The organism is Agrococcus terreus (genome assembly GCF_014645235.1).
GTDB lineage: Bacteria > Actinomycetota > Actinomycetes > Actinomycetales > Microbacteriaceae > Agrococcus > Agrococcus terreus.
The window spans coordinates 502,468-614,979 of the sequence record NZ_BMLM01000002.1; the positions used below are offsets into that span (position 1 = coordinate 502,468).

Here is a 112,512-nt window from a genome sequence, read left to right on the forward strand (position 1 = left end):
TGCAGGAACTCCCACGCCTCCTCCGGGTGCTCGGTCTGCTCGAACACGGCGAACGAGGGGATCGGGTCGGCGATCACGACGCGCGCGCCGTCCTCGCTCTCGGGCAGGGGGACCGCGGCGAACTGGCCGGGCAGCGCGGCCTCGTGCTCGGGGTAGGAGCCGAGGTTGTGCTGGAGCGTCGCTGCGGCGCCGGAGCCGAAGGCCGCGACCATCTCGGGGTAGCCGAAGCCGAGGTCGGCCTGGCTCGTGGCGGTGTTGTAGAGGCCCACGTACTGCTCGAAGGCCTCGACGTTCGCGGGGTCGTCGATCGTGGAGACGCCCTGCTCGTCGAAGAGCGTCTCGACGCCCGACTGCGCGTACATCGCCTGGAGGAACTGGAAGACGCCGCCCGCGCCCCCGCGCATCGCGAAGCCGTACTGGCCGGCGGAGGGGTCGGTGAGCTCCTCGGCACCGGCGTAGAAGTCGTCCCAGGTGGCGGGGCCGTCGGGGTAGCCGGCCTCCGACCACAGGTCGGTGCGGTACCAGAAGAGCCCGTTCGTGAGCGTGTACGGCAGCGCGTAGAGGCCGCCGTCGCGGGCGTCCTGGCGCATGACGTCGATGAGCGCGGGATCGAGCTGGTCGGCGAGCTCCGAGGCGGCGAACTGCTCGTCGAGCGGCAGCAGCGCGTCCTGCGCGGTGAGCGGCGCGAGGAAGGTGCCACTCAGCGACGAGATGTCGGGCGCCTCGCCCGAGGCGAGGCTCGTCTGGATCTTCTCGAACGCGGAGTCGGAGGGCAGCGTGAGGAAGTCGATCGTGATGTCCTCGTGCTCGGCCTCGAACTCGGCGATGAGCTCCTCGTACGTCGCGGCGCGCGTGGGGTTGCCGCTGTGGTCCCAGAACGTGAGCGTGACGGGGCCGTCCTCGCCGGCCGCTGCCGAGCATCCGACGAGTCCGCCGACGAGCGCCGCCGTGGCACCGGCTGCGATGGCGGTGCGGAGGGTTCGCTTGCGCATGGTTGTCTCCTTGTGTTGTGGGGCGGCGATGGTGCCGTCAGCCCTTGACGGCCCCGGCCCCGAGGCCCTGGACGAGGTACTTCTGGATGAAGGCGAAGATGACGATGACGGGCAGCGCGGCGACGATGCCGCCCGCGGCGAGCACGCCGAAGTTCACGCCGAACTCGCCCATCGTGTAGCTGAGGCCGACGGGCAGCGTGAAGCGCTGCTGCGACTGGATGAACATGAGGCCGAAGAGGAAGTTGTTCCAGGCGCCGATGAAGCTGAACGAGCCGACCGCGATGATCGCCGGGCCGAGCACGGGCAGCACCGCGAGGCGGAAGGCGTGGAACCGGCTGCAGCCGTCGATCATCGCCGCCTCCTCGAGCTCGAAGGGGATCTTCGAGATGAAGGACGTCATGAACATGATCGCGAGCGGCAGGCTGAAGACCGTGTCGGCGATCGCGAGGCTCAGCAGGTTGTTGATGAGCCCGAGCGAGTTGAAGATCTGGAAGAGCGGGATGAGCATCATCGCGCCGGGGATGAACTGCGTGCACAGCAGCACGAGCGTGAACGCGCGCTTGCCCTTGAACTTGTAGCGGGCCATCGCGTAGCCCGAGGGCAGCGCGAGCGCGAGCGTCGCGACCGTGGTGAGCACGCCGACGAGCACGCTGTTCCAGAAGAAGAACTCGTACCCGACCTCGTTCCAGACGAAGACGAAGTTGTCGAACGTGATGGGGAACGGCAGCCAGCTGTTCGACGACGGCTCGCGGAACGCGAAGAGCACGACCCAGTAGAAGGGGATGATCGTGAACACCGTGTAGAGCGCGAGCGGCAGCGAGATGCGGCCGTGGAAGCTCAGCGCGCGCTTGGCGCGGATGGCCGGGGCGACCTGGCGGCGGGGCCGCTGCAGGGTGGGGGCGGTGACGGCCATCTCAGTCCTCCTCGCGCGAGAACGCGGTCAGCTTCAGGTAGACGATCGAGACGATGAGCAGGATCAGGAACGCGAAGACCGTGAGGGCCGAGCCGTAGCCGAAGTCGTGGGCCTGGGTGGCGAGCTGGGCGACGTACAGCGGGAGCGTCGTCGTCATGCCGGCCGGGCCGCCGTTCGTCATCGTCAGGAGCAGGTCGACGTTGTTGAACTCCCACACGCCGCGCAGCAGCGTCGTGAGGATGATCGCCGTCTTGAGGTGCGGCAGCGTCACGTGCAGGAAGCGCTTGATGCGGCCGGCGCCGTCGACCGCGGCGGCCTCGTAGAGCTCCTTGGGCGCGCTCTGCAGCTCGGCGAGCAGCATGATCGCGAAGAAGGGGACGCCGCGCCACAGCTCGGCGACGACCACGGCCCAGAAGACGCTGTCGGGGTCGACGAGCACCGCCTGGGTGCCGTCGCCGATGCCCCACTCGGCGAGCAGGCGGAAGATGCCGGTGCCGGGGTTGTAGACGAGGATCCAGATGGCCGTGGTGAGCACGCCGGAGATCGCCCAGGGCGAGAACACGAGCGCCCGCCAGAAGCCGCGGCCGCGGAACGCCTCGTTCACGACGAGCGCGATGATGAGGCCGAAGATCAGCTGCAGCACCACCTCGACGAGCACCCACTGGGCGGTGAAGCCGAGCGAGGGCCAGAACTTCGGGTCCTCGAAGAGCATGAAGCGGAAGTGCTCGAGGCCGATGAACGCGTCGTTCCAGGGCTCCGTGAGCTTGCGCTCGAACATCGCGTTCCAGAAGACGCTGAGCACCGGCGCCGCGATGAAGGCTGCGCTCAGCAGGATCACGGGCGACAGCAGCAGCCACGGCGCGGCCGAGCGGCGCCACGAGCGCCGGTTGCGCGGCGGTCGCGGCGGCTGGTCGACGGCGGCTGCCGCCACCGGGGCGGCGACGGCCACGTCGTCCGCGATCATTCTCGTCATCGAGTCCACCTTCGTCATCGTTGCCGGAGGGTCGTGCGTCCCAGCACACACCGTCCGAGCGATGTTGTCCAAGCCTCAATCGGCATGCAGTGATGCGCTCCGTGCATCGCGCGTCGCGGCGACGTCGACGGTGCGCACGGCCCACCGCTCGACGTGCGCGCGATCGACGGCGACGCCGAGCCCCGGCGCCTCGCCGGGTCCGATCTCGCCGGCGAGCGGCACGGGGCCGCCGCGGAGCGGGCCGTCGACGGCGTCGATCGGCTCGTCCGGCGCCGATTCGACGTACCACTCGACGCGGCGCACCGAGGGCAGCGCCGCGGCGACGTGCACGCCCCACGGCGACCCCGAGAGGTGCGGCGCGAGCTCGACCCCGGCGGGCAGCGCGTCGTGCAGCCGCCGCACCGCGGTGATGCCGCCGCACCAGGCGAGGTCGGGCTGCAGCACGCGCACGCCGGCGGGCGGCAGCGCGAGCAGCGCCGGGATGCTCGTGGCGTGCTCGCCCGTGGCGAGCGGCACGTCGCCGAGCGCGCGGGCGACGGCGACGAGGCCGTCGAGGTCGTCGGGCGGCAACGGCTCCTCGAGCCACTGCATCCGCGCCGCCCGGAGCGCCGGCGCGAGCGCGACGGCGAAGGGCGCGTCGAGCCCCATCCAGCCGTCGACCATGAGGCCGTGGTCGTCGCCCGCCGCCTCGCGCGCCTCCTCGACCTGCCGGATCGCGTCGGCGAGGCCGTCGTCGTGCCACGGCCCGGCACGGAGGCCGATCTTCGAGGTGCGGAGCCCGAGCGCCCGGTGGTGCTCGATGTCGTTGCCGGTCGCGTACGCGGGCAGGCGGCGTGCCTCGCCGCCGAGGAGCCGCACGAGGGGCTGCTCGGCGACGCGGCCGAGGAGGTCCCACGCGGCGATGTCGATCGCGGAGCGCGCCATGGCGGCGAGGCCGTCGCTGCCGTAGGGCAGCGTAGCGAGCCGCAGCCGCTCCCAGAGCGCCTCGACGTCGGCGACGCCGCGCAGCGGCGAGCCGAGCGCGAGCGGCAGCAGGTGGTCGGCGAGCAGGGCCGCGACGGCGGAGCCGCCCTGGGTGACGGCGAGCCCGACGGGCGCCGCGTCGTCGAGGCCGTCGACCGCCAGCTCGACGAGCACCGCGTCCATCGAGCCGTACCAGCTCGCGCGCCGGCCGCGGTGCGCGGGGATGCGATCCATCGGGGCGGTGATCTCGCTCGACGCGAGCCGCGAGGGGGCGCGCAGGAGCGTGACGCGGGCGCGCTCGAGGCGGGTCGTCATGCGGTCGTCCTCACGCGGCGACGGGCACCCGGGGCGCTCGGCCAGCGACGGTCATCGGGCGACCGCCACGGCGCACGCGGGCGCCGCATGCGCCATCGAGCGCCGCACCGCCCGTCGGCCGGCCGCGGCCTCCTCGGTGTCGAGCAGGTCGACGCGGTGGTCGCCCATCGCGGCGACCGCGAGCAGGTCGAGCGAGGGCAGGAGCCCCGCGAAGCGCGGCGTGCGCCCCTCGACCGGCAGGTGCCCGACGAGGGCGGGCCGCTCGGGCTCGGCGACGTCGAAGACCGCGACGGAGTCGTGGCCGCGGTTGGAGACGAGCACGCGATGCCGCGCGGCGTCGAGCGAGATGGCAGCGGCGGCCAGGTCGCCGAACCAGTCGGGCGGCAGCGCCGAGCGGACGTCGATCGGCTCGAGCAGCTCGCCCGCCGCGCCGGAGCGGCGCAGCGTCACGAGCGTCGCGTCGAGCTCGCCGACCAGGTAGGCGACCGGGGCGTCGGGGTGCAGGACGAGGTGCCGCGGCCCGGCGCCGGGGCGCAGCGTCGCCGCGACCTCGTGCGAGCCGTCGGGCCGGATGCGGTGCACGACGTCCTGCGCGCGGTCGGGCACGAGCACCGAGCCGTCGTCGAGGAGGGTCGCCTGGTGCGGCTCGGCCTCGCTCTGGAGCGCGTTGCGGTGGGTCGCGCCCGGTGCGGCGCCCTCGAGCGCCCAGGTGCGCTCGACGCCGGCGAAGCGGCCGTCCTCCGCGATCGCGGCGCGGACCACGACGCCCTCCGTGAAGCACGCCGCGACGGCGCTGCGGCCGTCGGGCGCGACCGCGACGTGGGCGGGGTTGAGCGCCCCGATGTCGAGCTGGTCGACGAGCTCGAGGCCGCCGTCGGCGTCGAGCCGCACGGCGCTCAGCGTGCGGCGGGCGCTGTGGCTCACGTAGAGCAGGTCGCCGTGCGGCGCGGGCGCGATCCACGTGGGGTTCTCGAGGTCGAGCGTCGCCACGGGTCCGTCGCCGGTGTCGGCACGGTGGGTCGCCAGGCCGGCGGGGATGCCGGCGGGGGCGTCGTCGGTGAACCCGCCGAGCACGATCCAGGGGGTCGGGTCGTCGGTCACGCGCATCCTCCGGGCCTCGTCGTCCAGCTGCGGCCCGCGAGGGGCCGCCTGCAAGCCTAGGGAGCGGCCGATGCCGCGACGATGCGGATGCTCGATGCAGCGATGCTCGCGCGGCATCGCCGCGGGCTCGCCGCCGCGCCGCCCGGCGCCTCAGCCGAGCTGCAGCGGCGCCGCGATCGCCTCGAGCGCGCGCGGCAGCACGGGGTTGCGGGAGTGCCGGTCCCAGACGGCGGCGATGGTCACCTGCGCCTCGGCCGCGAGCCTGCCCGGCAGGTCGAGCTCGAGGAACGCCACGCCGTGCGGCCGCAGCGACTCGGTGGAGCGCGGCACGAGCGCGACGCCGACGCCGCGCGCGACGAGCGAGAGCATGCTGAGGATCTGGGCGACGCTGTAGACGGTGCGCACCTGCCGGTCGCCGACGATCCGCTCGACCTTGCGCAGGAAGTACTCCGACTCGGGCCGCGCGTAGCCGATCATCGGGTGCTCGACGAGCCGGTCGACGGCGACCGGTCCGCCGGCGTCGAGCTCGTGGCCGCTCGGCACGGCGACCACGAGGTCCTCGCGGAACAGCTCGCGCACGCCGTACTCCCCCGCCGGCACCGTGCGCAGCAGGCCGAGGTCGATCGAGCCGCGGTCGATCTCGGTGCGCTGGAGGCCCGAGACGCGCTCGCGCAGGTCGACGTCGACGTCGGGCAGCGCGTCGTGGATGCGGTCGAGGAGCGGCCCGAGCACCGAGAGCGCCGAGGTGGCCGTGAAGCCGATCGTGAGCGTGCCGCGCTCGCCGTGCGCGACGCTGCGGACGGCGGCGCGCGAGCGGTCCGCGAGCGCGAGGATGTGGCGCGCGCGCTCGAGCAGCTCGGCACCGGCCGCCGTGAGGGCCACCTGCCGGTTCGTGCGGGTGAGGAGCTGCACGCCGAGCTCGGCCTCGAGCTTCTGGATCTGGCGGCTGAGCGGCGGCTGCGTCATCTGCAGCGACTCGGCGGCGCGCCCGAAGTGGAGGTGCTCGCTGACGGCGACGAAGCCGCGCAGCTGCTCGAGGCTGTACATGCTGCGACTGTAGCGAGCGACCCGGACCGCTCGGTCCGGGCCGAGCCCGCCTCAGGGCATGACGACGAGCTTGCGGTTCATGAACTCCTCCATCCCGTGCGGCCCGAGCTCGCGGCCGAAGCCGGAGCGCTTGGTGCCGCCGAAGGGCATGTCGTAGTCCTCGGCGCCGGCGCCGTTGATGGCGACCATGCCGGCGTCGATGCGGTCGGCGATCGCGCAGGCCTGCTCGGGGTCGCTGCACCACAGGCGCGAGCCGAGCCCGAAGGGCGTGTCGTTCGCGATGCGGATCGCGTCGTCGACGTCCTTCGCGCGGTACACCGTGCCGACCGGGCCGAACAGCTCCTCGCGGTAGAGCGCCATCGCGGGCGCCGCGCCGCCGAGCAGCGTCGGCCGCACACGGGCACCCTCGCCGGTCTCGACGCCGGCCTCGACGCCGCCCGCGAGCACCGTCGCGCCGTCGACGACCGCGTCGGCGACCTGCCGGCGGAGGCGCTGGGCGGCTGCCGCCGACGACAGCGGACCGACGAGCGCGTCCTCGTCCTCCGGGCCGCCCACCTCGAGCGCCGCGATCGCGGCGGCGAGCCGCTCGGCGAACGCGTCGTAGAGCTCGTCGACGACGATGAACCGCTTCGACGCGTTGCACGACTGCCCGGAGTTCTCCATCCGCGTCTCGAGGGCGTTCTCGACGACCGCGTCGAGGTCGTCGGTGGAGATCACGATGAACGGGTCGGAGCCGCCGAGCTCCAGCACCACCTTCTTGAGGTTCCGTCCGGCGACCTCCGCGACCGCGGCGCCGGCGCGCTCGGAGCCGGTGAGCGAGACGCCACGGATGGCGGGGTGCGGGATGACGATGTCGCTGATCTGCTCGTTCGTCGCGAACACGTTCTCGTACGCGCCCGCCGGCAGCCCCGCCTCGGTGAGGATCTCGGCGATCGTCGTCGCCGACCACGGGCACTGCGGCGCGTGCTTGAGCACCACCGTGTTGCCGAGCATGAGATTGGGGAACGCGAACCGGGCCACCTGGTAGTACGGGAAGTTCCACGGCATGATGCCGAGGATCGCGCCCTGCGCGCTCTTCCGCACCCGGGCGTCGACGCCGCCGCGGTTCTCGAGCACCTCATCCCCCAGGAAGGCCTCCGCGTTGTCCGCGTAGTACTGGATGATCTCGCCCGAGAACTCCGCCTCGAAGATCCCCTGCCCGAGCGGCTTGCCCATCTCGGTGCGGATGATCTCCGCCAGCTCGCGCGAGCGCTCCGCGAAGATCGCCGCCGCCCTCGACAGCACCGCCGCCCGCTCCGCGATCGGCGTCGTGGACCACGACGCGAACGCCTCGTGCGCGCGCTCCACGGCCGCGCGGACCTCGTCGTCGGTGGCGGTGGGGTACTCGCGCACCAGCTGCCCGGTGGCGGGGTCGATGACCCGGTACTCGCTCATGGATTCCTCTCCTGGCCGCGCGTCCTCGCGCGGCCTCGTCGATCATCGCCCGGGGGTGGGCTGCTGCTGGGTGATGCAGTGGATGCCGCCGCCGCGCGCGAAGATCGGCCGCGCGTCGACGGTGACGACCTCGCGGCCGGGGTAGGCCTCGGCGAGGATCGCGCGGGCGCGGGCGTCGGCCTCCGGCTCGCCGAATCCGCAGGCGACGACGCCGCCGTCGACGAGCGAGTGGTTGACGTAGCTCCAGTCGACGAAGCCGTCGTCGTCGCGGAGCGTCGCGGGCGCGGGCAGCGCCACGACCTCGAGCGCTCGGCCGCGGGCGTCGACGGCGCCCTCGAGCAGCTCGCGCAGCTCGCGGCCGACGGCATGGTCGGGATGCGCGGCGTCCTGCTGCTCGTGGAGCAGCACGCGGCCGGGGCCGGCGAAGGCGGCGACGATGTCGACGTGGCCGTTCGTGCCGAAGTCCTCGTAGTCGCGGGTCAGGCCGCGCGGCAGCCAGATGGCGCGCTCGGCGCCGAGCGTGCGCGCGAGCTCCGCCTCGACGCGCGCGCGGTCGGCGTGCGGGTTGCGACGGGGGTCGAGCTGCACCGTCTCGGTGAGCAGCACGGTGCCCTCGCCGTCGACGTGGATCCCGCCGCCCTCGTTGACGAGCAGCGAGGGCACGACCTCGGCGCCCGCGAGCTCGCCCACGATCCGTCCGAGCGCGGCCGAGCGCTGCCACTCGGCCCAGGCCGGGGCGCCCCAGCCGTTGAAGATCCAGTCGACGGCGCCGAGGCGGCCGTCCTCGTCGTCGACGACGAAGGTGGGGCCGACGTCCCGCATCCAGAACTCGTCGAGCGGCGCCTCGACGAGCTCGACGCCCTCGCCGAGCATCCGCCGCGCGCGGGCGGTCTCGCTCGGGTCGACGACCATCGTCACGTGCTCGAAGGCCGCGATGGCGTGGGCGACGGCGGTCCAGGCCGCGTAGCCCTCCTCGCGCTCCGCATCTGTGCTGCCGAGGGTGACCCCCTCGCGGGGGAAGGCCATCCACGTGCGCTCATGGGCCGCGCCCTCGGCCGGCATCCGCCACACCATTGCGGTCGTCCTCTCTGACGCCTACTCTTGACCAAGCGATCAATAAGGTTGACGCTAGCGACCGGACCCGCGTTCGTCAACGCCGGGCGCCCACGCCCATCTCGAGGAGGAGACATGGCCACCACCCAGATCCACGGCCAGATCGACGGCCCCATCCACGACGGCCGCCTGCACGACGTCGTCGTCATCGGCGCCGGCGTCGCGGGCCTCTCGGCCGCGACGCGGCTGACGGAGGCGGGCCACGACGTCGTCGTGCTCGAGGCGCGGGACCGCGTCGGCGGCCGCCTGTGGACGCGCGAGATCGACGGCGCGATGCTCGAGATCGGCGGCCAATGGGTCTCCCCCGACCAGACGGCCCTCATCGAGACCATCGACGCGCTCGGGCTCGAGACCTTCGCCCGCTACCGCGACGGCGGGAACGTCTACATCGACGAGGCCGGCCGCCGCACCGAGTTCACCGGCGAGCAGCTGCCCATGCCCGCCGCGACGGAGGCCGAGATGGAGCGCCTCACCGTCGTGCTCGACGACCTCGCCGCGGCGATGGACCCGGATGCGCCGTGGGCGCACCCGCAGGCCCGCGAGCTCGACACCGTCTCCTTCGCCGACTGGCTCGAGGGCCAGAGCGACGACGAGCTCGCCCGCCGCCACATCTCGCTCTTCATCGCGGAGGCGATGCTCACGAAGCCGGCGCACGCCTTCAGCGCGCTCCAGGCCGTGCTCATGGCCGCCTCCGCCGGCTCGTTCTCGAACCTCGTCGACTCGGAGTTCATCCTCGACCGCCGCGTCGTCGGCGGCCTCCAGCGCGTGCCGCTCACGCTCGCGGAGCGCCTCGGCGACCGCGTCGTCACGGGCGCGCCCGTGCGCCGCATCGAGCACGACGCCGAGGGCGCCACCGTCGTCTCCGACCGCGGATCCGTGCGCGGCCGCCGCGTGCTCGTCGCGATGCCGCCGAACCTCTTCTCGCGCATCGACTACCAGCCGCCGCTCCCCCGCCGCCAGCACCAGCTGCACCAGCACCTCTCGCTCGGCCTCGTCATCAAGGTGCACGCCGTCTACGACCGGCCCTTCTGGCGCGACAAGGGCCTCTCGGGCACCGCCTTCAGCCCGTACCGGCTCGTGCACGAGGCCTACGACAACTCCAACCACGAGGACCCGCGCGGCACGCTCGTCGGCTTCGTCTCCGACGAGCACGCCGACGCCGTCTTCGCCCTCCCCGCCGAGGAGCGGCGGCGCCGCATCCTCGCGAGCCTCGTCGACTACTTCGGCGACGAGGCCGCCGAGCCGCTCGTGTACTTCGAGAGCGACTGGGGCTCCGAGGAGTGGACGCGCGGCGCCTACGCCGCCTCCTACGACGTGGGCGGGCTCAGCCGCTACGGCGCCGACCAGCGCACGCCCGTGGGCGTCATCCACTGGGCCTGCAGCGACTTCGCGGGGATCGGCTTCCAGCACGTCGACGGCGGCATCCGCTCCGGCTGGCGCGCGGCCGAGGACATCGCGGCCGCCCTCGGCGGTCGCTGAGGAGGCACGGATGGCCCCCCAGGACAGCGTCGTCCCGGATGCCGGGGCGCAGGGCCGCGTCGAGGTGCACGAGGCGTCGATCGCGCAGCTGCGCGCCTGGCTCGAAGCCGGTGCGGCGACGAGCGTCGACCTCGTCGAGGCCTACCTCGCGCGCATCGACGCCTACGATGCGCCGAGCACCGTGACCGCCCTGAACGCCGTGGTCGTGCGGAACCCCGACGCGCTCGAGGAGGCCCGCGCCTCCGACCAGCGCCGCGCGGCGGGCCGCGCGCTCGGCCCGCTCGACGGCATCCCGTACACGGCGAAGGACAGCTACCTCGTGCGCGGCCTCACCGCCGCCGCCGGCAGCCCCGCGTTCGTCGACCTCGTCGCGCAGCGCGACGCGTTCACGATCGAGCGGCTGCGCGCCGCGGGCGCGATCTGCCTCGGGCTCACGAACATGCCGCCGATGGCGAACGGAGGCATGCAGCGCGGCGCCTACGGTCGCGCCGAGAGCCCCTACTCGGCCGACTTCCTCACCTCGGCGTTCGGCTCCGGGTCGTCGAACGGCTCGGGCACCGCCACCGCCGCGAGCATGGCGGCCTTCGGCCTCGGCGAGGAGACGTGGTCGAGCGGCCGGGCGCCCGCCTCGTGCAACGCGCTCTGCGCGTACACGCCCTCGCGCGGCGTGATCTCGGTGCGCGGCAACTGGCCGCTCGTGCCGACGATGGACCTCGTCGTGCCGCACGCCCGCACCATGGAGGACCTCCTCGCGGTGCTCGACGCGGTCGTCGCCGACGACCCGGAGGTGCGCGGGGACCTGTGGCGGGCGCAGCCATGGGTGCCGATCCCCGCCGCATCCGCGGTGCGGCCGGCGTCGTACGCGGCGCTCGCCCCCGCCGGCGCCGCCGCCGCTCGCGCGGCGCTCGCCGGGAAGCGCATCGGCGCACCGCGCATGTTCCTCGGCGCCGACCCCGAGCAGGGCGTCGGCGCCACCGGCATCGGCGGCCCCACCGGGCAGCGGATCGATCCGCGGCCGAGCTCGCTCCGGCTCTGGGAGGCGCTGCGGCGCGACCTCGAGGCGGCGGGCGCGGAGGTGATCGACGTCGACCTGCCGATGGTGACGAACTACGAGGGCGACCGCGCCGGCGCGCCCACGATCCGCACGCGCGGCCTCGTGACCGAGGCCTTCCTGCACCGCGAGATCGTCGACCTCTCGGCCTGGGCGTGGGAGGACTTCCTGGCCGCGAACGGCGACCCGGCACTGTCGTCGCTCGTCGACGTCGACGGCGCGCGGATCTTCCCGCACCCCGAGGGCGCGCTCCCCGACCGCTACGACGGCTTCGACGACGACATCGCCGACTACCCCGCGCACGTGCGCACGCATCGGGTCGGCTCGTTCCTCGAGATCCCCGAGCTCGAGGCGGGCCTGCGCGGCCTCGAGGAGACGCGCCGCGTCGACCTCGAGGCGTGGATGGACGAGCTCGGCCTCGACGCGATCGCCTTCCCCGCGATGGCCGACGTCGGGCCCGCCGACGCGGACGTCGACCCCGCCTCGGCCGACCTCGCCTGGCGCAACGGCGTGTGGGTGGCGAACGGCAACCTCGCGATCCGGCACCTCGGCGTGCCGACCGTCACCGTGCCGATGGGCACGATGGCCGACATCGGGATGCCGGTGGGGCTCACGATCGCCGGCCGCGCCTACGACGACACTGCGCTGCTCGCGCTCGCCGCCGCCGTCGAGGCGACGGGCGAGCGGCGCACCGCGCCGCCGCGGACGCCGCCGCTCGGCTGAGCCGGCGAAGCGGGGCGGCGGGGGCGACCCTGCCGCCCCGTCGTCGTGCGCGGGTCAGTCGGCGATCGCGCCGGGCGCGAGCCCGAGCATCCCCTCGGCCGCCCGCTTCGCGATCGCGCCCTGCGCGGCCGGGCCGCCCCAGTGCACGAGCTCGTGCGCGTTGAGGCCGTCGATCATCGCGAGCAGGTGCAGCGCCGTGCCGTCGACGTCGTCGCAGCGCATCGAGCCGGCGTCGACGCCGGCCCGGATCGTGCCGCTGATGATGCCGAGCCACTCGTCCATGCGCAGCCGCACGGCGTCGGCGAGCGCCGTGTTGCGGCGGCCGAGCGACCACGCCTGCACCCACAGCGAGGTGACGTCCTGCCGCTCGGGGTCGATGGCCGCGTCGATGAGCGCGCCGATGCCGGCGATCGCGTCGGGCTCGTCGGCCACGAGCGCCCGCACCTCGACGATCTCCTCGGCGACGACCTCCGAGAAGGTGTCGGCGACGAGCGCGTCCATGCTCTCGACGTAGTGCGCGACGAGCGCCGCGGCCATCGAGGCGCGCCCGGCGACGGCGCGCTGCGTCACGGCGTCGAGGCCCTCCTCGAGCGCGATCGCCCGGGCGGTCGCGGCGATCTCGGCGCGGCGGTCGTCGGGCGACCGCCGGACGCGGCGGCGGGGAGCCGCGGGCTCGGTCGTCGTCTCCATGCCGCCATCCTCCCCCACCGGGGCGGGCACGCCCGCCCGCCCCGGCCATCCATCCGGCGCGGGCACGCCCGCCCGCGTCGGCGGTCCGTCAGTTCCGCTCGGCGGTCGCGGCGCCCTCGTCGTGGGCGAGCTCGTCGTCGTCCGCCGCATCCGGGTCGTCGACCGCCACGGGCAGCACCTCGCCGCGGAAGAACGCGGGGTGGCGGGCCGCCTGCACGAGCATGAGCACGACGCCCAGCAGCAGGATGCCGACGCTCGCGACGAAGACGAGGCCGATGCCGTCCTGCGCCATGCCGTCGGCGTCGTATCGGGTCGCGAAGAGCGCCGAGCCCGAGCCGAAGGCCGGGTCGATCGAGTCGACGGCGGTCTTGCAGAACAGCGCCAGGAGCGCGAGCCCGCCGAGCAGCGGCAGCACGATCCGCGACAGCGCGCGCCGCACGCCCGAGCGCCACGAGCGGCGGAAGTACCACGCGGCCGCGAGGCCCGTGATGCCGTAGTAGAAGCAGACCATCATGCCGAGGGCGCTGATGGTGTCCCAGAGCGCGTTCTCGGAGAGCACGCGCATGACGGCGTAGAGCGCCATCGCGACGATCGCCGACGCGAGCGTGGCGACCGAGGGCGAGCGGAAGCGCGGGCTCACCGTGCGGAACGCGCTCGGCATCGCGCCGTAGTGGCCCATCGCGAGGATCGTGCGGGAGGGCGAGATCATCGTCGACTGCAGCGAGGCGGCCGAGCTGAGCAGGATCGCGATCGAGACGAGGATCGCGAACGGGCCCATGATGGGCGCCGAGAGCACGGCGAAGATCGACTCCTGGTTCTCGGGGTTGCCGGCGCCGAGGCCGGTCTCGCCGACGCCCGCGTAGGCGAGGGTCGCGATGGTGACGAAGAGGTAGACGGCCATCGTGATGACGATCGTCGCGATGGCGGCACGGCCGGGCGTGCGCTTGGGGTCCTTCGCCTCCTCGTTCATCGTGACGACGGTGTCCCAGCCCCAGAAGAGGAAGATCGCGAGCGAGACGCCGGCCGAGAGCGCCGACAGGCTCGAGGCGGCGAAGGGGTCGAACCAGGAGGCGTCCACCTGCTGCGGGTCGAAGCCGTCGCCGTTCGCGACCGCGACGAGCGCGGCGACGACGTACCAGCCGAGCGCGCCGAGCTGGAAGATCACGAGGCCGATCTGCACCTTCTTCGTCGCCTCGACGCCGCGGTAGCTGATCCACGCGGCGCCGGCCACGAACAGGCCCGTGCAGAGCAGGTTGAGCCAGAGCACGCGCGTGAGGTCGGCGAGCGACTCGTCGCCGGTGATCTGCGCGAGCAGGATGAAGAGGAAGTCGACGGCGACGGCCGCGAGGTTCGAGAGCACCAGGATGGTGGAGGCGACGAGGCCCCAGCCCGCCATCCAGCCGAGCCACGGCCCGAACGCGCGCGTGGCCCAGGTGAAGCTCGTGCCGGAGTCGGGCATGGCGGCGTTCAGCTCGCGGTAGCCGAAGAGCACGAAGAGCATCGGGACGAAGCCGATGAGCAGCACGGCCGGCACCTGCAGGCCAACCTCGGCCACCACCGGGCCGAGGCCAGAGGTGAGCGTGTACGCGGGCGCCACCGCGGAGACGCCGATGATGGCGCCGCCGATGGCGCCCACCTTCCCGACGCCCAGTCCCTTGCGCGAGACGCCGCGCTGCGCGGCTCCGCTCTGCTGCTCGATCGTGGTCATGAGGCTCCTTCGCCCGTCCCGGCCCGCCCCGACTGCGCGGCGGGCTGTCGGCCATTGTTGACCATGTGATCGATAAGCGCAAGCCCGGTGCGGCGACGCGGACGCCACATCCACCTGTCCCCCATCCGCGGCGCGTACGGTCGCCGCACCCGCGACGGACCACGAGGAGGACGCGATGCGACGGAAGAGCCCGACCGAACCGGCAGGATCCGGCAAGCCATGGTCGTTGCAGGCCCTCGAGCTGGGTGCGAAGGCGCTGCAGTCGACGCCGCCCCTGCACGCCTTCGACGTCTACGTCGTGGGCTTCCACCCGGCCAAGGACGACCCTTCGATGCAGATGGAGGCGCACCACTTCTGCCGCGTGGTGAACGACGACCTCATCGAGGCGACGATCTTCGACGGGAACGCCGCCGACGCGAACCTCATCGGCATCGAGTACATCGTCTCGGAGGCGCTCTTCGAGACCCTCGACGACGACGAGCAGCGCCTCTGGCATCCGCACAACTACGAGATCCTCGGCGGCTCCCTCGTGGCGCCGGGTCTGCCGGCGGCCGCGGAGGACGCACTCATGCGGCGGCTGCTCAACAGCTACGGCAAGACCTGGCACACCTGGCACACCGGACGGCACGACGTCGGGGGCGGGCACTCCCTGCCGCTCGGCGAGCCCATGCTGATGTGGTCGTTCAACCGCGACGGCGAGACCGATGCGTCGCTCGAGGCCGACCGCGAGCGCGCGCTCGGGCTCGACACGGCGCGGACGCGCGAGCGCAGGGCGTCGATGGCGGAGCACGCACGGCCGCAGCGGGGCGTCGACGCCCTGCGCTCGCACTTCCCCGACGCGACACCCGCCCCCGGCGTCGTGGACGACGGCCGAGACGCGGCGCGCTGAGGCCCGCATCGACCAGCGGCCCTGGACGACAGGGCCGCGCAGACCTACGCTCGGCGGCATGACGACGGCCGCGCACCGGGTCGAGGCCCTGAGCCCGGCCACCTGGTCCGCGTTCGCCGACCTCGTCGAGCGCCACGGCGGGATCTTCGGCGGCTGCTGGTGCACGTACTTCCACCCGGCGTGCGCGGATCGGGCGCCGGGCGCCGACGGCAGCCGGGACTACAAGCGGCGGCTCGTGGATGAGGGGCGGGCGCACGCCGCGCTCGTCATGCTCGGCGACGAGGCGATCGCCTGGGCCGAGTACGGCACGCCCGAGGAGCTGCCGAACATCCACCACCGCAAGCAGTACGACGCGGAGGCCGACCTCGTGCCCGATCACCGCATCACGTGCATCTTCGTCGACAAGCGGCACCGGCGCGGCGGCTACGCGGAGATCGCCTTGGGCGGCGCGCTCGAGCTCATCGCGGCCGCGGGCGGCGGGGTCGTCGAGGGCTACCCGCACGAGGTGGGCGAGCAGCGGATGAGCAGCTCGTTCGTCTACAACGGCACCCGCGCGATGTACGAGCGAGCCGGCTTCGCGCTCATCCGGCCGAAGGGACTGAGGAACACCGTGATGCGCCGAACGGTGACGGCGGCCTGAGCGCCGCCACCGCCGGGCGGCTCAGTGCACGATCGGCGGCTCAGTGCGCGATCGTCCGCTCCCCCGCATCCGCGCCCTCGTCGGCCGCGGCGTCGCCCCGCACGAACGCGGCGAGCACGACGGCCGCGAGCGAGAGCGAGGCGCCCACGACGAACGCCGCGTGCACGCCCGAGCTCATCGCCGCCGCACCGCTCGCCCCGTCGGCCGCGGCGCTCGCGGCGCCCACCGCCATGAGGGTCACGAACAGCGCGGTGCCTGCGGCGCCGGCCACCTGCTGCAGCGTCGACATGACCGCCGAGCCGTGCGAGTAGAGGCGGCGCGGCAGCGAGCCGAGCGCCGAGGTGAGCAGCGGCGTGAACATGAACGCGAGGCCGAGGTTGAGCACGAGGTGCATCGCGATGATCGTCGGCACGGTCGAGGCCTCGTCGAGCGTCGTCATCCACCACAGCGCGCCGCTCGTGACGATCGCGGCGGGCAGCACGAGCGGGCGAGGGCCGAAGCGGTCGAAGAGCGCGCCGACGACCGGTGCCGCGACGCCCATGAGCACGCCGCCGGGCAGCAGCATGAGGCCGGTCGCGAGCGTGTCGAGGCCGAGCACCTGCTGCAGGTACAGCGGCAGCAGGATGAGCGTGCCGAGGAGCACGGCGAACACGACGACCACCAGCACGACCGCGAGCGAGAACGGGCGGGTGCGGAACACGGCGAGGTCGAGCAGCACGCGGTCGGTGCCACCGAGCGACAGCTGGCGCCACACGAACGCACCGAGCGAGAGCACGCCGATCGCGATCGGCACCCAGACGGGCACGCCCTCGTTGCCCTCGGCCGACTCCCCGAGCGACGCGAGGCCGAAGATGAGGCCGCCGAAGCCGATCGCGGCCAGTGGCACCGACACGAGGTCGAGGCGGCCCGGCTTCGTCTCGGTGAGGTTGCGCACGAAGACGCCGCCGAGGATCAGGGACAGCACCGCGATCGGCAGCACGAACACGAAGAGCCAGCGCCACTCGAAGGCCGACAGGATGAGGCCCGAGACCGTGGGACCGACGGCGGGCGCGACGGCGATGACCACCGAGACGACGCCCATGAAGCGGCCGCGCCGCTCCGGGGGCACCACCGACAGCACCGTGGTGAACAGCAGCGGCATCATGATCGCCGTGCCGGCGGCCTGCACGACGCGGCCGACGAGCAGCACCCCGAACCCGGGTGCGATCGCCGCGACGAGGGTGCCGGCCGTGAACAAGCCCATGGCGACGAAGAACAGGGCGCGCAGCGGCACGCGCTGCAGCAGGAAGCCCGTGATGGGGATGATGACCGCCATCGTGAGCAGGAAGCCGGTCGTCAGCCACTGCGCGGTGCTCGTGGTGATGCCGAGGTCGACCGTGAGCTGCGGGATCGCGACGCCCATGATCGTCTCGTTGAGGATCACGACGAAGGCGCTCGCGACGAGCAGGGCCAGCACGGGGCCGGGGCGCGGCGCGGTCATCGGTGCGGCTGCGACGGGCGCGGCGTCCGGGCGGATGGTCGGGGTGGATGCGGTGTCGGTGGCGCTGCTCATCGTCTCTCGTTCTGCGTGTGCGTGCCGACTTGGCAGTGACTGCCATGTCGGCGGGGACTACCGTAGCATGGCGGCATGACGAGCACCGAGGATCGGCACGCGACCGACCTGCGCGAGCGACGGCGCTCGCAGACCCGGCGCGAGATCGCCGACGCGGCGATCGACCTGTTCGAGCGGCAGGGGGTGGCCGCGACCACGGTCGAGGACATCGCGGCGGCGGCCGGCATCTCGCCGCGCACCTTCTACCGCGTGTGCGGCACGAAGGAGCAGGCGGTGCTCGACGACAGCGAGCTCGCCGGCGCCATGGCCGCCGCCGCCGCGGGCATCGACGCCGCCGCTCCCCTGCGCCCGCAGCTGGTCGCCTTCTGGCGCGAGCAGATGGCCATCATCGAGGCGGACGCCGAAGGGCATCGCCGCCACCTGCGGGTGCGCCGGCTCATCGCCGACGAGCCCACCCTGCTCGCGGCGGCGCTGCGGCAGGAGCACGACCGCGACGAGGCGTTCGTGCAGGCCCTGGTCGAGGCGACCGGCCGCGACGCGCTGCAGCTGCGCGCGCTCGCCGAGTGGATCTCGGTGCTCGTGCGGCTCACGATCGAGGAGCGGCTGTGCGCGGGCGAGGGGGCCGGCGCGCTGCCGCTCACGCCGATCTTCGATCGCGCGCTCGAGGCGCTGGAGGGCGTGCAGGCGCTCTGAGGGCTCGGCCGGCCGGCCGCCGTCAGCGCAGGAGGCGAGCCAGGATCGCCGAGGCCATCGCCTCCGGGGCCTCGATGGGCACGAAGTGGCCGCCCGGCACGATGCGCAGCTCGACCCGCTCGAACCATGCGGGCAGCTCGTCGGCCCACTCGATGGGGAAGAGCGGGTCGCGCTCGGGCCACAGCATCGTCGTCGGGATGCGAGAGCGCCGACCCTCGGCGTAGCCGACGTTGTCGCGGTACCAGGCGATGCTCGCCGTGAACGCGCCCGGCCTGGCGTAGGCGCGCACGACCTCCTCGAACCGGGGCCCCGCGACGACGGAGGCGTCGCCCGACCACGCCTCGATCAGGAACGCCAGGTGCTCGCGCACGGCGTCCTCCCGCCCGTCGATGAGCCGCTCGGCGAGCAGCGTCCGGTGGAAGTGCTGGTACCAGAAGCGGTCCGCCAGGGCGGCGGCGCCCGCGCGGTCGCCGATGCCGGGATAGCCGGGGGTCAGCACGGCGCCGACGATCCGTTCGGGCGCGGCTCGCACCATCGCCTGCGCGATCCGGCTGCCGATGTCGTAGCCGACGACCACCAGCGGTGCGTCGTCCGGCAGCGCCGCGAGCAGCCGCTCGGCATGCGCGGCCGCCGACGCGGCGCCGGGCGCCATCGGCCCCGCGAACCCGTCGCCCAGGCCCGCCAGCACCGGCACCTCGACGCGCACGCCGGGCAGCAGCGCCCGCGCGGCGTCGTAGTCCGAGGGCAGCCCGGGCCAGCCGTGGAGCAGCACGACGATCGGTTCGCTCACGTCGGGCTCCGTCCTCTGCGGGACGGACGCCCGCACGCCGCCATCATGCCGAGGCGTCCCTGCGAGCCGGACGAAGGGACGTCGCGCTCAGCGGATGCTTCAGGTGCGCAGGTGCGAGGCGCCGTTCAGGTCGAGGACCGCGCCCGAGGCCCACTGCGCGTCGGGCGAGGCGAGGAACGCGATGGCGTGGGCCACCTCCTCCGGGGTGCCGACCCGGCCGAAGGGGCTCTGGGCGCGCACCGCGTCGCCCTCGCTGCCGGCGAGCCTCGACTCCTGCCGCTCCGTGCCGACGAAGCCGGGCGCGACGCTCGTCACGGCGATGCCGTGCGGCGCGAGGGCGACGGCCATCGACTGGCCGAAGGCATGCAGGCCGGCCTTCGCGGCGCCGTAGGCCGGGTACTCCGGCTCGCCGCGGAACGCGCCGCGCGAGCCGACGTTGACGATCGAGCCCGGTCGGCCCTGCGCGATGAGCGCCTCCGCCACCAGGAAGGTCACGTTCGCGGGGCCGCGCAGGTCGAGGTCGAGCATCTGCTCCCACACCTGCGTCCATCGCTCGTACGAGACCTCGCCGATCGCGTGCTCGGTAGCCGGGCTCGGCGCGATCGCGGCGTTGTTGACGAGCAGGTCGACATGGCCGAAGGCGTCGAGGACCTCGGCCACGACCCGCTGCGCCGCCCCCGGATCGGCGAGGTCGCCGCCGACGACGATGTGGCCGGAGCCCTCGAGCAGGCCGAGGGTCTCGTCGGCCGCCGCGGCGTCCGATCCGTAGTGGACGGCGACGCGATCGCCGCGTCGGCTGAGCTCCACAGCGGTGGCGCGGCCGATCCCGCGGGATGCGCCCGTGACGAGTGCGTTGGCCATGGCCGGTCCTTCCGTCGTGCGCCCTTGGCGACCCGAGGCTACCGCCGGGGCCGGAGCGGCAGCGGGGGTGGTGTGCGCCGTGCACGCGGCGCCACGGCCGGCGCTGCGGCTCAGTCGAGGAAGGCGACCGCCCTGACGGGCGCGCCGTCGCCGCCGAGGCGCAGCGGGAAGATGCCGATCCGGATGCGCGCGGGCAGGTCGTCCGGCACGACGAGGTTCTCGACGATGCAGCCGTCGGCGCCGAGCACCGCCTCGTGCACCGGGAAGCTCGTGCCCTCGGCCGCGCCCTCGCCCGTCGCATCGGGGCTCAGCGCGTCGACCGCGAGCACGCGCATCCCGCGGCGCACGAGCTCGCGCGCGGCGGCGCCCTCGAGCCACGGATGGCGGAGGGCGCGCTCGGTGCCGAAGTGCGCCGACCAGCCGGTCGCGACCACGACGATCGGCGGCACCGCATCCGGCACCGGACCCGCCGCCTCGAGCGCCTCCCAGCCGACGCCGGCGCCATCCGCGAGGCCCGGCACCCGCAGCACGAGCGCCTCGCCGACGAGCTCGTCGAGAACGACCTGGGCCATCGTCCGGCCGCCCTCGACGGTGTGCGAGGGCGCGTCGACGTGCGTGCCCGTGTGCGAGCCCATCGCGAGCCGCTCCACCGCGACGCCGTCGTGGCCGAGCGTGAGCGCGGCCACGACCTCGACCGCGGGGTCGCCGGGGTAGACCTGCATGCCGTCGCGGACGGGATGCGTCAGGTCGACGAGGCGCGGCCAGCGCGCCGCCGCGTCAGCGGGCATCGGCGTCGGCGAGGTGGCGGGCGGCCTCCGGCTCGCGCCGCCGCCCGGCGACCATCGAGACGACGAGGTAGAGCGCGAAGGTGACGACGAAGCTCGGCACGGTCGCGCCGAACGGGAGCGGCACGACGTATGCCCACACGTAGGCGAGGGTCGCCCCGACGAGCCAGGAGCCCACCGCGATCCAGTTGACGCCTCCCGAGAACCAGTACCGCCCGCCCCGCGGCTCGAGCAGGTCGGCGCTGTACGAGCGCCGGTGCAGCAGGTAGAAGTCGACGATCATGATCGCGAACACCGGCGCGAAGAGCGCCCCGATCGTCACGAGGAAGGTCGTGAACTGGTCGAGGAGGCCGAAGAACGTCGACCCCAGGACCGAGATCGCGCCGAGCACGAGCGCGGTCGCGAGGAAGGGCACGCGCCGACCGGGCAGCGCGTTCACGACCGTGGTCACCATCCCGTAGACGACCATCGTGTTCGTCGCCATGACCGAGAGGAAGATCGCGACGGCGAAGAGCGGGCCGAAGGGCTCGATGATCGTCGCCGGGTCGAACGGCACGGCCTCGCCGCCGCGGAGCACGACGAAGCCGATCGCGGTGGCGCCGACGGCCATCGCGACGACGGTCGAGAGCGTGTAGCCGATGCCGGCGCCGATCGCGCCGCCGCGCACCGTGCGGGCGAAGCGGTTGAAGTCGGCCGAGAGCACCGTCCAGGAGATGGCGGTCGCGAGCACGACGTCGAAGACGAGGCCCGGCGTGTAGAACGGCTCGGCGGGCGCCGGGATGGCGGCGAACTCGGCCGGCGAGAAGGTCGTGAAGGCAGTGATCGCGACGTAGGCGGCGATGGCGAGGATGACGGCGGCGAACCACGGCTCGACGCGCGCGACGCCGGCGTGGCCGAAGATCGCGAGCACCACCACGATGGCCTGGCAGAGGATCGCGAAGACCACCGGGCTCGAGAAGCCGGTGACGCTCGCGACGAGCCAGTCGAGCGAGATGCCGGCGAGCATCGCCTGCACCCAGCTCCATCCCATGAGGATGACGAGGTTCGCGGCGGCCGGGAGCAGGCTGCCGCGCGTGCCGAACGAGGCACGGGTGAGCGCCATCGTCGGGAGGCCCGTGCGGGTGCCGATCGCGCCCACGAGCACGAGCACGCACGCCCCGAGCACCGTGCCCGCGACGATGAGGCCGAGCACGAGCCCGTAGGGCACGTCGGGCACGAGCAGGGTGCCGGTGAGCAGCGTCGTCACGACGAGGTTCGCGGCGAGCCAGATCATGAGCATCCGGCGCGACGAGTAGGTGCCGCGCACGGGGCCGGCGTCGTCGGCATCGGCCTGCAGGCGTCGCTCGAGGCGGGAGTAGAGCGTCATCGGTCTCCTTCGACGGATGCGGAGCCCGCGCGGGGCTCGTGGCTGGGCGCCGGCGCGGCCGGTGCTGGGATCAGGGGGCGGCTGCGGGCAGGGGCGACAGGTGCTCGTGGACCGCGACGAGGCGGTCGCCGTCGAGGGCGAGCACGATCGACTCGCGCTCGCGGTAGGACTCCTGCCCCGCCCCGGTCTCGACGGTCGTGTCGACGGTGTGCGTGAGGACGGCGCCGCCCGGCAGCGGCTGCACGAGCCGTTCGGTCGACCTGCAGGCGATCACGTGCCAGCCCTCGGCGAGCCACGACCGCCACAGCGCCTCGTACGCCGCGCGGTCGTCGAGCCGGCGCGGCTCGGTGTGGAACACGAACGAGGCGCTCGGCGCGAAGGCCGCGAAGTATCGCTCGGTGTCGGTGGCGGCGAAGGCCGCGACGATCGCGTCGACGGCGGCCTCGACCTCCGCGGCGTCAGGCGTGCGCATCGGAGCCCCCTCCCGTGCGGGGCGCCATGGCGCTCAGCAGCTCGTAGACGACGTGGCTGGCCGCGACGGCGGTGAGCTGCGCGTGGTCGTAGGCCGGAGCGACCTCGACGACGTCGGCGCCGACGATGCGGCGACCGGCGAGCGCGCGCAGCATGCGCAGCAGCTCGCGGCTCGTGAGCCCGCCGGCCTCGGGCGTGCCGGTGCCGGGCGCGTGCGCGGGGTCGAGCACGTCGATGTCGATCGACACGTACAGCGGCGCGTCGCCGATGCGCGCGTGCATCCGGTCGATCGCGGCCGCGACGCCGTGCTCCTCGACGAACTCGCTCGTGACGACCGAGAAGCCCAGCCGCTCGTCGTCGGCCAGGTCGTCCTTGTCGTAGAGCGGACCGCGCGTGCCGACGTGCATGCTCGCCGTCAGGTCGATCAGGCCCTCCTCGGAGGCGCGGCGGAAGGGCGTGCCGTGGGTGACGGGCGCGCCGAAGTAGGTGTCCCACGTGTCGAGGTGGGCGTCGAAGTGCAGCACGGCCACGGGGCCGTGCTCGGCGTGCACCGCGCGGAGCAGCGGCAGGGCGATCGTGTGGTCGCCGCCGATGACGACGAACCGGTCGGCGCGCTCGCGCAGCTCGCGGGCGCCGGCCTCGATGCCCGCGACGGCGTCCTGCAGGTCGAACGGGTTGGCCACGAGGTCGCCCGCGTCGGCCACCTGCTGGGCGCCGAAGGGGAAGACGTCCTGCGCCGGGTTGTAGGGGCGCAGCAGCCGCGACGCCTCCCGCACGTGGGCAGGCCCGAAGCGCGCGCCCGGGCGGTACGAGACGCCGCTGTCGAAGGGCACGCCCGCGACGGCGATGTCGGCGCGGCCCACCTCGTCGAGGCGCGGAAGCCGCGCGAAGGTGGCGATGCCGGCGAACCGGGGCACGGCGCTCGCGTCGATCGGACCGACGGGGGTGGGTTGCATATTTGACAACTCTCGATACTCTGGGGGCAACGCTGCGTCGTCACCGTAGAACGCGGCGCGCCGGTCCGTCAAGCGCCCGGTCCGTCGAGCACTCGTCCGCTGCACACCGAGGAGCCCCGATGCGCCCGATCCACCCCTCTGCCGACTCGAGCGCCGTCGCGATCGGGGCGAGGCTGCGGGGCGCACGCCTCGCGCAGGGCCTCTCGCTCAGCCAGGTGGCGGCGAGCGCCGAGCTGTCGAAGGGCTTCCTCAGCCGGGTGGAGCGCGACGAGACGTCGCCGAGCGTCGCGACGCTCGTGCAGCTGTGCCAGGTGCTGTCGGTGCCCGTCGGCGCCCTCTTCGAGGAGCCGGACGTGCAGCGGGTGCGCTGGGCGGATGCGCCGCGCATCAACCTGGGCGGCGAGGGGGCGGACGAGCGCCTGCTCTCGCCCCGCCACGAGTCGCGGGTGCAGCTGCTGCGCAGCGAGCTCGCGCCCGACGCGCACGGCGGCGCCGACCTCTACACGATCAACTGCGAGGTCGAGGTGCTGCACGTCGTCGAGGGCACGATCTCGGTGCGACTGACGGACCGCGAGGTGCTGCTCGAGGCGGGCGATGCGCTGACGCTGCCGGGGCGGGAGCCGCACACCTGGCGCGTGGAGGGCGATCGGCCGGCGGTCGCCCTGTGGGTGATCTCGCCCGCGCCGTGGAGCGGGTCGGCCTGACGGGGTGGCGCTGGACGGCTCGCTTAACCTCGGCGCCGCACCCGGATCCCGGAGACCGCTTCAGACGAGCCAAGAGTCGTCGTACCTGTTCCCCAGTCTTCTCCTTGCCTCCAGGCGCAACGCTTCCGGGAAGGCGCGACTCTCATAGATCGCACCGTTCCTGACGTGAAGCAGATCGATCAGCGTGGCGGGAGTGTCGACACCGGCCACCCATTCCAGAGTCAGTGTTTTGAGTGCGGGCAGCGACCGCAGCTCCCCCCAGTTGGTGAGCATCTTGATATCACCTAGTATCAGGTTTTCGAGATTCGTGCATTCACGGATCCCGCGGAGGTCGAGATGCCGAGTGTCTGTGATCCGAAGAGTTCGGAGCAGTTCAGGAGAGGCCAACTTAGGGAGGCTGCGCAGCGACTTCGCCCTCTTCAGATCCAGATGCTCGAGGGGACTTTCCACGATCAACTCATCGAATGCGAACTTGCTGTCGTAGTTGTCCAGGTTCTTCAGACCAGGAGCGCGAACGAGTGGACTCCAAATCGGACCCAAGTAGCGCTCGACGCTAGCCGGTAGTGACGCGGACTGCGGCCTCAGCGGACCAGAGATCACCAGCGTCCTGAGGTTCTCGAACGCTTCTATGCCGTCCAGCCGCGACTTGGCGCCGACCAAGAGGTTCATCTCTTTGACCGCCTGGGCGAGTCCAGGTGCTGCGACGATCGACGAGAGGCTGGAGACTCCACGAGTCAGGGTCGTTGCGAGAAGCCCGGATCCGCTGACCCGCGAAACCACCTCCGTCGTCCACGGCCCTTCCTCTGTGCGCAAAGGAAGATCGAAGATGCTCATGAGTCCTGTCTACCTGGATCTTGCGTGACTGCGGTTCCTGCTCGGTTTCGATGGTGGGGTGTCTGCCCGCGTGATCATCACGCGCTGCGCGACAACAACTGCCCGGGCTGCGGATGGGCGCGCGTACCGAGTACTGCCATTGCGGTCCGCCGCCGGTCAGGGTGAACGTCGCCTCGCCACAACGGTCGACCGCTCATGCTTCGCGATCTTCGAGGCCACGACGCCCTTCACCACCGAGCGTGCGTCGCTCTTCTCGGTACCACGGCAGTCGCCTGGCCAACCGGTCCATGGTCGTCAAGCGGCCAACGTAGGTCAGCGCGACGCCGCCGCCAAGATCGATCCATCGCCAAGATGCATACGGCGGCCAGAGCTCACTCGTGACTTCGTGAACTGGACTGCGGTCGAACTGGCCAAGCACCAGCTCCAGCGGTCGACCGCGCATCGGCATCTCAACCTCGAGATCCGAGCCGCTGACATCGACCACCAGGTTCACCCCGACCTGCCAGATGCGCATCGTCACATCGTGAGCAGCGCCGGAGACCAGGGCAGAATCGTCTGCATCGAACAAGGAGATGTCGGTTGCTGGCAGCTCGCTCCATGTGACCGTCGGAGCGAGGGCTCGCGACATGCCCTCGAGTCTCTGACGCAGAGCATTCCTCATCGAGCACATTCAATGGTCGGCGCACTGCCACCAGCAGGCAAGGAAGTGGAGTCGATGAGGCCCCGGGCGTCCTTGCCTCCACGCCAGCGGACGATGAGGGCCGGAGTGACCATACCAGCCGATTGGGTAGCGACCTCGATCGTCGAGCAACCACGAAGGCCACCTGCTTCCGCAGGTGGCCTCCTACTGTCTCAACACAGTGCGCGCCCGGAGGGACTCGAACCCCCAACCTTCTGATCCGTAGTCAGATGCTCTATCCGTTGAGCTACGGGCGCTTGGCCTTCTCGGGCCAGGGATCAGACTAGCCGACCACTGGCCCGAGCGCCAATCGGGGCGCGTCGCGCCTCGATCAGGTCAGATCAGAGCGGGCGGATGTTCGCGGCCTGCGGGCCCTTCGTGCCCTCGACGACCTCGAACTCCACGGCCTGAGCCTCCTCGAGCGTCTTGAAGCCGCTCGAAGCGATCTGGCTGTAGTGGGCGAACAGGTCCTTGCCGCCGTCATCGGGGGCGATGAAGCCGAAGCCCTTGCCCGAGTCGAACCACTTGACGGTTCCGGTTGCCATGCATCCTCCAGGGTGCTGATTGCGCGCCGTAGCAGCGACGCGTCTGGTCGGGCCTTGCACCCTCCCCCAAGCCTAGCGGCATCGGGTGGCGGCGCGCTGAGGGATCCTACGGGCGGCCCGGCTCGAGCGTGTCGCCGAGGCGCGGCGCCCACAGCACCGCGAGCAGCGCGGCGACGCCGATCGCCGTGAGCGCTCCGAGCGCCGCGACGGCGAGCCCGGTGTCGACGGCGATCCAGCCGACCAGGAGCGCGCCGACGGCGGCGGCGGCGTAGGTCACCGCTGCATAGAGCGACGACAGCGCCCCTTGCCTGGCCGGAGTGGTGCCGCGCGTCAGCGCGACGAGGCCCACGCGGTACGAGACGCCGACCCCCGCGCCGACCAGCGTGAAGCCGACGAGCGCGACCGCGTCGAGCGCCCCGAGCGCCCCCGCGACGATGCCCGCGACGCCGGCGACGACGACGAGCGCCCCGCTCGCCCGCGGCGCGACGCGCGCCAACCAGGGGCTCGCGAGCTGCGCTGCGGCGCTCGAGCCGAGCAGCAGCGCCGGGCCGACGGCCTGCACGACCGGTCGGCCGAGGTCTGCGAACACCGTCGCCCCGAACACGGTCGCGGTGCTGAGGCCGATCCAGCCGATCGCCCCGATGCCGAGCGAGCGCGCAGCGTCGGCGTCCAGGCGCAGCCTCGCGGTCGCGCCGCCCAGGTCCTCGAGCGCGGCGCGGTTCGCCCGCCGGCGCACCCCGAGCACCACCGCCGCGAGCGCGAGGAGCACGAGCACGATGCCCGCGTGACCGAGGGCGACCGCGCGCGGGGCGTCGGCGACGAGCGCGCCTGCGACCGCCTGCGACCACGCGGTGCCGAGCACCGCGCCGACGAGGTTGCCGGTCGCCGACAGCGCTCGACCCGGCGCGCCCACGGCGGCGACCACGAGCGCAGCCGCGGCGCCGGTGCCGATGCCGCCGGCGACGCCGGCGACGGCGCGGCCCGCGAGGATCGACCACTCCTGCTCGACCCACAGCAGCGCATCCGACCCGATCGACGTCGCGAGCGCCGCGAGCAGCAGCGGCGCGGCGAGCCGCGTGGCCCGCGGCCGGGCCAGGAGCAGCAGCACGGCGACGAGCACCGTGACGTAGCTGACGAAGGTGAGCGAGAGCACGAGCGGATCGAGCCCCAGCAGGTCGCGGTAGACGGGCAGGAGCGGGTTCATGGCGTTCGTGCCGGCGAGCAGCATCGAGAACGCCGCCGCGACCACGGCGGCCTGCAGCAGCGCCCAGATCCGGCCGCCGCGCGGTGCGGGTGCGGCGGATGCGCCGCCGCCGACGGCCTCGATCTCCCCGGTCCTGAGCCCCTGCGACGCCACCGATCCAGCCTAGGCGGCGTGCGAGCCGCAGCCGAGCGGCTGCCGACCGTGAGACGCGGAGCAGCGGGCCGCGTCGTCAGCGCTCGGCGCTCGGACCGCGCCCGTTGCCGCTGTTCTGGCCCGGACCGCTGCCGCTGTTGGCGTCGCGGCCGTTGCCGTTCCCGTTCGAGCTTCCGTTCCCGGTCGGGTTCCCGTTGCCGCTCCCGTTGCCGTTCCCGGTGGAGTTCCCTCTGCCGTTCCCGTTGCCGTTGCCGTTCGAGCTCCCGTCGGCGTCGGCGTCGGCGTCGGGCTCGACGGTCGCAGCAGGCGCTGCCGAGCCCGCCGAGACCGGCTCGACGTCCGCCGCATCCGCGGAGCCCGCCGCTGGAACGACCGCGGCGGTGCCTGCCGAGGCAGCGTCGACGGCGTCCGCGCCCGCATCCGCCTCGTCGTCGACAGCCACGCCCACGACGTCGTCCGCCACGACGGCGGGCGACTCGTCTGCGGGCGGCTGCGTCACGGCGACCGGCTGCTCGGACGCCGGCTCCGCGGTCGTCGGCTGCAGTGCCACGACGGCGCCGAGCCCGACGACCGCCGCGGCGACCGCGACCCCGCCGATGATCGCCGCGCGACGGCGGCGACGGCGCCGCTCGAGCGGCTCCACGTCGGTCGCGATGGCCACCGGCCCGAGCCGCGAGCCCGCGCGCCGGTCCACGTGCACGTCACCCGGCACGTGCGCCAGCGCATCCGCCACGTCGGCCGCCGACGGGCGCGCTGCGGCGTCTCGCGCCGTCATCGCCGTCAGCAGCGCCGACCACGCCGGTCCCAGCGACTCCGGCACGGCCGGGTCGCGCAGCATCCGAGCGGTGAGCATCTCCATGAGGGCGCCCTGGTACACGGGCGCGCCCTGCAGCGCCTCGAGCAGGATCAGGCCCAGCGCGTAGACGTCGGTCGGCGGGCCGACGCGCTCGCCGGACGCCTGCTCCGGGCTCACGTAGGCGGCGCTGCCGAGCACCGTGCCCGTCATCGTGATGCGCGTCGAGTCGATGAAGGAGGCGATGCCGAAGTCGGCGAGCTTCGCGTCGAAGGCGCGGTCAGGAACGTTCGAGGCGGCGAGCAGGATGTTACCCGGCTTGACGTCGCGGTGCACGACGCCGTGCGCATGCACCTCGGCGAGCGCGCCCGCGATCGCGCGGCCCACCTGCGCGACGTCGCCCGCATCCATGGGCCCGCTCTCGAGCAGGCCCGCGAGCGTCGGTCCGTCGACGAGGTCCATGACGAGGTAGCCGACGCTGCGGCCGAGCACGTCGAGCTGGCCGGCGTCGAGCAGCGTGACGAGCGACTCGTGCTGCAGCGACGAGAGCACCTGCACCTCGTGCTGCGCGCGGCGCGCGGTGACCGGATCGGTCGGGGCGCCGAGCAGCACCTTCACGGCGACCGGTAGGTCGAGGTGCTCGTCGTGCGCGCGCAGCACCGTCGACATGCCGCCCGAGCCGAGCTTCCCCTCGACCGTGTACCGGCCGTCGATCGACGTGCCCGGTGCGAACGGGTCGGATGCATCCACGGGGACTCCCAGGCTGGCCGCCGACCGCGCGAGGGGCGCGGGCGTCAGGAGCGGCGGGTCGAGCGGGCTCGACCGCGGCAATGGTCGCACGCGGTGGGGGACGCCGCATGCACCGGGGACTCAGGTGGATCCGGCTTCCGGTCCCACGGGTCAGCCGTCGTCGCCCTGACGGCCGGCGCCCGGGGCGTTGCCGCCCGAGCCGTTGCCGGAGCCGCTGCCCGAGCCGCCTCCTGAGCCGTTGCCCGAGCCGCCTCCTGAGCCGTTGCCCGAGCCGCTGCCCGAGCCGCCTCCTGAGCCGTTGCCCGAGCCGCTGCCCGAGCCGCCTCCTGAGCCGTTGCCCGAGCCGCTGCCCGAGCCGCCTCCTGAGCCGTTGCCCGAGCCGCTGCCCGGATCAGCGGTTCCGCCACCGCCGTTCCCGCCGCCGTTCCCGCTGCCGTTGCCGTTGCCGTTGCCGTTGCCGGAGGAGGTGCTGCCGACAGTGCCCGTCGCGGGCGCCACGACCGCCTGCTCCACGACGGCGCCCGTGTCCGCCGTCATTGCCTCCGCCCCCTCCGACGAGGATGTCGTGGCGTCGTCCGCCTCCTCGGTCGGCGCCGCCTCCTCGGTCGGCGCCGCCTCCGACGGCTCGGCCGGCGGCTGCGAGACCGCCGCGGGCGGCTCGGCCCGTTCGGCATCCGCCTGGCCCTGCAGCGCGACGACGGCGCCGAGCCCCACGAGTCCCGCGGCGACCGCTCCGCCGACCACCAGCGCCGCCGCACGGCGCCGACGGCGGCCACCGGTCTCGGCGGCGGCCGCCACCGGCATCGGGTGGGTGGAGACGAGGGGCGGATCCTCCTCGACCGAGACGTCGGTCGGCACCGCCGCGAGCGCCAACGCGACGCGGGCCGCGGTCGGGCGAGCCACGGGGAGCCGCGAGGTCATGGCCGTGAGCAGCGAGCCCCACTCCTCCCCCAGCGAGCGCGGCACGACCGGGTCGCGCAGCATCCGCGCCGAGAGCACCTCGACCATCGACCCCTGGAACTCCTGCTCGCCCGTGAGCGCCTCGAGCAGCACGAGCCCGAGGGAGTACACGTCGGCGGCCGTGCCGACCCGCTGCCCGGCGGCCTGCTCGGGGCTGACGTATGCGGCGCTGCCGAGCACCGTGCCCGTGGCCGTGATCCGCGTGGCGTCGACGACGGAGGCGATGCCGAAGTCGGCGAGCTTCGCGTCGGCCTCGTGCTCCGGGTCGTGCGAAGGCGCCAGCAGGATGTTGCCGGGCTTGACGTCGCGGTGGACGATGCCGCGCGCGTGCACGAGCGCGAGCGCGCTGGCCGTCGCGCGACCGATGTGGGCGACGTCGCCCACGCTCATCGGCCCCTCGTCGAGGCGCTCCGAGAGCGTGGGGCCGTCGACGAGGTCCATGACGATGTAGGCGACGCTCCTCCCGCCGACGTCGACCGAGCCGGCGTCGAGGAGGGTGACGAGCGACTCGTGCTGCAGCGAGGTGAGCAGCCGGACCTCGGACTGCGCGCGGCGGGCGGACGACGGGTCGGTGGGTGCACCCAGGAGCATCTTGACGGCGACGTCCACATCGAGGCGGCCGTCGTGCGCGCGCAGCACGGTGGACATGCCGCCGACCCCGAGCCTCCCGAGCACCGTGTATCGGCCGTCGATCGTGGACCCCGGTTCGAAGGGGTCCGTGGCGTGCATCGCGCCTCCCAGGGCGGTCGCCGGCGACCGCGGGAGCGGGCGCGAGGTGCGGCGGTCGAGGTGCTCGAAGCGTCCATGGTCGCACGCTTGGGGGACAAGTCGGTGGGAGCCCCCTGGGGACACCCCGGGCGCTCGTCGTCGGACCTCCGGTGCCCGTCACGCACAGGGCGACGACCGCGAGCGCCGCGTCCAGCAGCATGCGCCTGCAGGTGTGCCGAGCGCGGTGGCGATGACGCTCGGCGGACGCTCCTCAGGAGGACGCGCCAGCGCGGCCTCCGGACCCGATCCCCGTCAGGCGGGTGAGCGCCCTGAACCCGTCCTCGGTGCCGGGCCAATGCGCGCGGACGGCACCGATCCCGGCTCGCCGCACCGTGCTCCGCAGCACGAGCGAGACGACGATCGCGTCATCGGCGTACCCGAGCACCGGGATGAAGTCCGGCACCAGGTCGATCGGGAACGCGAGGTAGACGAGCAGCGCCGCGAGCCGCCACCTGACCCCACGCGGCAGCGACGCGTCGGCCGCGAGCCGCCGCAGGAGCCGCAGCAGGTCCGGCAGCAGCCGCACCGCCTCCTGCAGCAGAGGCCCCTTCGGCCGAGCGAGCAGCAGCGCCACGAGCAGCGCGAGCCACGTCGCCAGGATCGCGACCCCGAGGCCGATCAGCGCCTCCGCCCACCACGGCATGCTCGAAGGCTACAGCCGCGAGCCGATGCGGGGCGGGCGCGGGGGAACGCTCGCGCCTGAACCACGAAGAGGCCCCGACTCGCCTGATCGCTCAGCGGTTCGAGGCCTCTCTCGGTGGTGGAGACGGAGGGATTTGAACCCTCGGTCCCCTATTGGGGACTCCACCTTAGCAGGGTGGTGCACTCGGCCGGACTATGCGACGTCTCCTCGGCCCGCCTGCGCAGGCCGGACGCAACTCTACCAAACCGGCGGAGCGCACCCGTGCGCGCGGCGCGGAACCGGGTCAGCTGCCGAACGGCACCACGCACGACTGCTGCGACGCGTCCTGCCCGATGACGCCGTCGAGCGCGGGCGTCTCGGTCGGCTCGGGTGTGCCGGCCGGGTCGGACGCCGCGGGGTCGGTGGGCGCAGGCGTCTCCGTGGGTGCCGGGGTCTCGGTCGCACCCGGCGTCTCGGTCGCCCCGGGCGTCTCGTCGGTCGACCCGACGCCCAGCGAGTCCTCGCCCAGCTGGATCGGCTGGTCGGTGCGGACGAGCTCCATGAGCGCCTCGGCCCGCTCGGGATCGGGTATGACGCGCGGCCCGCTCGGCACGTTCGGGTAGAGCACGAACTGCATCGTGTCGAGCGGGATGTCGGCGAGCACGCGGCCCATCGACACCATCGTGCCGATGTCGCCGAGCCCCGACGAGAGCGTCATGTTCTCGGTCGCGACGCCGGCGATGTTGTACAGCTTCGTGAAGTCGGTGAGCACCGCATCCGACTGGAGCGTGCGCACGAGCGACGACAGGAACACCTGCTGCGACGAGATGCGCGCCAGGTCGGAGCCGTCGCCCACGCCGTGGCGGGAGCGCAGGAACGCGAGCGCCTGCTCGCCCTCGAGGTCGTACGTGCCGGCCTCGGGGATCTGCAGGCCGGTCCAGCGGTCGTCGATCGGCCCGGCGAAGCAGACGGGCACGCCGCCGACGGCGCTCGACATGCTGATGACGCCGTTGAACGTGATCATCGCCGCGAACGGCACGTCGAGGCCCGTGAGCTCCTCGACCGTGGAGGCGACGCAGCCGAGGCCGCCACGGCTGAGCGCCTGGTTGAACTGGATGCCGTCGACCGCCGGAGCCGTCTCGCCCGTCTCCGGGTCCTCGCACGCGGGCATGTCGACGAGGAGGTCGCGCGGGAACGAGACGACGGTGGCGCGCGAGTGGTCCTCGCTCACGCGCATGAGCATCGTCACGTCGTTGAGCTTGCCGCCCTCGTAGGCGGCCTCGCCGAACGCCTCGCCCTGGCCCTCGCGCTGGTCGGAGCCGACGAGCAGGATGCTGAAGGCGCCCTGGTACGGGGCGAAGCCGGGCTGCGCGGGCGGCACGTCGCCGCCGAGGTCGACGGTCGCGATGTTCGTCGTGAGCCGCAGCACCGAGACGCCGACGACGCCGGCCATCGCCACGAGCACGACGCCCACGCCGAGCGCGACCCAGCGCAGCACGTGCGTGACGCCGTTGCGCCGGCGCAGGCGCCCGTGGCGCGGCGCCATCGACGACGTGTCGACGACGGTCCGTCGCTCCTCGCTGGCCATGCTGCTCCCCTTTCCGCGGAGGGCGTGGGATTCGAACCCACGAGGCATCGCTGCCCACCGGTTTTCAAGACCGGCTCCATCGGCCGCTCGGACAGCCCTCCATGCCCGTCGCTGCTGGCTGCGACGACCGACGACGATGGTACCGCCGGAGCGGATGCCAGGGCTGCCGACCGGCTCGCGATCGGCTGTGGATGCGCGCCTGTCCCCCGATCGGCGCCGCTGCGGCCGCCCCGGTCAGCGCTCGTCGAGCAGCGACTCCAGCAGCACGGCGAGGCCGTCCTCGTCGACCGGCGCGGTCGTCTCGGTCGCGACCGCGAGCAGCTCCTCGGGCGCCTGGCCCATCGCCACCGCGCGGCCGCCGCCCGCGGCGACCCACTCGAACATCTCGATGTCGTTGCGGCCGTCGCCGACCACGACGATCCGCTCGCGCGGGATCTCGAGCAGCTCGGCGACCCGCTCGAGGCCGGTCGCCTTGTTCACGCCGTCGGGCGCGATGTCGAGCCACGACGAGTAGCCGATGGCGTACGAGACCTTGTGGAGGCCCATCCCCTCGACGATCTCGAGGAACTCGTCGACCTCGTGGTCGGGGCTCATGACGACGACGCGCATCGCGGGCACCTCGAAGAGGTCTTCGAACTCCACCCGCTGCGCCTCGTCGAGGTTCCAGTCGACCATGCCGTCGGTGTAGCGGCGGTGGCCCTCCGCGTCCTCCACCATGTACGCGCCCGTCGGCAGACCCTGCGCGATGGTGCGCAGCGCCTCCGACGCGTCGAAGGTCTCGACGTGCAGGCGCTCGTAGCCGTCGCCGTTCCTGCCGAGCACGAGCGCGCCATTGGCCGAGACGAGGTGGCTCGGCTCGATGCCGAGCCGCAGCGCCGTCGACTCGGTGGTCGACTGCGAGCGGCCGGTGGCGAGCACGACCACGTGGCCGGCGTCGACCACGGCCCGCACGGCATCCGCCACGCGGTCGGAGAGCGAGTCGTCCTCGCGCACGACGGTGCCGTCGATGTCGAGGCCGATGAGCAGCGGCTGCATCAGGCGACCGGCTCGATGGTGCTGATGCCGCCCAGGTGCGGGCGCAAGGCCTCCGGCACGCGCACCGAGCCGTCGGGCTGCTGGTGCGTCTCGAGGATCGCGACGAGCCAGCGCGTGGTGGCGGCGGTGCCGTTGAGCGTCGCGACGGGCGCCGTGCGGCCGGTCTCGGTGCGGTAGCGGGTGCCGAGGCGGCGCGCCTGGAACGTCGTGCAGTTCGAGGTGGAGGTGAGCTCGCGGTACTGCTGCTGCGAGGGGATCCACGCCTCGATGTCGAACTTGCGGGCGGCCGAGGAGCCGAGGTCGCCCGCGGCGACGTCGATGACCCGGTAGTCGAGCTCGCAGGCCTGCAGCATCCGCTCCTGGAGCGCGCGCATCCGCTCGTGCTCGGCCTCCGCGTCCTCGGGCTTCACGTACGAGAACATCTCGAGCTTGTTGAACTGGTGCACGCGCAGGATGCCGCGGGTGTCGCGGCCCGCGGACCCGGCCTCGCGCCGGTAGCAGGTCGACCACCCGGCGTACCGCAGGGCGCCCTGCTCGAGGTCGACGATCTCGTCGGCGTGGAAGCCCGCGAGCGCCACCTCCGACGTGCCGGTCAGGTAGAGGTCGTCGGCGGGCAGGCGGTACACCTCGTCGGCGTGCTCGCCGAGGAAGCCGGTGCCGCGCATGATCTCCGGGCGGACGAGCGTGGGCGTCGTGAGCGGGGTGAAGCCGTCGGCGAGCACCTGCTCGAGGCCCAGCAGCATGAGCGCGAGCTCGAGCCGCATGCCGATGCCGGTCAGGTAGTAGAAGCGGCTGCCCGCGACCTTCGCGCCGCGCGCGATGTCGAAGGCGCGGAGGCTCTCGCCGAGCTCGACGTGGTCCTTCGGCTCGAAGTCGAACGAGCGCTCCTCGCCGTGCGTCGAGAGCGTGATGAAGTTCGCCTCGTCGCCCGCGGGGACGTCCGGGTGCACGATGTTGCCGAGCCGGGAGACGCTCGCGTCGAACGCCGCCTCGGCCTCCGTCACGCGCGTCTGCGCCTGCTTCACGCCGCCCGCGAGCGCCTTGCCCTGCTCGATGAGCGCGCCGCGGTCCTCCTTGGCGGCGGCGCCGACGAGCTTGCCGTGCGCGTTCTGCTCGGCGCGCAGGCGCTCGAACTCGGTGATCGCGGAGCGGCGCGCCGACTCCGCCTCCAGCGCCTCGTCGACGTACGAGACCGGGTCGCCCCGGCGCTCCTGGCTGGCCTTCACGAGGTCGGGCTGCTCGCGCAGCAGCTGGGGATCGATCACCCCAGCAGTCTACGAGCGGCGGATGTCCTGCACCTGCGGGCCGCGCTGGGCGACCGCTGACCTCGCCCACGGCGAACCCGCGGCGCCGCGGCAGTACAGTCCACCCATGCGCGCAGGCATCGTCTACAACCCCGTCAAGGCCGACCGCGAGGCGCTCGCGGCCCAGGTCGAGTCGGCCCAACCCATCGAGTGGTCGGAGCCGGTGTGGTTCGAGACCGACGCCGACGACGCCGGCGAGGCGGCGGTGCGGAAGGCGCTCGACGCGGACATCGACCTGCTGCTCGTCGCGGGCGGCGACGGCACGGTGCGCGTGGCGGCCGACCTCGTGACGGCCACCGAGGTGCCGCTCGCGATCATCCCCTCCGGCACCGGCAACCTGCTCGCCCGCAACCTCGGCATCGACGTGGTCTCGCTCAAGAACGCCGTGCGCACCGCCTTCGACGGCGAGCAGCGCGAGATCGACCTCGGCGAGCTCGAGGTGGAGTCGCCCGACGGGAAGCGCACCAAGCACGCGTTCGCGGTCATGGTCGGCTTCGGCCTCGACGCCGAGATGATCGACAAGACCGACGAGGGCCTGAAGAAGAAGGTGGGCTGGCTCGCCTACGTCGACGCCGCCGGCAAGGTGATCAACTCGCTCGACACCGTGCGCGTGCAGGTCCGCCTCGACGGCGGCCGCACGGTGCGCTCGACCGTGAACACGATGCTCATCGGCAACTGCGGCACCGTGACGAACGGCATCGTCGTGCTGCCCGACGCGGTCGTCGACGACGGGATGCTCGACATCGCGCTCGTGCGGCCCAAGGGCGTGCGCGGCTGGCTGCAGGTGGGCGGCTACGTCGCCCGCAACAACCTGCTCGTCACGAAGGTGCTGAAGCGCACGGGCCGCCTGGGCAAGCAGCGCACCGGCCCCGCCCTCGGGTACGGCCAGGCGAAGGAGACGCACGCGCGGCTGTCGGAGCCGAGGGCTGTGCAGGTCGACGGCGACGTCGTGGGCGACGCGATCGCGCTGCGCGCGACGATCCGCACCGACGCGCTCGTGGTGCGGGTGCCGAAGCAGCGCCCGCACCTCGGCGTCGCGGTCTAGGCGCGGCCAGGTCTCGAGACGCGAGCCGCCCGCGGCGGCGCGCTCCTCGACCAGCGGGAGGGAAGGCTGCGGGCTCCTCGACTTGCGAGGGCGGAGCAGCGGCCGGCTACGCCTCCGGCTCGGCGGCGAGCAGGCCGCGCAGCCAGTCGCGGGCGTCCTCGAAGCGGCGGTCGGCGTAGCGCTTCTCGACCGTGGCGCGCTCCCCCTCCGCCTTCGGGTACGAGCCGAGGAAGATGACGTTCGGGCTGAAGCGCTTGAGGCCGAGCAGCGCATCCGCCACCCGCTCGTCGCGCACGTGCCCGTCGCAGTCGATCACGAAGCGGTAGCGACCCAGCCGGTCGCCGATGGGGCGCGACTGGATGAGCGTGAGGTTCACGCCGCGGGTCGCGAACTGCTCGAGCATGTCGAGCAGGGCGCCCGGCTCGTCGCTCGGCAGCTCGACGACGAGGCTCGTCTTGTCGGCGCCGGTGCGCTCGGGCAGCTGCTCGGCACGGCCGACGAGCAGGAAGCGCGTGACGGCCGTGCGGGAGTCGGCCACGTGCTCGGCGAGCACCTCGAGGCCGTCGACCCACTGCGTGATCGTCGGCGTCGAGAGCGCCGCCTGCGCGACGCCCTGCGCGAGGTCGGCGGCGGCCGTCACGTTCGACGGCGCAGGCAGGTGCGCGCGGCCGGGCAGCTCGCGCTGCAGCCAGCGCGAGCACTGCGCGAGCGCCACCGGGTGCGCGGCGACGACCCGCACGTCCTCCAGCCGCGTGCCGGCGAGCGCCACGAGCGAGAAGTCGACCGGCACGAGGTGCTCGGAGAGGATGCGGATGCCGGGCGTCGCCGCGAGCGCGTCCTGCGCGGCGGTCACGCCGCCCTCGAGCGAGTTCTCGATCGCGATCATCGCGGCCGCCGAGCGGCCCTCGGCGACGTCGGCGAGCGCCTCCTGCACGTTCGCGACCGGACGCCGCTCCCACGAGCCGATGCCGGGCACCTGGTCGAGCGCGAGCTCCGTGAACGTGCCGCGGGGACCCAGGAAGCTGACGACGCGGGGACCCACCATGGGCCCAGCCTACGGTCGGGCGGGCACCGCCTCCCCCATGCCCGCGACGATGCGGCGCACGGCGCCGAGCGTGCGCTCGAGGTCGTCGGGCGTCGTCGCCCACGACGACATCGAGCAGCGCAGCGCCGTGCGACCCCGCCAGGTGGAGCCGGTGACGACCGCCGTGCCGTCGACGAGCATCGCGTCGCCGAGCGCGCGCGTGGCCGCGTCGTCGCGCAGCCGGAACAGCACCTGCGTGTAGTCGACGTCGTTCACCACCTCGACGCCGCCGATGCCGCGCAGCCCCTCCGCGACCGCGACCGCGTTGTCGTGCAGCCGCTCGACGAGCGCCGCGACGCCGCCTCGGCCGAGGCTCCGCAGCGCCGCCCACGCGGGCACACCGCGCGCGCGCCGCGAGAGCTCGGGCGTGACGTCCCACGGGTCGAGGCCCGTGTAGACCAGGTAGTCGCCGCCCGTGCGGAACGCGGCGATGGAGTCGGCCGGGTCGCGCACGATCGCCATGCCGCAGTCGTAGGGCACGTTGAGCGTCTTGTGCGCATCCGTCGCCCACGAGTCGGCGCCGCCGACGCCGGCCGTGAGGTGCGCGAGGCGCGGCGAGGCGCCCGCCCACAGCCCGAAGGCGCCGTCGACGTGCACCCACGCGCCGTGCTCGTGGGCGATCGGGATGAGCGCCGCGAGGTCGTCGAAGGCGCCCGTGTGCACCTCCCCCGCCTGCAGGCAGACGACGAGCGGGCCGTCGTCCGTCGCGAGCGCCGCGCGCAGCGCGTCCGGCAGCATCCGGCCCTGGTCGTCGGAGGCGACCACGACGAGGTCGTCGGTGCCGATGCCGAGGAACCGCGCCGCGCGGTCGATCGAGCCGTGCCGGTCGGCGCCGACGGCGAGCCGGACGGCGGGCGCGCCCCGGAGGCCGCGCTCGGCGAGCGGCCAGCCCGCGCGCGTCAGCACGGCGCGCTGCGCCACGAGCAGGCACGCGTAGTTCGCGAGCTGCCCGCCGGTGACGAAGCCGACGCTCGCCGTCTCGGGCAGGCCGAGCAGGTCGAGCATCCACCGGCCCGCGACTCGCTCGAGCGCGACCGTCGCGGGCGTCAGCATCGCCGATCCCGAGTTCTGGTCCCACGCCGAGACGAGCCAGTCGGCCGCGAGCGCCGCGGGCAGCGTGCCGCCGATCACGAAGCCGAAGAACCGGCCGCCCGGGATGCCGACGAGGCCCGGATCCGCATCCGCCATCAGCCGCTCGACGACGGCGGTCGGATCGAGGCCCTCGTCGGGCAGCGGACCGCCGAACGCCTCGAGCATCGCGTCGAGGTCGGCGCGCGGCCACACCGGCCTCGTGTCGAGCGTGCGCAGGAACGCCTCCGCCCCGCGATGCGCCGCGTCGAGGGCGCGCTCCCGTCCGTCCACGGGGCCAGTGTCATCCCGCTCGCGCGCCGCGACAAGGGGCGGATCCGGCGAGCGGCTCGGCGACCGGACGTGACGCCCCGCGGAGGGCGGCAGATGCGCGCTCCGCCGCTCGCAGGGCCGCGGTGCCAGGATGGCCACATGAGCAGAGCCGGCACGATCGCCCAGCCCCAGGACCTCATCGACGTCGCCGCCCTCGAGCGGGCCTACTACGAGCTCGTGCCGGATGTCGCGAACCCCGACCAGGCGGTCGCGTTCGGCACCTCCGGGCACCGCGGCAGCTCGCTCGACACGGCGTTCAACGAGGTGCACATCCTCGCCATCACGCAGGCGATCGTCGAGTACCGCGCCGCGCAGGGCATCACCGGCCCGCTGTTCATCGGTCGCGACACCCACGCGCTCTCGCTGCCCGCCGAGCGCTCGGCGCTCGAGGTGCTGGTCGCCAACGGCGTGCGCGTCACCGCCGACGCCCGCGGTTCGGTCGCCCCGACGCCCGCCGTCTCCCGCGCCATCCTCGCCCACAACGCCACGGCGGGCCCCGACGACCAGGCCGACGGCATCGTGGTGACCCCCTCGCACAACCCGCCGCGCGACGGCGGCTTCAAGTACAACCCGCCGCACGGCGGCCCCGCCGACTCCGACGCCACCGGCTGGATCGCGAAGCGCGCCAACGAGCTCATCGCCGGCGGGCTCGAGGGCGTGCGGCGCACCGGGGTCGAGGGCTCGAGCGACCCGCGCGTCGAGCTCTACGACTTCCGCGACGCCTACGTCGCCGCGCTCGGCGGCGTCATCGACTTCGAGGCCATCAAGGCCGCCGGCATCCGCATCGGCGCCGACCCGCTCGGCGGCGCTGCCGTCGACTACTACGGCGCGATCGCCGAGCGCTACGGCATCGACCTGACCGTCACGAACCCGGTCGTCGACCCGACGTGGGCGTTCATGACGCTCGACTGGGACGAGAAGATCCGCATGGACTGCTCGAGCCCCAACGCGATGGCCTCGGTGCTCGCGCGCAAGGACGACTTCGACATCCTCACCGGCAACGATGCCGATGCCGACCGCCACGGCATCGTCACGCCCGACGGCGGCCTCATGAACCCCAACCACTTCCTCGCGGTCGCGATCCAGTACCTCGCGTCGCACCGGCCCGGGTGGTCGGCGGATGCGGCGATCGGCAAGACGCTCGTGTCGTCGTCGATGATCGACCGCGTCGTCGAGTCGCTCGGCCGTCGCCTGTGGGAGGTGCCGGTCGGCTTCAAGTGGTTCGTGCCCGGGCTCATCGACGGCTCCGTCGTGTTCGGCGGCGAGGAGAGCGCGGGCGCCTCGTTCCTGCAGCAGGACGGCACCGTGTGGACGACCGACAAGGACGGCATCCTGCTGTGCCTGCTCGCCTCCGAGATCCGTGCCGTGACGGGCAAGAGCCCGTCGCAGCTCTACGCCGAGCTCACCGAGCGATTCGGCGCGCCGGTGTACGAGCGGGTGGATGCGCCGGCCTCGCGCGAGCAGAAGGCGCGGCTCGGGAAGCTCTCGGGCGACGCGGTGACGGCGACCGAGCTCGCGGGCGACCCGATCGTCGCGAAGCTCGCCGAGGCGCCTGGCAACGGCGCGGCGATCGGTGGCCTGAAGGTCGTGACCGAGCGCGCGTGGTTCGCCGCGCGGCCCTCCGGCACCGAGGACGTCTACAAGATCTACGCCGAGTCGTTCGTCGGCGAGGAGCACCTCCGGCAGGTGCAGGCGGAGGCGAAGGCGATCGTGGACGCGGCCCTCGCTGGATAGCGGAGGCCCGGTGGGCCTCCGCTGCGAGGGCCGCCGAGCGCGCAGCGCGAGGATCGCTGGATAGCGGAGGCCCGGTGGGCCTCCGCTGCGAGGGCCGCCGAGCGCGCAGCGCGAGGATGGCGGGGTAGCCTCCCCGCCGGTCGAGCCGCTCCGCCACCCACCGCTGGTCGAGCCGCTCCGCGCGCGAAGCGCGCAGAGCGAGTCGAGACCACAGCATGGCGGGCCGCTCGTCGCGCAGGTGGTCTCGAGACGCGGCCGGCTGCGCCGGCAGCTCCTCGACCAGCGGAGGGCCACCGGGTGTCGGCGGCCACGCGTAGCGTCGCAGCATGCGCAGCGAGCCCGTCCGGATCGACCTGTCCGCCGCCGACCTCGACCGGCTCCACCGCCGGCTCGACGAGACCGTGCTGCCCGAGCCGACGCCCGGCGCGCACGGCATCCCCATGCCCACGCTGCGGCGCCTGCTCGACCGCTGGCGCTCCGGGGAGCCGTGGCGCGCGCTCGTCGAGCGGCACGCGGCGCTCGACCACCGGCTGGTCGAGGTCGAGGGCACCCGCATCCACTGCGTCGTCCTGCCGGGCCCCGACGAGGGGCGCCTCCCCGTCGTCCTCACGCACGGCTGGCCGTACACGGTCAACGAGATGCTGCCGCTCGCCGAGCTGCTGGCCGAGCGCACCGACGTCGTCGTGCCCTCGCTGCCCGGCACGCTGCTGTCGCAGCCGCTGCCCGAGCCGTTCACCAGCGCCGGCGTCGCCCGCCGCTGGCGCGGCCTCATGCGCGCGCTCGGCCACGAGCGGTTCCTCACCTACGGCGAGGACGTGGGTTCCTCCGTGAGCGACTGGCTCGCCGGCGCGCACCCGGATGCGGCGGTCGGCATCGTCGCGACCCACGCGTCGTTCGGCGTGCGCGACCGCGGCGAGGCCATGGACGACGCCGAGCGCGCGTTCTTCGCGCGCTTCGACGCGGAGGGCCCGCTCGCCGGCGGCTACGCGCACCAGCAGGGATCGCGGCCCGACACGACGGCGGCCGCGCTGCTCGACTCCCCCGCAGGCCTCGCCGCGTGGGTGGGCGAGAAGATGCTCGAGTGGGCGGGCGACGAGGGGCTCGACGACGACGCGGTGCTCGCGCCCGTCATGCTGCTCCACGCGACGCGCTCGATCGGCACCTCGTTCCGGCCCTACGCCGACAGCGGCGAGCGGCCGCATCCCATCGTCGAGGTGCCCGCCGCCGTGCGCGTGCAGCGGCGCGAGGTCGACTACCCGCGCTCGCTCGCCGAGCGCAGCTACCGCGACCTGCGCTCGTTCTCGGTGCTGGAGCGGGGCGGGCACTTCCCGGGGCTCGAGGCGCCCGATGAGGTGGCTGAGGCGATCCTGCAGCTGGATGCGGCGGTACGTCGCGGGTCTCGTGACGCGGGCGGCTGCGCCGTGCGCTCCTCGACCGGCTGAGCGGGGCTAGCGGGTCTCCGTGTCGATGCGCACGTCGGGGCCGAGCACGTCGGTGACGAGCTCGATGCCGGACTCCACCGTCAGCTCGTCCCTCCAGGCCGAGCGCGTGATCGGCTCCGCCGCGTCGACGAGCGGGTAGAGCTGCAGGTTGCGCCGGTTCACCCACGCGCCCGACGCGAACTGCTGCGGCGTGAGGTCGAAGTGCATGTACAGCGGCACCGCCGAGGGGTCGACGACCTCCACGTCGCCGCCCGGCAGCCCGACGAGGTCGAACTGCGCGACCGCGCTCACCACGCGCGGCACGGCCATCTGCGTCGACAGTGCGTTGCCGAGCGAGTAGTAGACGAACGCGCGCGAGCCGTCGGCGCGGTCGATCCACGCCGCCTCCTGCAGCACGTGCGGGTGCGTGCCGAGGATCACCTCGGCGCCGAGGTCGGCGAGCCGCTGCGCCTGCTCGCGCTGGCGGTCGTTCACGACCTGCGAGTACTCGTCGCCCCAGTGCACCGCGACGATCGTGGCGTCGGCGACCTCCTCGGCCTCCGCGAGCTGCTGCTCGACGAGCGGGGAGTCGAGCCACGTGACGACCGTGTCGGTGGTCGGGGTGTTCGACAGGTCGACGAAGTTCAGGAACGCGAGGGTGAGCCCGTCGACCTCGGTGGTCGGCACGACCGCCTGCTCCTCGGCCGAGCGGTACGCGCCCGAGATGAGCAGCGGGTCGAGCTCATCCCACACGGCTCGCGTGCGGTCGACGCCCTCCTGCCCGCGGTCGTACGTGTGGTTGTTGCCGAGGCCGATCGTGTTGCAGCCCGCCGCCGCGAGGCCCTGCGCGAACTCGACGGGCGCGTTGAACGCCGGGTAGTAGGTGAGGCCCAGCTCGACGCCGCCGCTCGGCGCCTCCTGGTTGCAGTAGACGAGGTCGCTGTCGTCCCAGATGCCGCGCGCCGCGTCGAAGAAGTGCCCGTAGTCGTACGAGCCGTCCGGCTGGAGGGCGTCCGCCGTGACCGAGTCGTGCGGGAGCATGTCGCCCATCGCGCTCACCGACACCGTCGCCGGCTCGGGCGTGGGCGTCGGCGTGGCGGTCGGCGACGCCGCGGGCTCGCTCGTCGCCGGCGCGGGCTGGAGCGTGCCCGGCGCGCAGGCGGTCAGCAGCAGGACGGCCGCCGCGGCGACGATCGCGGCGCGCCTCACGAGCCGGCGATGATCGCGTAGACGACGACGATGACGACGATCGCGATGACCGCGACCGTCCAGTCGCCGCCCGTGGCCGGGCCGTGGCCGCCCGAGGATCCGGACCGCCACGACGAGCGCGAGCCGGAGGAGGATCCCCAGCTCCACGACGACCGGGAGCCCGACGAGCGGGACCCGCCGAACGAGCCGCCGCCCGAGGAGCGCGAGCCGCCGAAGAAGCTGCGCGAGCCTCCGCCGCCGCGGAACGAGCCGCCGCCTCGCGAGCCGCCGATCGAGCGTCCTGCCTTCGCCATGGGGGCAGGATACGGCGTGCCCCTGAGGTCAGGGATCCTCCGCACGAGCCGCGCGCCCGGATGCGGCATGCTGTGAGGGTCGCTCGCGAGCAGCGCCCATCGCGAAGGCAGGCGGATGGAGGTGGGGCCGTGCTGCGCTGGATCGGCACGCACCGCCGCAGCACCGCGGCCGCAGCGGTCGTCACGGCCCTCAGCCTCGCGCTCGGCATCCTCGCCGCCACCTACGAGGGCTTCGTCTCCACCGACGTCGACCTCCACGACGGCGGTGTCTGGGTGACGCGCACGAGCACCCTGCAGCTCGGGCACCTCAACGTGCAGGCCGAGTCGCTCGACGGCGGCCTCGTCTCGCCCTCGGCCGACTTCGACGTCGTGCAGGACGACGACCGCGTGCTGCTGCTCGCGCGCGACTCCTCGAGCGCCCTCGTCGTCGACCCCGTGCACCTCCAGACCGCCTCCAGCGTCGCCCTCCCGCCCGGCGGGAGGGTCGCGCTCGGCGGCGGCTCGGCCGTCGTCGTGGATCCCGCGGACGGCTTCGTCTGGGCGATGCCCTTCGAGGCGCTCCCCGGCTTCTCGCCGGAGACGACGGAGCCCACGCTCGAGCTCGGCGAGGGCGCGGCGGCGACCGTCGGCCGCGACGGCGTCGTGCACGCGGCCGACCCCGCGGGCGGAGCGCTCGTGCGTCTCGCTCCCGGTCCGCAGGGATTCGTCGCGGACGACGCCGAGACGACGCCCCGGTCGGCGCTCGCGTCGATGTCGGCGCCGGCGGTGACGGTGGTCGGCGAGGCACCGGTGGTGCACGATCCGGTCAGCGGCGCCCTCGTCCTGCCCGGCGGCGAGACGACGGCCCCGGAGGGCGCGGTGCTGCAGCAGGTGGGCGACGCCGCCGACGAGGTGGTGCTCGCGACCCCCACCGGCCTCGTGCGCCAGCCCCTCGCCGGCGGCGCGGCGCGCGTCCAGGAGGGCCTCGGCGAGGCGGCGGCGGCCGTGGCGCCCGTGCAGCTCGACGGCTGCGTGCACGCGGTGTGGCCAGGCACCCGCCAGCTGCTGCGCGACTGCGACGACGACACCCGGGACGCCGAGCACCTCGTCGACGGCCTCGAGGGACCCGCCGCGTTCCGCGTCAACCGCGACGCGGTCGTGCTCAACGAGCTCGAGACCGGCTCGTCGTGGCTGCTGTCGGACCGGCTCGTGCTCGTCGACAACTGGGACGACCTCGTGCCGCCGCCCTCCGAGGAGCGCAGCGAGGAGGAGGACGAGTCGACCGAGGACCGCTTCGAGCGCACCCCGCCGCCGCCCACCGAGCAGAACAGCCCGCCGGTCGCGAACCCGGACGCGTTCGGCGCGCGGCCCGGCCGCTCGACGCTCCTCCCGGTGCTGTGGAACGACTCCGACCCCGACGGCGACGTGCTCACCGCGAGCGTCGCGAGCACGCTGCCCGAGGGCGTCGTCGTGGGGTCCGTCGAGCAGGACTCGCAGCTGCAGGTGCAGCTCCCGCCGGACGCGACCGGGTCGTTCAGCTTCGAGTATCGGATCGACGACGGCCGCGGCGAGAGCGACACCGCGACCGTCGACGTCGATGTGCGCGGCGACGCCGAGAACGCCGTGCCGGAGTCCCTGCGCGAAGCGACCGTGGTCGTCGAGCAGGGCGCGACGGTCGAGTACCAGGTGCTGCAGGACTGGCTCGACCCGGATGGCGACGACCTGTACCTCATGGGCGCGACGAGCGCCTCCGGCGACACCATCCAGACCGACCCCTCGGGCCGGCTCGTCTACACGGCGACCGGCGATCCGGGCATGCAGACGGTCGAGCTGCGCATCTCCGACGGCCGCGGCGAGACGTCGGGCTCGATCTCGGTCGACGTGCGCGAGCGCGGCGACGCGGCGCCGCAGGCGAACGCCGACTTCGTCGCGACGATCGTCGGCCGAGAGGCGAGCATCCGGCCGCTCGCGAACGACTACTCCCCCTCCGGCGACCCGCTGCGGCTCGCGCTCGTCGACGAGGCGCCAGGCATCGACCTGCGGTGGGACGCGTCGACCGGCATCGTGCGCATCGTCGACGCGCCGCTCGGCACGCACTACCTGACCTACGTCGTCGCCGGCGGCGGCACCGCCTCCGCGACCGGCCGGATCCGCGTCGACGTGCGCGCTCCCGACGACGAGGCGAGGCCGATCGCGGTGCGCGACACCGCGCTGCTGCCGCAGGGCGGCGAGGCGCTGGTCGACCTCCTGCAGAACGACGTCGACCCCGCCGGCGGCGTCCTGGTGGTGCAGGCGATCTCGGTGCCGGGCGCCGCCCCGATCACCGCGGAGCTCGTCGACCGACGCCTCCTGCGGATTCGCGACTCGCGCGGGCTCGACGAGCCGATGCAGCTCGCCTACTCGGTCTCGAACGGCCGCTTCACCGAGACCGGCAGCGTCGAGGTGATCCCCGTCGCGCCGCCTGCGCAGCCGCGCGCGCCCGTCGCCGTCGACGACACCGCGACCGTGCGCGCCGGCGACTACCAGTCGGTCGACGTGCTCGACAACGACTTCTCGCCCGACGGCGCACCCTTCGCGCTCGTGCGCAGCGTCGTCAGTTCGAGCTTCGCCTCGGAGGAGGAGGGCATCGCCTTCGTGTCCGAGGGGCAGCTGCGCATCCATGCGCTCGAGGGCGCCCCCTCGCGAGCCACCGTCGCCTACGAGATCGAGGACGAGCAGGGCAACCGCGACAGCGCCACCGTGACCGTCCGCATCGTGCCGCGCGACGCCGAGCAGAACGCGGCGCCCAACCCTTGGCCGGTCACCGCGCGCGTGCTCGCGGGCGCGACCGTGCGCATCCCCATCCCGCTCGACGGCATCGACGGCGACGGCGACGGGGTCGAGCTCGTCGGCTACGACACCGCCCCCGATCAGGGCGCGATCGTCGAGACCGGACCCGACCACTTCGACTTCGAGGCCTATCCGGACGGAGGCGGCACCGTCGCCTTCACCTACCGGGTGCGAGACCGCTGGGGCGCGAGCGCCACCGCGACCGCGACGATCGGCATCGCGCAGGCCGCGGACGTCAACCAGACCCCCTTCGCGGAGACCGACATGGTGACGGCCCGGCCCGGACGGGCCGTCGCGATCCCGGTGCTCGAGAACGACTCCGACCCCGACCAGGACCCGCTCCACCTCGTCGCCGACGGCCTCGATGCGCCGCCCGAGCTCGCGGGCGCCGCGGTCGACGAGGAGCGCGGCACCGTCGACCTCGTGACGCCCGACGCGCAGGGCGTGCACCAGCTCACCTACGTGGTCTCCGACGCCCGCGGGCTCACGACCACCGGCATCGTCATGCTCACCGTCTCCGAGGACGCCGCGCTCGAGCCGCCCGTCGCGCGCGACGATCCCGTGAGCGTGGCGGAGCTCGTGCTCGACCGCCCGACCGACGTGCCCGTGCTCGAGAACGACCTCGATCCGGACGGGGACCCCGACGACCTGCAGCTCTCGATCGTCACCGGGCCCGGCACCGTCGCCGGCAGCGCCGTGCAGGTCGTGCCCACCGAGGCGTTCCAGGTGATCGCCTACCGCGTCGAGGACATCGACGGGCAGACCGCCGAGGCCTTCGTGAGCGTGCCGCCGGTCCGCGACCCGCGCCCGACGCTCTCGGTGAACGAGCCGATCCAGATCCCCTCGGGCGAGGAGCGGCAGCTGCCGCTGCGCGAGATCGTCGCGGCCGCGAGCGGCAACCCGCCGCGCATCACCTCCGGCGACCTCGTCACGGGGGTCAACCACGACGGCTCGGGTCTCGTCGTCGACACCGAGACGCTCCGCTTCCGCTCCGCACCCGGCTACGTCGGACCGGCGTCCGTCACGTTCGAGGTGACCGACGGGACGAGCCCCGAGGATCCCGACGGCGCGACAGCGGTGCTCACCCTGCCGATCGTGGTCATCGCCTCGAGCGCCATCCCGCCGAGCTTCGCCGGTGCCACGCTGCAGGCGGTCGCGGGCGAGGCAGAGACCCGCTTCGACCTGCGCTCGGCCACGAGCGACCCGGACCCGGGCGATCTGGAGGCGATGCGGTACGACGGCCTCGCGGGACAGGTGCGCGGCGTCGCGGCGCGCCTCGACGGCTCCACGCTCGTGCTCGCAGCGGAGCGCACCGCGACTCCCGGGACGAGCGGTGCGTACACGGTGCGCGTCGCAGACCCGGACGGCAACGAGGTGACGGGCACCGTGCTGGTCGAGGTGGTCGCCACGAACCGGCAGCTGGCGATCGCGAACCCCGACGCCGCGGAGGGCGACCAGGGCAGGCCCGTCGAGATCGACGTCCTCACCAACGACGTGAACCCGTTCGCGCGCGACGGCGTGCCGCTCGAGCTCGTCTCGGCGCAGGTGGTGGGCGGCGACGGCTCCGCGACGATCGCCGGACGGGCGGTCGTCGCGACCTCCGGTCCGGACTTCTCGGGCACCCTCACCGTGCGCTACACGGTGCAGGACGGCACCGGCCTCACCGAGCGACAGGTCACCGGCACGGCGACCGTCACGGTCAAGGGCCGCCCGGATGCGCCCCCGCGGCCGAACGTCGATGCGGTCGGCGACGCGCAGGTGACGCTCACGTGGGCGCCGCCCGCCTCCAACGGCGCCCCGATCACCGGCTACCTGGTGCAGTCGGTCGACGGCACGGTCTCGCAGCCCTGCGCCTCCACGACCTGCATCGTCGAGGGGCTCGGGAACGACGTCACCTACCGCTTCCAGGTCATCGCGCAGAACGAGGTCGGCGACTCCGATCCCTCGGCCGCGTCCGCCGGGGCGCGCCCCGACCGCCGACCCGAGCAGCCCGCGGCCCCGACGGCGACCCGGGGCGACGGCAGCCTCGCCATCGCGTGGACGCCGGCGGTGTCGAACGGCTCTGCCGTCAGCGGCTACACGCTCCAGATCCAGCCCCCCGCGCCCGATGGCACCGTCGCGATCGAGCTCGGTGCCGTCACGGGGCACACGTGGCGGGGCCTCGCCAACGGCACCGCGTACGCGTTCCGCCTCCAGGCCCACAACCAGGCGCCCGAGCCCAGCGAGGTCTCGGAGCCGTCGAGCCCCGTCATCCCCGCGGGGCTGCCGCGCGCCGTGACCGGCGCGAGCTCCAGCGTCGACCGCTCGACGCCGGGCGAGGTGCAGATGGCCGTCACGTGGTCGCCCGCCGACGGCAACGGCGCCGAGGTCGACCGCTACACCGTGCGCTCCTCCTCCGGCCTGGAGCAGACCGTCACCGGCACCACGGCGCGCTTCGCCCAGGTGCCCCTCGACGGCGCGGAGGTGACCTTCACCGTGGCGGCGACGAACGCGGTCGGCACCGGCGGGGCCTCGGCCCCGACCCAACCGCTGCGGGCCGCGAACGCTCCTGGTGCTCCGACGGGCGTCAGCGTGACCGACGGCGACGGACAGGTGCGGGTGGACTGGACACCCGGCGCGCGCAACGGTCTCAGGGCCGACGAGGTGCGCTTCGAGATCCGCGCGAACGGAGGATCGCCGCAGTCCTTCGGCCCCGGCGGCACCTTCACGGGCCTGAGCAACACCGGCGGGCCCTACGCGATCGAGGTGCGGGCGGTCGCGACGATCGACGGGCAGTCCTACGGCAGCGCCTGGGCCGCCTCCTCCAACCAGGCGCGGCCGTTCGGCCCGCCGCCGGCCCCGGTCATCTCGATGACGTCCGGAGTGCACCAGGTGACCTACCACTGGGCCCCGAACGGCACGAACGGCCGCGCGCTCGACCGCATCGAGTGGACGCAGTACGAGAACGGTCAGAACATGCAGCGGGTCACGCCGGCGTCCGGCTCGCAGACGCAGGAGCTGCCGGGCGGGCACCAGGCGTACATGACCGCGATCGTCGTGGACGTCGACGGGAACGTGAGCGAGCGGATCACGATCGGTCCGGTCGCGGCGCAGTACGCACCGCCTCCCCAGCCGCGTGCTGCCGTCACCGGCTACTCGGGCGGCGTGACGTTCTCCTACGGACCGAACGGCACCACCGACCGCCCGCTCGACCGGCTCGAGTGGATCCTCGACGACGGCGCGTCGGGCTGGACGGTCGTGCGGCCGGCGGCGGACGGCTCCTTCTCGGGTGGCCGGGAGCCGGGCAACCAGGCGTGCATCCGCGTCCGAGCGATCGACACCGGCGGGCTCGAGAGCGAGCACATCGTCGCGTGCGGGTACGCGCTGCCCTGACCTCGGCGCTGACGATGTCGGCGGATGCGCGGCTCAGCCGCCGTAGTCGGGCGCGGCGCCGGTGCCGAAGAACGCCTCGAGCGTCGTGGCGCCCTCCTCCTGCATCGCCGCCGTCACGTCGGCGCCGACGTAGCGGAGGTGCCAGGGCTCCCAGGCGTAGCCGGTGACGGCGTCCTCGCCGCGCGGGTAGCGCACGACCCAGCCGTGCTCCCACGCGTGCTCGGCGATCCAGCGGCCGGCCGCCGTGTCGCCGAAGCAGGCGTCGAGGCGGCAGGCGCCGCCGGTGCCGACGACGTCGACGGCGAGGCCCGTCTGGTGCTCGGAGTGGCCCGGCCGCGCGCTCGTCGTGTCCGCGCGCGCCTGGCCGTGCTGGGCGACGTAGCCGTTGTAGAGCGTCGTCTGGCGCTGGAACGAGCGGTAGGAGGAGAAGACGTGCACGCCCTCGCCGAGCTCGGCGCGCATCGCGGCGTCGAGCTCGACCAGCGCCGCGTCGGCCTCGGGCCGCACGAACTCCTCGCCCGCGTCGGCCGAGACGGTCACGGGCACGACCTCGGGCAGGTAGTCCTGCGGCTGCAGCGGCCGGCGCTTGTTCACGAGCGCGGTGATGCTCGAGCCGGTGTCGATGTCCCACTGCTCGGCGGGCAGCGGCTCGGGCGTGGGCGTGGGCGTGGGCGTCGGGGTCGCGCTCGGCCTCTGCGCCGCGGTGGCGGTCGGTTCGGCGGCCGCCGGCTGCGCCGCGCTCTGCGACGGGCTCGGCTCGCTCGCCGAGCACCCGGAGAGCACGAGGCCCGTCGTGATCGCCGCCGCCAGCATCCCCGTCCGCATCCGCACGCCTCCATGCTGGCATGCCCGCACGGCGCCGCCGCGCTCGCGCAGGGCGAACGCCGGGCACCGATCCGGCCCGCCGCCGAGCGCCGAGCAGGAGTAGCATTGGCCGGTCGACCATTCGCCGGGCTAACGATCGTCGCGCGCCGCCGCCGACACCGCCCAGCCGCCGCCACCCTGAGGAGCCCATGTCCGAACCCCAGCCGCGCCCGACGGACGCCCAGGCCGCCGCGCCCGCCCCGATGACCCGCCGCGAGATCATGCTCGTGCTCGCAGGCCTCATGCTCGCGATGTTCCTGTCGTCGCTGTCGCAGACCGTCGTGGGCACCTCGATGCGCACGATCGCCGACGACCTCCACGGCCTCGACCTGCAGGTGTGGGTCGTCACCGCGTTCCTCATCGTCTCGACGATCGTCACGCCCATCTACGGCAAGCTCTCCGACATCTTCGGGCGCCGGCCGCTGTTCCTCATCGCGATCGTGCTGTTCCTCGCCGGGTCCATCGCCAGCTCGTTCGCGCAGGACATGGTGCAGCTCGCCGCGTTCCGCGCGCTGCAGGGCCTCGGCGCCGGCGGCCTCTTCTCGCTGCCGCTGACGATCATGGGCGACGTGCTGAGCCCGCGCGAGCGCGCCAAGTACCAGGGCTTCTTCCTCGCGATCTTCGGCGTCTCGTCGATCCTCGGCCCGCTCATCGGCGGCCTCTTCGCCGGCACCCCGGAGATCCTGGGCCTCCACGGCTGGCGCTGGGTCTTCCTGTTCAACCTGCCCATCGGCGCGGCGGCGCTGTTCATGGTGTGGCGCTTCCTCCACCTCCCCTCGCACCACGAGCGCGTGCGCATCGACTGGTGGGGCGCCGCGCTCCTCGCCGTCGCGGTCGTGCCGCTGCTGCTCGTCGCCGAGCAGGGCCGCGTGTGGGGCTGGGGCTCCGCCGCCGCCATCGCCTGCTACGTCGTCGGCGCGCTCGGCGTCGTCGCGTTCATCTGGGTGGAGTCGCGCATGGGCCAGGCCGCGCTCATCCCGCTCAGCCTCTTCCGCGGGCGCACCTTCGCGATGGCGACGGTGCTCGGCGTCTTCACCGGCTTCGGCATGTTCGCCGGCATGATGCTGCTGCCGTTCATCCTGCAGATCGTCCACGGCATGACGCCCACCGAGGCGGGCCTCGCGACGCTGCCGATGATCGTCGGCCTCATGATCTCGTCGATCGGATCCGGCCAGGTCATCGCGCGCACCGGCCGCTACCGCCTGTTCCCGGTCGTCGGGCTCGGCATCATGGCCGCCGGCTACGGCGTGCTGGTGACCCTCCAGTGGGACACCCCGCTCTGGACGCTGCTGCTCGGCCAGCTCATCCTCGGCCTCGGGCTCGGCATGCTCATGCAGACGCTCACGATCGCCTCGCAGAACGCCGTCGAGCCGAAGGACATGGGCGTCGCCACCAGCTCCGCCACGTTCTTCCGCCAGCTCGGCGGCACCGCCGGCGTCGCCGTCGTCTTCTCGCTGCTGTTCGCCCGCCTGCCCGACACGCTCCGCACGGCCTTCGGCCGCGACGACCTGCGCGCCGACCTCGGAGCGGCCCTCCAGGACCCGTCGGTCGTCGCCGACCCCGGCAACGCGCGCATCCTCGACGTCCTGCAGCGCCCCGAGGGGATCGGCGAGGCGCTGAACAACGACTCGTCGTTCCTCAACACCGCCGACCCGCGCCTCGCCGCGCCGTTCCTCGACGGCTTCTCGACCGCGACGACCACGCCGTTCTGGGTGGCGCTCGCGGTGGTGTCGGTCGCCTTCGTCGTCGCGCTGTTCTTCAAGGCGCCGCCGCTGCGCCAGAAGTCGGCGATGGAGGAGGCGATGGAGCGTCGCGCCGCGCAGGCGCAGCTCGAGCAGGACGCCTCGATCCCCGGCTCGATGGCCCCTCCCGTCACCGGATCCATCCCCACCGTCCGCACGGCCGGCGCATCGGAGCCTCCTGCCGAGCGCTGAGGAGTCGTCCAGCCGCGGTGCATAGGTTGTCACCCGTGCGCCGCGGCAGACCGCCCGGTGAGCAGACGATCAGAGGAGGACCCATGGGTCTCGACGACAAGATCAAGAACGCAGCCCAGGAGGGCGTCGGCAAGGCCAAGGAGGGCATCGGCGACGCGACCGACAACGAGCGCCTCGAGGCCGACGGCCGCCGCGACCAGGCGGAGGCGAACGCCAAGCAGGCGGGCGAGCACGTCAAGGACGCCGCGAAGGACGCGGGCGACGCGTTCCGCTGATCGTCCGGCGCCACGGCGCCCACGGACACGGAAGGCCGGGCGGAGGACCGCCCGGCCTTCTGCGTGCCGTCAGTAGTTGAGGTTCGCGAGCGAGGCCGCGTCGACCTCGATGCCGAAGTCGGCGGCCTGCGCCTGGATCTTCTGCGCGCGGGCGAGGCGCGGCAGGTCGGAGCCGTCGGTGATCTTGCCGCCCGACTCCTCGAAGGCCCTCACGAAGCCGTGCGCCCACGCGACGTCCTCGGGGCTGGGCGCGAGGCCCGCGTTGATCGTGGGCGCCTGCGTGTGCGTGAGGCACAGCTTGCCCGACATGCCCATCTCCTTCGCCAGGCGCGTGCCCTCCGGCAGCGCGTCCTGGCTGAGCGTGGGGCCGTCGATGGGCGCGGGGAGGCGCGCGGCGCGCGAGGCGATGACGAGCTGCGAGCGCGCGTACGCGAGCGCGATCGGGTCCTCGCCGGTGGCCGTGTCGCGCTTGAAGTCGCCGGTGCCGAAGGCGATGCGGAACGTCGAGGGCGCGTTCGCGATCTCGGCCACGTGCTGCAGGCCGCGGGCGGTCTCGACGAGCGCGAGGATCGGCAGGCCCTCGGGCAGGCGGTCGGCGGTGTCGTTCACGTGGCTCGACGACTCGGTCTTCGCGAGCATGACGCCCTCGAGGCCGGGGACGTCCTTGAGCGCGGCGCAGTCGCCGCTCCAGAACTCGCTCGCGGCGTCGTTGATGCGCACCCAGGCGCGGTGGCCGCTCGACAGCCAGCGCACGGTCTCCTCGCGGGCCTGCGCCTTGTCCTTGGCGGCGACGGCGTCCTCGATGTCGATGATGATCGCATCGGCCTCGCTCTCCTGCGCGATCTGGAAGAGCTCCGGCTTCGAGGCGGGGACGAGGAGCCAGGAACGGGCGATCTGGGGCGACACTGCGTGAGACATCGTCGTCCAGCCTAGCCAGCGCGCCGCGCCCGCACCGCTTTCCGTTCGATGTGGTCGCGGCCCGACCGCCCCGGCTCAGCGGAACGCGGCGATGCCGGTGAGCGCGTGGCCGAGCACGAGCTGGTGCACCTCGTCGGTGCCCTCGTAGGTGCGCACGCTCTCGAGGTTGGCCGCGTGCCGCATCGCGGGCTGCGCGTGGGTGATGCCGTCGCCGCCGGCGAGCGCCCGCGCCTCCCGGCAGATGGCGAGCGCCGCCCGGACGTTGGCGAGCTTGCCGAGCGAGACCTGCTCGGGGCGGAGGCCCCGCGCGTCCTTCGTGCGGCCGAGGTGCAGCGCGAGGAGCTGGCCCTGCGAGAGCGAGACGGCCATGTCGGCGAGGCGCGCCTGGGTGAGCTGGAAGCCGGCGAGCGGGCGACCGAACGCCTCCCGCTCCCCCACGAGCGCGAGCACCGCCTCGAGCGCGTCGCGCGCGGCGCCCATCGCGCCCCAGGCGATGCCGTAGCGCGCCTGGTCGAGGCACGTGAACGCGGCGCGGAGGCCCCGTGCCTCCGGGAGCGCCGCCTCGCGCGGCAGCCGCACGCCGTCGAGCCGCACGTCGCACTGCACGGAGGCGCGCATCGACAGCTTCGGCTCGATGGGCGTCGCGGTGACCCCAGGGGCGTCGGCCGGCACGAGGAAGCCCTGCACGCCCTCGTCGGTGCGCGCCCAGACGACGAGCACGTCGGCGACGGTCGCGAGCCCGATCCAGCGCTTCGCGCCGTCGAGCACCCAGTCGCCGCCGTCGCGCCGGGCCGTGGTGCGCATCGAGCCGGGGTCGGATCCGGAGTGCGGCTCGGTGAGCGCGAGCGCGCCGATCGCCGCGCCGCGCGCCATGCGCGGCAGCCACGCCTCGCGCTGCGCGTCGTCGCCGAAGCGGGCGATCGCCGTCATCGCGAGCGAGCCCTGCACGCTCACGATGGTGCGGACGCCGGAGTCGCCGGCCTCCAGCTCCTGCATGGCGAGGCCCGCCTCGACCGCCGAGCCGCCCGGGCAGCCGTGCCCCTCGATGCCGAGCCCCAGCAGGCCCGCCTCGCCGAGCGCCGGCAGCAGCTCGGTGGGCACGTGGCCTCGCTCCCACCAGTCGGCGATGCGCGGGCGCACCTCGGTGTCGACGAGCGCGCGGGCGCGGTCGCGGATCGTGCGCTCGCGCTCCGAGAGCACGGCGTCGATGTCGAGCAGGGCGTCGATGGCCTCCATGCTGCGATCCTGCCAGGCGCCGCTCCGGTGGCGGGCGTAGCGTCGCCGCCATGGATGCACAGGCGGTGGAGGGCGTGCTCGCGGCGGTCGTGCTGCTGCTGGGCGGCGGAGCGATCGCGCTCGGGATCGTGCTGCTCGTGCGCGGGCGTCGTCGGGGGCCGGACGGCGGCCGCGGCTCGGCGATGCTGACGTTCGGGATCACGGCGCTCGTGATCGGCGCGTTCGTGCTCGTGCCGGCGCTCGTGATGCTGCTCGTGCCGCCCGCGACCTGAGGGCCGACTTCCACCGCGCACCGCGGCGCGTTGCGCGTCAGTCGCGGCCGCGGAGGCGGTCGAGCTCGCGCCGCTCGCGCTTCGTCGGGCGCCCGGCGCCGCGGTCGCGCCGCGGCACCATCTGCGCGTCGACGGGGTCGGGCCGCGGCGGGGTGCGGTCCTCGATCGCGGCGGCCGCGAGGGGCGCGCTCACGCGCTTCACGAGCAGCTGCCGCACCTCGACGATGCGGTCGAAGCCGGCGATGCGCACCCGCACCTCGTCGCCGATCCGCACCGGCTGCGCCGCCTTCGCGCTCAGCCCGTTGACCTTCACGTGGCCGCCGCGGCAGGCGGCGGTCGCGGCCGATCGGGTCTTCGTGATCCGGACGGCCCAGATCCATGCGTCGAGGCGCACGCTGTCGCTCATCGGATCCTCCTGCCCGTCCTCTCGATCCTCGCACGACCGGCTTCTGGCAGGCGGGCGGGTGCGCTCACAGGGACGCTTCGATGCACGCGCGGTGGCCTTCACCATCCCGATGGCCCTCGGCATCGCGATCAACGGCCTGCCCCGCTAGCGCGCGAGCAGCTCGAGCACCGCCTCGCCGTAGCGCTCGAGCTTCGACTCGCCCACGCCCGAGATCGTCGAGAGCTCGACGAGCGAGCCCGGTCGGCGCTCGGCGATCGCCGCGAGCGTCTTGTCGTTGAAGACGACGTACGCGGGAACCGCCTGCTCCTTCGCCGTCTCGGCCCGCCACGCGCGCAGCGACTGGAACGTCGCCTGCTGCGCGTCGTCGAGCTCGAGCGTCGAGGCGGAGCGCTTCGCGGCGCGCACCGGCTGCGCGGCCTCGTGGCGCAGGCGCACGGGCCGCTCGCCGGCGAGCACCGCCGACGACTGGTCGGTGATGGCCAGCACGCCGTACTCGCCCTGCACCCGCAGCAGGCCCTGCGCGAGCAGCTGGCGCACGATGCCGCGCCACTGCGGGCCGGGCAGGTCGCGGCCGATGCCGTAGGTGGCGAGCTCGTCGTGGCCGAAGCGGCGGATGCGCTCGGTGTCGGCGCCGACGAGGATGTCGACGAGGTGCCCGGCGCCGAACGACTGCCGGCGCTCACGCTGCAGCCGCACGATCGTCGAGAGCAGCTTCTGCGCGGGCACGGTGCCGTCGTACGCATCGGGCGGCGAGAGGCACGTGTCGCAGTTGCCGCACGGCTCGCTCGGCTGGCCGAAGTAGGCGAGCAGCTGCTGGCGGCGGCACTCGACGGTCTCGCAGAGCGCGAGCATCGCGTCGAGGTGCATCGTCTGGTTGCGCTTGCGCTGCGCGTCGCCGTCGCCGTCGGCGATGAGGCGGCGCTGCTGCACGACGTCCTGCAGGCCGTACGCGAGCCACGCGGTCGACGGCTCGCCGTCGCGGCCCGCGCGACCGGTCTCCTGGTAGTACCCCTCGACCGACTTCGGCAGGTCGAGGTGGGCGACGAAGCGCACGTCGGGCTTGTCGATGCCCATGCCGAACGCGATCGTCGCGACGACGACGACGCCGTCCTCGCGCAGGAACCGGCGCTGGTTCGCGGCGCGGATCGAGGCGTCGAGGCCCGCGTGGTACGGCACCGCGTCGACGCCCTGCTGCCGCAGCCACGCGGCCGTCTGCTCCACCGAGCGGCGCGACAGGCAGTAGACGATGCCCGCGGCACCGTCGTGCTCGTCGCGGATGATGCGCAGCAGCTGCGCCTTCGCGTCCTGCTTCGGCGCGATCCGGTACTGGATGTTGGGGCGGTCGAAGCTCGAGACGAAGACCTGCGCGTCGTGCAGGCCGAGGCGCTCGACGATCTCGGCGCGCGTCTCGACCGTCGCCGTCGCCGTGAGGGCGATGCGGGGCACGCCCGGCCAGCGCTCGCCGATCATCGAGAGCGAGAGGTAGTCGGGCCGGAAGTCGTGGCCCCACTGGCTCACGCAGTGCGCCTCGTCGATCGCGAACAGCGCGATGGGCGCGGCGTCGAGCAGCGCCTGCGCGACGGGCAGGCGCTCCGGCGCGAGGTAGAGCATGTCGAGCTCGCCCGCGAGCAGCCGGCGCTCGACGTCGCGGCGCTCGTCGATCGACTGCGTGGAGTTGAGGTAGGCGGCGCGCACGCCGAGCTGCTCGAGCGCGTCGACCTGGTCGTGCATGAGGGCGATGAGCGGGCTGATGACGACGCCCGTGCCCTCGCGGACGAGCGACGGCACCTGGTAGCAGAGGCTCTTGCCGCCGCCGGTGGGCATGAGCACGACGGCGTCTCGGCCCGCGACGACCTCGTCGATGATCTCGGCCTGCTGCCCGCGGAAGGCGTCGTAGCCCCACACGCGAGTGAGCGCCTCGAGCGGGGTCGCGGCCTTCGCCGAGGCGGCGACGCCGGGGGCCCGCGGCGCGCCGCCGCGCGGCGACGCCCAGGAGGCGCCGGCACCGCGTGCGCCGGCACCGCGCGAGCCGGCACCGGGCGCGCCGGCCGCTGCCGGGGCGTCGGCGTCCGACGGCGGCACCCAGCCGTCGTCTGGCACGTCGTACGCGCCCCAGTCGTCGAAGGCGTCGGGCGCGTCGTGGTCGCTGGGCGGCGCCCACTCGTCGTGCTTCGCGTCCGTCACGCCTGCCCCTCCGCTCGCGCATCCATCGGCGCATCCACCCTAGGCGCGGCCGCCCACCCGGCGCGCCGCGCGCGGACCCGGATGGGGATGGCTCACGCAGCGCGCTCGCGCTCCGCCGCCAGCGCCAGGAGCGGGCCGAGGCGCTCGGCGTCGTCCGGGCCCGCGAGCTCCCGCTGTGTGAGCCACACCGCCACCCGGCGCGAGCGCGGATAGGCGTACAGCGCCGTGCCGCTGCCGCCGACCCATCCGTAGCGGCCACGGACCTCCCACGGGTGCCGCTCGACGACGTCGACGGCGCCGCCGAGCGTCCACGACTGGCCCTCGAGGAACGGATCCGTCGGGTCGGTCGGCGGGCCGGGTGTCAGCATCCGGCCGAGCGAGGCCTCCGAGAGCACCTGCGAGCCGTCGCCCGCGCGCCCGCCGGCGACGAGCATCCGGCCGAACGACAGCAGGTCGTCGAGCGTCGAGACGAGGCCGCCGGCCCCCGATTCGAAGCGCGGCTCGCGCGCCCAGGCACCGTCCGGCGGGTCGATCTCGACGAGGCCGTCGCCCTCGGCGCGGTACGACGCCGCGGCGCGCGGCACCTGGTCGGGCCGCAGGCGGAAGCCTGTCTCGCGCATCCCGAGCGGCGCGAGCACGGTGTTGTCGAGCACGGCGCCGAGGCTCGTGCCCGCCACCCGCGCGAGCAGCGCGCCCGCGAGGTCGAGGCCGGTGTTGTACGTCCATCCCTCGCCCGGCTCGTGCGCGAGCGGCAGCGCGGCGATGCGCGCGAGCCAGTCGTCGAGCGGCAGCGCGGCCGCGGGGTCCGGCGGCCCCTGCCCGAGCTCGAGGAGCGCCTGCCACAGCGGCGAGCCGAAGGCCGGCGTGAAGCCGAGGCCGCCGCGGAGCGCCAGGAGGTGCTCGACGAGGATGGGGCGCTCGGCGGGTCGGACGTCGTCGAGCGGGCCGTCGGGCGCGCGGAGCACCGACGGGCTCGCGAGCTCGGGCAGCCAGGGCGTCACCGGGTCGTCGAGGCGCAGCACGCCGCGGTCGACGAGCACGAGCGCCGCGGCCGCGACGATCGGCTTCGTCACCGAGGCGATCCGCACCACGGTGCCGCGCTCCATCGGGCCGCCGCCGATCCGCCGCTCCCCCGCGACGCCGACCTCCTCGCCGCCGGCATCGCCGTCGGCATCGTCGTCCGGCGCGGCGATCGCGGCGACGACGCCCGGCACGCCGTGCGCGCGCACCGCCTCGTCGGCGATCGCCTGCACGGTGCGCGTGCTCAGCGCGGCTCGGTCGGCGCGGCTCAGCGGCGTCGCGCGAGCCACTCCTCGAAGGTGACGCGGCCCGTGCGCTCCTCGGTGAGGTTGGCGCCCGAGCGCACGTAGTCGAGCAGCGACGGCGGGAACGGTCCGTTGACGATGAGGCCCCGCGCGCCCGTGGCGACCTGCCACGACTTCGCGAGGTCGCGCGAGACCCGCACCTGCGGCCCCGCGATCGGCACGATCTCCTTGCCGGACGGGTCGATCGCCTCCGCGGCGACCAGCTCGGCGACCTCCGCGACGTCGACCGGCTGCAGCCGGCCGCCGAGCATCACCGGGATCGCGCCCAGCGCGGCGCCCGCCTCGAACATGTCGACCGACCAGTCGTGGAACTGCGCCGCGCGCACCGCGACCGTCTCGAGCGACGACGCCCGGTAGACGTCCTCCTGCTCGAGCTTCTTGCGGTGGTACGAGAGCTTCGAGCGGTCGACGCCGAGGATCGAGAGCACCACCGCGCGCTCGACGCCCGCGCGCTCCGCGGCCTCGACCACGTTGCGGGCGCCCACGGTGAAGGGGCGCAGGTCGAGCGGGTTGCGCGAGTTCGAGGCGTCGACGATCGCGTCGGCGCCCTCGAGCGCCGCATCGAGCCCCTCGCCCGAGACGATGTCGGCCGCGACGCCCGGGGCGCCGGCGATCGCCTTGCCCGAGCGCGAGAGGGGGACCGCCGTCTCGCCGCGTCTGCCGATGGACCGGACGATGGCCGAGCCCGCGAGGCCGGATCCGCCGATGACGACGATGCGCATGCGTGCACGCTACGCCCCTGGCCTGTGCAACCGCATTCAGCCGACCGCTCGCTGCGCCGCCTCGCTGCTGGCCGCGCTGAGGAGGAGTGGTCACGTGTGGCCCTCTCGGCGCCCCGAAGAGGGCCATTTGTGACCACAGCACGCTGCGCAGCTCGGCGGGTGGTCGCCTGTGGCCCTCATCGAGCCCCGCGGAGGGCCGTTCGTGACCACACACGATGCGCGGCGCCGGGGTGCGTCGGAGCGGGCGGCCGTCCCGGCGCGCGCAGCGACGACGGAGGCCCACCCGCGCGGGGGTGGGCCTCCGTCGAGCGCGCCGGGTCAGTCGCGCTCGGGCGCCTCGGCCTCCGTCGCCTCCGGCGCAGCGGCCGCCGCCTCGCGGGCGTCCGCCTCGGGGGCTTCGACGGCGGGGGCCTCGACGGCCTCCGGGACGTCGATCGCGGTGAGGGCGTCGAGCAGGTCGTCGCCAGGGGCGACGGGGAGCATCGGCGCCTCGATCTCGGCCCGCTCGAGCAGCTGCTGCATGCGCTTGCGGCGCGCGGGGGCGATCACGGTCACGACGCGGCCGTCGTTGCCGGCGCGTCCCGTGCGGCCGGCGCGGTGCAGGTACGTCTTGTACTCGTCCGGCGGATCGGCCTGCACGACGAGCGCGACGTCGTCGATGTGGATGCCGCGGGCGGCGACGTCGGTGGCGACGAGCACGTCGACCTTGCCGCGGCGCAGCTTCTCGAGCGCGCGGTTGCGGCGCGCCTGCGTGAGGTCGCCGTGGAGGCTCACCGCGGCGACGCCCGCGTCGACGAACTGCTCCTGCAGCCGCTCCGCGTACGCGCGGGTCCGGGTGAACACCACGATGCGGCCGGGGTTGCGCACGATCTGCTCGAGCACCGCGTCCTTGTCGTAGCGGTCGGCGACGAGCACCTGGTGGTCGATCGTCGACGTCGCCTGGTCCTCGCCGGCCACCTCGTGCACCGACGGCTCGGGCAGGAACTCGCGCACGATCGTCGCGACCTCCGAGTCGAGCGTCGCCGAGAAGAGCAGCTTCTGGCTGCCCGGGCGGGTGCGGCGCAGGATGCGCTGCACGGGCTCGAGGAAGCCGAGCTCACACATGTGGTCTGCCTCGTCGACGACGGCGATCTCGATCGCGCCGAGGTTGAGCACGCCCTGCTCGACGAGGTCCTCGATGCGGCCGGGCGTGCCGATGAGGATGTCGACGCCGCGGCGCAGCGACTCCACCTGCATGCCCTGGCGCACGCCGCCCACGATGACGGTCGTGAAGATGCCGACGGCGCGGCCGACGCCCATGACGGTGTGGTTGATCTGCTGCGCGAGCTCGCGGGTGGGCGCGAGGATGAGGGCGCGCGGCGGGCGGCCGATCTCGCGGCGCTCGGGGCGGTTGCGGAGCAGCAGCTCGACGATCGGCGAGCCGAACGCGATGGTCTTGCCGGAGCCGGTGCGGCCGCGGCCGAGCACGTCCTTGCCCGCGAGCACGTCGGGGATCGTCGCGGCCTGGATCGGGAAGGGCGTCTCGGCGCCCATCGACTTCAGCGCGCCCGCGATGCCCGCGCCGAGGCCCAGGTCGGCGAACGTGACGCCCTCGACGTCGGCGGCCGCCGTCGCCTGCGCCTCGAGGCGCTCGAGCACCACGTCCTCCTTGACCTCGAAGGGCTTGGAGTCGGTGGACGGGTAGTAGGTGCTGTCGCGGCGGGGGCGCTCGTCGCGGTCGCGGCGCGGGCGCTCCTCGAAGCGGTCGCGGCGCTCGCCGCCGGCGCGGTCGCCGAAGTCGCGACGCGGGCCGCGGTCGCCGAAGTCGCGGCGGGGGCTGCGGTCGCCGAAGTCCCGACGCGGGCCGCGGTCGTCCGAGCGGCGCTCGTCGCGCTCCTCGAAGCGGCGCGGACGGTCGCCGAAGCGGTCGTCACGGCGCGGGCCGCGGTCGCCGAAGTCACGGCGCGGGCCCCGGTCGCCGAAGTCCCGACGCGGGCCGCGGTCGTCCGAGCGGCGCTCGTCGCGGTCCTCGAAGCGGCGCGGGCGGTCGCCGGAGCGGTCGTCCCGACGCGGGCCGCGGTCGCCGAAGTCCCGACGCGGGCCCCGGTCGCCGAAGTCCCGACGCGGGCCGCGGTCGTCCGAGCGGCGCTCGTCGCGGTCCTCGAAGCGGCGCGGGCGGTCGCCGAAGCGGTCGTCCCGGCGCGGGCCCCGGTCGCCGAGGTCACGGCGGGGACCGCGGTCGTCGACGTCGCGACGCGGCGCGCGGTCATCGGCGTCCCGGCGCGGGCCGCGGTCGCCGAAGTCCCGACGCGGGCCGCGGTCGCCGAGGTCCCGGCGCGGAGCGCGGTCGTCCGAGCGGCGCTCGTCGCGGTCCTCGAACCGGCGCGGACGGTCGCCGAAGCGGTCGTCGCGGCGCGGGCCGCGCTCGTCGGCGCGGCCGCGGCCGTGGTGCTCGTCGCGAGCGCGGTCGAAGCCGCGGGGGCGGTCGCCGCGGTGGAGGCGGTCGTCGCGCTGCTGGTCGCGCCCGCCGCGGGCGTCGCCGCGCGAGCGGAACGCCGGGCCGCGACCGCGGTCGCGGTTCCGCTCCTCGGGCGGCACCCAGTTGGGGCGTCGCGAGGCGCCGCTGTCGCCGCCCTCGCGGCGGTCGCGGTCGTCACGGTTCCAGCGGCCCTTCGAGGGCTGCTCGTCGCGGTACCCGCGGTGCCCGGGGCTGCGGGAGCCGGGGCGGTCGGTGCGGTCGTTCGGTCGTCGGGCGCCCCGAGGGCGCTCGTCAGGTCGTGGCATCGCTGATCTCACATCGCGCGCGAGTCGTGCCCGCGCATGGTCGTCCCGCCTGCATCGCGGGGGAATCGGTCAACCGCGAGGGTGCTCGCGGGATCTCCGGCCGCGGCGACACTCCATGCGGCGCACGCTGCGCCTGTCCCGAGCCGACCCGTCCAGGGTACGGCACGGGGCGCGCGGGCGCGAGGGTCAGCCGAGGGGGTCGTGCTCCCGGCGGCCGCCGCGCAGCACCGACGACGTCCAGCGCGATCCGTCGAACCAGCGCATCTCGGCTCGCCGGTAGGGGTCGGGGTACCAGTCCTGGCGGGGCTGCGACGGCGTGCCCGGGGCGAGCCCGATCGGCGCGGGGATGCCGTCCTGACGGGCGGGCGTGGCGCCGGCACGATGCCCCTGCTGCGCGAGCCACGCCTCGTGCTGGCGCGCCTGCGCCTCGTGCGCCTCGCGCTCGAGCCGGTCGAACTCGGCGGGGGTCGGGATGAGCGCGGCCGTGCCGTCGCCCGCGATCCGTCGCCCGTAGACGTCGTGCTGCGCCCGCTGGCCGGCGATCGACGGCGCACCGTGCAGCACGGGGTCCACGCGCACGGGATCGATGCGTGCGCCCTGCTGCTGCCCGAAGCTCGAGCCCTGCGGCGGCACAGAGGCGGTGGAGCCGGGCATGGGACCGACGGCGGGGAGCGGCGGCGACGGCTGGACGATCGGGGTGCCGACGACGCGCAGGTCGTGCTCCGGGGATGCGGATGCGGCGGGCGGCGCCGCCGACGAGGCTGCGGCCGGCGGCGCGGATGCCTCCACGGGCTGCGACGCGAACGGGTGCGACGCGGCCGCGGCGTCCAGCGGCGACACGACGACCGGCGGCGCGGAGTGCAGCACGGGCGGCACGTGCCCGGGCGGCGGCGGTGCCGCGGCGACGACGGCCTGCGCGACCGAGGGCGTCGGCGCGACGAGCACGCGGCCGTCGCGGGCCGCGTAGTAGACCATCGAGGAGTCGGCGGGCCACTGGCCGTCGATCCGCAGCTGCGCGCGCCCGCCGGGCTGCAGCGGCGGCACGAACGTGAGCCTCGTGCCTGTGCCGCGCGGCACGCGCACGGTGATGGTGGCGCCCTCCACCTGGCCGGTGGTGCGCGTGGCGAAGATCGTCACGGGGATGTCGCCCGCGGGCACCTGCAGCGTGATGTCGCCCCAGTCGAGGGTCGCGCGCAGCGCGCCGACGGCGAGCGACGGCGGCTGCCGGTATGCGTCGAACCTGCCGTCCGGGGAAGCGGAGTGCACGATGAGGAAGCTGGGCATGCGCGCCACCTCCCGATCGGTTCCCGCTCTGTGCGCCAGCAAGCATCGAAGCACGGGCCCGCTGGAGCGCCCTGGGAGCCAGGTCAGCGTCGGCTGGCCGCGCCTCCGCCGGCCCCGCCCCGAGCGGCCGCGGCCAGCTCGCCGCGCCGCTCCGCCCTGGTGCCGCCGCCGCGCCGCACCCGGCGGCGCTCGATGGCGCCCTCGACGACGAGGTAGAGCACGGGCAGCACGATGAGCGTGAGGATGGTCGACGACACGAGGCCGCCGATCACCACGATCGCGAGCGGCTGCGAGATGAAGCCGCCGTGGCCCGTGAGCCCTGCCGCCATCGGGATGAGCGCGAAGATCGTGGCCGCCGCCGTCATGAGGATGGGACGGAGGCGCCGCTCGGCACCCTCGACGAGCGCCTCCCGCACGCCGAGCCCGCGGTCGCGGTACTGGTTGACGAGGTCGACGAGCACGATCGCGTTCGTGACGACGATGCCGACGAGCATGAGCACGCCGACCATCGAGGCGACGCCGAGCGGCACGCCCGTGAGCAGCTGCATCGCGATCGCGCCCGTGGCGGCGAACGGCACCGAGACGAGCAGCAGGAACGGCTGCAGGAGGCTCTTGAACGTGGCGACCATGACGACGTAGACGAGGAGGATCGCGACGAGCGCGGCGATGCCGAGCTGCGTGAACGCATCCGTGATCTGCGTGGCGACGCCGCCGACGCTCGCGGTCGCGCCCTCGTCGAGCTCGAGCCCGTCGAGCGCCTCCTGCACGCCGCTCGAGACGCCGCCGACGTCGGCCGCATCGGGCGTCACGGTGACGGTCGCGGTGCGGCTGCCGTCGCTCGTCTCGATCGAGACGGGCCCCTCGACCTCCGTCACCTCCGCCACGTCGGCGAGCGGCAGCGGCCCCTCCGGCGTGGGCAGCTCGAGCTCGCGCAGCTCGTCGAGCGTGGCGGCGGGCGCGATGGCGTCGAGGTAGATCGTCACGATCGAGCCCTCGAGCTGGATGTCGCCCACGGGCGTCGGCTGCATCGCCTGCGCGACGAGGCCCGAGACGGCGGTCTCGCTGAGGCCGAGGCCCGCGGCGAGCTCGCGATCGACCGCGACCTGCACGAGCGGCTGCGCGCCCTCGAGCGAGTCGGCCACCTGCGCGACGCCCTCGACGTCGGCCATCGCGGCCGCGACGTCGTCGGTGGCCGCCTCGAGCGCCTCGGGGGTCGGCGCCTGCACCTGCACCTCGATGTCGCCGCCCGCGAGGCCGGCGGACTGGCCGACCGTCACGTCGCCCTCGGCGCCCTCGGAGGCCTCGCGGATGCGCTCGCGCAGCTCGGGCATGTCGGTGCCGTCGGCCGCGATCACCGAGTACGAGATGCCGCCGCCACCGCCGCCCGCGAAGGCCGCGAACGACGACGCGGCGCCGGAGGAGACGGTGGCCGAGACGGTCTCGACGCCGTCGAGCGCACGGAGGTCGTCGGTGAGCGCCTCGGCGGCGGCGAGCTGCGCGTCGAGCGAGGCGCCGGGCTCGAGGTCCTGCGAGACCTGCACCGAGGTCTGGCCGTCGTCGCCCAGGAAGTTGATGGCGAGCAGCGGCGCGGCGGCGACGCTGGCGCCGAGGATCGCGACGGCGCCGACGAGCACGAGCGCCGGATGCCGCAGCGTCGAGGCGAGGATGGGCCGGTAGGCGCGGCGCAGCCGGTCGGGCCGCTCCTCCTCGTGCGCGGCGGGCGCCGCGGCAGCGGAGGCCGGCACCACCGGCGCGTCGGCGTCGCGGCGCGGGAGCAGCCGCAGCGGCCACGGCCGCGGGTCGGGGCGCACGCTCGCGAGCGCAGCGGCGCCCTGGGCGGCGATGGGCTCCTCGGCGTGCTCCGGCGCATCCTCCGCCTGCTCGGGCGCGCCCTTCGGCCGGCGCAGCAGCCAGTACGCGAGCACGGGCACGATCGTGAGCGCGACGACGAGCGAGGCGAGCAGGGCGATCGAGACGGTGAGGGCGAAGGGCCGGAACAGCTCGCCCGTGATGTCGCTGACGAACGCGAGCGGCAGGAAGACGATGACGGTCGTGACGGTCGATGCGGTGATGGCGCCCGCCACCTCGCGAACGGCGTCCATGATCGCCCTCGCGCGGGAGGGCGTGAACGTGAGGTGCCGCTTGATGTTCTCGATGACGACGATCGAGTCGTCGACGACGCGGCCGATCGAGATGGTGAGCGCGCCGAGCGTGAGCACGTTGAGCGAGAACCCGCTCCCCCACATGCCGATGAACGTCATGAGCACCGAGACGGGGATCGAGACCGCCGTGACGATCGTCGAGCGCACCGACCACAGGAAGACGAGGATGACGAGCACGGCGAAGATGAGGCCGAGCACGCCCTCGACCGCGAGCGCCTCGATCGACTGCTCGACGTAGGGCGCCTGGTCGAGCACGGTCGTGAGCACGACGCCCTCGCCGAGCTCGGCCTGCAGCGCGGGCAGCAGCTCGCCGACGGCGTGCGAGACGTCGACGGTGTTCGAGGCCTGGGTCTTCGTGATCGAGAGGATGATGGCCGGCTCGCCGTCGACGAGCGCGATCGACGACGCGGGGTCCTCCGCGAGCGCCGCATCGGCCACGTCGCCGATGGTCGTGGATGCGGTCAGCGGCAGCGCGGCGACGTCGTCGACCGAGCCGAGCCGCTCGCCGATCTGCACGCTCAGCGTCTGGTCGCCCTCGTCGACGGTGCCGCCCGGCAGCAGCTGGCCGCTCTCGTCGATCGCTGCCGAGACGTCCTGGCGCGAGAGCCCCTGTGCCGCGAGTGCCGCGTCGTCCGGGTCGATGGTGATGCGCTGACCGGGCGCGCCCTGCAGCTGCACGGCGCGCACGCCCTCCACCCGCTCGAGCTGCGGCACCGCGGTCGTCTCGATGCGGTCGACGAGCGCCGCCGTGTCGCCGGGCCCGGAGACGGCGACCCGCAGGATGGGGAAGTCGGCGATCGAGCCGGTGAGCACGGTGGTGTCAGCCTCGGCCGGCAGCTGCCCCTGGATCCGGTTGACGGCCTGCTGCACCCGTTGCTCGGTGGTGGGGATGTTCGTGCCGTACGTGAACTGCGCCACCACGGTGCTGACGCCGGTCGACGACGTGCCGCTCGTGCCCTCGAGCCCCGGCACCGCCTGCACGGCCCGCTCGACCGCGGTCGTGATGTCGGCGTTGACGATCTCGGGGCTCGCGCCCTGCAGGGTGGTCGTGACGACCACCGCGGGCAGCTCGAGCTCGGGCGTCAGCTCGGTCTTGAGGCTCGTGAGGGCCACGCCGCCGAACACGGCGATGCAGAGCGTCGCGAGGGCGATGAGGGCACGGTTCTTCAGGCTCGCGAGCGACAGCAGATGCACCCGTCGATCCTCCCATCGCCGGGTGTGCGCCCCCTATGGGGGCCAGCCCCCGCATCCGGGCGGGATGCGGGGGCCGGCCGACCGGGTCGGCGCCGCGGCTCAGCCGCGACGCGCGTCGGCGAAGGCGCGCATGGCGTCGCGCACGTACGCCGCGCCGTCTGCGCCGCCGTAGTTCGCGGCGAACCGCTCGTCGGCCACGTACATCTCGCCGAGCCCGGCGAACGCGTCGAGGTCGGGCTCGGCCGTCTGCCAGCCCGCCCCGATCCAGCGGTAGTGCCGCGCGGCGAGCGCCTGCACGCGCTCGGACCCGACGTCCTCTCCCGCCTGGCGCGCCGCGGCGTAGCCCGCCGCGATGTCGAGGTGCTCCTGCCCGAAGGCGCGCCGGTCGTCGTCCGACATGCCCTGCCACCAGGTCTGCCCGCTGCGCCACGCGTCCGCGCCCCAGCGCTCCGTGACCTCCTGCTCGTACCGGCCCTGGTCGAACCCGTCGAGCGCCTCCTCTGCCGTCATGGCGGCTCCTCCCTCTCGTGCCCGCAGCGTCTGCTCGACGGCGCGGATCTGCCTGCGGATGCGGTCGGCCTCGCGCTCGAGGTCGGCGAGGTGCGTCGCGAGCGCCTCCTCGTCGGAGGCGCGCTCGAGGCTGTCGGCGATCGCGGGGATGCCGACCCCCAGCCCGCGCAGCAGCAGGATGCGCTGCAGGCGCGCGAGCGAGGCCTCGTCGTACCAGCGCATCCCGCCGCCGTCCGTGCGGGACGGGGGCAGGATGCCGACGGCGCCGTAGTGCCGTAGCGTGCGGCTCGAGACGCCGGCGAGCCTCGCGATGCGCTGGATCGACCACTCCATGCCGATGACGCTAGAGGTTGACGCTGCGTCAACGTCAAGCGTCGTGGGCGAAGCTCGAGGGAACCGGCTCCGGTGTGTCGACGGCGCGGGGGGCGCGCAGGCGTACGCTCATCCGCCGTGACCAACGCGTTCTCGCCGAAGCGCATCCTCCTCGGCAAGCCCCTCGAGTCCGACCGCGCAGACGGCCAGCTCCTCCCCAAGCGCATCGCGCTGCCCGTCTTCGCGAGCGACGCCCTCTCCTCCGTGGCATACGGCCCGCAGGAGATGTTCCTCATCCTCACGATCGGCGGCCTCGCCGTGCTCGCGCACGCGCCGTGGGTCGCCCTCGGCGTGCTGTGCCTCATCGCGATCGTGGTCGCCGGCAGCTTCCAGCTCGTCCGCGCCTACCCCTCCGGCGGCGGCGACTACGAGGTCGCGCACCGCAACCTCGGCCCGCGCGCCGGGCTCGTCGTGGGCAGCGCGCTGCTCATCGACTACGTGCTCACCGTCGCGGTGTCGGTCGCCTCCGGCGTCGACAACGTCATCTCGGCCTTCCCCGCCCTCGGCCCGTTCCGCGTCGAGCTGGCCGTCGCCCTCATCGCGCTGCTCGCCGCCGCGAACCTGCGCGGCGTGCGGGAGTCCGGCACGGCCTTCGCGATCCCCACCTACGTCTTCATCGGCTCCGTCGTGCTGCTCATCGGCACCGGCCTCGTGCGCACGGCGCTGGGCGATCCGCCGGTCGCCGAGTCGAGCGGCTACGCCGTCGAGGGCGACCCGCTCACGCAGGCGGGCCTCGCCCTGCTGCTCCTGCGGGCGTTCGCCTCCGGCTGCTCGGCCCTCACGGGCATCGAGGCGATCTCGAACGGCGTGCCCGCGTTCCGGCAGCCGAAGGTGCGCAACGCCCGCATCACGCTGCTGCTCATGGGCGGCATCTCGATGACCCTGTTCGCCGGCATCACGGCCCTCGGCGTCATCGCCAAGGTCCACTACGCCGAGGACCCCTGCGACCTCGTCGGCTACGCCGACTGCGCGAGCGTGCCGCAGCAGTCGGTCATCGCGCAGCTCGGCACCGCGGTCTTCGGCGGCGGCAGCCCGCTCTTCTTCCTGCTCACGATCGCGACCGCGCTCGTGCTCATGCTCGCCGCCAACACGGCGTTCAACGGCTTCCCGCTCCTCGGCAGCGTGCTCGCCGCGAACGGCTACGCGCCGAAGAGCCTCCAGACGCGCGGCGACCGCCTCGTGCACTCGAACGGCGTCATCCTGCTCGCGCTCGGGGCCGCGCTGCTCGTCCTCGCCTTCCAGGCCGACCTCAACGCGCTCATCCAGCTGTACATCATCGGCGTCTTCGTCTCGTTCTCGTTCGGCCAGATCGGCATGGTCGTGCACTGGCGGCGGCTCCTGCGCTCGAAGCGCCGGTCGGAGTTCCAGCCCGTGCCCTTCGCGATCAACCTCGTCTCGGCGGTCTGCACGTCGTCGGTGCTCGTGGTGGTGACGGTGACGAAGTTCGCGCACGGCGCCTGGCTCGTGTTCCTCATCGGCCCGGTGCTGTGGTGGCTCATGTTCCGCATCCACCGCTACTACGGGCGGGTGCGCGACGAGATCGCCGCCGACCGCACGACGCAGTTCGGCGCGAAGGGCGACCACGCGATCGTGCTCGTCGGCGAGCTCTCGAAGCCCACCCTCAAGGCGCTCGACTACGCGATCGCCGCCCGGCACGAGTCGCTCGAGGCGGTGCACGCCGACATCGACCCGGAGGCCACGAAGCGGCTGCAGAAGGCGTGGCGGCAGTCGGGCATCCGGGTGCCGCTGCGCATCGCGCCGAGCCCGTACCGCGACATCTCCGTGCCCGTCATCGAGCACATCGAGCGGCACCGCGCCGAGCACGGCCCGGAGGTCGTCACCGTCTACACGCCCAAGTACGTGGGCCTGCGCTGGTGGGAGCGGATCCTCCACAACCACAAGTCGGCGCGGATCCGCCACAAGCTGATGCTCGTGCACGGCGTCACGCTCGCGCTCGTGCCGTGGCAGCTGCACCCGGACCGCCCGATCGCGCCCAGCGCGCGGCCGCTGCCGGGCGAGGCCCGCCGCGGGGAGCCGCGCCGGCCGGTGGTGCGGCGCCGCCACGAGCGGCACGCGACGCGGCGATAGCCTGCGGGCATGCTGCGCTCGGTGCTCGCCGTGCTCGTCGGCGGCGCGCTCGGCACCGCCGCCCGGGCGCTGCTCGACGCGGCGATCGCCGACTGGTGGGCGCTGCTCGCGATCAACGCGGCCGGGTCGCTCCTGCTCGGCATCTCGACCACCGCGCTCGCCGGCGCGCCCGCGTGGCTCCGGCACGGGCTCGGCGCCGGCGTGCTGGGCGGCTTCACGACCTTCAGTGCCGTCGCGCTCGCGAGCGTGAGCGCGACGGCCTCGAGCGCCGGATGGGCGGGGATCGTGCCCGCGCTGCCGGGCATCGCGATCGCTGTCGGCATGCTCGTCGCGTGCCTCGCTGCCGCCGGGGCGGGGCTCGGGCTCGGCCGCCGCATCGCGCGCGGCCGGGCGGCAGGCGGCGCGGGATGAGCCCGCTCGAGCTGCTCGCGATCGCCGGCGCCGGCGGCCTCGGCGCGGTCGTGCGCTTCCTGGCGGGCGCCGCCTCGCAGGGCCGGCCGGTGCGCGCCACGATCGCCGTGAACCTCGCGGCCAGCCTGCTCGTCGGCCTGTTCGCGGGCGCGCTCGTCGACGAGGCGTGGCGCGCCATCCTCGTCACCGGCTTCTGCGGCGGGATGTCCACGTACTCCGCCTTCGCGGTGCAGGCCATGGAGCAGGTGGAGCGGCGCCGCGCGGGGCACGCCGCGGCGACGGTCGCGATCACGGTCGTCGGCGGCGCCCTCGCCGCCGGTCTGGGCCTGCTCGTCGGCGCGCTCCTGTCCCCCGCGATGGCCGCCTGATCCTGCGCGGATGCCCGCGCGATCCTGCGCGACCGCATCGCCGCGGCACAGCCGCCCGGCCGCCGCGATGCTAGGATGCAGGTTGGACTTGCTACGGGAGTCCTCCGCCGCAGACAGGCGGGAAGTCCGATCCGTTCGCGAGGGGGGTCCAGCATGGGTCGTGGTCGCCAGAAGGCCAAGCACACGAAGCTCGCGCGGGAGCTGAAGTCGTTCAGCCCGAACGTCAACTACTCGGTGCTCCAGCAGGAGCTCGGCGGGTCGACTCCCGAGGACGACGAGCTCGTCGACAAGTGGGCCGACTACGCCGACTACGCGCCCGAGCAGGACGACGACTACGCTGACGACCGTCAGGAAGGGCGCAGCGCCTGATCGCGCCGCCGCCCGAGCAGCGCTGAGCCGGACCCAGGCTCCGCCGCACGAGGCGAAGGAGCCGAGATGACGCACGCCATCACCAACGCGAAGCTGCAGGAGCCGACCGTCGTCGGCAGCCACGCCACCGCGACCGCACCGGTCTTCGAGTCGCTGTCGGTGCTCGACCTCTTCAAGATCGGCGTCGGTCCCTCGTCGTCGCACACCGTCGGCCCGATGCGCGCCGCCCTCGACTTCGTCGAGCAGGCAGCCGCCGCGGGCGTCGTCGAACGCATCGCGCGCCTGCGCATCGACCTGCTCGGCTCGCTCGGTGCCACCGGCTCCGGCCACGGCACCGACACCGCCGTGATGCTGGGGCTCTCGGGGCTCGCGCCCGACACCGTCGAGACCCCGCAGATCGCCGCGACGCTCGCCGAGATCCGCGATCGCGGCATCCTCTCGTTCGGCGGCGTCCGCGACGTGCCGTTCGACGAGGCGAAGGCGTTCGTCTTCCGGCCGCTCACCGTGCGCGCCGAGCACCCGAACGCCCTGCGCCTCACCGCGTACGACGCCGACGACGAGACGCTCGTCACCGCCGGCTACTACTCGATCGGCGGCGGCTTCGTCATGCGGCACGACGAGGGCGACGTGCTCTCGCCCGTGCCGGCGCCCGCGCCGATGCTCCACGAGGTGCCGCACCCCTTCACGCACGGCGACGAGCTCGTCGCACTCTGTCGCGAGACGGGGCTCTCGGTGCCGGAGCTCATGCTCGAGAACGAGGGTGCGTGGCGCTCCCGCGAGGAGACCATCGCGCAGCTCGAGCGCATCTGGGCCGTCATGCAGGAGTGCGTGGCCCACGGCATCGCGACCGAGGGCGTGCTGCCCGGCGGGCTCGACGTGCAGCGGCGCGCCAAGCCGTGGCACGACAAGCTGCTCGCCCGCGACGCCGCCCCGAAGTCGGGCCGGCCCGACCTCCTCGAGGGCATGGAGTGGGTCAACCTCTACGCGCTCGCCGTCAACGAGGAGAACGCCGCCGGCGCGCGCGTCGTCACGGCTCCCACGAACGGCGCGGCCGGCATCATCCCCGCCGTCATGCACTACGCCGACAACTTCGCGGACTGCGTCGACGACGAGGTCTCGTGGCCGGTCCGGTTCCTGCTCGCGGCCGGCGCGATCGGCATCATCATCAAGTCGAACGCGTCGATCTCGGGCGCCGAGGTCGGCTGCCAGGGCGAGGTCGGCTCCGCGTGCGCGATGGCCGCCGCGGGCTTCGCCGCCGTGCTCGGTGCGACGCCCGAGCAGCTCGAGAACGCCGCCGAGATCGGCATCGAGCACAACCTCGGCCTCACCTGCGACCCCATCAAGGGCCTCGTGCAGATCCCCTGCATCGAGCGCAACGCGATGGCGAGCGTCAAGGCGATCAACGCGGCGCGCATGGCGCAGCAGGGCGACGGCACGCACTACGTGTCGCTCGACACCGCCGTCGAGACGATGCGCCGCACGGGCGCCGACATGAGCGACAAGTACAAGGAGACCGCGCTCGGCGGCCTCGCCGTCACGTACGTGGAGTGCTGAGCGAGCCTCCCCCGCACGAGCGAGCGCCCGCCCCCCGTCGAGGGGCGGGCGCTCGTCGGTCCGGCTCAGTAGCCGGTCGTGGCGTACGGGGCGACAGCGGCGAAGATGATGCCGACGAAGACGATGGGCCAGAAGATGAAGGCCCAGATGAGGCCGAGGATCGAGAGCACGAGGCCCCAGATCGCCATCGTCTTGCCCTGCGGCTCCTTCGCGATGCCGATGCCCGAGAGGACCGCGCCCGCGATGGCGTTGAGGAAGATGGGGACGACGATGCTCGAGATGCCGAGGATGAGTCCCCACAGCGAGAGCTTCTTCGACGTCGAGGCGGGCGCGCCGTAGCCGCCCTGGTAGGCGTCGGCGGGCTGGTAGCCGCCGGCGGGCTGGTAGCCCGGGGCCGGCTGATACCCGGGCGCGGACGGGGCCGGCTGCTGGCCGGCGGGCTGGTAGCCGCCCTGGGAGGGCTGCTCGGGAGGCGTGTAGGTCATGGGTTCCTCGCGATGGCGTCGGTACGGACGGCGTGCGCCGCTGCAGCCAGGCTATGCGCCGCGCATGAGCATCCGCCGACAGCGCGCGGAGGGTCGCAGGAGGGCGCTCAGCGGCCCACGGTCATGAGCATGGCGCCCAGGAAGCCGACGAGCGGCAGCACGTAGAAGAGCAGCACCCACAGCAGGCCCAGCGCCGAGGACACGAGGCCGATGATCGCGAGGGTGCGGCCAGCCGGCTCGCGGCGGAGCCCGAGGAACCCGAAGACGAGGCCGATGATCGGCACGACGACGAGCATCCACGCCAGCACGAGCGAGCTGAGGCCCAGCACCATCGCGGTCATCGAGAGCGTGCGATGCGGGGCGGGCGGCAGCTCGACGCCCGGGCTGCGGTACACCGGCACGCCGTACCCGGTCGTGCTCGACGCCTGCGCGACGCCCGGGTGGATGAGCTGCGCGCCGGAGCCGTCGTCGGCGCCCGGCCACGCCGGCGCCGAGACGAACGGCACCGAGGTCGGCGGGAGGGGCTGCGGCTGCGGCGCGTACGGTCGCTCGGCGTACGGGCGGTCGAGCGGCGCGAAGGGCTGCGGCTGTCGCGGCCCCGCGGCAAGCGGCGCGTAGGGCTGCGCCTGCGGCGGCGCATAGCGGGGCGGCGCGTACCGCGCATCGCGGCTGCGGACGTCGTCCTTCGGGGGGTCATCCCGGTGATCGGCGGCCGCCTCCTGCTGAGAGGGTCGCTCGGCGTCGTGGAGCATCGCTGTGGGCACCTCCTCGCCCGTGAACGGATCCTGGTGGACTCGAGCCGCTCCGCAGGCTACGCCTGTCGCTTGCGAGCGGCCTGGACGCGGCCGCTGACGCACCTGTGCGCGCCTCCGGCCCTGCGGCTCAGCCCGAGCGGGTCACCGGAACGCGCCGACGAGGCGCACGGCGCCGCCGTCGACGCCCTTGGCGCCGCGGATCCAGCCGCCCTCGACCAGCACGGCCTCGGCGGGCGCCGCCTGCACGCGGCCGACGGGGAACGCGGGGATGCCGGCCCGCTCGCTCGCGGCGACCACCGCATCCGCATCGGCCGCGTCGACGACGACGAGCATGCCGAGGCCGAGGTTCCAGGTGCCTTCCGCCTGCTCGACGCCGAAGCCGCCGAGGCCGGCGAGGGCGCGGAACACCTCGGGCACGGCCCAGGCCGTGCGGTCGACCTCGACCGCGAGGTGCTGCGGCAGCACGCGGGCGAGGTTGGCGGCGATGCCGCCGCCCGTCACGTGCGAGATGGAGCGGATGCCGAGCCCGCGCTCGAGCATGCCCAGGAGCGGCAGCGTGTAGAGGCGCGTGGGCTCGAGGAGCACCTCGGCGGCGACGCCGCCGAGCTCGTCGACGCGGTCGGTGAGGCCGATGCCGCGCTCGGCGAGCACGTGCCGCACGAGCGAGAAGCCGTTGGAGTGGAGGCCCGAGGAGGCCATGGCGACCACGACGTCGCCGTCGGCGACGCGCTCGGCGCCCAGCACCGCATCCGCCTCGACGACGCCCACCGCGGCGCCCGCGATGTCGTAGTCGTCGGGCTCCATGACGCCCGGGTGCTCGGCGGTCTCGCCGCCGACGAGGGCGGTGCCGGTGGCCTCGCAGGCCTCGGCGACGCCGCGCACGATGTCGGCGATGCGCTCGGGCACGACCCGGCCGACGGCGATGTAGTCGGTCATGAACAGCGGCTTCGCGCCCACGACGACGATGTCGTCGACGACCATGCCGACGAGGTCCTGGCCGATGGTGTCGTGCTTGTCGATCGCCTGCGCGAGCGCGATCTTCGTGCCGACGCCGTCGGTGCTCGTGGCGAGCAGCGGCTTGCGGTAGCTGCCCACGGCCGAGAGGTCGAAGAGGCCGGCGAAGCCGCCGACGCCGCCGAGGACGCCGGGGCCGTGGGTGCGCGAGACGGCCGCCTTCATGAGCTCGACCGCGCGGTCGCCCGCCTCGGTGTCGACGCCGGCGGACGCGTACGGATCGGTCATGGCCTCCAATCTACCGAGCCGCGCGCGCCCTGCCGCGCCCCGGCCCACGGATCTCAACCGGTTCAGTGGTCAGCCGAGGGCATGATCGCCTCCGCCGACCACAGGCCCGGTTGAGATCCGTGTCGGGATGCCAGGATGGTCGCGGCACACCCACCACCCCACCTCGTCGACGGAGACACGCCACCATGCGAGCACTCGTGACCCGAGGCGAGCCGGGACTCCGGCTCGTCGACATCCCGGAGCCCACCACCCCGCCCGGGCACGTGAAGGTGCGGGTGCTGCGCGCCGGCATCTGCGGCACCGACCTCCACATCGACGCGTGGGATGCGTGGGCGCAGTCGGCGGTCACGCCCGGCCTGACGGCGGGGCACGAGTTCTGCGGCGAGATCGTCGAGGTCGGCGAGGGGGTGACCGACTACGAGGTGGGCCAGCTCATGAGCGGCGAGGGACACGTGGTGTGCGGCCACTGCCGCAACTGCCGCGCCGGGCGCCGCCACCTGTGCATCCGCACCTCCAACCTCGGCGTGCAGCGCGACGGCGCCTTCGCCGAGTTCGTGGTGCTCCCCGCCGCGAACGTGTGGATGCACCCGGGCGTCACCGCCGCGAGCGCCACCCCCGAGCAGCTCGACGTGTTCGGCATCTACGACCCGTTCGGCAACGCCGTGCACACGGCGCTGAAGTTCCCGGTGATCGGCGAGGACGTGCTCGTCACGGGCGCCGGCCCCATCGGCCTCATGGCTGCGATGGTCGCCCGGCACGCGGGCGCCCGCCACATCGTCGTCACCGACATCGCGCCCGCCCGCCTGCAGCTCGCCGAGTCGCTCGGCTTCCGCGCCGTCGACACGAGCGCCACCGACCTGCGTGACGTGCAGCGCGAGCTCGGCATGACCGAGGGGTTCGACGTGGCGCTCGAGCTCTCGGGCGCCCCGAGCGCGCTCGTCGGCATCATCGAGAACCTCAACTTCGGCGGCCGCATCGCCATGCTGGGCCTGCCGTCGCGGCCGATCGAGATCGACTTCGCCAAGGTCGTCTCGCACATGCTCACCATCCAGGGCATCTACGGCCGCGAGATGTTCGAGACCTGGTACGCCATGGCGGCGATGGCCCAGACGGGCCTCGACGTCTCCCCCGTCATCACCGACCGCTTCGCGTTCTCCGAGTGGGAGGCCGCGTTCGAGCGCGCCCGCTCGGGCGCCGCAGGCAAGGTCGTCCTCGACTTCACGGAAGGTTCCTGATGTTCTCCGCACGCGCATCCATCGCCGACGAGCTCGCCGAGATCGAGGCCGCGGGCCTCACGAAGCGCGAGCGCGCCATCGACTCGCCGCAGGCCGCGACCGTGGTCGCGAACGGTGCCGAGGTGCTCAACTTCTGCGCCAACAACTACCTCGGCCTCGCCGACGACGAGCGGGTCGTGGAGGCGGCGAAGGCCGCGCTCGACGAGTGGGGCTTCGGGATGGCCTCGGTGCGCTTCATCTGCGGCACGCAGACGCAGCACCTCGAGCTCGAGGAGCGCCTCGCGCGCTTCCTCGGCCAGGAGGCGTCGATCCTCTACTCGTCGTGCTTCGACGCGAACGGGGGCCTGTTCGAGACGCTGCTGAGCGCCGACGACGCGGTGATCTCGGATGCCCTCAACCACGCGTCGATCATCGACGGCATCCGGCTGTCGAAGGCGAAGCGCTACCGCTACGCGAACCGCGACATGGCCGAGCTCGAGGCGCACCTGCAGGACGCGCAGGGCGCGCGCCGCCGGCTCATCGTGACCGACGGCGTCTTCTCGATGGACGGCTACCTCGCGCCGCTCGAGGCCATCTGCGACCTCGCCGAGCGCTACGACGCCATGGTGATGGTCGACGACTCGCACGCGGTCGGCTTCACCGGCGCGACGGGCGCCGGCACGCCCGAGCTCGCGCGCGTGCAGGACCGCGTCGACATCATCTCGGGCACGCTCGGCAAGGCGCTCGGTGGCGCGTCGGGCGGCTACATCGCCGCGCGCGCCGAGATCGTCGACCTGCTGCGCCAGCGCTCGCGCCCGTACCTCTTCTCGAACGCGCTCGCGCCGTCGGTCGTCGCGGGCTCGCTCGCGGCGCTCGACCTCGTCGAGGGTGCGGGCGAGCTGCGCGAGCGGCTGCAGCGCAACACGCGCCGCTTCCGCGCGGGCATGGAGGAGGCCGGCTTCGAGCTGCTGCCGGGCGAGCACCCGATCACCGCCGTCATGTTCCACGACGCGCGGCTCGCCGCCGACATGGCGGATGCGATGCTGCAGGAGGGCGTCTACGTGACGGCCTTCTCGTTCCCGGTCGTGCCGCGGGGCGAGGCGCGCATCCGCGTGCAGCTGTCGGCCGCGCACTCCGACGAGGACGTCGACCGAGCGGTCGCCGCGTTCGCAGCGTCGCGGGAGCGCGTCTCGGGCTGACCCTCCCACCGCTGGTCGAGGACCGAGCGGCGCAGCCGCACGCGTCACGAGACCTGTCGCCGACGGGGTCTCGTGACGGCAGCGGCTGCGCCGCGGCCTCGTCGACCAGCGGTGGAGCGGCTGCGGACGGGCGCACACCCGACGCCCGCGGCACGCCCCCGGCGGTACGCTGGACTCCTCCCCCCTCGGCAGAAGGAGCTCGCCTGTGTGCGGCATCGTCGGCATCGTCTCCGACTCGGGCGTCAACCAGCAGGTCTACGACGCCCTGGCCCTCCTCCAGCACCGCGGGCAGGACTCCACCGGCATCGCGACGGCCCAGGGCCGCTCGATCCACATGCGCAAGGCCAAGGGCCAGGTGCGCGAGGCGTTCCGCACCCGCGACATGCGCGCGCTGCTGGGCGACATCGGCCTCGGCCACGTGCGCTACGCCACCCGCGGCGAGGCCGAGAACGAGCTCGAGGCGCAGCCGTTCTACGTGAACGCGCCCTACGGCATCGTCCTCGTCCACAACGGCAACCTCACGAACACGCGCGAGCTCGAGGTCGAGCTCGCGACGGTCGACCACCGGCACGTGAACACCGGCTCCGACACCGAGATGCTCGTCAACGTGCTCGGCTCCGAGCTGCAGTCGCTCGTGAACGGCTCGGGCCTCGACGCCGACCACCTCTTCCGGGCGGTCCGCCGCGTGCACGAGCGCGTCGAGGGCTCCTACGGCGTCATCGCGCTCATCGCCGGCCACGGCCTGCTCGCCTTCCGCGACCCCTTCGGCATCCGCCCGCTCGTGCTCGGCTCGCGCCTGTCGGAGTCCGGCCGCACCGAGTGGATGGTCGCCTCCGAGTCGGTCGCCCTCACCGGATCCGGCTTCTCGATCGAGCGCGACGTGCGCCCCGGCGAGGCGATCTTCATCACCCCCGACGGCGAGCTCGCCTCGGCGCAGACGCACGACAGCCCGGTGCTGCTGCCCTGCGCGTTCGAGTACGTCTACCTCGCCCGCCCCGACTCGGTGATGAACGGCATCAACGTCTACGAGTCGCGCCTGCGCATGGGCGAGCGGCTCGCCGACACGATCGCGCAGTACACGCCCTCCGGCGCGATCGACGTGGTCATGCCGATCCCCGACTCCTCGCGCCCCGCCGCGATGGAGGTCGCCCGCCGGCTCGGCATCGAGTACCGCGAGGGCTTCTACAAGAACCGCTACGTCGGCCGCACGTTCATCATGCCCGGCCAGCAGCAGCGCAAGCGCTCGGTGCGGCAGAAGCTCAACGCGCTCGAGAGCGAGTTCCGCGGCAAGAACGTGCTCGTCGTCGACGACTCGATCGTGCGCGGCACGACGAGCCGCGAGATCGTCGACATGATGCGCTCCGTCGGCACGAACAGCGTCACCTTCACCTCGGCGGCGCCGCCCGTGCGCTACCCGCACGTCTACGGCATCAACATGCCCTCGCGCGCCGAGCTCATCGCCTCGGGGCGCACGATCCCGCAGGTGAACGACGCGCTGGGCAGCGACTTCCTCGTCTACCAGGAGGTGCCCGACCTGCAGCGGGCGATCCTCGACGGCACCGACATCGAGGGCCTCGACCTGTCGTGCTTCACGGGCGAGTACGTGACCGGATCGGTCACCGACGAGTACCTCGAGTGGGTCGAGCGGACCCAGCTCTCCTGAGCGTCGTTTCGCCCGACCGCGTGCGCTCGGCCTAGGCGGCGACGCGCTCCCGCGAGCCGGGAGCCCACGCGCCGAGCCCCGCGACGAGGCAGGCGATCGCCGCGCCGAGCACGACGTCGGTGAGCGGCACCGCGGTGAGCAGCAGGGCTGCGACGCCCGCGCCCGCGGCGCCCGCGAGCGCCAGCAGCGCGAGCTGCCCGGGCGAGAGCCGCAGGCCCGCGCGGCGCGCGAGCTCGGCGAGGGCGACGAGCGCCGCCGCGCCGATGCCGAGGACGACGGCGGCGAGGAGGTCGGCGAGGCCCGGGCGCGCGACGGGCGCCGCGAGGGCCGCGGCGCCCGCCACGGTCGCGAGCGTCGGCACGGCGACGGAGGCGGGGAGCCGCTCGGCGAGGCGCGCGAGCGGCGGACCGAGCAGCGCGCCGAGCGCGAGCGCGAGCGCCGTCGGTCCCGCGGGCTGCGGCTCGACCCCGCCGAGCGCTGAGAGCGCGGGCCGGAGCGCCACCACGGCGACGGCCCCGGCGGCGCCGATCGCGAGCAGCGCCCAGGTGCGGCCGAGCGGCGCGGGCCGCGGGGGCTCGGCGCGGTGCGCGTCGACCGGCGTCGTGAGCAGCAGCGCCGCGGCGGCGGCGAGCAGCGCCGCGAGCAGCGCGAGCGGCACGAGCAGCGGCAGGCCGAGCGCGCCGGACGCGGCGACGAGCGCCGCGCCCGCGGCGAGCGCGAGGAGCGTGGGGGCGATCCGCACCGCGGGCGCCAGCGCCGGCGCCTCGTCGACCGCCGCGAGCGTGGCGCGGACGTGCATCGCCATCGGCGCGACGACGATGCTCAGGAGCGCGAGCCGCTCCGGCTCGACCGACACGAGCGCCGAGACGGCGAGCGACACCGCCCAGCCGAGCGCGAGCAGCACCGCGACGGCGGCCTGCCGCGCGGGGGCGGCGCGCACCGGCACGACGAGCGCGAGCGCGCCGACGGCGACCACGATCGCGGCGCCGAGCGCGAGGGAGGATGCGGGCACGGGCGACTGCGCGGCGAGCGCGAGCGCGGTGCCGAAGCCGGTCCAGGCGAGCGCGTGCGCGACGGACGGCCGTGCGCGCATGCCCGCCACCGGTCAGCTTTCGCGGGTGCGGTCGGTGCCGGCGTCGCCGGGCTCGGCGCCCGGCCCGTCGGCGTCGCGATCGGCGTCGCGGCGCTGCACCGGCTCGAACGAGCCCTCCACCGCATCCGTCCGCTCCGGCTCGACCGGCTCGGCCTCGACCACCTCGTCGACGACGACGTGCTCGGCGACGAGCGTGCGGGCGCGGCGCGAGAGCCTGCGATCGATGAGGATGGCGACGAGGCCGCCGAGGCCGCCGCCCACGACGAAGCCGACGACGAGCGAGAGCCCGACGACGGGGCTCGTGTCGACGCGCGCGCCCTCGGCGTTCACGCCGGGGCCCATCGCGGAGGAGATCGCCCACGCGACGAGGATGCCGACGAGCGCGCCGATCGCCATGAAGATGCCGTACTTCGGGCTGCGGCGCACCTGCACCTCGACGTTGCGGGCGTCGTCGTGGGGGGCGGGGTCGTGCGGCGCGTCCATGCCCCCATGATCCCAGACCCGGCGCCGGGCCGAGGCCCGGGAGCGCCTGGCTAGGCTGTGAGCAGGCCCTGAGCCCGCCTCACCGAACGCACGATGCCACGCACGATGGAGTGACGCATGTCGAGAACCCCTGCCCCCACGAAGCCCTCAGGAGCCCCGCTCGCACGCGCGATGCGGCCCGTCAACTCGGTCGTCGAGCGCTGGATCCCCTCCGCGCTCGTGTTCGGCCTCGCGCTCACCGCCGTCATCGCCGTGCTCGCGCTCGTCATCACCCCGACGAACCCCGTCGACCTCGTCCAGGGCTGGGGCGACGGCCTGTCGGGCCTCCTGGCCTTCATGACGCAGATGGCGCTCATCCTGCTGCTCGGGCACATGCTCGCGAACACGCGGCCGGTGCGGCGGCTCCTCCGCCGGCTCTCGGCGCTGCCGCAGACGCCGCTGCAGGCCTACCTCTTCGTCTTCGTCATCGCCGCGGTCGCGTCGCTCATCACCTGGGGCCTCGGCCTCGTCGTCGGCGGACTGCTCGCCAAGGAGGTCGCCGCCTCGGGCCGCGAGCGCGGCGTGCGCCTGCACTTCCCGATGCTCGTCGCCGCCGGCTTCTCGGGCTTCGTCGTCTGGCACATGGGCTACTCGGGGTCCGGCCCGCTCACGGCAGCGACGCCCGACTCCTTCATCGCCGAGCAGCTCGGCGGCACCCTGCCCGTGACCGAGACGACGTTCTCGAGCTGGAACATGATCGCGGCGGTCGCGACCGTCGTCGTGGTCGCCGGCGCGCTCGCGCTCGTCGCGCCCCGCGGCGCCGACCGCGTCGTGGAGCTCGAGATCGACGCGCGCGACGGCGAGACGGCCGAGGAGGAGGTCGTGACGCCCGCCGACCGCATCGACGCGAGCCGCATCCCCACCCTGCTCACGGGCGTCGCGCTCGTCGCGTACCTCGTGATCCACTTCGCCCGCGGCGGCACGATCACGCTCGACATCGTCAACTGGACGTTCCTCGCGCTCATCCTGCTGCTCGTGCGCAGCCCCTTCGAGATCATCCGCCTCACGAAGGAGGCGGCCTCGAACGTGGGCGAGATCCTGCTGCAGTTCCCGCTCTACGCCGGCATCCTCGGCATGATGACCGCCTCCGGCCTCATCCAGGTCTTCTCGGATGCGTTCGTCGCCATCGCGACGCCGCAGACGTTCGGCGTGCTCGCGCTGCTCTCGGCGGGGCTCGTGAACTTCTTCGTGCCCTCCGGCGGCGGGCAGTTCGCGGTGCAGGCTCCGATCATGCTCGACGCGGCCGAGCGGCTCGGCGTCGACCCCGCGATCCCGATCATGGCGGTGGCCTACGGCGACCAGTGGACCAACATGATCCAGCCGTTCTGGGCGCTGCCCCTGCTGGCCATCGCGGGCCTCAAGATGCGCGACATCCTCGGCTACACGACCGTGACGCTGCTCGCGTCCGGCCTCGTGTTCGCGGCGACGATGCTGCTCGTCTCGCTCTGAGCCGGCGACGGCCCCGCGGCAGCGCGCCGCGGGGCCGTCGTGCGCCCGGAGTCGCCCAGGGGCGCAGCTCAGCGGCGGCGCTGCAGGAGCGAGTTCAGGCTCAGCGAGGTGCGCGAGAGCGAGCCGGTGGTGAGCGACGACGACGAGAGCGCGGAGCCGCGGCGTCGGATGCGCTCCGAGTCGGCGAGGTCGAGCCGGCCGACGAGCGCCTCGACCTCGGCGTCGAGGCGCGGCTGCGGCATCGCGCGGGCGGCGTCGCGCGCGGCGCGCTGCGCCTGCGCGGCGGCCTGGGCGGCGGCGCGGCGCGGGTCGTCGGCGGCGCGGCGGGCGCGCTCCTCGACCTGGCCGCGCAGCTGCTCGATGCGGGCGAGCCGGTCGGCGCCGGGCTGCGCGGGGTTCTGCAGCTGCTGCTGGGCCGGCGGCCGCCACTGCTGGGGCGCCGGGTTCGCGACCTGCTGGGCGGGCGCCTGCTGGCCGTAGCCCTGCTGGCCGTAGCCCTGCTGCGCACGCTGCTGCGGCTGCTGCGGCGCCCACTCCTGCCGCCGGGCCGCCTCCGTCTCGCGCGCGACCGCCTCGATCCGCTCGCGCCACGACTGCGGCGCCGCGGCTGCTGCCGACTGCACGGCCGACTGGCCGGAGGTGCGCGCGTCCTGCGCGCGCTGCGTGGCCTGGCGCAGCTGCTCCTGCGTGGCGGCGTAGCGCTCCTCGGCCTCGTTGCGCGCCTGGCCCAGGCTGCCGCGCAGGCGGTCGCCCGCGCGCTGGCCGGTGCCGCGCAGCGCGCGCCGCAGCGCGCCCCAGCCGCCGCGCACCATGAGCAGGCCGATGAACGAGGCGCCGCCCGCGAACAGGAGCGGCACGAGCGCGGTCTCGAGCGCCGTGTCGACGCCCCACACCACCGCGGTCTGCGCCGTCCAGCCGAGCCACTGGAAGAGGTTGGGCACGCCGTTGAGCAGCAGGATGACGCCGATCACGAGCAGCACGATCGGACCGATGATGCCCTGCGGGCGCACGACCTGGGCCATGCCCCCAGCATCGCAGGCCGCGCTGGGAGCCGCCATCCGCCGAGCCGGGCCCGGCGGACGGCGGCCCGGATCAGCCTGCCGCGGCTGGCGTCGCCGCCGGCAGCACCTCGCGGAGGAGGTCGTCGAGCGTGACGACACCCACCAGGGCGCCGTCGGCGACGACCGTCGCGAGCTGCACGCGCTCGCGGCGCATGCGGGTGAGCGTGTCGTGCACCGAGGCGGCCGCGTCCACCGAGAAGGCGTCGCGCGCCAGCTCGGCCACCGGGGTCGCCGCGGGCACCGCGAGCGTGTCGCGCACGTGCACGACGCGCGCGTCCGCGCCGGTGCCGACGAGCACCCGGAGGTGCCCCGTGGCGCCGGAGGCGGCCTGCACGTCGGCGGCGGTCGCATCCTCCGCCACCGCGGTCGGGGCGGCGCCCGTCTGCACGACGTCGGCGATCGTGAGCGACACGAGGTCGATCGCCTTCGCGATCGGCTCCGAGTACTGCGTCTCGAGCACGCCGGCCGCGCGCGAGTGCGCGACGAGCTCGCGGATCGTGTCGACGTCCTGGCCACCGGCCGCCGCCTTCTCGACCGGCTCGACGCCCGAGGCCTGCACGAGGCGGTTGGCGATCCGGTTGATCCAGAGGAGGAACGGCCGCAGCGGCCACGTCATGGCGCGCGCCGCGATGCCCGTCGCCTTCGCGGCGGTCTCGGGGTGCGCGATCGCCCACGACTTGGGCGCCATCTCGCCGATGACGAGGTGCAGGAACGTCACCACGATGAGCGCGAGCACGAAGGCGATGATGTCCGCGAGCACGTAGGGCAGGCCCCACGACTCGAAGATCGGCGACAGCGCGTAGTCGATCGCCGGCTTCGTGATCGCGCCGAGCAGGAACGTGCAGACCGTGATGCCGAGCTGTGCGAAGGCCAGCATGACCGTCAGCTCGTTGACGCCGCGGAGCGCGGCGCGCGCGGAGGCGCTGCGAGGCGCCTCCTCCTCCAGCCGGTGCCGGCGCGCGGCGAGCAGCGCGAACTCCACGATGACGAAGAAGGCGCTCGCGACGATGAGGAGCGTCGTCACGAGGGCGACCATCCAGGGGCTCATCGTCCGACCTCCTCGTCCGCGGCCGCCGCGGGGACCGCATCGGCCTCCGCGCGCGCCGCATCGTCGCCCTCGGCGTCCGCCTCTGCCTCCGCCTCCGCGCGGTCGAGCTCCAGCAGCCGCAGGGTCACCTGCGACGGCACGTGGCGCTCCACCTCCGCGATGCCGATCTCGATCCAGCGGTCGATCTCGATGCCCTCCACCGCCTCGCCGGCCCGCTCGGGCAGGTCGACGCGCACGACCGCGCCCTCCGGGGGCAGGTCGCCGTGGTGGGCGATCGCGAGGCCCGCGATGGTCTCGTGGTCGCTCTCGGGCAGGTCGTGGCCGATGAGGCGCTCGACCTCGTCGAGGTGCACGTCGCCGGGCAGCGTCCACGCGTGGTCGCCCGCCGCGTGCACGGCCGGCTCGACCTCGTCGTGCTCGTCCTCCAGCTCGCCCACGACCTCCTCCGTGAGGTCCTCGATCGTGAGGATGCCGTCGAACGAGCCGTGCTCGTCGACGACGCACACGAGCTCGTTGCGGCTGCGCTGCATGCGCTCGAGCGCGGCCGGCAGCAGCATCGTCGTCGGCAGCACCACCGCGTCGCGCATCACCGCGGTGACGGGCGCGTCGTCCGGCGCGCCGCTGCGCAGCACGTCGACGAGCTCGACGACGCCGACGGGCGAGTCGTGCTCGTCGACCACCGGGTAGCGGGTGTGCGCGGTCGCCATGAGCGCCCGCACCTCGCCGATCGTCGTGGTCGGCTGCACCGAGCCGACGCGCGAGCGCGGCACCATGGCGTGCTCGACGTCCCGCTGCGGGAAGTCGAGGATGCGGTCGATCATCATCGACAGGTCGGCCGGCAGGTGGCCGCTCAGCCTCGACTCCTCGACGATCGCCTCGAGGTCGCGCGCCGTGGCGCTCGCGTCGACGTCCTCGAGCGGCTCGATGCGCAGCAGGCGCAGCAGCGCGTTCGCCGCGATGTCGAACACCGCGATGAGCCAGCCGAAGGCGAGCAGGTAGATGCGCGTCGGGATCGCGAGCGCGCGGGCCAGCGGCTCGGGGCTCGCGATCGCGAGGTTCTTCGGGTACAGCTCGCCGAAGATCATCGTCACGACGGTGGCGAGCACGAGCGCGCCGGTCGTGCCGATGAGCACGCTCACGGCCGGGTCGATGCCGACGCCGCCCAGCAGCGTGCCGAGCGACTCGCCGATCAGCGGCTCGGCGACGTAGCCGATGAGGAGGCCGGTGACGGTGATGCCGAGCTGGGCGCCCGACAGCATGAAGGAGGTGCGCTTCGTGATTGCCTGCACGCGCTTCGACGGCAGGTCGCCCGCGGCGGCGCGCGCCGCGATCCGCGAGCGGTCGACCGACATGTAGGCGAACTCCTGCGCGACGAAGAAGCCGCAGGCGGCGATGATCGCCAGGGTGAGCAGGACGCCGAGGAGCAGCGTGAGCGTGGCCTCGAGCATCAGCGGTCACCCCCTCGGGGGGTGGGCGTCAGGCCGGGTTCTCGGCCCTCCGGATCGAGACTTCGTCCCTCCGAATCGGGACTTCGTCCCTCCGAATCGGGACTTCGTCCCTCCGAGTCGGGGGAGGGACTTCTGCCCTCCGAGTCGGGGGCAGGGCTTCGATGGCTCACGGGTCTCTCTCGTGGGTCAGGGAACGCGGAGGCTCCAGGATATCGGGCGCGCCATGGCGCGGCTATGGGGCCGCCGAGCATGCGTCGGCGGGCCTCAGCGCTCCGCCGCCCTGACCAGCGGCAGCCAGGCGGAGACGTCGGCGCGCACGCCCGACGCGCGCACGGCGCCGCGCCCCACCGCCTCCGACCACGTCTCGCGGCCGGTCGCGAGCGCGAGCCAGGTGGCCGCATCCGTCTCGATCACGTTCGGCGGGGTGCCGCGGGTGTGGCCGGGCCCCTCGACCGCCTGCACGGCGCCGAACGGCGGCACGCGCACCTCGACGCTCTTGCCGGGCGCGCGATCCGCGAGGCACTGCAGCGCGTACCGCACCGCGAGCGCCGTCGTCGGCCGGTCGGCGCCGGGCCCGACCGCCGCGCGCACCGCGTCGGTGCCGTCGAGGTCGGGGATGCGCTTCGCCACCCGACCAGGCTAGGCCGCGCCGCCCACCCCGGCGTCCGGCGTCGTCGCAGAGGATGCATGGATCGCGCCGGTCGGCGGGATGCGCTCGCGCCGTAGGATGTCGTGGTGCGGATCCTGGTACTCGGCAGCGGCGCGCGCGAGCACGCCATCATCGCGGCGCTCCTGACGGAGGGCGGCCACGAGATCACGGCCGCGCCCGGCAACGCGGGCATCGCCCGCGACGTCGAGACGGTGCGGATCGACATCAAGGACCCGCAGCTCGTCACCGAGCTCGCCGTCGACGGCGGCTTCGACCTCGTCGTCATCGGCCCCGAGGCGCCGCTCGTCGCCGGCGTCGCCGATGCGCTCCGCAAGGCCGGCGTGCCCGCCTTCGGCCCGTCGAAGGCCGCGGCCCGCATCGAGGGCTCGAAGTCGTTCGCGAAGGACGTCATGGCCCGCGCGGGCGTGCCCACCGGATCCGACCGCTCGGTCACGTCGATCGAGGCCGTGCGCGAGGCGCTCGACGCCTCCCCCGCCCCCTGGGTGCTCAAGGCCGACGGCCTCGCCGCCGGCAAGGGCGTCATCGTCACCGACGACCGCGCCGCCGCCGAGGCGCACGCCGAGGCGTTCCTGCCCGACGGCCCGATCCTCGTCGAGGAGTTCCTCGCCGGCCCCGAGGTGAGCCTGTTCGTCATCACCGACGGCGAGCACGCGATGCCGCTCGCGCCTGCGCAGGACTTCAAGCGGCTCGGCGACGACGACGCCGGCCCCAACACCGGCGGCATGGGCGCCTACTCGCCGCTCCCCTGGCTCGCCGAGCGCTTCGGCTCGGAGCAGGCGTTCGTCGACGAGGTCGTCGAGACCGTCGCGCTGCCCACCATCCGCGCGATGGCCGAGGCGGGCACGCCCTTCCAGGGCCTCCTGTACTGCGGCCTCATCGTCACCGACCAGGGCGTGAAGGTCATCGAGTTCAACGCGCGCTTCGGCGACCCGGAGACGCAGGTCGTGCTGCCGCGCGTGGCCTCCGGCCTCGGCGCCGCGCTGCTCGCGGCCGCCGACGGCACGCTCGCCGACGCCGCGCCGCTCGAGTGGCACGACTCGGCCGCCGTCACGGTCGTGCTCGCGAGCGAGGGCTACCCGGGCGACCCCGTCACGGGCCGCGTGATCGAGGGCGTCGACGAGGCGCAGCAGGTCGAGGGCGTGCGCGTGCTGCACGCCGCGACCGGCGAGGGCGAGCACGGCCTCACCGCCACGGGCGGCCGCGTGCTCAACGTCGTCGGCACCGGCGCGACGCTCGCCGAGGCGCGCGAGCGCGCCTACCGGGGCCTCGGCCGCATCCGCCTCGAGGGCGGCCAGGCGCGCACCGACATCGCGGCCAAGGCATGACCGCGGCCGGCGCCGCGTCGCTGCCCGGCTGGGACCTCGCCTACAGCGGCAAGGTCCGCGACCTCCACGTGCCCGAGGGCACGACGCTCGGGACCGCGCCCGAGATGCTCATGGTCGCCTCCGACCGCGTCTCGGCCTTCGACCAGGTGCTCGACCCCGCCATCCCCGGCAAGGGCGAGCTGCTCACGACGCTCACCCGCTGGTGGATCCGCCGCCTCGGCCTGCCCGACCAGCTCGCGCCCGACGCCGACGCCCGCACCCCCGAGGCCGTGCGCGGCCGGGCGATGCTCGTGCGCACGCTCGACATGCTCCCCGTCGAGTGCGTCGTGCGCGGCCGGGTGACCGGATCCGGCCTCAAGGAGTACCGCGAGGTCGGCTCGATCTCGGGCGTCGTGCTGCCGGAGGGGCTGCAGGACGGCGACGCGCTGCCCGAGCCGATCTACACGCCCGCCTGGAAGGCGCCGCAGGGGCAGCACGACGAGAACGTGTCGTTCGAGCGCACCGTGGACCTCGTGGGCGCGGAGCATGCGGAGGGCATCCGCGCGCTGAGCCTGTCGGTGTTCGCGCAGGCCGCCGCGATCGCCGCGGAGGCGGGCCTGGTGCTGGCCGACACGAAGTTCGAGTTCGGCGTGGATCGCGCGACGGGCGAGCTCGTGCTCGCCGACGAGGTGCTCACCTCCGACTCCTCGCGGTACTGGGATGCGGCGGCGCTCGCCGAGGGCCGCGTCGAGTCGTTCGACAAGCAGATCGTGCGCGACTGGCTCGCCGCCCACTGGGACGGGCAGGGCGAGCCGCCCGTGCTCCCCGACGACGTCGTGGCGCGCACCTCGGCCCGCTACCGCGAGCTCATCGAGCGCCTCACCGCCTAGCGGCGCGGCCCGCTCGCGCCGCCGCCACCCCCTCCGGTCGAGGAGCGCGCCGCCGCTCCCCCACCGCTGGTCGAGGAGCGCGCCGCCGGAGGCGGCACGCGTCTGAAGACCACCGATGCGCGACAGAGTCTCGGTGGGGCCTCGAGACGGCAGCGGCCTGCGGCCGCGGCCTCCTCGACCAGCGGGTGGCGCGGCCTCCTCGACCAACCGGGAGGCTCAGACCTCCGGAGCGCTCCAGGTGTCGCAGGCGCCGACGCCGCCCTCCATGCCGTTCTCGAGCCAGCGCATCCGCTGCTCGCTCGAGCCGTGCGTCCAGCCCTCGGGGTTCGAGCCGCCGCCGCTCATCTCCTGCAGCCGGTCGTCGCCGATCGTCTGGGCCGCATCCATCGCCTGCGAGATCTCCTCGCGCGTCGGCTCGATGAGCACGGGCGCGCCGCCGTCGTCGTCGCGCACCTGCGAGGCGCCCGCGATCCAGGCGCCGGCGTAGCAGTCGGCCTGCAGCTCGCTGCGCACCGCGCTCGACTGCGGCCCGGTGTCGCCCTGCTGCACGTTCTGCAGCTGGCCCGTGAGGTTCTGCACGTGGTGGCCCCACTCGTGCGCGAGCACGTAGAGCTCGGCGAGGTTGCCGCCCTCGGCGCCGAACCGGTCGCGCATGTCGGCGAAGAAGGTCTCATCGAGGTAGATGCGCTGGTCGGGCGGGCAGTAGAACGGGCCGACCGCGCTCGTCGCGCCGCCGCATCCGGTCTGCACCTGGCGGTCGAACAGCTGCACCGTCGGGTCCTGGTACTCGACGCCGGCCGCGGAGGCCGTCTCGGTCCAGAAGCGCGACATGGAGTCGGCCCCGCCCTCCATGCGGCAGGTCACGTTGGCGGGGTCGTTGGCCTGCTCGCCGGTGCAGCCCGTGACCTCCTCGCCCTGCTGCTGCTGCTGCGACTGCGGCGAGATGGGGTCGCCGGGCGCCAGGCCCGTGAGGTCGACGCCGAAGATCATCGAGGCGATCACGAGCAGGAGGGTGACGATGCCGCCGCCGCCCACCGCGATCGCGCCGCCGCGACCGCCTCCGCCGCCGCCCGTGCTCACCGCCGAGGTGTCGAACCCCGCGTCGCCCCTGAACGTCATGGGCACACTGTAGACCTGCGGATCCGGGCCTCGGCCGGGAGTCCGCCGAGCACGCGCGCCCGCGGGTCCGCGCGCGAACGTAGACTGGACGCATCCCCTCCACCGACCCCAGGGAGCGACCCATGGCCCTCATCGTCGTCGACGTCATGCCGAAGGCGGAGATCCTCGATCCGCAGGGCAAGGCGGTCACCCGCGCGCTCGCGCGCCTCGGCCACGAGGCCGTCGGCGAGGTGCGGGTCGGCAAGCGCTTCGAGCTCCGCGTCGAGGGCGAGGCCACCGAGGCGCTGCTCGCCCAGGTGCGCGAGGTCGCCGGCGAGGTGCTCGCGAACACGGTGATCGAGGACGTCGTGGGCGTCCACGTCGTCGACGACGCGGCCGCGCCGCAGCAGGTCTCCCGATGAGGGTCGGCGTCGTCACCTTCCCCGGCACGCTCGACGACCGCGACGCGCAGCGCGCCGTCCGCCTCGCGGGCCACGAGGCCGTCGCGCTCTGGCACGGCGAGCACGACCTGCAGGGCGTCGAGGCGATCGTGCTGCCCGGCGGCTTCTCGTACGGCGACTACCTGCGCTGCGGCGCCATCGCGGCGCTCTCGCCGATCATGACCGAGGTCGTCGACGCCGCCCGCCGCGGCATGCCCGTGCTCGGCATCTGCAACGGCTTCCAGATGCTCGCCGAGGCGCGCCTGCTGCCCGGCGGCCTCGTGCGCAACGCATCCGGCCTGTTCGTGCGCAAGGACCAGGTGCTGCGGGTCGAGCGCGCCGACACCGCCTGGACGAACCGCTTCGACTCGGGCCAGGAGATCGTCATCCCGATGAAGAACGGCGAGGGCCGCTTCGTCGCGACCCCCGAGGAGCTCGCGCGCATCGAGGGCGAGGGCCTCGTGGCCTTCCGCTACGTGGGCGAGAACCCCAACGGCTCGCTCGACGACATCGCCGGCCTCACGAACGAGGCGGGCAACGTCGTGGGCCTCATGCCGCACCCGGAGCACGCGGTCGAGCTCGGCTTCGGCCCGACCACGACGCGCATGAAGGCGGGCCTCGACGGCCTCGAGATCTTCAAGAGCGCCCTGGAGCGCGTCGCGGCGTAGACCGCCAGCCCCGCTGGTCGAGGAGGCCGCGCCGCAGGCGCTGCCGTCTCGAGACCCCCTGCTGCACGGGTCTCGTGACGCGTGCGGCTTCGCCGCGCGCACCTCGACCGACGGGGGCGTTGTGTAGGCTGTCTGCATGAGCGCGGCGACCCCGACGACCACCGGCCTCTCCCCGAAGCGGCTCTACCGCATCCTCGCGATCGGCGAGGCGATCACCTGGACGCTCCTCATCGTCGCGATGGTGCTGCGCTACGGGTTCGGCCAGGACTGGGCGGTGCCGATCGCCGGGCCGATCCACGGCTTCGTGTTCCTCGCCTACGGCGCGATGCAGCTCGTCGTCGGCCGCAACCAGCGCTGGCGCACCGGCACGACGCTCCTCGGCATCGTCACCGCCGTCATCCCCTACGCGACGATCCCGTGGGAGCGCCGCATCGAGCGCCGCGGCCTGCTCGACGGCGACTGGCGCACGGAGGCGGGCGACGACCCGCGCGACGCGGGCGCGATCGACCGCCTCTTCCGCTGGGCGATCCGCCACCCGATCCTCACCGCCCTCGTCGTGCTCGCGGTCGTCGCGATCGTGTTCGCGGTGCTGCTGCAGGCCGGCCCGCCGACCGAGTGGTTCGCCTGATGCGCACGCCGCTGGGGGATGCGCCGCGGCGGTAGGCTGGAGGCACCGCCGCCGCAAGCTCGAGGAGAGCCGTGACCGCATCCCGCACGCCCCGTGACACCGTCGAGGTCGCCGCATCCACGCCGGAGCGCGAGCAGCCGTACGCCGCACTGGGGCTGAAGCCCGACGAGTACGACCGCATCCGCGAGATCCTCGGCCGCCGACCCACGAGCGCCGAGCTCGCCATGTACTCGGTCATGTGGAGCGAGCACTGCTCCTACAAGTCGTCGAAGCGGCACCTGCGGACGTTCGGGCAGAAGGTCACGCCCGAGATGCAGGAGCGCCTCATGGTCGGCATGGGCCAGAACGCCGGCGTCATCGACGCGGGCGAGGGCTGGGCCGTCACCTTCAAGGTGGAGTCGCACAACCACCCGTCGTTCGTCGAGCCGTTCCAGGGCGCCGCGACCGGCGTCGGCGGCATCGTCCGCGACATCATCTCGATGGGCGCGCGCCCCGTGGCCGTCATGGACGCCCTGCGCTTCGGCGACATCGACCACCCCGACACCGCGCGCGTCGTGCACGGCGTGACCTCGGGCATCTCGTTCTACGGCAACTGCCTCGGCCTGCCGAACATCGGCGGCGAGACGGTCTTCGACGCCGTCTACCAGGGCAACCCGCTCGTCAACGCGCTCGCCGTGGGCGTGCTGCGCCACGAGGACCTCCACCTCGCCAACGCCACGGGCGTCGGCAACAAGGTGGTGCTGTTCGGCGCCCGCACCGGCGGCGACGGCATCGGCGGCGCCTCGATCCTCGCCTCCGAGTCGTTCGACGACGAGGGCCCCGCGAAGCGCCCGGCCGTGCAGGTCGGCGACCCCTTCGCCGAGAAGGTGCTCATCGAGTGCTGCCTCGAGCTGTACGCGGCGGGCGTCGTCGAGGGCATCCAGGACCTCGGCGCGGCCGGCATCTCGTGCGCCACCTCGGAGCTCGCCGCCAACGGCGACTCGGGCATGCGGGTCGAGCTCGACCACGTGCTGCTGCGCGACCCTACGCTCACGGCCGAGGAGATCCTCATGTCGGAGTCGCAGGAGCGCATGATGGCCGTCGTCGCGCCCGAGCAGCTCGACGCCTTCCTCGCGATCACCGGCAAGTGGGACGTCGAGACGAGCGTGCTCGGCGAGGTCACCGGCGACGGCCGCCTCGTCATCACCCACTCCGGCGAGGTCATCGTCGACGTCGACCCCAAGACCGTCGCGGTCGACTCCCCCGTGTACGACCGCCCGATGGAGCGCCCCGAGTGGCTCGACGCGCTCCAGGCCGACTCGGCCTCCGACCTCCCCCGCGCCGAGGGCGCGGAGCTCGGCGCGCAGCTGCTGCGCCTCGCCGGCTCCGCCAACCTCGCCGACGCCTCGTGGATCACCGAACAGTACGACGACTACGTGCTCGGCAACACGGCGCTCTCGACCCCCGACGACGCCGGCATGGTGCGCATCGACGAGGAGTCGGGGCTCGGCTTCTCGGTCGCGATCGACGCCAACGGCCGCTACTGCCAGCTCGACCCGCGCGAGGGCGCGAAGCTCGCGCTCGCCGAGGCGTACCGCAACGTCGCCGTCACGGGCGCGACGCCCGTCGGCGTCTCGGACTGCCTCAACTTCGGCAACCCCGAGATCCCGGCCGTCATGTGGCAGTTCGCGGAGGCCGTCGACGGCCTCGCCGACGCGTGCGTCGAGCTCTCGATCCCGGTCACGGGCGGCAACGTGTCGTTCTACAACCAGACGGGCGAGACGCAGATCCACCCGACGCCCGTCGTCGGCGTGCTCGGCATCATCGACGACGTCGACCGCCGCATCCCCTCGGGCTGGCAGGACGACGGCCAGGCGCTGTTCCTGCTCGGCACGACGCGCGACGAGCTCGGCGGCTCGGCCTGGGCCGGCACGATCCACGACCACCTGGGCGGCCTGCCGCCGAAGGCCGACCTCGCGGCCGAGGCCGCGCTCGCCGGCCTCATGCAGGGCATCGCGCTCGAGGGCCTCGCCACCGCCGCGCACGACCTCTCGGAGGGCGGCCTCGGCATGGCGCTCGTCGAGGGCTCGCTGCGCTTCGGCATCGGCGCGCGCATCTGGATCGACTCGCTCGCCGAGCGCGACGGCATCGACGCGACCGCTGCGCTCTTCTCGGAGTCCGGCGCCCGCGCGCTCGTCGCGGTCGCCCGCGAGGACGAGGTGAAGTTCACCGGCATGTGCGAGGCGCGCGGCGTGCCCGTGCTGCGCATCGGCGTCACCGACGCGACCTCGGGCGCCGTCGAGATCCAGGACGTCGCCACGCTGCAGCTCGACGAGGTGCGCTCCGCGAACCGAGCGCCCCTGCGCGAGCGCTTCGGCGCCTGACGCCAGCCACCCATCCGACCGGGCCGGTGCCCGGCCGAGGCCCCGAGCCTCGTGCCGGCACCGGCCCGGTGCGGTTGGATGGCCCCATGAGCGACATGGAGCTGACCCTCTCGCGCGAGGTCGCCGCATCCCCCGAGCTCGTCTGGGCGATCGTGACCGACCTCGACCGCGCGCCCGAGATCTGCTCGGGCATCGCGCGCGTCGAGCGGCTCGCCGGTCCCGTGTACGACGTCGGCACGCGCTGGCGCGAGACCCGCACCATGCTCGGCCGCGAGGCGACCGAGGAGATGGAGGTCGTGGGGCTCGAGCCTGGCCGCTCCGCGACGCTCGCGGCCGAGGCGCACGGCGTCGTCTACCGCTCGGTGCTGCGCGTCGAGCCGAGCGGCGCAGGCAGCCTGCTCTCGATGTCGTTCTCAGGCACCCTCGAGTCGCCGTCGTGGCTGCAGCGCGCGGCCGCGAGGCTGACCTCGCGGATGGGCCTCGCCGCCACCCGCAGGGCCATGCAGCAGGACCTCGACGACATCGCCGCGCACGCGGAGCGGGTCGGCGGCTGACCTCCCGTCCAGGCGGCGCTCCTCGCGCGCACAGGCCCGGGTGCGACGGTGGCAGGATCACCGACGAGAGGGGAACCATGGCACTGCAGGGCGCATCCATCATCATCACCGGCGGAGGCGCCGGCCTCGGCGCCGCGGCCGCGGTCGCGGTCGCGAAGCAGGGCGCGAGGCTCACGCTCGTCGACCTGAGCGAGGACGGCCTCCGCGCCGTCGAGCAGCAGGTGCACGAGGCCGCCCCCGATGCGGAGGTGCTGCTCGTCACCGCCGACGTCACGCAGGAGGCCGACGTCGAGCGCTACGTCACCGAGCACCTCTCGGCCTACGGCGCGATCGACGGCTTCTTCAACAACGCCGGCATCGAGGGGAAGCAGAACCTCACCGAGGACTTCACGAACGCGGAGTTCCAGAAGGTCCTCGCGGTCAACCTCACGGGCGTCTTCCTCGGCATGGAGAAGGTGCTGAGGGTCATGGCGGAGCAGGGCCGCGGGAGCGTCGTGAACACGGCCTCCGTCGGCGGCATCCGCGGCGTCGGCAACCAGTCGGGCTACGCGGCCGCAAAGCACGGCGTCGTGGGTCTCACCCGCAACTCCGCGATCGAGTACGGCACCAAGGGCGTCGTCATCAACGCGATCGCGCCGGGCGCCATCATGACGCCGATGGTCGAGGGCTCGCTCCGGCAGATCGGCGGCGACGACTGGGAGGCGGTCGGGCGGCAGTTCGTCGAGCCGAACCCGATGCAGCGGTTCGGGAAGCCGGAGGAGGTCGGTGCGCTCGTCGCCTTCCTGCTCTCGAACGAGGCGGGCTTCATCAACGGCACCGTCATCCCGATCGACGGCGGCCAGCACATCAAGTACTGACGAGCCGGCGGGGCGCCCGTCGGCGCCCCTGTCGGCGTCGCGCTGCACCGCGGGCGCCGCAGTCGAGCATCCCTCGATCTACCATGGGCAGCATGACGAGCACGCCCTCCCGAGATGCGGGCTGGTACGACGATCCGGAGGGCCGCCGCCGATGGTGGGACGGCCAGCGCTGGGGCGCGTACGCGCCGTGGAGCGAGAGCGGCGTCCCGCGGCCGTCGGCGCCGCGGCCCGTCGGCCGCCTCGACGGCCGGTACCTGCACGACGGCACCGCGTCGGGGCGCGCGGCCGCCCCGCAGCAGCAGGTCGTCGTGCATCACGTCGTGCACCGGCCTGCGAAGGACCTCGCGATCGCCTACCTGCTGCTCGTCTTCCTCGGCGTCTTCGGCGCCCACCGCTTCTACCTCGGCCACAACGGCACGGCCATCGCCCTGCTGTGCGGCACGCTCCTCGCGGCGCCGCTCATGCTCGTCGGCGTCGGCATCATGCTGGCGATCGGCGCCGGCATCTGGTGGGTCGTCGACCTGTTCCTGCTGCCGGGCATGACCCGGTGGGCGAACGCGCGCACCCCGCAGCCGCCGTCGTTCCAGCGCGGCTGGCCGGCCGCCTAGGCCGGCTGGCCTACTGCGCGCCAGAGCTCGCGCAGTTCAGATACCGAACTGCTGGTGCGGGCGCTGCCGCACCCGCAGATCGGTACCCGAGACCGGGGCGGACGGCGCGCTCAGGCTTCCGCGCCGCCCGAGGCGATGCGCTCGTGGTGGTGGATGACCTCGGCGATCACGAACGTGATGAACTTCTCGGCGAACTCCGGGTCGAGGTCGGCGTCCTCGGCGAGCTGCCGCAGGCGCGCGATCTGCAGCGACTCGCGGCTCGGGTCGCTCGGCGGCATGCCGTGGATCGCCTTGAGCTCGCCCACCGCCTGGGTGAGCTTGAACCGCTCCGCGAGCGTGTGGATGAGGACCGCGTCGATGTTGTCGATGCTCGCGCGGTAGCGCTGCAGCTGCTCCTCGGGGCTCGTCATGCTCCCAGCCTAGGCGCGCTCGCGTGCCCAGATCGCCGTCGTCGCGCGCACCCGCTGCGGCGCCGGCCCGCGCGCGTCGAGCGCGTCCCGCAGGCCGAACGCGAGCGCGGCGACCGCCACCGCGACGACCGGCATGGCGGCCTCCGGCCTCCCGGCCCACAGGACCGCGAGCGCGATCGCGGCCGCGGCCGCCGTCAGCTCGAGCGCGCGGCGGCGCAGGAGCGCCGCGGGATCGCCGCCGACCCGCACCTTCGGCGTGATGCGGAAGCGCGCGCGGCGCGAGACCGCGACCGCGGCGAGCCCCCTCGCCGCGACGAGCGCGACGGAGGCGTAGAGCATCGAGGCCCGCAGCCCGAACGCGAGCCCGCGCACCGGCCCGCGCGAGCGGATGCGGTGGGCGGTCTCGGGCAGCAGCGGCACGACGCCGAGCGCGGCGAGCGGGAGGCCCAGCTGCCACGGGAACGCGGGGGCGCCGGTCGCCGCGGCGAGGAGCGCCCACGCGCACAGCGCCACGGGCACGAGCGCGGCCGCGATCGGCACGAGCAGCTCGAGCTGCAGGTCGATGCGGCGGCGGATCGGGAGGCGGCGGTCGACGACGGCGCGGCGGGAGCGCACGAGCAGCTGCGCCGCGCCCTCGGTGAACTTGCCGAACTGCACGGCGAACGCGGCGTGATCGATGGGGGCGTCCTCGACGGTCACGAGCTCGGGCGCGGCCACGACGGTGCGGCCCTGCCGGGCGAGCTCGACCGTGAGCGCGGTGTCCTCCATGACGAGCTCGGGCACGCCGCCCGCCGCGCGCACCGCCGCCACGTCGAGCATCGCGCCGCGGCCGCAGAACGCGCCGACCCCGAGCCGCGCGCGGCCGGCGAGCTGCACGGCCGCATGCCGCTCGAACAGGCCGGCGAGGTCGCGCGAGAACGCCGTGGCCGAGGCCCGGGCGAGGATCGTGCCCTGGACGACCGCGGCATCCGGATGCGCCGCCGCGCGGGCGAGCGCACCGGCCACGAAGCCGGGCTCCGCCTCCTGGTCGGCGTCGAGGACGACGACGTGGTCGACCTCGTGCCCGTGGCGATCGAGCCAGCGGTTGAGGTTGCCGGCCTTGGCGCCGGAGCGATCGGCGCGCCGATGGACCTCGACGACGCCCTCCGCGGCGAGCGCGGCGATGCGCTCCCCCACCGCCGGGTCGCGGGAGTCGTCGAGCACGACCACGCGCGTGCCCGGGTGCGTCTGGCGCGCGCTGCGGCGCACGACGTCGGCGCGGAAGTCGTCGGCGACCGGGTAGAGGATCGCGACGCGGGCGTCGGGAGCGGGGCCGGCCTGCGGCGCCGCCGCAGCGCGGCGCGCCGGCAGGAGCGCCGCGACGACGAGCACGAGCTGCCGCAGCCCCACGAGCAGCGCGAGGCCGACGACGCCGGCGACGAGCGGCAGCAGCGCCCAGCCCGTCGGGGACGCGGGCGGGGCCGCGATCGCGAGCGCGGCCCCGGCTGCCGACGATGCGCCCGCCCACGCGAGCAGCAGCAGCGCGAGCGCCGCGCCCGCAGGCCGGGTCGCGGCCGGCGCCGTGGCACGGGGCGCGAGGCGCGTCACGCGCGGCCTCCCGTGGTCGTCGGCACACGGCCTGCCGCATCCGTCGCCGAGGAGCGCGTGGGCCGAGGGGGCTGGGCCGTCTGGTGGGGCAGCATGCCGCGACGCTAGCCGAGCGGCCTCGGCGCGAGGTGGACGGCGGGTGCGATGTCGCCCGGTCGGCGCAGGCGGATCATCCTCGAGGACGAGCGAGGCGCGCCTCGAGCCCGCGCCGCACCATCGGCCACTCCCCCGCGAGGATCGAGAACACGACGGTGTCGCGCAGCAGGCCGCGATGGCGCAGGTGGCTGCGCAGGATGCCGTCCTGGTGCGCGCCGAGCCGCGCGATCGCGGCCCGCGACTGGTGGTTGTGCGCGTGCGTGCGCAGCTCGACCGCGACGCAGCCGAGCACGTCGAAGGCGCGCTCGAGCAGCAGCAGCTTCATCGCGGCGTTCACGCCGGTGCCCTGCTGCGCAGATGCGAGCCACGTCGATCCGATCTCGAGCCGCGGCGTCTCGGGCTCGAGATGCATGAACGTGGTCATGCCGACGGCCGTCTCGCCGACGACGATCGCCCACGGCGCCATCCGGCCGTGCGCCTGCAGCGCCAGCCGTCGCTCGATCTCGGCCGGCACCTCGCCCGGGCCCGGCACCGAGGTGTACCAGGCGCGCTCGTGGAGGCCATCGGCGGCCGCCGCCTCGAGGTCGTCGGCGTGCTCGTGCGCGAGCGGCACGAGGGTCACGAGCGGATGCCTGAGCACGGGCACGGCGGCGAGGTCGTTCACGCACCCCATCCTGGTCTCGACCGGCTCCTTGGTAGGGCATCGACCTCACGTCGATGCCCTACCAGCAGCGCGGTTGAGACCAGGGGCGCGGGGTGCGACGATGCCGGCATGGAGCGGTTCGGGCAGGCGGCGGACGACTTCGTCGCGCTCGTCCACCTCGTGCCGGCCGAGCGGCTCGACGGGCCAGGGCTCGGCACCTGGACGTTGCGCGAGCTCATCGGCCACACCGCCCGCGCGGTCTCGACCGTCGTCGACTACCTCGCGCTCCCGGAGCCTGCGGAGGCGACGGTCGGATCCGCGGCCGAGTACCTGGAGGTCGTGCTGCGCCAGACCGGCGACGACGCGGCGATCGAAGCGCGCGGCCGCGCCGCCGCCGCGGCGCTCGGCGACGACCTCGTCGCGCGGATCGGGTGGCTCGCGAGCGATGCGTGGGCGGCCGTGCAGGCATCCGACCCGCACCGGCTCGTCGCCGTCGGCAGCGGCGGCGCGCACGCGATGCGGCTCGACGAGTACCTGCGCACGCGCTGCTTCGAGCTCACGGTGCACGGCATCGACATCGCCGACGCCGCAGGCGTCGACTGGCGGCCGGCTCCCGCGCTCGTGCTCGACGCCCTGCACCTCGCCGCGAGCAACGCCGCGGCTCGCGGCCAGAGCCTCGAGGCACTCCGGTTCCTCACCGGCCGCCGCCCCGACGCCGGCCTCGACGGCATCCTGGCCGCCGGCCGCTGAACCTCAACCGGTTCAGTGGTCGGCCGAGGGCACCATCCCCTCGGCGGACCACCGAACCGGTTGAGAACTTCAGAGCGGCTCAGTCGATGAGGTCGTGCACCTGCACGATCGCCTCGCGGTCGGCGCCCACGCCGATCGCCGAGATGCGGCTGCCGGAGCGCTCCTCGAGGAAGCGCACGTAGGCCTGCGCGTTCGCCGGCAGGTCGGAGAGCTCGCGGGCGCCGGTGATGTCCTCGGTCCAGCCGGGGAGCTCCTCATAGATGGGCGTCGCGTGGTGGAAGTCGGACTGCGAGACGGGCATCTCGTCGAAGCGCTCGCCGTCGACCTCGTAGGCGACGCAGACGGGGATGCGCTCGATGCCCGTGAGCACGTCGAGCTTCGTGAGCACGATGTCGGTGAGGCCGTTGATGCGCGAGGCGTAGCGGGTGATGACGGTGTCGTTCCAGCCGCAGCGGCGCGGTCGGCCCGTGGTGGTGCCGAACTCGAAGCCGTTCTTGCGCAGCAGCTCGCCCCACTCGTCGAAGAGCTCGGTGGGGAACGGGCCGGCACCGACGCGGGTCGTGTACGCCTTGACGATGCCGATCGAGCGGTCGAGGCGGTTCGGCGCCACGCCCGAGCCCGCCGCCGCGCCCGCGGTCGTCGCCGTCGAGGAGGTGACGAACGGGTAGGTGCCGTGGTCGATGTCGAGCATCGTGGCCTGGCCGGCCTCGAACACGACGGTGCGGCCTGCGTCGAGCGCCTGCGAGAGCTCGAGGCCCGTGTCGCCGACCATCGGGCGGAGGCGGTCGACGTACGAGATGAGGTCGTCGAAGATCTCGTCGACCGACACGGTGCGGCGGTTGTAGACCTTCGCGAGCAGGTGGTTCTTCGTGTCGAGCGCGCCCTCGATCTTCTGGCGCAGGATCGACTCGTCGAAGAGGTCCTGGATGCGGATGCCGACGCGGTTGATCTTGTCGGCGTACGCGGGGCCGATGCCGCGGCCCGTCGTGCCGATCGAGCGCTTGCCGAGGAAGCGCTCGCTCACCTTGTCGAGCGTGCGGTGGTAGTCGGTGATGATGTGCGCGTTCGCCGAGATGCGCAGCTTCGACACGTCGACGCCGCGGGCGGAGAGCGCCTGCAGCTCCGAGAACAGCACCTCGAGGTCGATGACGACGCCGTTGCCGATGACCGGCGTGACGCCGGGCGTGAGGATGCCCGAGGGCAGCAGGTGCAGCGCGTAGCGCTCGTTCCCGACGACGACGGTGTGGCCGGCGTTGTTGCCGCCGTTGAACTTCACGACGTAGTCGGTGCGGCTGGCCAGCAGGTCGGTGGCCTTGCCCTTGCCCTCATCGCCCCACTGGGCGCCGACGATCACGATTCCTGGCATGGGTCTTCCCCTCGGACGGGTGCGGCGTACGCCCCAGCCTATCGGGCGGCTGTGCCGGGTGCTCCCGAGACGACCGCGGCGACGCACTCGTCGATCGTCCGCTCGGGCGAGAACGCGAGCCGCTCGAAGCCGACCATGACGAGCGCGCCGAGCCGCGCGGCGGCGTCGAGGCCGGATGCGGGGCGCCCGTCGGCCGCGAGGGCGGCGCCGAGCTCGTCGAGCAGCACGGCGCGGTGGCCCGCGAGCGCCTCGCGCCAGGGCCGGTCGGTGCGGAAGAGCTCGCCGACGACGACCTTCGCGACGTGCGGGTTGGCCTCGAGCCCGTCGAGCATCGCGCGTGCGACCGCCTCGAGCGCGGCACCGGGCGCCGCGCTCTCGCGGGCGTCGCGGATGCGCCCGGACACGCGGGCGATGGCCTCGTCGATGAGCGACTCGAAGATCGCCTCCTTCGACGGGAAGGAGTAGTAGACGCTGCCCTTCGCGACGCCCGCGCGCGCGGCGATCTCGTCGACCGTCGTCGCGCTCACGCCGCGCTCGGCGGCGAGCTCGGCGGCCGCGACGAGCACCTTGTCGCGGCTGCGGTTGGGGCGTGCCATGGCTCCTCCTCTGTCGAAGCATCCTGTCGCATCCATTGTTGTACTGACCAGTCAGTCTAGTTTACGATCGCCGACGGAGAGAGGAGCAGCGGATGCGCATCGAGCTGGTCGAGGCGGCCAAGGGTCGCGGCGACGACCGAGGCGCGGCGCTGCCGCCGACGTCGCTCGCGTTCGAGAGCGGCGAGGCGGTGCGCGTCGTGGTCGAGACGGAGCAGCGGCCGACCGTGGTGGGCCTGCTCGCCTCCGGGCGGATGCGGCCCGATGCGGGTGCCCTGCTGCTCGACGGCGAGCACGGCCGCCGCCGCGAGGTGCGCCACCGCACGGCCCTCGTCGACGCACCGCGGGTGAGCGACCCCGAGCCGGACGTCTCGCTCGGCGGCGCGATCGCCGAGGAGCTGCTCTACGCCGGCGTGCCGGGCGACCCGCGCAGCGTGCGCCGCTGGGCCGCGCAGCTCGGCGTCGAGCACCTGCGCGCCCTGCCGATCGCCGACGTCGAGCCGGCCGCGCGCATCCGCGTGCTCGCAGAGCTCGCGGTGCTCCGCGACCGCGTCGAGGCGGTCGTCCTCGTGAGCCCCGACCGCCACGGCGGCGACCCGCGCGCGTGGTGGGCGGAGGCGCGGCGGCTGGCCGACCGAGGCTTCGCCGTGCTCGTCGTGTGCGGCGAGGCGGCGGATGCCGTGCTTCGCGACGACGAAGCGCACGAGGCCGCCGAGGCCGCTGCGCCCGCCGCGCCGACCCACGACGAGGAGGCCGCCGCATGACCGTCCCGCAGCTGATCGCGGCGGAGCTCCGCCGCCTCGTCGCCACCCGCATGGGTCGGCTCGCGCTCCTCGCCCTCGGCCTCGTGCCGCTGCTCTACGGCGGCGTCTACCTCTGGGCCAACCAGGATCCCTACGCGCGGCTCGACGAGCTGCCGGTGGCGCTCGTCGTCGACGACGCGGGCGACGACGGCCGCATCGTGGGCGACGAGGTGGGGGACCGGCTCGTCGCCGACGCCGCCTTCGACTGGCACCGGGTGAGCGCCGAGGAGGCCGCGGCCGGCGTCGCCGACGCGACGTACGACTTCTCGGTCACGCTCCCCGCCTCCTTCTCGGCCGACCTCGCGAGCGCCGCGGGCGACGACCCGCACCGGGCCGTCGTCGAGCTGTCGACGAACGACGCGAACAGCTACCTCGCGACGACGATCGGCACGCAGGCCGCCGAGCGCATCCGCACCGCGGTCGCGCGCTCGGTGGGCGAGGAGGCGGCCTCGCGCATGCTGCTCGCGATCAGCGACATCCGCGACGGCCTCGTCGACGCGTACGACGGCGCGTCGACCCTGGCCGACGGCGCCGACGACGCGGCCTCGGGCGCCGACCGGCTCGCGAGCGGCGCCGACGCGCTCGCCGACGGCACCGCGCAGCTCTCGACCGGTGCCGCCGCGCTCGCCGACGGCACCGGCAGGCTCGCCGACGGCGCGGCCCGCCTCGACGACGGCCTCGGGCGGCTCGAGCAGGCGACCGCGTCGCTGCCGGCGCAGACGCGGCAGCTCGCCGACGGCGCCCAGCAGGTGGCCGACGGCGACGCCCGCATCGCCGCGATCGGCGGCGACGTGGCCGACGCGGTCGCCCCGGTCGCCGCGCGGGTGCCGGAGGCGCGCGCGGCCATCGTCGAGCGGCTGCAGCAGGCGGGCCTCGACGAGACCCAGATCGCCGCCGCCCTCGGCCCGCTCGACGGCCTGGGCGACGACGTCGCGGCGGCCGACGCCCGCGTGCAGGACGCGAGCGCGCAGCTCGACCGGCTCGCGGCCGGGGCGCAGCAGGTGGCCGACGGCGCCGATCGGCTCGCGAGCGCCTCGCCGCAGCTCGCCGCGGGCATCGCGAGCGCCGCCGACGGCGCGGGCGACCTCGCGAGCGGCGCCGCGGCGGCGCACGACGGCGCCGTCCGGCTCGCCGACGGCGCCGTGTCGGCCGCGAGCGGCGCGGGCGAGCTCGCGACCGGCGCGCACGCGCTCGACGACGGGCTCCGGCGGCTCGACGACGGCACCGCGCAGCTGCGCGACGGCCTCGGCGACGCGGTCGAGCAGATCCCCGCCACGACCGAGCCCGAGCGCGCCGCGCAGGCGTCGACGATCTCGGATCCGGTGCTGACCGACGCCGACGCCGTCGCCTCCGCCGGCTCCTACGGTGCGGGCCTCGCGCCCTTCTTCCTGTCGCTCGCCGCCTGGATCGGCATGTACGCGCTCATGCTCATCCTCAAGCCCCTCTCGCGCCGCGCGATCACGGCGCTGCGCTCGCCCGTCCGCGTCTCGCTCGCCGCGTGGCTCATCCCCACGCTCATCGGCGCGGTGCAGATGGCGGCGCTGCTCGCGATCGTCGGCCTCGCGCTCGGCTTCCCCATCGCGCATCCGGCGCCCATGCTCGGGATGATGGTGCTCGCCGTCGCGGCCTTCGCGGCGATCATCGTGGCGCTGAACGCCTGGCTCGGCTCCGTCGGGCAGTTCCTCGGGCTCGTGCTCATGGTCGTGCAGCTCGTCACCGCGGGCGGCACGTTCCCGTGGCAGACGCTGCCGGCGCCGCTCGCGGCCCTGCACCACGCCCTGCCGATGAGCTACGCCGTCGACGGCCTCCGCCAGCTCATGTACGGCGGCTCGATGGCCGCGGCCGGGACGGATGCGCTCGTGCTCGCGGCGTTCGGCGCGGCCGCGCTCGCGCTCATCGTGCTCGGCGTCGCGCGGATGGTCGACCACCGCACGCTGCGCGACCTGCAGCCGAGCCTCATCGGCTGAGGCGCCGCCCCCGCCGACCCGGCTCGTGCGAGGCGGATCAGGGGGCAGCGGCGCAGTCAGCGCTGGACGGGGTCGCCGCCGCCCAGCAGCCGCGCGATCGCCGCGCGGTCGGGCGCGGCCTCCCAGTCGCCGGGCGCCGTGCACGCGACGGCGCCGCACGCGGCGGCCGTCCGCAGCCGCTCGGCGAGCGGCGCGCCCTCGAGCAGCTCGGCCAGGTAGCCGGCCACGAACGCGTCCCCCGCGCCCACGGTGTCGACCGCGTGCACCGGGAACGCCGCCTGCCGCACGAGCTCGCCGTCGACGAGGCCGAGCGCCCCGTCGGCGCCGAGCTTCACGACGGCCTGCGCGGCCCCGAGCGCGACGAGCGCGCGCGCCTGCGCCTCGGGTTCGCGCTCGCCGGTGAGCAGCTCCGCCTCGTCCTCGCCCGCGAAGACGACGTCGGCACGGGCGGCGATCGCCCGGTACTCGGGGGCCGCCACGGCGTGGCTCCAGAGGCGCGAGCGGTGGTTCACGTCGAACGACACGAGGGCGCCCGCGGCGTGCGCCGCATCGATCGCGGCGTCGAGCGCGGCGCGTGGCGCCTCGCCGAGCGCCGCGGTGATGCCGGTGACGTGCAGGATGCGGGCCTCGCCGATCGCGGCGAGGTCGAGGTGCTCGGGCGCGAGCCGCGAGCCGGCGCTCCCCGCCCGGTAGTAGACGACCGAGCTCGCGCCTGCGGCGGGCCGCTCCTTGAGCATGAGCGCGGTGGGCGCGGCGGGGTCGAGCGTCGTCGCGACGCCCACGCCCTCGGCGCGCAGCTGCCGCTCGATGAGGCGGCCGAGCGCGTCGTCGCCGAGCCGGCCCATCCAGGTCGTCGGCACGCCGAGGCGCGCGAGGCCGATGGCGACGTTGCTCTCTGCGCCGCCGAAGCCGAGGTCCATCGTCGGCACGAGCTCGAGCCGGCCGATGCGGGAGGCGACGAGCAGGCCGAGCGACTCGCCGAGCGCGACGACGCTCATCGCGAGGCCTCGGCGATCGCGACCGCCTCGCGAGCGGCCTCCGCCACGGCCTCCGGTCCGGCCGCGAGCACGGCGGGCGCCGCGATCCACGAGCCGCTCGCCGCGAAGACGGCGGGATGCGCGAGGTACTGGGCGAGGTTGGCGGCGCTCACGCCGCCGCTCGGCATGAAGCGCACGCCCGGGAAGACGGGCGCGAGCGCGCCGACGAGCCCGAGCCCGCCCACGACCCCCGCCGGGAAGAGCTTGAGCCGGTCGAGGCCGAGCCGCAGGCCCCGCTGCACCTCGGTCGCGGTCTGCACGCCCGGCAGCACCGGCACGCCCGCGGCGAGCGCGCCCTCGACGACCTCGTCGTCGAGCCCGGGCGAGACGACGAAGGTGGCGCCAGCGTCGAGCGCGCGCCGCAGCTGCTCGCCCGTCAGCACGGTGCCGGCGCCCACGCGCACGTCGCCGCGCGCCGCGATGCGGGCGATGGCGTCGAGGCCGTAGTCGTTCCGCAGCGCCACCTCGACGACCGGCAGGCCGCCGGCCACGAGGCCTTCGGCGAGCGCATCGGCCGCCGCGGCGTCGGCCACGGTCGCGAGCGGGACGACGCCCGCGAGGTCGCCGGCGCTGCTCATCGCGCCATCCATCCGCCGTCGACCGGCAGGGTGATGCCGGTGACGTACGCGGCGGCGGGGCTCGCGAGGAACACCGTCGCACCCGCGAGGTCGTCCGGGCGGCCCCAGCGGCCGGCGGGGATGCGCTCGAGGATCGACTGCGAGCGGTCCTCGTCCGCGCGCAGCGCCGCGGTGTTGTCGGTGGCGATGTAGCCGGGGGCGATCGCGTTGACGGTGACGCCGCGCGCGGCCCACTCGTTGCTCAGCGCCTTCACGAGGCCGGCGATGCCGGACTTCGCGGCGGTGTAGCCGGGCACGGTGATGCCGCCCTGGAACGAGAGCAGGCTCGCGGTGAAGATGATTCGGCCGGTGCCCCGCTCGAGCATCCCCTGGCCGATCGCCTGGGTGAGCGCGAACTGGTTGCGCAGGTTGACGTCGAGCACCTCGTCCCACCACTCGAGCGGGTGCTCGGCGGCGGGCGAGCGGCGGATGGTGCCGGCGTTGTTCACGAGGATGCTCGCGCGATCGCGCACGCGGGCGCCGAAGGCGAGCACCGCGTCGCGGTCGCGGAAGTCGACGGCGTGGCCCTCGAAGGCGCGGCCGAGCGAACGAACGCGCTCGCCGATCGCGCCGCCGTCGGCCTCCTGGCTCGCCGAGGCGGCGATGATGTCGGCGCCGGCCTCGGCGAGGGCCTCGGCCATCGCGTAGCCGATGCCCCGGCGGGCGCCGGTGACGACGGCGGTGGTGCCGGTGAGGTCGAACGATGCGGTCATGCGCGGGCTCCCTGGACGTCGACGAGGATCTTCATGGCGGCTGCCGAGAGCAGGGCGTCGAAGGCCTCCTGCGTCTCGTCGAGCTGGACGACGCGCGTGATGAGCGCGTCGGCGGGCACGGCGCCGGAGGCGAGGAGGTCGACGGCGCGCTCGAAGTCCTCGCGCTCGTAGACGCGCGCGCCGAGCACCTCGAGCTCGCGCCAGAAGACGCGGTGGAGGTCGACCGGCACGGGCTCGGGGTGGATCGCGACGAAGACGACGCGGCCGCGCACCTTGGCGTGCGAGGTGGCGTCGAGCGCGGTGCCGCGGGTGCCCGCGACCTCGAAGACGACGTCGGCGCCGGAACCACCGGTGCGCTCCTGGACGAGTGCGGCGAGGTCGCCCGAGATCGGGTCGACGACGGTGGCGCCCTGCGCCTCGGCGAAGGCGCGCCGGGCCGCGTCGGGCTCCGCGAGGATCACGTGCGCGCCGGTGGCGCGGGCGACGATCGCGATGAGCTGGCCGATCGGGCCGCCGCCGATGACGACGGCGGTCTCGCCCTCGGCGAGGCGCGAGCGGCGCACGTCGTGCACGGCGACGGCGAGCGGCTCGACGAGCGCGGCGTGGTCGAGGGCGAGGCCCTCGGGCAGCGGCACGACGAGGGATGCGGGCACCGTCCAGAGCTCCTGGAGCGCGCCGGGCGAGTCGATGCCGACGAACACGAGGTTCTGGCAGATGTGCTGGTGGCCGGCCGCACAGGCGGGGCAGTCGCCGCACCAGTCGAGCGGCATCACGGTGACGGGCGCGCCGACCGCGAGCTCGACGCCCGCGCCGACGGCCTCGACGACGCCGCTCATCTCGTGCCCGATGGGCGACGGCGAGGGCACGCGGTGGTCCATGTGGCCCTGCGCGATGTGCAGGTCGGTGCCGCAGATGCCGTTGTAGGCGACGCGGATGCGCACCTCGCCGGCCCCGGGCTCGATCGCCTCAGCGTCGCCGACCTCGATCCGGCCTCCGCCGATGTACTTCGCTGCTCGCAACGCCGTCTCCTCCTCGAGCCTCGACCGGTCGCTCGGTGAAACTGGGTTCAGCTTCGTGTTCCGTCTGGCGCAACTCGGTTCTATCTGGTTAGAGTAGCCCCCGACCCGCCCACCGGCGCAAGTGCGACCGGGTCCGGCGACTCAACGAGGAGGAACCCCATGCAGGGACGACGGATGCTCGGCGCGATCGGCGCCGCAGCGGTCATGACGCTGGCGCTCGCATCGTGCTCGAGCGCATCGGGCGGCGACGGGGGCGAGGGCGGCGACCAGCCGCAGACCGTCTTCCGCGTCGCGTTCAACCAGAACGCGGAGCACCCGCAGGCGCAGGCGCTCACCGAGCTCTCGGCGGCGCTCGAGGAGCGCACGGACGGCGCCTACAAGCTCGAGCTCTACACCGACGAGACGCTCGGTGACCAGGCCGCCACCATCGAGCAGGTCCAGGCCGGCACGATCGACTTCGCCATCGTCGGCGGCAGCCTCCTCGAGAACTTCGAGTCGGACATGTCGGTCGTCAACCTGCCGTACCTGTACGAGTCGGCCGACCACCAGATGAGCGTGCTCAACGACCAGGAGATCGTGGGCGACCTCTACGACGCGCTCCTCGAGGACAGCATCGACGTCATGGCGGCCTACCACGGCGGCGTCCGCAACGTGTACTCGTCGGTCGGCCCCGTCGAGACGCCCGCCGACCTCGCGGGCCAGAAGATCCGCGTCATCGGCTCCGACACGAACGTCCGCATGATGGAGCTCATGGGCGGCGTCGGCACGCCGATGGCCCAGGGCGAGGTCTACACGGCCATCCAGTCGGGCGTGCTCGACGGCGCCGAGAACAACGAGCTCATCTACTCGTCGCTCTCGCACGACGAGATCGCCGGCTTCTACTCGCGCACCGAGCACCTCATGATGCCCGACTACCTCATCGCCGCCCCCGCCGTCATGGAGGGCATGGACGAGGAGACGAAGGCGATCTTCGAGGAGCTGCTCGCGGCGTCGGTCGACACCGAGCTCGAGCTCTTCAACACCGCCGTCGAGGAGGCCGTCGCGGCCGCCGAGGAGGCCGGCGCCCAGTTCAGCGACGCCGACGTCGACGCATTCCGCGAGGCCGTCCTGCCGCTCCACGAGGAGCGCGTCACGACCGAGCGCACGCAGGCCGTCTACGACGCCATCGAGGCGGCGCGCGGCTGATGACGATGAGGAAGACCATGACGACCGCTCGGGCCTGGCTCGACGGCACCCTCCGCGCGATCTGCGTCGCGCTGTTCGCAGTGCTCGTGCTGCTCGTGGCCTGGCAGGTCTTCACCCGCCTCGTGCTCGGCGCGCCGAGCGCCTGGTCGGAGGAGGCCGCGCGCTACGCCTTCGTGTGGGTGAGCCTCATCGGCATCGCCATCGCCGTGGGCGAGAAGGCCGACGTCATCATGGACTTCCTCGTCGAGCGCCTGCCGCTCGCCCTGCAGCGGGTCGCCGACACCATCGCCTACCTCGCGACGCTCGCGTTCGTGCTGTACGTGATGGTGCTCGGCGGCCTGCAGCAGTCGCTGCTCGCCTGGAACCAGAAGAACCCGCTGCTGCCGCTCACGCAGGGCCAGCTCTACCTGGTGCTCCCCATCTCGGGCGCGCTGCTCTCCATCTACCTGATCATCCACATCGTCGGCACCTTCTCGCGCCGCTACGAGGGCCACAAGGGCACCCCCGACGAGGACCTCGAGGCGGCTGCGCTGTGATCGACCCCGGCACCATCAGCGCCATCCTGATCGGCGGCCTCGTGCTGCTGCTCGCGATCGGCGCCCCCGTCTCCATCTCGATCGCGCTCCCGAGCGCGCTCTGCATGCTGCTCATCGTCGACTTCGACCGCGGCGCCATCACCTCGGCGCAGCAGATGCTCAGCGGCGCGAACTCCTTCGCGCTCCTCGCGATCCCCTTCTTCGTGCTCGCCGGCGTCATCATGAACAACGGCGGCATCGCGGAACGGCTCGTGAACCTCGGGCGCGTGCTCGTCGGGCGCACGCCCGCGCCGCTCGCGCAGACGAACATCCTCGCGAACGCGATCTTCGGCACCGTCTCGGGCTCGGCCGTCGCATCCGCCGCCGCCGTCGGCTCGACCATGGCGCCGATGCAGAAGAAGGCCGGCTACGACACCTCGTTCAGCGCCGCCGTCAACGTCGCGTCGGCCCCCGCCGGCATGCTCATCCCGCCGAGCAACACGCTCATCGTCTACTCGCTCGCCGCGGGCGGCACCTCGGTCGGCGCGCTCTTCCTCGCCGGCTACGTGCCCGGCATCCTGTGGGCGCTCGCCTGCGCGATCGTCGTGTTCGTCTACGCGCGCCGCCACCCCGACCTCAAGGGCGAGCCGTGGCCCGCGTTTTCGGTCTTCCTCGTCACGCTGTGGCGCGCGATCCCCTCGCTCGGCCTCATCGTCGTCGCGATCGGCGGCATCGTCGCGGGCTTCTTCACGCCCACCGAGGGCTCCGCCATCGCGGTCATCTACGCGCTCGTGCTCTCGTTCCTCTACCGGACGATCTCGATCAAGGACCTGCCGCGCATCCTCTACGACGCGTGCCGCACGAGCGCCATCGTGATCTTCCTCATCGCGGTCTCGACGATCATGAGCTACGTCATGACGTACGCGCGCCTGCCGCAGCTCATCGCGGAGTCGCTCTTCGGCTGGACCGACTCCAAGGTCGTCGTGCTGCTCATCATGATGCTCGTGCTGCTCGTGATCGGCATCCCGCTCGACCCGACGCCCGCGATCCTGATCTTCACGCCGATCTTCCTGCCGATCGCCGTCTCGTACGGGATCGACCCGGTGCACTTCGGCATCATGATGGTCTTCAACCTCTCGATCGCGGTGATCTCGCCGCCGTCGGCGCCGGTGCTGTTCGTCGGCACGCAGGTGGCGAAGGCCCGCCTCGAGACCGTCATCGTCCGCCTGTGGCCGTTCCTGCTCGTGCTCGTCGCGATGCTCTTCGTGATCGTGTTCGTCCCGCAGCTCTCGCTGTGGCTCCCCGGCCTCGCCGGACTCCTCTGATCCCCCACCGGAAGGAAGCACCATGACCGCCGTCCACGGACCCACGTCGCCCGAGCAGATCACCGGATGGACGCAGCAGGACCTGCGCGACCGCTACCTCGTCGAGGACCTCTTCGTGCCGGGCGCCGTGCGCGTCGTGCCGACGCACTACGACCGCGTCGTCGCGGTGGGCGCCGTGCCCACCGACGCGCCGCTCGCGCTCGAGGCGATCCCCGAGATCCGCAGCGAGCGGTTCCTCGACCACCGCGAGATCGGCATCGTGAACATCGGCGCCGCCGGCACGGTCGTCGCCGACGGCGAGCGGCACGCCCTGGCTCCCGGCGCGTGCCTGTACCTCGGCCGCGGCGTCGGCGAGGTGGCGTTCGAGAGCGACGACGCGGGCACGCCCGCCCGCTTCTACGGCTTCTCGGCGCCCGCGCACACGACCTACCCGACGCAGCTCGTCGAGCCCGGCCAGGGCACCGTGCGCGAGCTCGGCGACCCGCTCACCTCGAACCGCCGCACGATCAACCAGTACATCCACGAGGACGGCGTGCGCTCGTGCCAGGTCGTGATGGGCGTCACGCAGCTGCACGAGGGCTCGATGTGGAACACGATGCCGGCGCACACGCACGACCGCCGCACCGAGCTCTACGTCTACTTCGACCTCGCCGACGACGCGCGTGTGCTCCACCTCATGGGCCAGCCGCAGGAGACGCGGCACATCGTCGTCGGCGACGGCGGCCTCGTGCTCTCGCCCTCGTGGAGCATCCACTCGGGCGTGGGAACATCGAGCTACTCGTTCGTGTGGGCGATGGCGGGCGAGAACCAGTCCTTCGACGACATGGACCACGTGCAGATCGTCGACATGAGATGAGGCGCACCATGACCGCGGAGCCCCAGGCCCTCGACGTGAGCCCCGCGCCCTCCGTGGGCGCGAGCGAGAAGACGCTGCGCGTGCTCGAGGCCGCGATCGCAAACCATCGCTTCACCGACATCGTCGACGACACGGGCCTCGCGAAGGCCACCGTGCACCGCATCCTCGCGACGCTCGTGGAGTCGGAGTTCATCACGGGCGACAGCGAGCGCGGCTACCACCCGGGCGCCCGGTTCCTTGCGATCGCCGGCCGCGCGATCTCGCGGCTCGACATCTCGTCGATCGCCGAGCCGATCGTCGACGCCCTCGTGCGCGACGTCGACTGCACCATCCACGTGGGCGCGCTCAACGGCTTCGAGATGGTCTACGTCATCCGCCGGGACTCCTCGAAGCCGTACCGGATGGCCTCGCGCGTGGGCCTGTCGATCCCGCTGCACTGCACCGGGATGGGCAAGGCCGTGATGGCCGACTGGTCGCCCGAGCAGGTCGACCGGATGGTCGCCGAGGTGGGGCTGCCCGCGCGCACCGAGCAGACGATCACCGACCCGGCGCGGCTCCACGAGGAGCTCGCTGCGATCCGCGCCCGCGGCTACTCGATGGACCTCGGCGAGAACGAGAACGGCACCGTGTGCGTCTCGGCGCCGATCCGCGACCACTTCGGCCGCACCACCTACGGGCTCTCGATCTCGTCGATCGCGCTCGAGCACCCGGGCGAGAGCATCAGCGGGTTCGCGCCGCAGGCGATCGCC

101 protein-coding genes and 3 tRNA genes (2 of these 104 cut by a window edge) are annotated in these 112,512 nt (G+C 73.9%); 40 read left to right on the forward strand and 64 right to left on the reverse strand.

Annotation, left to right across the window (positions count from 1 at the left end):
* From IEW90_RS12270 to IEW90_RS12305, 8 genes are all read right to left on the reverse strand, one after another.
* Positions 1-992, reverse strand: the 5' portion of a protein-coding gene (locus tag IEW90_RS12270) for an ABC transporter substrate-binding protein (RefSeq protein ID WP_188718561.1). 319 nt of this gene lie to the left of the window's left edge; 992 of the gene's 1,311 nt are visible here — the first part of the coding sequence; its start codon is at positions 990-992; its stop codon lies beyond the left edge, outside the window.
* 37 nt (positions 993-1,029) lie between these two features.
* Positions 1,030-1,905: a carbohydrate ABC transporter permease gene (locus IEW90_RS12275; RefSeq protein ID WP_188718562.1), complete on the reverse strand. Its 876-nt coding sequence runs from the start codon at positions 1,903-1,905 to the stop codon at positions 1,030-1,032.
* A gap of 1 nt (position 1,906) precedes the next feature.
* On the reverse strand, positions 1,907-2,896 hold the full coding sequence (locus tag IEW90_RS12280) for a carbohydrate ABC transporter permease (RefSeq protein WP_229679663.1): 990 nt from the start codon (positions 2,894-2,896) through the stop codon (positions 1,907-1,909).
* Positions 2,897-2,953: 57 nt separating this feature from the next.
* On the reverse strand, positions 2,954-4,156 hold the full coding sequence (locus IEW90_RS12285; RefSeq protein WP_188718563.1) for a mandelate racemase/muconate lactonizing enzyme family protein: 1,203 nt from the start codon (positions 4,154-4,156) through the stop codon (positions 2,954-2,956).
* A 51-nt stretch (positions 4,157-4,207) separates the two neighbouring features.
* Positions 4,208-5,257 carry a lactonase family protein gene (locus tag IEW90_RS12290; RefSeq protein ID WP_188718564.1) on the reverse strand — a complete coding sequence of 350 codons (1,050 nt, stop codon included), beginning with the start codon at positions 5,255-5,257 and terminating at the stop codon, positions 4,208-4,210.
* 150 nt (positions 5,258-5,407) lie between these two features.
* Positions 5,408-6,304 carry a LysR family transcriptional regulator gene (locus IEW90_RS12295; protein WP_188718565.1) on the reverse strand — a complete coding sequence of 299 codons (897 nt, stop codon included), beginning with the start codon at positions 6,302-6,304 and terminating at the stop codon, positions 5,408-5,410.
* Positions 6,305-6,355: 51 nt separating this feature from the next.
* Entirely contained in the window at positions 6,356-7,738 is a 1,383-nt protein-coding gene (locus tag IEW90_RS12300; protein WP_188718566.1) for an aldehyde dehydrogenase family protein, read from the reverse strand.
* A gap of 42 nt (positions 7,739-7,780) precedes the next feature.
* The gene (locus IEW90_RS12305; RefSeq protein WP_188718567.1) at positions 7,781-8,812 is read right to left on the reverse strand and encodes an agmatine deiminase family protein; all 1,032 of its coding nucleotides are present in this window, start codon (positions 8,810-8,812) and stop codon (positions 7,781-7,783) included.
* A 114-nt stretch (positions 8,813-8,926) separates the two neighbouring features.
* On the opposite strand from IEW90_RS12305, the gene IEW90_RS12310 reads away from it, so the two are divergent.
* Both IEW90_RS12310 and IEW90_RS12315 read left to right on the forward strand, forming a co-directional pair.
* Positions 8,927-10,330 carry a flavin monoamine oxidase family protein gene (locus tag IEW90_RS12310; RefSeq protein WP_188718568.1) on the forward strand — a complete coding sequence of 468 codons (1,404 nt, stop codon included), beginning with the start codon at positions 8,927-8,929 and terminating at the stop codon, positions 10,328-10,330.
* Positions 10,331-10,340: 10 nt separating this feature from the next.
* Positions 10,341-12,104 carry an amidase gene (locus IEW90_RS12315; protein WP_188718569.1) on the forward strand — a complete coding sequence of 588 codons (1,764 nt, stop codon included), beginning with the start codon at positions 10,341-10,343 and terminating at the stop codon, positions 12,102-12,104.
* A gap of 54 nt (positions 12,105-12,158) precedes the next feature.
* On the opposite strand, the gene IEW90_RS12320 is transcribed toward IEW90_RS12315, so the two are convergent.
* A complete protein-coding gene (locus IEW90_RS12320) occupies positions 12,159-12,794 on the reverse strand; it encodes a TetR/AcrR family transcriptional regulator (protein WP_188718570.1) in 636 nt (211 codons plus the stop codon).
* 88 nt (positions 12,795-12,882) lie between these two features.
* Complete coding sequence (locus IEW90_RS12325; protein ID WP_188718571.1) at positions 12,883-14,502, reverse strand: APC family permease; 1,620 nt, start codon at positions 14,500-14,502, stop codon at positions 12,883-12,885.
* A 175-nt stretch (positions 14,503-14,677) separates the two neighbouring features.
* Here IEW90_RS12325 and IEW90_RS12330 point away from each other — a divergent pair, with 175 nt between their 5' ends.
* Together IEW90_RS12330 and IEW90_RS12335 are read left to right on the forward strand one after the other, a co-directional pair.
* Complete coding sequence (locus IEW90_RS12330) at positions 14,678-15,391, forward strand: OBAP family protein (protein ID WP_188718572.1); 714 nt, start codon at positions 14,678-14,680, stop codon at positions 15,389-15,391.
* 58 nt (positions 15,392-15,449) lie between these two features.
* Complete coding sequence (locus IEW90_RS12335) at positions 15,450-16,031, forward strand: GNAT family N-acetyltransferase (protein WP_188718573.1); 582 nt, start codon at positions 15,450-15,452, stop codon at positions 16,029-16,031.
* 40 nt (positions 16,032-16,071) lie between these two features.
* Here the strand turns inward: IEW90_RS12335 and IEW90_RS12340 are convergent, their stop codons facing one another.
* A complete protein-coding gene (locus IEW90_RS12340; protein WP_188718574.1) occupies positions 16,072-17,583 on the reverse strand; it encodes an MDR family MFS transporter in 1,512 nt (503 codons plus the stop codon).
* A gap of 75 nt (positions 17,584-17,658) precedes the next feature.
* Between IEW90_RS12340 and IEW90_RS12345 the strand changes: the two genes are divergently transcribed.
* Positions 17,659-18,276: a TetR/AcrR family transcriptional regulator gene (locus IEW90_RS12345; protein WP_188718575.1), complete on the forward strand. Its 618-nt coding sequence runs from the start codon at positions 17,659-17,661 to the stop codon at positions 18,274-18,276.
* Between the two features lie 22 nt (positions 18,277-18,298).
* On the opposite strand, the gene IEW90_RS12350 is transcribed toward IEW90_RS12345, so the two are convergent.
* From IEW90_RS12350 to speB, 6 genes are all read right to left on the reverse strand, one after another.
* Positions 18,299-19,066 carry an alpha/beta fold hydrolase gene (locus IEW90_RS12350; RefSeq protein WP_229679664.1) on the reverse strand — a complete coding sequence of 256 codons (768 nt, stop codon included), beginning with the start codon at positions 19,064-19,066 and terminating at the stop codon, positions 18,299-18,301.
* Positions 19,067-19,165: 99 nt separating this feature from the next.
* Entirely contained in the window at positions 19,166-19,927 is a 762-nt protein-coding gene (locus tag IEW90_RS12355) for an SDR family NAD(P)-dependent oxidoreductase (protein ID WP_188718576.1), read from the reverse strand.
* 110 nt (positions 19,928-20,037) lie between these two features.
* Positions 20,038-20,715 carry a cyclase family protein gene (locus IEW90_RS12360; RefSeq protein WP_188718577.1) on the reverse strand — a complete coding sequence of 226 codons (678 nt, stop codon included), beginning with the start codon at positions 20,713-20,715 and terminating at the stop codon, positions 20,038-20,040.
* Positions 20,705-22,078 carry a purine-cytosine permease family protein gene (locus IEW90_RS12365; protein ID WP_188718578.1) on the reverse strand — a complete coding sequence of 458 codons (1,374 nt, stop codon included), beginning with the start codon at positions 22,076-22,078 and terminating at the stop codon, positions 20,705-20,707. The genes IEW90_RS12360 and IEW90_RS12365 overlap by 11 nt, the downstream gene beginning before the upstream one ends.
* 70 nt (positions 22,079-22,148) lie before the next feature.
* Positions 22,149-22,550, reverse strand: a complete 402-nt coding sequence (locus tag IEW90_RS12370; RefSeq protein WP_188718579.1) for a nuclear transport factor 2 family protein — start codon at positions 22,548-22,550, stop codon at positions 22,149-22,151.
* Complete coding sequence (gene speB, locus IEW90_RS12375; protein WP_188718580.1) at positions 22,537-23,505, reverse strand: agmatinase; 969 nt, start codon at positions 23,503-23,505, stop codon at positions 22,537-22,539. Before speB ends, IEW90_RS12370 begins: the two co-directional genes overlap by 14 nt.
* Before the next feature lie 119 nt (positions 23,506-23,624).
* On the opposite strand from speB, the gene IEW90_RS12380 reads away from it, so the two are divergent.
* Positions 23,625-24,209, forward strand: coding sequence for a helix-turn-helix domain-containing protein (locus IEW90_RS12380; protein WP_188718581.1), 585 nt, complete (start codon positions 23,625-23,627; stop codon positions 24,207-24,209).
* Between the two features lie 60 nt (positions 24,210-24,269).
* Here the strand turns inward: IEW90_RS12380 and IEW90_RS12385 are convergent, their stop codons facing one another.
* From IEW90_RS12385 to serS, 13 genes are all read right to left on the reverse strand, one after another.
* The gene (locus IEW90_RS12385) at positions 24,270-25,043 is read right to left on the reverse strand and encodes a hypothetical protein (RefSeq protein ID WP_188718582.1); all 774 of its coding nucleotides are present in this window, start codon (positions 25,041-25,043) and stop codon (positions 24,270-24,272) included.
* 193 nt (positions 25,044-25,236) lie between these two features.
* Positions 25,237-25,671 (reverse strand): hypothetical protein, encoded by a 435-nt coding sequence (locus IEW90_RS12390; protein ID WP_188718583.1) that lies wholly within the window; start codon positions 25,669-25,671, stop codon positions 25,237-25,239.
* 235 nt (positions 25,672-25,906) lie between these two features.
* Positions 25,907-25,979 (reverse strand) — tRNA-Arg (locus IEW90_RS12395).
* An 84-nt stretch (positions 25,980-26,063) separates the two neighbouring features.
* The gene (locus tag IEW90_RS12400; protein ID WP_188718584.1) at positions 26,064-26,267 is read right to left on the reverse strand and encodes a cold-shock protein; all 204 of its coding nucleotides are present in this window, start codon (positions 26,265-26,267) and stop codon (positions 26,064-26,066) included.
* A 106-nt stretch (positions 26,268-26,373) separates the two neighbouring features.
* A complete protein-coding gene (locus tag IEW90_RS12405) occupies positions 26,374-27,624 on the reverse strand; it encodes a hypothetical protein (protein WP_188718585.1) in 1,251 nt (416 codons plus the stop codon).
* Between the two features lie 76 nt (positions 27,625-27,700).
* Positions 27,701-29,167 carry a serine/threonine-protein kinase gene (locus IEW90_RS12410; protein WP_188718586.1) on the reverse strand — a complete coding sequence of 489 codons (1,467 nt, stop codon included), beginning with the start codon at positions 29,165-29,167 and terminating at the stop codon, positions 27,701-27,703.
* 150 nt (positions 29,168-29,317) lie between these two features.
* Positions 29,318-30,856: a serine/threonine-protein kinase gene (locus IEW90_RS12415; protein ID WP_188718587.1), complete on the reverse strand. Its 1,539-nt coding sequence runs from the start codon at positions 30,854-30,856 to the stop codon at positions 29,318-29,320.
* A gap of 250 nt (positions 30,857-31,106) precedes the next feature.
* Positions 31,107-31,538 (reverse strand): YkvA family protein, encoded by a 432-nt coding sequence (locus IEW90_RS12420; protein WP_188718588.1) that lies wholly within the window; start codon positions 31,536-31,538, stop codon positions 31,107-31,109.
* A 115-nt stretch (positions 31,539-31,653) separates the two neighbouring features.
* A tRNA-Ser gene (locus IEW90_RS12425) sits at positions 31,654-31,745 on the reverse strand.
* 76 nt (positions 31,746-31,821) lie between these two features.
* Positions 31,822-33,105, reverse strand: a complete 1,284-nt coding sequence (locus IEW90_RS12430; protein WP_188718589.1) for an LCP family protein — start codon at positions 33,103-33,105, stop codon at positions 31,822-31,824.
* A 16-nt stretch (positions 33,106-33,121) separates the two neighbouring features.
* Positions 33,122-33,206: transfer RNA gene (locus IEW90_RS12435), tRNA-Ser, on the reverse strand.
* A gap of 133 nt (positions 33,207-33,339) precedes the next feature.
* Positions 33,340-34,140, reverse strand: coding sequence for an HAD family hydrolase (locus tag IEW90_RS12440; protein WP_188718590.1), 801 nt, complete (start codon positions 34,138-34,140; stop codon positions 33,340-33,342).
* Positions 34,140-35,405, reverse strand: coding sequence for a serine--tRNA ligase (gene serS, locus IEW90_RS12445; protein ID WP_188718591.1), 1,266 nt, complete (start codon positions 35,403-35,405; stop codon positions 34,140-34,142). Before serS ends, IEW90_RS12440 begins: the two co-directional genes overlap by 1 nt.
* A gap of 106 nt (positions 35,406-35,511) precedes the next feature.
* On the opposite strand from serS, the gene IEW90_RS12450 reads away from it, so the two are divergent.
* Entirely contained in the window at positions 35,512-36,489 is a 978-nt protein-coding gene (locus IEW90_RS12450) for a diacylglycerol/lipid kinase family protein (protein WP_188718592.1), read from the forward strand.
* Between the two features lie 106 nt (positions 36,490-36,595).
* Here the strand turns inward: IEW90_RS12450 and pheA are convergent, their stop codons facing one another.
* Both pheA and IEW90_RS12460 read right to left on the reverse strand, forming a co-directional pair.
* Positions 36,596-37,534 (reverse strand): prephenate dehydratase, encoded by a 939-nt coding sequence (gene pheA / locus IEW90_RS12455; RefSeq protein ID WP_188718593.1) that lies wholly within the window; start codon positions 37,532-37,534, stop codon positions 36,596-36,598.
* Positions 37,535-37,543: 9 nt separating this feature from the next.
* Positions 37,544-38,935: a pyridoxal phosphate-dependent decarboxylase family protein gene (locus tag IEW90_RS12460; protein ID WP_188718594.1), complete on the reverse strand. Its 1,392-nt coding sequence runs from the start codon at positions 38,933-38,935 to the stop codon at positions 37,544-37,546.
* 138 nt (positions 38,936-39,073) lie between these two features.
* Between IEW90_RS12460 and pgm the strand changes: the two genes are divergently transcribed.
* Positions 39,074-40,708 carry a phosphoglucomutase (alpha-D-glucose-1,6-bisphosphate-dependent) gene (pgm, locus tag IEW90_RS12465; protein ID WP_188718595.1) on the forward strand — a complete coding sequence of 545 codons (1,635 nt, stop codon included), beginning with the start codon at positions 39,074-39,076 and terminating at the stop codon, positions 40,706-40,708.
* Between the two features lie 326 nt (positions 40,709-41,034).
* Complete coding sequence (locus IEW90_RS12470) at positions 41,035-42,150, forward strand: epoxide hydrolase family protein (protein WP_188718596.1); 1,116 nt, start codon at positions 41,035-41,037, stop codon at positions 42,148-42,150.
* Positions 42,151-42,156: 6 nt separating this feature from the next.
* Here IEW90_RS12470 and IEW90_RS12475 read toward each other — a convergent pair whose 3' ends face one another.
* Entirely contained in the window at positions 42,157-43,179 is a 1,023-nt protein-coding gene (locus tag IEW90_RS12475; RefSeq protein WP_188718597.1) for a CapA family protein, read from the reverse strand.
* Between IEW90_RS12475 and IEW90_RS12480 the strand changes: the two genes are divergently transcribed.
* On the forward strand, positions 43,169-43,351 hold the full coding sequence (locus tag IEW90_RS12480; RefSeq protein ID WP_188718598.1) for a hypothetical protein: 183 nt from the start codon (positions 43,169-43,171) through the stop codon (positions 43,349-43,351). The two genes, IEW90_RS12475 and IEW90_RS12480, sit on opposite strands and share 11 nt — an antisense overlap.
* Here IEW90_RS12480 and IEW90_RS12485 read toward each other — a convergent pair.
* On the reverse strand, positions 43,335-43,631 hold the full coding sequence (locus IEW90_RS12485; RefSeq protein WP_188718599.1) for a hypothetical protein: 297 nt from the start codon (positions 43,629-43,631) through the stop codon (positions 43,335-43,337). The genes IEW90_RS12480 and IEW90_RS12485 overlap by 17 nt on opposite strands.
* Before the next feature lie 129 nt (positions 43,632-43,760).
* Here IEW90_RS12485 and IEW90_RS12490 point away from each other — a divergent pair, with 129 nt between their 5' ends.
* Positions 43,761-49,811: an Ig-like domain-containing protein gene (locus IEW90_RS12490; RefSeq protein WP_188718600.1), complete on the forward strand. Its 6,051-nt coding sequence runs from the start codon at positions 43,761-43,763 to the stop codon at positions 49,809-49,811.
* A 33-nt stretch (positions 49,812-49,844) separates the two neighbouring features.
* Here IEW90_RS12490 and IEW90_RS12495 read toward each other — a convergent pair whose 3' ends face one another.
* On the reverse strand, positions 49,845-50,636 hold the full coding sequence (locus IEW90_RS12495) for a M15 family metallopeptidase (protein WP_229679702.1): 792 nt from the start codon (positions 50,634-50,636) through the stop codon (positions 49,845-49,847).
* Positions 50,637-50,824: 188 nt separating this feature from the next.
* On the opposite strand from IEW90_RS12495, the gene IEW90_RS12500 reads away from it, so the two are divergent.
* Positions 50,825-52,609 (forward strand): MDR family MFS transporter, encoded by a 1,785-nt coding sequence (locus tag IEW90_RS12500; protein ID WP_229679665.1) that lies wholly within the window; start codon positions 50,825-50,827, stop codon positions 52,607-52,609.
* 83 nt (positions 52,610-52,692) lie between these two features.
* Positions 52,693-52,884 (forward strand): CsbD family protein, encoded by a 192-nt coding sequence (locus IEW90_RS12505; RefSeq protein WP_188718602.1) that lies wholly within the window; start codon positions 52,693-52,695, stop codon positions 52,882-52,884.
* 69 nt (positions 52,885-52,953) lie between these two features.
* On the opposite strand, the gene IEW90_RS12510 is transcribed toward IEW90_RS12505, so the two are convergent.
* On the reverse strand, positions 52,954-53,802 hold the full coding sequence (locus IEW90_RS12510) for an HpcH/HpaI aldolase/citrate lyase family protein (RefSeq protein WP_188718603.1): 849 nt from the start codon (positions 53,800-53,802) through the stop codon (positions 52,954-52,956).
* A gap of 75 nt (positions 53,803-53,877) precedes the next feature.
* On the reverse strand, positions 53,878-55,038 hold the full coding sequence (locus IEW90_RS12515; protein ID WP_188718604.1) for an acyl-CoA dehydrogenase family protein: 1,161 nt from the start codon (positions 55,036-55,038) through the stop codon (positions 53,878-53,880).
* Between the two features lie 50 nt (positions 55,039-55,088).
* Between IEW90_RS12515 and IEW90_RS12520 the strand changes: the two genes are divergently transcribed.
* Positions 55,089-55,310 carry a hypothetical protein gene (locus IEW90_RS12520; RefSeq protein WP_188718605.1) on the forward strand — a complete coding sequence of 74 codons (222 nt, stop codon included), beginning with the start codon at positions 55,089-55,091 and terminating at the stop codon, positions 55,308-55,310.
* 37 nt (positions 55,311-55,347) lie between these two features.
* Here the strand turns inward: IEW90_RS12520 and IEW90_RS12525 are convergent, their stop codons facing one another.
* The 8 genes from IEW90_RS12525 to IEW90_RS12560 form a co-directional block, all read right to left on the reverse strand.
* A complete protein-coding gene (locus IEW90_RS12525; RefSeq protein ID WP_188718606.1) occupies positions 55,348-55,716 on the reverse strand; it encodes an RNA-binding S4 domain-containing protein in 369 nt (122 codons plus the stop codon).
* Positions 55,717-55,860: 144 nt separating this feature from the next.
* Entirely contained in the window at positions 55,861-57,900 is a 2,040-nt protein-coding gene (recQ, locus tag IEW90_RS12530; protein WP_373284774.1) for a DNA helicase RecQ, read from the reverse strand.
* Between the two features lie 92 nt (positions 57,901-57,992).
* On the reverse strand, positions 57,993-59,210 hold the full coding sequence (locus IEW90_RS12535; RefSeq protein WP_188718607.1) for a serine hydrolase domain-containing protein: 1,218 nt from the start codon (positions 59,208-59,210) through the stop codon (positions 57,993-57,995).
* Positions 59,189-59,947 carry an SDR family oxidoreductase gene (locus IEW90_RS12540; RefSeq protein ID WP_188718608.1) on the reverse strand — a complete coding sequence of 253 codons (759 nt, stop codon included), beginning with the start codon at positions 59,945-59,947 and terminating at the stop codon, positions 59,189-59,191. The genes IEW90_RS12535 and IEW90_RS12540 overlap by 22 nt, the downstream gene beginning before the upstream one ends.
* Before the next feature lie 318 nt (positions 59,948-60,265).
* Entirely contained in the window at positions 60,266-62,710 is a 2,445-nt protein-coding gene (locus IEW90_RS12545; protein ID WP_188718609.1) for a DEAD/DEAH box helicase, read from the reverse strand.
* A gap of 186 nt (positions 62,711-62,896) precedes the next feature.
* Positions 62,897-63,994: a DUF2510 domain-containing protein gene (locus IEW90_RS12550; protein ID WP_188718610.1), complete on the reverse strand. Its 1,098-nt coding sequence runs from the start codon at positions 63,992-63,994 to the stop codon at positions 62,897-62,899.
* 83 nt (positions 63,995-64,077) lie between these two features.
* Positions 64,078-67,350 (reverse strand): efflux RND transporter permease subunit, encoded by a 3,273-nt coding sequence (locus IEW90_RS12555; RefSeq protein ID WP_188718611.1) that lies wholly within the window; start codon positions 67,348-67,350, stop codon positions 64,078-64,080.
* A gap of 99 nt (positions 67,351-67,449) precedes the next feature.
* Positions 67,450-68,193 (reverse strand): MerR family transcriptional regulator, encoded by a 744-nt coding sequence (locus IEW90_RS12560; protein ID WP_188718612.1) that lies wholly within the window; start codon positions 68,191-68,193, stop codon positions 67,450-67,452.
* 117 nt (positions 68,194-68,310) lie between these two features.
* Between IEW90_RS12560 and IEW90_RS12565 the strand changes: the two genes are divergently transcribed.
* The 5 genes from IEW90_RS12565 (at position 68,311) to IEW90_RS12585 (ending at position 73,022) form a co-directional block, all read left to right on the forward strand.
* On the forward strand, positions 68,311-70,320 hold the full coding sequence (locus tag IEW90_RS12565) for an APC family permease (RefSeq protein ID WP_188718613.1): 2,010 nt from the start codon (positions 68,311-68,313) through the stop codon (positions 70,318-70,320).
* A gap of 9 nt (positions 70,321-70,329) precedes the next feature.
* Positions 70,330-70,731, forward strand: coding sequence for a CrcB family protein (locus tag IEW90_RS12570; protein ID WP_188718614.1), 402 nt, complete (start codon positions 70,330-70,332; stop codon positions 70,729-70,731).
* Positions 70,728-71,099, forward strand: coding sequence for a fluoride efflux transporter FluC (locus IEW90_RS12575; RefSeq protein WP_188718615.1), 372 nt, complete (start codon positions 70,728-70,730; stop codon positions 71,097-71,099). The genes IEW90_RS12570 and IEW90_RS12575 overlap by 4 nt, the downstream gene beginning before the upstream one ends.
* A gap of 153 nt (positions 71,100-71,252) precedes the next feature.
* Positions 71,253-71,468 (forward strand): DUF3073 domain-containing protein, encoded by a 216-nt coding sequence (locus IEW90_RS12580; protein ID WP_188718616.1) that lies wholly within the window; start codon positions 71,253-71,255, stop codon positions 71,466-71,468.
* A gap of 66 nt (positions 71,469-71,534) precedes the next feature.
* Entirely contained in the window at positions 71,535-73,022 is a 1,488-nt protein-coding gene (locus tag IEW90_RS12585; RefSeq protein WP_188718617.1) for an L-serine ammonia-lyase, read from the forward strand.
* Between the two features lie 65 nt (positions 73,023-73,087).
* Here IEW90_RS12585 and IEW90_RS12590 read toward each other — a convergent pair whose 3' ends face one another.
* From IEW90_RS12590 to purM, 3 genes are all read right to left on the reverse strand, one after another.
* Complete coding sequence (locus tag IEW90_RS12590) at positions 73,088-73,507, reverse strand: hypothetical protein (protein WP_188718618.1); 420 nt, start codon at positions 73,505-73,507, stop codon at positions 73,088-73,090.
* Positions 73,508-73,614: 107 nt separating this feature from the next.
* Complete coding sequence (locus tag IEW90_RS12595; RefSeq protein ID WP_188718619.1) at positions 73,615-74,259, reverse strand: DUF4190 domain-containing protein; 645 nt, start codon at positions 74,257-74,259, stop codon at positions 73,615-73,617.
* A gap of 144 nt (positions 74,260-74,403) precedes the next feature.
* Positions 74,404-75,504, reverse strand: coding sequence for a phosphoribosylformylglycinamidine cyclo-ligase (purM, locus tag IEW90_RS12600; protein WP_188718620.1), 1,101 nt, complete (start codon positions 75,502-75,504; stop codon positions 74,404-74,406).
* A gap of 185 nt (positions 75,505-75,689) precedes the next feature.
* Here purM and tdh point away from each other — a divergent pair, with 185 nt between their 5' ends.
* From tdh to purF, 3 genes are all read left to right on the forward strand, one after another.
* The gene (gene tdh / locus IEW90_RS12605; RefSeq protein WP_188718621.1) at positions 75,690-76,739 is read left to right on the forward strand and encodes an L-threonine 3-dehydrogenase; all 1,050 of its coding nucleotides are present in this window, start codon (positions 75,690-75,692) and stop codon (positions 76,737-76,739) included.
* Positions 76,739-77,917 (forward strand): glycine C-acetyltransferase, encoded by a 1,179-nt coding sequence (locus IEW90_RS12610; RefSeq protein WP_188718622.1) that lies wholly within the window; start codon positions 76,739-76,741, stop codon positions 77,915-77,917. Before tdh ends, IEW90_RS12610 begins: the two co-directional genes overlap by 1 nt.
* 205 nt (positions 77,918-78,122) lie before the next feature.
* A complete protein-coding gene (gene purF / locus IEW90_RS12615) occupies positions 78,123-79,580 on the forward strand; it encodes an amidophosphoribosyltransferase (RefSeq protein ID WP_188718623.1) in 1,458 nt (485 codons plus the stop codon).
* Between the two features lie 31 nt (positions 79,581-79,611).
* Here the strand turns inward: purF and IEW90_RS12620 are convergent, their stop codons facing one another.
* Positions 79,612-80,673 (reverse strand): hypothetical protein, encoded by a 1,062-nt coding sequence (locus tag IEW90_RS12620; protein WP_188718624.1) that lies wholly within the window; start codon positions 80,671-80,673, stop codon positions 79,612-79,614.
* Positions 80,674-80,685: 12 nt separating this feature from the next.
* Positions 80,686-81,156: a hypothetical protein gene (locus tag IEW90_RS12625; protein ID WP_188718625.1), complete on the reverse strand. Its 471-nt coding sequence runs from the start codon at positions 81,154-81,156 to the stop codon at positions 80,686-80,688.
* A 117-nt stretch (positions 81,157-81,273) separates the two neighbouring features.
* Between IEW90_RS12625 and IEW90_RS12630 the strand changes: the two genes are divergently transcribed.
* Positions 81,274-82,644, forward strand: a complete 1,371-nt coding sequence (locus IEW90_RS12630) for a short-chain fatty acid transporter (protein WP_229679666.1) — start codon at positions 81,274-81,276, stop codon at positions 82,642-82,644.
* Between the two features lie 68 nt (positions 82,645-82,712).
* Here IEW90_RS12630 and IEW90_RS12635 read toward each other — a convergent pair whose 3' ends face one another.
* The 4 genes from IEW90_RS12635 to IEW90_RS12650 all read right to left on the reverse strand — a co-directional run bounded on the left by IEW90_RS12635 (position 82,713) and on the right by IEW90_RS12650 (position 86,831).
* Positions 82,713-83,666, reverse strand: coding sequence for a hypothetical protein (locus tag IEW90_RS12635; protein WP_188718626.1), 954 nt, complete (start codon positions 83,664-83,666; stop codon positions 82,713-82,715).
* Positions 83,667-83,736: 70 nt separating this feature from the next.
* Positions 83,737-84,753 carry a CNNM domain-containing protein gene (locus IEW90_RS12640; RefSeq protein ID WP_188718627.1) on the reverse strand — a complete coding sequence of 339 codons (1,017 nt, stop codon included), beginning with the start codon at positions 84,751-84,753 and terminating at the stop codon, positions 83,737-83,739.
* On the reverse strand, positions 84,750-86,201 hold the full coding sequence (locus IEW90_RS12645; RefSeq protein ID WP_188718628.1) for a hemolysin family protein: 1,452 nt from the start codon (positions 86,199-86,201) through the stop codon (positions 84,750-84,752). The genes IEW90_RS12640 and IEW90_RS12645 overlap by 4 nt, the downstream gene beginning before the upstream one ends.
* Before the next feature lie 264 nt (positions 86,202-86,465).
* The gene (locus tag IEW90_RS12650) at positions 86,466-86,831 is read right to left on the reverse strand and encodes a sterol carrier family protein (protein ID WP_188718629.1); all 366 of its coding nucleotides are present in this window, start codon (positions 86,829-86,831) and stop codon (positions 86,466-86,468) included.
* Between the two features lie 105 nt (positions 86,832-86,936).
* Between IEW90_RS12650 and purD the strand changes: the two genes are divergently transcribed.
* Positions 86,937-88,196 carry a phosphoribosylamine--glycine ligase gene (purD, locus tag IEW90_RS12655; RefSeq protein WP_188718630.1) on the forward strand — a complete coding sequence of 420 codons (1,260 nt, stop codon included), beginning with the start codon at positions 86,937-86,939 and terminating at the stop codon, positions 88,194-88,196.
* Complete coding sequence (locus IEW90_RS12660; protein ID WP_188718631.1) at positions 88,193-89,065, forward strand: phosphoribosylaminoimidazolesuccinocarboxamide synthase; 873 nt, start codon at positions 88,193-88,195, stop codon at positions 89,063-89,065. Before purD ends, IEW90_RS12660 begins: the two co-directional genes overlap by 4 nt.
* Before the next feature lie 216 nt (positions 89,066-89,281).
* Here IEW90_RS12660 and ypfJ read toward each other — a convergent pair whose 3' ends face one another.
* Complete coding sequence (gene ypfJ, locus IEW90_RS12665) at positions 89,282-90,184, reverse strand: KPN_02809 family neutral zinc metallopeptidase (protein ID WP_188718632.1); 903 nt, start codon at positions 90,182-90,184, stop codon at positions 89,282-89,284.
* A gap of 122 nt (positions 90,185-90,306) precedes the next feature.
* On the opposite strand from ypfJ, the gene purS reads away from it, so the two are divergent.
* From purS to IEW90_RS12700, 7 genes are all read left to right on the forward strand, one after another.
* Entirely contained in the window at positions 90,307-90,585 is a 279-nt protein-coding gene (purS, locus tag IEW90_RS12670) for a phosphoribosylformylglycinamidine synthase subunit PurS (protein ID WP_188718633.1), read from the forward strand.
* Positions 90,582-91,271, forward strand: a complete 690-nt coding sequence (purQ, locus tag IEW90_RS12675) for a phosphoribosylformylglycinamidine synthase subunit PurQ (protein WP_188718634.1) — start codon at positions 90,582-90,584, stop codon at positions 91,269-91,271. Before purS ends, purQ begins: the two co-directional genes overlap by 4 nt.
* A 136-nt stretch (positions 91,272-91,407) precedes the next feature.
* Complete coding sequence (locus IEW90_RS12680) at positions 91,408-91,899, forward strand: DUF3817 domain-containing protein (protein ID WP_188718635.1); 492 nt, start codon at positions 91,408-91,410, stop codon at positions 91,897-91,899.
* Between the two features lie 71 nt (positions 91,900-91,970).
* Positions 91,971-94,262: a phosphoribosylformylglycinamidine synthase subunit PurL gene (purL, locus tag IEW90_RS12685; protein WP_188718636.1), complete on the forward strand. Its 2,292-nt coding sequence runs from the start codon at positions 91,971-91,973 to the stop codon at positions 94,260-94,262.
* Positions 94,263-94,348: 86 nt separating this feature from the next.
* Positions 94,349-94,816 (forward strand): SRPBCC family protein, encoded by a 468-nt coding sequence (locus IEW90_RS12690; protein ID WP_229679667.1) that lies wholly within the window; start codon positions 94,349-94,351, stop codon positions 94,814-94,816.
* Between the two features lie 77 nt (positions 94,817-94,893).
* Positions 94,894-95,673 carry an SDR family oxidoreductase gene (locus IEW90_RS12695; protein WP_188718637.1) on the forward strand — a complete coding sequence of 260 codons (780 nt, stop codon included), beginning with the start codon at positions 94,894-94,896 and terminating at the stop codon, positions 95,671-95,673.
* 92 nt (positions 95,674-95,765) lie between these two features.
* Positions 95,766-96,281, forward strand: coding sequence for an NINE protein (locus IEW90_RS12700; protein WP_188718638.1), 516 nt, complete (start codon positions 95,766-95,768; stop codon positions 96,279-96,281).
* A gap of 110 nt (positions 96,282-96,391) precedes the next feature.
* Here the strand turns inward: IEW90_RS12700 and IEW90_RS12705 are convergent, their stop codons facing one another.
* From IEW90_RS12705 to IEW90_RS12715, 3 genes are all read right to left on the reverse strand, one after another.
* On the reverse strand, positions 96,392-96,691 hold the full coding sequence (locus IEW90_RS12705) for a chorismate mutase (RefSeq protein ID WP_188718639.1): 300 nt from the start codon (positions 96,689-96,691) through the stop codon (positions 96,392-96,394).
* A gap of 9 nt (positions 96,692-96,700) precedes the next feature.
* Positions 96,701-98,278 (reverse strand): glycosyltransferase family 2 protein, encoded by a 1,578-nt coding sequence (locus tag IEW90_RS12710; RefSeq protein ID WP_188718640.1) that lies wholly within the window; start codon positions 98,276-98,278, stop codon positions 96,701-96,703.
* Positions 98,279-98,447: 169 nt separating this feature from the next.
* The gene (locus IEW90_RS12715) at positions 98,448-99,047 is read right to left on the reverse strand and encodes a GNAT family N-acetyltransferase (RefSeq protein ID WP_188718641.1); all 600 of its coding nucleotides are present in this window, start codon (positions 99,045-99,047) and stop codon (positions 98,448-98,450) included.
* Positions 99,048-99,146: 99 nt separating this feature from the next.
* On the opposite strand from IEW90_RS12715, the gene IEW90_RS12720 reads away from it, so the two are divergent.
* The gene (locus tag IEW90_RS12720; protein WP_188718642.1) at positions 99,147-99,767 is read left to right on the forward strand and encodes a maleylpyruvate isomerase N-terminal domain-containing protein; all 621 of its coding nucleotides are present in this window, start codon (positions 99,147-99,149) and stop codon (positions 99,765-99,767) included.
* A 79-nt stretch (positions 99,768-99,846) separates the two neighbouring features.
* On the opposite strand, the gene IEW90_RS12725 is transcribed toward IEW90_RS12720, so the two are convergent.
* Together IEW90_RS12725 and IEW90_RS12730 are read right to left on the reverse strand one after the other, a co-directional pair.
* Positions 99,847-101,133, reverse strand: a complete 1,287-nt coding sequence (locus IEW90_RS12725; protein ID WP_188718643.1) for an adenylosuccinate synthase — start codon at positions 101,131-101,133, stop codon at positions 99,847-99,849.
* Between the two features lie 38 nt (positions 101,134-101,171).
* The gene (locus IEW90_RS12730; RefSeq protein WP_188718644.1) at positions 101,172-101,729 is read right to left on the reverse strand and encodes a TetR/AcrR family transcriptional regulator; all 558 of its coding nucleotides are present in this window, start codon (positions 101,727-101,729) and stop codon (positions 101,172-101,174) included.
* Between the two features lie 92 nt (positions 101,730-101,821).
* Here IEW90_RS12730 and IEW90_RS12735 point away from each other — a divergent pair, with 92 nt between their 5' ends.
* Entirely contained in the window at positions 101,822-102,490 is a 669-nt protein-coding gene (locus IEW90_RS12735) for a hypothetical protein (protein ID WP_188718645.1), read from the forward strand.
* Positions 102,487-104,496, forward strand: coding sequence for a YhgE/Pip domain-containing protein (locus IEW90_RS12740; RefSeq protein ID WP_188718646.1), 2,010 nt, complete (start codon positions 102,487-102,489; stop codon positions 104,494-104,496). The genes IEW90_RS12735 and IEW90_RS12740 overlap by 4 nt, the downstream gene beginning before the upstream one ends.
* Positions 104,497-104,552: 56 nt before the next feature.
* Here the strand turns inward: IEW90_RS12740 and IEW90_RS12745 are convergent, their stop codons facing one another.
* The 4 genes from IEW90_RS12745 to IEW90_RS12760 are packed head-to-tail and all read right to left on the reverse strand — an operon-like array spanning position 104,553 to position 107,882.
* Positions 104,553-105,494 carry a sugar kinase gene (locus IEW90_RS12745; RefSeq protein ID WP_188718647.1) on the reverse strand — a complete coding sequence of 314 codons (942 nt, stop codon included), beginning with the start codon at positions 105,492-105,494 and terminating at the stop codon, positions 104,553-104,555.
* Entirely contained in the window at positions 105,491-106,111 is a 621-nt protein-coding gene (locus IEW90_RS12750; RefSeq protein ID WP_229679669.1) for a bifunctional 4-hydroxy-2-oxoglutarate aldolase/2-dehydro-3-deoxy-phosphogluconate aldolase, read from the reverse strand. Before IEW90_RS12750 ends, IEW90_RS12745 begins: the two co-directional genes overlap by 4 nt.
* A complete protein-coding gene (locus IEW90_RS12755) occupies positions 106,108-106,863 on the reverse strand; it encodes an SDR family oxidoreductase (protein WP_188718649.1) in 756 nt (251 codons plus the stop codon). The genes IEW90_RS12750 and IEW90_RS12755 overlap by 4 nt, the downstream gene beginning before the upstream one ends.
* Complete coding sequence (locus IEW90_RS12760) at positions 106,860-107,882, reverse strand: zinc-dependent alcohol dehydrogenase (protein ID WP_188718650.1); 1,023 nt, start codon at positions 107,880-107,882, stop codon at positions 106,860-106,862. The genes IEW90_RS12755 and IEW90_RS12760 overlap by 4 nt, the downstream gene beginning before the upstream one ends.
* A gap of 159 nt (positions 107,883-108,041) precedes the next feature.
* Between IEW90_RS12760 and IEW90_RS12765 the strand changes: the two genes are divergently transcribed.
* The 5 genes in view from IEW90_RS12765 to IEW90_RS12785 are tightly spaced (at most 22 nt apart) and all read left to right on the forward strand, a layout consistent with a single transcriptional unit that may run on beyond the window.
* The gene (locus tag IEW90_RS12765) at positions 108,042-109,067 is read left to right on the forward strand and encodes a TRAP transporter substrate-binding protein (RefSeq protein WP_188718651.1); all 1,026 of its coding nucleotides are present in this window, start codon (positions 108,042-108,044) and stop codon (positions 109,065-109,067) included.
* A 17-nt stretch (positions 109,068-109,084) separates the two neighbouring features.
* Entirely contained in the window at positions 109,085-109,603 is a 519-nt protein-coding gene (locus IEW90_RS12770) for a TRAP transporter small permease (protein ID WP_188718652.1), read from the forward strand.
* On the forward strand, positions 109,600-110,907 hold the full coding sequence (locus IEW90_RS12775) for a TRAP transporter large permease (protein WP_188718653.1): 1,308 nt from the start codon (positions 109,600-109,602) through the stop codon (positions 110,905-110,907). Before IEW90_RS12770 ends, IEW90_RS12775 begins: the two co-directional genes overlap by 4 nt.
* Positions 110,908-110,929: 22 nt before the next feature.
* Positions 110,930-111,763: a 5-dehydro-4-deoxy-D-glucuronate isomerase gene (gene kduI, locus IEW90_RS12780; RefSeq protein WP_188718654.1), complete on the forward strand. Its 834-nt coding sequence runs from the start codon at positions 110,930-110,932 to the stop codon at positions 111,761-111,763.
* A gap of 8 nt (positions 111,764-111,771) precedes the next feature.
* Positions 111,772-112,512, forward strand: partial view of an IclR family transcriptional regulator gene (locus IEW90_RS12785; protein ID WP_188718655.1) — the 5' portion only. 51 nt of this gene lie beyond the right edge of the window; the window shows 741 of its 792 coding nt (coding positions 1-741); it begins with the start codon at positions 111,772-111,774; its stop codon lies beyond the right edge, outside the window.

What these genes read in the sequence shown, in the direction of transcription:
- IEW90_RS12275 (WP_188718562.1), bottom strand. Translation starts at nt 1,905, where the DNA reads ATGGCCGTCACCGCCCCCACCCTGCAGCGGCCCCGCCGCCAGGTCGCC.
- IEW90_RS12280 (WP_229679663.1), bottom strand. Translation starts at nt 2,896, where the DNA reads ATGACGAAGGTGGACTCGATGACGAGAATGATCGCGGACGACGTGGCC.
- IEW90_RS12285 (WP_188718563.1), bottom strand. Translation starts at nt 4,156, where the DNA reads ATGACGACCCGCCTCGAGCGCGCCCGCGTCACGCTCCTGCGCGCCCCC.
- IEW90_RS12295 (WP_188718565.1), bottom strand. Translation starts at nt 6,304, where the DNA reads ATGTACAGCCTCGAGCAGCTGCGCGGCTTCGTCGCCGTCAGCGAGCAC.
- IEW90_RS12300 (WP_188718566.1), bottom strand. Translation starts at nt 7,738, where the DNA reads ATGAGCGAGTACCGGGTCATCGACCCCGCCACCGGGCAGCTGGTGCGC.
- IEW90_RS12305 (WP_188718567.1), bottom strand. Translation starts at nt 8,812, where the DNA reads ATGGTGTGGCGGATGCCGGCCGAGGGCGCGGCCCATGAGCGCACGTGG.
- IEW90_RS12310 (WP_188718568.1), top strand. Translation starts at nt 8,927, where the DNA reads ATGGCCACCACCCAGATCCACGGCCAGATCGACGGCCCCATCCACGAC.
- IEW90_RS12315 (WP_188718569.1), top strand. Translation starts at nt 10,341, where the DNA reads ATGGCCCCCCAGGACAGCGTCGTCCCGGATGCCGGGGCGCAGGGCCGC.
- IEW90_RS12320 (WP_188718570.1), bottom strand. Translation starts at nt 12,794, where the DNA reads ATGGAGACGACGACCGAGCCCGCGGCTCCCCGCCGCCGCGTCCGGCGG.
- IEW90_RS12325 (WP_188718571.1), bottom strand. Translation starts at nt 14,502, where the DNA reads ATGACCACGATCGAGCAGCAGAGCGGAGCCGCGCAGCGCGGCGTCTCG.
- IEW90_RS12330 (WP_188718572.1), top strand. Translation starts at nt 14,678, where the DNA reads ATGCGACGGAAGAGCCCGACCGAACCGGCAGGATCCGGCAAGCCATGG.
- IEW90_RS12335 (WP_188718573.1), top strand. Translation starts at nt 15,450, where the DNA reads ATGACGACGGCCGCGCACCGGGTCGAGGCCCTGAGCCCGGCCACCTGG.
- IEW90_RS12340 (WP_188718574.1), bottom strand. Translation starts at nt 17,583, where the DNA reads ATGAGCAGCGCCACCGACACCGCATCCACCCCGACCATCCGCCCGGAC.
- IEW90_RS12345 (WP_188718575.1), top strand. Translation starts at nt 17,659, where the DNA reads ATGACGAGCACCGAGGATCGGCACGCGACCGACCTGCGCGAGCGACGG.
- IEW90_RS12355 (WP_188718576.1), bottom strand. Translation starts at nt 19,927, where the DNA reads ATGGCCAACGCACTCGTCACGGGCGCATCCCGCGGGATCGGCCGCGCC.
- IEW90_RS12360 (WP_188718577.1), bottom strand. Translation starts at nt 20,715, where the DNA reads ATGCCCGCTGACGCGGCGGCGCGCTGGCCGCGCCTCGTCGACCTGACG.
- IEW90_RS12365 (WP_188718578.1), bottom strand. Translation starts at nt 22,078, where the DNA reads ATGACGCTCTACTCCCGCCTCGAGCGACGCCTGCAGGCCGATGCCGAC.
- IEW90_RS12370 (WP_188718579.1), bottom strand. Translation starts at nt 22,550, where the DNA reads ATGCGCACGCCTGACGCCGCGGAGGTCGAGGCCGCCGTCGACGCGATC.
- speB (WP_188718580.1), bottom strand. Translation starts at nt 23,505, where the DNA reads ATGCAACCCACCCCCGTCGGTCCGATCGACGCGAGCGCCGTGCCCCGG.
- IEW90_RS12380 (WP_188718581.1), top strand. Translation starts at nt 23,625, where the DNA reads ATGCGCCCGATCCACCCCTCTGCCGACTCGAGCGCCGTCGCGATCGGG.
- IEW90_RS12385 (WP_188718582.1), bottom strand. Translation starts at nt 25,043, where the DNA reads ATGAGCATCTTCGATCTTCCTTTGCGCACAGAGGAAGGGCCGTGGACG.
- IEW90_RS12390 (WP_188718583.1), bottom strand. Translation starts at nt 25,671, where the DNA reads ATGTCGCGAGCCCTCGCTCCGACGGTCACATGGAGCGAGCTGCCAGCA.
- IEW90_RS12400 (WP_188718584.1), bottom strand. Translation starts at nt 26,267, where the DNA reads ATGGCAACCGGAACCGTCAAGTGGTTCGACTCGGGCAAGGGCTTCGGC.
- IEW90_RS12415 (WP_188718587.1), bottom strand. Translation starts at nt 30,856, where the DNA reads ATGCACGCCACGGACCCCTTCGAACCGGGGTCCACGATCGACGGCCGA.
- IEW90_RS12420 (WP_188718588.1), bottom strand. Translation starts at nt 31,538, where the DNA reads ATGCCGTGGTGGGCGGAGGCGCTGATCGGCCTCGGGGTCGCGATCCTG.
- IEW90_RS12430 (WP_188718589.1), bottom strand. Translation starts at nt 33,105, where the DNA reads ATGGCCAGCGAGGAGCGACGGACCGTCGTCGACACGTCGTCGATGGCG.
- IEW90_RS12440 (WP_188718590.1), bottom strand. Translation starts at nt 34,140, where the DNA reads ATGCAGCCGCTGCTCATCGGCCTCGACATCGACGGCACCGTCGTGCGC.
- IEW90_RS12450 (WP_188718592.1), top strand. Translation starts at nt 35,512, where the DNA reads ATGCGCGCAGGCATCGTCTACAACCCCGTCAAGGCCGACCGCGAGGCG.
- pheA (WP_188718593.1), bottom strand. Translation starts at nt 37,534, where the DNA reads ATGGTGGGTCCCCGCGTCGTCAGCTTCCTGGGTCCCCGCGGCACGTTC.
- pgm (WP_188718595.1), top strand. Translation starts at nt 39,074, where the DNA reads ATGAGCAGAGCCGGCACGATCGCCCAGCCCCAGGACCTCATCGACGTC.
- IEW90_RS12470 (WP_188718596.1), top strand. Translation starts at nt 41,035, where the DNA reads ATGCGCAGCGAGCCCGTCCGGATCGACCTGTCCGCCGCCGACCTCGAC.
- IEW90_RS12480 (WP_188718598.1), top strand. Translation starts at nt 43,169, where the DNA reads ATGTCGCCCATCGCGCTCACCGACACCGTCGCCGGCTCGGGCGTGGGC.
- IEW90_RS12475 (WP_188718597.1), bottom strand. Translation starts at nt 43,179, where the DNA reads ATGGGCGACATGCTCCCGCACGACTCGGTCACGGCGGACGCCCTCCAG.
- IEW90_RS12485 (WP_188718599.1), bottom strand. Translation starts at nt 43,631, where the DNA reads ATGGCGAAGGCAGGACGCTCGATCGGCGGCTCGCGAGGCGGCGGCTCG.
- IEW90_RS12495 (WP_229679702.1), bottom strand. Translation starts at nt 50,636, where the DNA reads ATGCGGACGGGGATGCTGGCGGCGGCGATCACGACGGGCCTCGTGCTC.
- IEW90_RS12500 (WP_229679665.1), top strand. Translation starts at nt 50,825, where the DNA reads ATGTCCGAACCCCAGCCGCGCCCGACGGACGCCCAGGCCGCCGCGCCC.
- IEW90_RS12505 (WP_188718602.1), top strand. Translation starts at nt 52,693, where the DNA reads ATGGGTCTCGACGACAAGATCAAGAACGCAGCCCAGGAGGGCGTCGGC.
- IEW90_RS12510 (WP_188718603.1), bottom strand. Translation starts at nt 53,802, where the DNA reads ATGTCTCACGCAGTGTCGCCCCAGATCGCCCGTTCCTGGCTCCTCGTC.
- IEW90_RS12515 (WP_188718604.1), bottom strand. Translation starts at nt 55,038, where the DNA reads ATGGAGGCCATCGACGCCCTGCTCGACATCGACGCCGTGCTCTCGGAG.
- IEW90_RS12520 (WP_188718605.1), top strand. Translation starts at nt 55,089, where the DNA reads ATGGATGCACAGGCGGTGGAGGGCGTGCTCGCGGCGGTCGTGCTGCTG.
- IEW90_RS12525 (WP_188718606.1), bottom strand. Translation starts at nt 55,716, where the DNA reads ATGAGCGACAGCGTGCGCCTCGACGCATGGATCTGGGCCGTCCGGATC.
- IEW90_RS12540 (WP_188718608.1), bottom strand. Translation starts at nt 59,947, where the DNA reads ATGCGCATCGTCGTCATCGGCGGATCCGGCCTCGCGGGCTCGGCCATC.
- IEW90_RS12545 (WP_188718609.1), bottom strand. Translation starts at nt 62,710, where the DNA reads ATGCCACGACCTGACGAGCGCCCTCGGGGCGCCCGACGACCGAACGAC.
- IEW90_RS12550 (WP_188718610.1), bottom strand. Translation starts at nt 63,994, where the DNA reads ATGCCCAGCTTCCTCATCGTGCACTCCGCTTCCCCGGACGGCAGGTTC.
- IEW90_RS12560 (WP_188718612.1), bottom strand. Translation starts at nt 68,193, where the DNA reads ATGGAGTGGTCGATCCAGCGCATCGCGAGGCTCGCCGGCGTCTCGAGC.
- IEW90_RS12570 (WP_188718614.1), top strand. Translation starts at nt 70,330, where the DNA reads ATGCTGCGCTCGGTGCTCGCCGTGCTCGTCGGCGGCGCGCTCGGCACC.
- IEW90_RS12575 (WP_188718615.1), top strand. Translation starts at nt 70,728, where the DNA reads ATGAGCCCGCTCGAGCTGCTCGCGATCGCCGGCGCCGGCGGCCTCGGC.
- IEW90_RS12580 (WP_188718616.1), top strand. Translation starts at nt 71,253, where the DNA reads ATGGGTCGTGGTCGCCAGAAGGCCAAGCACACGAAGCTCGCGCGGGAG.
- IEW90_RS12585 (WP_188718617.1), top strand. Translation starts at nt 71,535, where the DNA reads ATGACGCACGCCATCACCAACGCGAAGCTGCAGGAGCCGACCGTCGTC.
- IEW90_RS12590 (WP_188718618.1), bottom strand. Translation starts at nt 73,507, where the DNA reads ATGACCTACACGCCTCCCGAGCAGCCCTCCCAGGGCGGCTACCAGCCC.
- IEW90_RS12595 (WP_188718619.1), bottom strand. Translation starts at nt 74,259, where the DNA reads ATGCTCCACGACGCCGAGCGACCCTCTCAGCAGGAGGCGGCCGCCGAT.
- purM (WP_188718620.1), bottom strand. Translation starts at nt 75,504, where the DNA reads ATGACCGATCCGTACGCGTCCGCCGGCGTCGACACCGAGGCGGGCGAC.
- tdh (WP_188718621.1), top strand. Translation starts at nt 75,690, where the DNA reads ATGCGAGCACTCGTGACCCGAGGCGAGCCGGGACTCCGGCTCGTCGAC.
- IEW90_RS12610 (WP_188718622.1), top strand. Translation starts at nt 76,739, where the DNA reads ATGTTCTCCGCACGCGCATCCATCGCCGACGAGCTCGCCGAGATCGAG.
- IEW90_RS12620 (WP_188718624.1), bottom strand. Translation starts at nt 80,673, where the DNA reads ATGCGCGCACGGCCGTCCGTCGCGCACGCGCTCGCCTGGACCGGCTTC.
- IEW90_RS12625 (WP_188718625.1), bottom strand. Translation starts at nt 81,156, where the DNA reads ATGGACGCGCCGCACGACCCCGCCCCCCACGACGACGCCCGCAACGTC.
- IEW90_RS12630 (WP_229679666.1), top strand. Translation starts at nt 81,274, where the DNA reads ATGTCGAGAACCCCTGCCCCCACGAAGCCCTCAGGAGCCCCGCTCGCA.
- IEW90_RS12635 (WP_188718626.1), bottom strand. Translation starts at nt 83,666, where the DNA reads ATGGCCCAGGTCGTGCGCCCGCAGGGCATCATCGGTCCGATCGTGCTG.
- IEW90_RS12640 (WP_188718627.1), bottom strand. Translation starts at nt 84,753, where the DNA reads ATGAGCCCCTGGATGGTCGCCCTCGTGACGACGCTCCTCATCGTCGCG.
- IEW90_RS12645 (WP_188718628.1), bottom strand. Translation starts at nt 86,201, where the DNA reads ATGCTCGAGGCCACGCTCACGCTGCTCCTCGGCGTCCTGCTCACCCTG.
- IEW90_RS12660 (WP_188718631.1), top strand. Translation starts at nt 88,193, where the DNA reads ATGACCGCGGCCGGCGCCGCGTCGCTGCCCGGCTGGGACCTCGCCTAC.
- ypfJ (WP_188718632.1), bottom strand. Translation starts at nt 90,184, where the DNA reads ATGACGTTCAGGGGCGACGCGGGGTTCGACACCTCGGCGGTGAGCACG.
- purS (WP_188718633.1), top strand. Translation starts at nt 90,307, where the DNA reads ATGGCCCTCATCGTCGTCGACGTCATGCCGAAGGCGGAGATCCTCGAT.
- purQ (WP_188718634.1), top strand. Translation starts at nt 90,582, where the DNA reads ATGAGGGTCGGCGTCGTCACCTTCCCCGGCACGCTCGACGACCGCGAC.
- IEW90_RS12680 (WP_188718635.1), top strand. Translation starts at nt 91,408, where the DNA reads ATGAGCGCGGCGACCCCGACGACCACCGGCCTCTCCCCGAAGCGGCTC.
- IEW90_RS12690 (WP_229679667.1), top strand. Translation starts at nt 94,349, where the DNA reads ATGAGCGACATGGAGCTGACCCTCTCGCGCGAGGTCGCCGCATCCCCC.
- IEW90_RS12695 (WP_188718637.1), top strand. Translation starts at nt 94,894, where the DNA reads ATGGCACTGCAGGGCGCATCCATCATCATCACCGGCGGAGGCGCCGGC.
- IEW90_RS12700 (WP_188718638.1), top strand. Translation starts at nt 95,766, where the DNA reads ATGACGAGCACGCCCTCCCGAGATGCGGGCTGGTACGACGATCCGGAG.
- IEW90_RS12705 (WP_188718639.1), bottom strand. Translation starts at nt 96,691, where the DNA reads ATGACGAGCCCCGAGGAGCAGCTGCAGCGCTACCGCGCGAGCATCGAC.
- IEW90_RS12715 (WP_188718641.1), bottom strand. Translation starts at nt 99,047, where the DNA reads ATGGGGTGCGTGAACGACCTCGCCGCCGTGCCCGTGCTCAGGCATCCG.
- IEW90_RS12720 (WP_188718642.1), top strand. Translation starts at nt 99,147, where the DNA reads ATGGAGCGGTTCGGGCAGGCGGCGGACGACTTCGTCGCGCTCGTCCAC.
- IEW90_RS12725 (WP_188718643.1), bottom strand. Translation starts at nt 101,133, where the DNA reads ATGCCAGGAATCGTGATCGTCGGCGCCCAGTGGGGCGATGAGGGCAAG.
- IEW90_RS12730 (WP_188718644.1), bottom strand. Translation starts at nt 101,729, where the DNA reads ATGGCACGCCCCAACCGCAGCCGCGACAAGGTGCTCGTCGCGGCCGCC.
- IEW90_RS12735 (WP_188718645.1), top strand. Translation starts at nt 101,822, where the DNA reads ATGCGCATCGAGCTGGTCGAGGCGGCCAAGGGTCGCGGCGACGACCGA.
- IEW90_RS12740 (WP_188718646.1), top strand. Translation starts at nt 102,487, where the DNA reads ATGACCGTCCCGCAGCTGATCGCGGCGGAGCTCCGCCGCCTCGTCGCC.
- IEW90_RS12745 (WP_188718647.1), bottom strand. Translation starts at nt 105,494, where the DNA reads ATGAGCGTCGTCGCGCTCGGCGAGTCGCTCGGCCTGCTCGTCGCCTCC.
- IEW90_RS12750 (WP_229679669.1), bottom strand. Translation starts at nt 106,111, where the DNA reads ATGAGCAGCGCCGGCGACCTCGCGGGCGTCGTCCCGCTCGCGACCGTG.
- IEW90_RS12755 (WP_188718649.1), bottom strand. Translation starts at nt 106,863, where the DNA reads ATGACCGCATCGTTCGACCTCACCGGCACCACCGCCGTCGTCACCGGC.
- IEW90_RS12765 (WP_188718651.1), top strand. Translation starts at nt 108,042, where the DNA reads ATGCAGGGACGACGGATGCTCGGCGCGATCGGCGCCGCAGCGGTCATG.
- IEW90_RS12770 (WP_188718652.1), top strand. Translation starts at nt 109,085, where the DNA reads ATGACGACCGCTCGGGCCTGGCTCGACGGCACCCTCCGCGCGATCTGC.
- kduI (WP_188718654.1), top strand. Translation starts at nt 110,930, where the DNA reads ATGACCGCCGTCCACGGACCCACGTCGCCCGAGCAGATCACCGGATGG.